Origin of the sequence: Vibrio sp. Vb1337, assembly GCF_033338715.1 — a bacterium.
GTDB lineage: Bacteria > Pseudomonadota > Gammaproteobacteria > Enterobacterales > Vibrionaceae > Vibrio > Vibrio alginolyticus.
Genome location: NZ_JAWOTD010000012.1, coordinates 1 through 115,343, shown reverse-complemented (window position 1 = coordinate 115,343; position 115,343 = coordinate 1). Strand labels below are relative to the sequence as shown.

Genomic DNA, 115,343 nt, shown 5'->3' with positions numbered 1-115,343 from the left:
AGAACGCTCCGCGTGCAATGGCTGTACTGGATCCTGTTAAAGTTGTTATCGAAAACTTTGAAGCAGGCGCAGTAGAAAACTTGACAGTTGCCAACCACCCAAATAAACCAGAAATGGGCGTGCGTGAAGTGCCATTCACGCGTGAATTGTGGATTGAGCGTGAAGACTTCCGTGAAGAAGCGAACAAAAAGTACAAGCGTTTAGTGCTAGGTAAAGAAGTTCGTTTACGTGGTGCTTACGTGATCAAAGCGGAGCGCGTTGAAAAAGATGCCGAAGGCAATATCACAACGATCTTCTGTTCTTATGATACAGATACGCTAGGTAAAAACCCAGCAGATGGTCGTAAAGTGAAAGGCGTTATTCATTGGGTGTCAGCAGATAAAGCTCTTCCTGCGGAAATTCGTCTGTACGATCGTTTATTTACGGTGCCAAACCCAGGCGCAGCGGAAGATTTTGCTTCTACTATCAACCCTGAATCATTAGTTGTGATCAATGGCTTTGTCGAGCCTAGCCTAGCTTCTGCAGAAGCAGAAAAAGGTTACCAGTTTGAACGTATGGGTTACTTCTGTGCAGACTCGAAAGACTCTTCAGCAGATAATCTAGTATTCAACCGCACGGTTGGTCTACGTGATACCTGGGCAAAAATTGAGAATCAATAATCTCGATTAATGCTGAGAGCGATGAAAAAATGCCAGCAAATGCTGGCATTTTTTATACCTAATCCCACAGAGTGCTATATAGATGTGCAAAACTGTGGATAAAAAAGATGGGTGTTTAGTAGCTTTTGTTCTGTAACCAAAGTACTGACGTCTAAGGTACTGACTTCTAGAAACAAAAAACGCCAGCATGTGCTGACGTTTACTTTTTAAATTAACAAACCCTTATTTTTTCGGTTTGTGTGCATCTGGATTGTCTTTACAACCACCATCGCTACACTTGCCGTACAAGTATAAGCTGTGGTTTGTTAGTGTGACATTGTACTTAGCTGCAATCTCTTTTTGACGTTCTTCGATAAGATCGTCAGAAAATTCAATTACCTCACCACAATCTAGGCACACTAGGTGGTCGTGGTGATGTTGAGTCGATAATTCGAAGACTGACTTTCCACCTTCAAAGTGGTGACGAGTTACAATACCAGCATCGTCGAACTGGTTTAGAACTCGGTAAACAGTTGCTAGGCCAATTTCTTCACCTAGATCAATCAACTTTTTGTACAAATCTTCAGCACTGATGTGCTGGCAGTCTGGCTGCTGAAGTACTTCTAGAATTTTTAGCCTCGGAAGGGTTACTTTTAAACCCGCATCCTTCAGCGCCTGATTATTATCTGACATATACTTTCCCGTTGGATCATCTGCAGCGATTTAACAGAATTCAATCTTCCTACCATTATAGGATAAGCGTTCGGAACATTAAACCACGAACTTCAAAGGGTTAATAGAATCTTTTTGTAAATTAGAAACAGGTCCATTATATTACAGCTCTGACCAGTTACAATTGTGTAACATTAAGCTTGGAGAGGGCAGGGATAGCGATGAATAGGCGACTAGCGAAGATATACAAACCAGGAATTGTAAAGTTCGCACTCAATATTTGGCCTCCTTTTTGGGGGGCGGGTATTAAAATCTTACATATTTCTCAAGACTTCCGTACTGTAAAGGTACGTTTAAAGCTTCGCTGGTGGAATAAAAATGCCAATCGCACCCAATATGGCGGCAGTATTTTCTCTTTAACTGATCCTATTTACTCGTTGATGCTGATGGGGATTCTACGAGAGGAATATTATGTGTGGGATAAAGAGGCAAGCATTAACTTTATTAAGCCGGGGCAAAGTGATTTGTTTGCAGAATTTGAGGTCACTGAAGGGATGCTGGAAAACATTTATCAAATGACACGGAATGGAGAAAAGTGTTTTCCTGAGTTTATTACTCATGTAAAAGATAAACAGGGGAATGTGGTTTCAGAGGTTCAACGCAAGCTTTATGTAAGAAAGAAACCTCAGTATCGCGAAGAGGAAGTACTTACCGATGCTGTGTGACAATACATACAAAAAGACCTCCAAGTGGAGGTCTTTGTATCATTCAATTTGATTAGCCTTCTAGCTCAGCTAAACACATCTCTTCATAGATCTGTTTAACCCAGCTTTCAACACGCTCGTCAGTCAATTCTGGTTGGCGGTCTTCATCAATACATAGACCTACGAATTGGCTTTCGTCACCTTCAACAAGTGCTTTAGACGCTTCAAATTCGTAGCCTTCTGTCGAGGTATGGCCAAGAATTGTGCCGCCTTTAGATTCAACGATATCACGGACTGTGCCCATCGCGTCACAGAAGTATTCTGCGTAGTCTTCTTGGTCGCCACAGCCAAAGATAGCCACTAGCTTAGTAGAGAAGTCGATTTGCTCAAGCTCAGGGAAGAAGTCATCCCAATCACATTGTGCTTCGCCGTAGTACCAAGTTGGGATACCTAGAAGAAGAAGATCGAAGTTATCAATGTCTTCTTTGCTGCTTTTCGCGATGTCTTGAACGTGAACTAGATGTTTACCTAGTTGCTTTTGAATCATCTTTGCAACGGCTTCAGTATTACCTGTGTCGCTACCGAAGAAGATACCTACACTTGCCATAGAGTCTATACCTTTACATTGTTTGTTATTGGCGATGCTACTAAGGGTTTAACCTAACCCTGAGCCTTCCCAAGTTAGCTGAATTACACCTTTTGCAATAAAGCCAGCACAGCCTAGGAAAAGGACTAACCACACAATACGACGACCAAAAACAGGTACATTGCCTTGCTTTAGCACATCTTTTATCGCCATCCCGATGAAAAAAAAGATAGCAGCAAAAAGAAGATCGAGTCCAATAGACTCGAGCATATCCATATAGTCGTAAAGCATTTTAGCCCTTCATGCCGAAAAATCTTGGGCGCACTATACCACTGTTAAACGGTAAAGTTAATGCACTACAAGAAGGGTTATTTCAATAATCTAGTGTTGCTTTTCGAATTTGTTAACTCGAAATGTATTTTCGAATGACTCTCATTACTTCTGTCGGTTTCTCGGCGTGTAACCAGTGACCAGTACCAGCGATAATGTGTGCTTTAGCATGGTTAAATTGTCGCTTCACTGCCGGCTGATGTTCTGGCATTAAGTAGTCAGAGTCGCCGCCTTTGATAAATAAAGTTGGGATATCTGTTGGTGTGATTTCTTGCCAGCCAATAATTTGGTCATAATTCTCAAAAAGGCTCGGTACGTTAAACCGCCAATCCATCTTATCGCCATTTTTGTACAGTGATTTAGAGAGAAATTGTCTTACACCATCGAGTTCAATATGTTGAGCTAGGATATCCATGGCTTGCTGTCGATTTGCTGGTTTTTCATTAATAACAGCATGTAAGCCGTTAAAAACATTATCGTGACGGTTCGTAGTGTAGGCTACAGGCGCCATGTCGAGAACGACTAACTGCTTGACTACATTTGGAGCAATGTCCACAAGAGCCATCGCGACTTTTCCGCCCATGGAGTGACCAATAACAATAGATGGCTCAACGTTTAAGTGCTGAAGGAGCTGAGCCACATCTTTTGCCATATCGGTATAGTTATGGACTTCGGAGTGGAAAGAGAGGCCGTGATTTCTCAGATCAATACTGATCACCGTGTGATCTTTAATAAGATCGCGGGCGAGTAGACCCAGATTACTTAAACTACCAAACAATCCGTGAATCAAAACAACTGTTTGGCCTTGGCCTTCCTGCTTATAGTTGAGTAATGCTGACATTTTATCTTATTCGTGATGGGTTTAACGTGGAGTATCCGCGTGGATCTCGTTATAATCCCCCAGAGTTTAAACATTGAGAATGTGAAAAGCGAATGAAAACAATTGAGGTTGATGAGGATCTATACCGTTATATAGCTAGTCAAACTAAGCATATCGGTGAAAGCGCCTCGGATATTTTGCGACGCCTTTTAAACCTTGATGGTCAGTTGCAGGAAGCTAAAGCCGCGCCTGTAGTAGAGAAGCCACAAGGGATTGTAGTAAGTAAAGATGCGGGTAAAACGGAATCTGTTGATGTAGTGAAAGAAATGCGTTCGCTGCTTATTTCTGATGAGTTTGCCGGTCTAAAAAAAGCGATTGATCGCTTTATGTTGGTATTATCGACCTTACATAAATTGAATCCAGAAGGTTTCGCCCAGGCTACGAATGTAAAAGGACGCAAACGCGTGTACTTTGCAGATAATGAAGAAACCTTGCTAGCAAACGGTAATACGACCAAGCCAAAAGCCATTCCTGGCACACCGTTTTGGGTTATCACGAATAACAATACAAGTCGTAAAAGACAGATGGTTGAACAAGTGATGGCACACATGGGGTTCCAACCTGACTTAATAGAAAAAGTAACAGGTTCAATCTAAGAAACCTGATAGAAGCCTCATAATGCGTCGCAGTGAGCGGATATTATGAGGCTTTTTTAATTTTATTTGTATTGAAAGAAAGGATGTCAAACATGGCTATGCACCCTCGTGCTGGGCAAAAAGCGCAGCAGGAAGATCTTCACAATATCCCAGCACTCGTTGCTAACTACTTCTTACTTCAACCAGACGCGGCAAACGCAGAACACAAAGTTCAATTTGGTACTTCTGGCCACCGCGGTACTGCAGACAAGCACACTTTTAACGAAAACCACATTTTAGCGATCGCTCAAGCGGTAGCAGAAGTTCGTTCTGAGCAAGGCACAATTGGCCCGTTGTTTGTGGGTAAAGACACGCATGCGCTATCTGAGCCTGCTTTCTCAAGTGTGATTGAAGTACTGATTGCAAATGGTGTGAAAGTGATTGTCCAACAAGACAACGGTTACACGCCAACACCGGGTATTTCACACGCGATTCTGACTTACAACATCAAACACGATGAAAAAGCAGACGGTATCGTTATTACTCCATCACATAACCCACCACAAGACGGCGGTATCAAATACAATCCGACACATGGTGGTCCTGCAGAAGCTGAGTTGACTCAAGCTATCGAAGATCGTGCGAACGAACTGATTGCTGAAGGTTTACAAGGTGTGAAACGCCTACCACTAGCAGAAGCAAAAGCATCGGATCTGTTTGTAGAGATGGACTTGGTGAAGCCATACATCGATGACCTGGTGAACGTTATCGATATGGAAGCAATCCAAAAGGCGAACCTGAAGATTGGTGTAGATCCATTGGGTGGCAGCGGTATCGATTACTGGCGTCAAATTGGTCAGGCATACAACCTAGACCTAACGCTAGTAAGTGAATCGATCGATCCTTCTTTCCAATTCATGTCGCTAGATAAAGACGGCGTTGTGCGTATGGACTGTTCTTCTCCTTACGCAATGGCGGGTCTATTGGCACTGAAAGACGAATACGATTTAGCATTTGGTAATGATCCTGACTACGACCGTCACGGTATCGTTACGCCAAAAGGTTTGATGAACCCGAACCACTTCTTAGCCGTTTGTATTGACTACTTGTACCGTCATCGTGACGAGTGGGGTAAAGATGTCGCTGTTGGTAAAACACTAGTTTCAAGTGCGCTGATTGACCGTGTTGTTGCGGATCTAGGTCGTGATCTATGTGAAGTGCCTGTTGGTTTCAAATGGTTTGTAGACGGTCTGTACACTGGTAAGTTTGGTTTCGGCGGCGAAGAAAGTGCTGGTGCGTCATTCCTTCGTAAAGATGGCACGCCTTGGTCAACAGACAAAGATGGCATCTTGCTATGCCTTCTAGCAGCAGAGATCACTGCGGTAACGGGTAAGAACCCTCAAGATTACTATGAAGAGCTAGCGGCGAAGCACGGTGAGTCGAAGTACAACCGTATTCAAGCTGTAGCAAATGGCCCACAAAAAGACGTATTGAAGAAGTTGTCACCAGAAAAGGTTGCGGCTGAAACTCTAGCAGGTGATGCGATCACTGCTCGTCTAACGCATGCACCAGGCAATGGTGCTGCGATTGGTGGCCTTAAAGTAACGACAGCTAACGGTTGGTTCGCTGCTCGTCCATCAGGCACAGAGGACATCTACAAGATTTACTGTGAAAGCTTCAAAGGTGAAGAACATCTGAAACAAATCGAAGCTGAAGCACAAGAGATCGTTAATCAAGTGTTTGCAGCCGCTGGTTTGTAAAACATCCAATGGTCAATGTATCTAGCAAAGGGTTGATGTGAAAACATCAACCCTTTCATGTTTAAGTGCCCCGAACCGCTTTATCTCCGGGCCATGAATCTGGTACCACAAACCAGAATTGACCGTCTTCCGTTTGTGCGTGTATGAATCGATCTAAAGGCTTTTCAATAGGTTGAGAGAAATCATCTGTACCGGTCGCCCAGCATGGTTTATGTAAATGATAAAGGGGTTTACCAATTAAATCCCATTGACGTTGATAGCACCAGTAACCACTTATCTGACTTGGATTTAATTCATAACCCAAGCACTCCTTAGGAGTTGGCTCTGGAGTAAACGGATTAATATAGAGTCGTCCTTGCATCATTAGGCGCTCTTCTGGAGAGTCGTTTAAAGGAATTATTTTTTGAAATTCCGGGCGATCGCTCATTTTCAGCTGATGCGTGAGCATTCTATCCAATTTTGCATGTAACTGGTCGTGAGCATTCGGGCCATACCAAATGCCGTTGTAAAGAAGATAAAACTTAATCGCCACTTCCCAATGTTCTATCTGATTTGATTCTGTATTCCTCAACACTAAATCGACAGCACCAATGGTCTTACCTTCCGCGTCGTTTAACTGAATTTCTTCGGCAATAATCTGATATCGTTCTGAATTAGAAAGAGCCGCAGTGCATAGGTGCTGATATAAAAAACCCAGTCTCGGATTACCATTGTATTGTTCTGAGCTATTCAAAGGTTTGACCGAGACATCTTCTAAGGTTGCAAACGGAGGGCGTAACTTGAAAAGCGGAGGTGAAGTGGCGATCCATTGGTAAAAGCGTTGCAGTTGGTTCATCCGTATCCCTAAATTTATGGTGAGGCGACAAGCTTTGTTATTGTAACTAAATTTGCTTTTGAGGGTAGGGTGGCTAGCATCGATATTAGGGTTCGAGATACACTTTAAAGACCTAAATGATATCAAGGTGCCAGATGTCAAAACGTTGTTGTATCAACTAGGTTGCATACTCTCGGTCTGATTTCATCGAGAGGTTATTTAGGTTTACATGCGCTAGAAATTGGAAGTAATAATGAATAACTTAAAGCTAGAACAGATTCTTAATGACAAACTGTCACCGCAGTTAATTAAAGATTACGCACCAAACGGGCTACAGGTAGAAGGGACGCCAGCCGTAAAGCGTATTATCACTGGCGTAACTGCCTCTCAAGCCTTAATCGATAAAGCGATTGAGCTTAATGCAGACGCATTGCTTGTTCATCATGGCTATTTTTGGAAAGGTGAGCCTGAGCCAATTCGTGGTATGAAAGGTAAACGAATTCGTAGTCTGATCAAAAACGATATCAACTTATATGGTTATCACCTTCCTCTGGATATTCACCCAGAGCTAGGCAACAACGCAGAATTAGCTCGCTTACTTGAAATCGAAGTAGAAGGTGGACTTGAAGGGCACCCTCAGTCAGTTGCTATGTTTGGGCGCTTGAAAAAACCGATGTCTGGTGCTGAGTTTGCGAGCAAGATCAATCAAGTTCTTGATAGAGAGCCTCTGCATATCGCTCCAGAGAATACCGATAAGATGATTGAGACAGTCGGCTGGTGCACTGGTGGAGGGCAGGATTTCATTGAACTTGCTGTACAGCACGGGCTGGATGCATTTATCTCTGGAGAAATTTCAGAGCGCACCACTTATACCGCTCGTGAAATGGACATTCATTACTATGCTGCAGGTCATCATGCTACTGAGCGTTATGGTGTTCAGGCTTTAGGAAAATGGCTAGCGGATGAATATGGCCTACATGTGGAGTTTATCGATATTGATAATCCGGTTTAGTGTTCGCTATTCATAACGTGAAACGCTGAAAAGAAAAAAGGGTTGAGACAAAATCTCAACCCTTTTGTTTATCTTCTAACTAAAAAGATCATTCACGTTCGTGAAGTGGAGAAAACTCACGTTGTGTTTCGCCAGTGTATAGCTGACGAGGACGACCAATGCGGTTCAGTGGATCGCTGTGCATTTCGTTCCAGTGAGCAATCCAGCCGATGGTACGAGAAATCGCGAAGATAACCGTAAACATAGAAACTGGAATACCAATCGCTTTAAGAATGATACCTGAGTAGAAGTCTACGTTCGGGTACAGCTTCTTAGACACGAAGTACTCATCAGAAAGCGCAATGCGCTCAAGTTCCATTGCAACGTCTAGCAGAGGGTCTTGAATGTTTAGCTCTTTGAGAACTTCATGACACGTTTCGCGCATTACTGTCGCACGTGGGTCATAGTTCTTGTAAACGCGGTGACCAAAGCCCATTAAGCGGAATGGGTCATCTTTGTCTTTCGCGCGGTCTACATATTCAGGGATGTTATCGACGCTGCCAATCTCTTCTAGCATTCTCAAGCAGGCTTCGTTTGCACCACCGTGAGCAGGTCCCCAAAGGGATGCAATACCAGCGGCAATACATGCAAATGGGTTCGCACCAGAAGAGCCAGCTAGACGAACAGTTGATGTCGACGCATTCTGTTCGTGATCCGCGTGTAGAGTGAAAATCTTATCCATCGCACGGGCAACCACAGGATTTACTTCATACTCTTCGCAAGGGTTTGCGAACATCATATGCAAGAAGTTCTCTGCGTAGCTAAGGTCGTTACGAGGGTAAATAAATGGCTGACCGATAGAGTATTTGTAACACATCGCCGCCAGTGTTGGCATTTTTGACAGCAGACGGTACGCTGCAATTTCGCGGTGTTCGTCGTTGTTAATGTCAAGAGAGTCGTGATAGAAGGCTGCAAGTGCTCCAACTACACCACACATTACCGCCATTGGGTGAGCATCGCGTCGGAAGCCATGGAAAAAGCTTGCGATTTGCTCGTGTACCATTGTGTGACGAGTAACGGTCGTTTTGAATTGCTCGTATTGTTCTCGGGTAGGGGCTTCACCATAAAGAAGGATGTAACATACTTCTAAGTAATCTGCGTTATTGGCTAATTGATCAATCGGGAAACCGCGGTGCAAAAGAATACCTTTGCCGCCATCGATGTACGTGATTGATGATTCACAAGATGCAGTGGCAAGAAAACCTGGGTCAAAAGTAAAGTAACCATTGGCTCCCAGCTTACGAACGTCAATTACAGGTGTACCTAGCGTACCGTCCATAATTGGCAGTTCGATTGGCGCTTGACCTTCAACATGAAGGGTCGCTTTCTTATCCGCCATAACAATCTCCTTTGTTTATTATTTAATCCGTCCAGGATGTTTATGTGCCATTTTTGTACTGTTGTTAAAGCTTAAAGTCAATTTTTCTCCATCTTTGTGTGCACTTGTTATGATTTTTCTCATGAAAATCGTTAAAAATCTGTTCTATGTAGCATAATTTGTTACACCAATTGTATTAGAATGTTGCTCGCCGTATATTGGCAAAGAAAATTTTAGTTAAATCCTTATAAATTCGGGGCTAGAAACAAAGTGTGAGGTTTGTTGCTGGATTCCGTTTGTTAACAAATTGTTTACAATTATCTGGGTGGTTACTCGCGATATTTGTTAAATAGATGTTAACTTTTGTACGTTTGGAAGCTGAAATTGGTTATAACAATAAATGCTCAATGGAGCTGAGTGAGCAAGCCCGTGAAAGAAAGAAAGTCAAGACCTGTTAATTTAGATTTACAGACCATCCACTTTCCTATCACAGCAATCGCATCCATCCTACACCGTGTGTCTGGGGTAATTACGTTTGTTGCGGTGGGTATATTACTGTGGTTACTATCCATTTCTCTGTCATCCCCAATGGGTTTTATGGAAGCCGCTGACATCGTCGATAGCTTCTTCGTAAAATTCATCCTGTGGGGAATTCTTACTGCACTTGCCTACCACATCGCAGGTGGTATCCGTCACTTATTGATGGATCTAGGTCACTTTGAAGAACTAGATTCAGGCACGATGAGCGCTAAAGTCGCGTTTGGTGCAACAGCAGTATTATCATTATTGGCGGGGATCTTGGTATGGTAAAACACGTATCTTCATTTGGTCGTAATGGTGTACACGATTTCCTACTAATTCGTGCAACTGCAATCATTATGACGCTATACACGATTTATCTGATTAGCTTCTGTGCATTTTCAGATATCTCTTACGCATCTTGGACCCAATTCTTTGGTGGTACCTTCACTAAAGTATTCACCATGTTGGCACTTGTCTCGATCCTGATTCACGCTTGGGTTGGTTTGTGGCAGGTATTAACTGATTACATTAAGTGCGCGAAACTACGTGGCGCACTACAACTTGGTGTTATTGCCGTGCTATTCGGCTATGTCTTCTCTGGTCTATTTATTCTGTGGGGTGCGTAAGTGTCTATTCCAGTTCGTGAGTTTGATGCCGTAGTAATCGGCGCTGGTGGTGCAGGTATGCGCGCTGCACTACAAATTTCAGAACAAGGCCTATCATGTGCTTTGTTGTCAAAAGTATTTCCAACACGTTCTCATACTGTGTCTGCACAGGGTGGCATTACTGTTGCTCTGGGTAACTCGCACAAAGACGATTGGCAATGGCACATGTACGATACCGTTAAAGGTTCCGACTACATCGGTGACCAGAACGCGATTGAATACATGTGTAAAAATGGTCCTGAGTCAGTTATCGAGCTTGAAAAAATGGGTCTTCCATTCTCTCGTTTTGATAACGGTACCATCTACCAACGTCCATTCGGTGGTCAATCTAAAGAGTTTGGTGGTGAGCAGGCTGCTCGTACAGCCGCTGCTGCAGACCGTACTGGTCACGCACTTCTTCACACGCTTTACCAGCAAAACGTAAAACACAAAACAACCATCTTCTCGGAGTGGTACGCTTTGGATCTTGTGAAAAACCAAGACGGCGCAATCATGGGTTGTACTGCGATTTGTATGGAAACGGGTGAAATCTGTTACTTCAAATCAAAAGCAACCATTCTAGCTACAGGTGGTGCAGGTCGTATTTACGCATCGACCACTAACGCGCACATCAACACGGGTGATGGCGTTGGTATGGCACTTCGCGCAGGCGTTCCAATGCAAGACATGGAAATGTGGCAGTTCCACCCAACAGGTATTGCTGGCGCGGGTGTTCTAGTGACGGAAGGTTGTCGTGGTGAAGGTGGTTACCTTCTAAATAAAGATGGTGAACGCTTCATGGAGCGCTACGCACCAAACGCGAAAGACCTTGCTGGTCGTGACGTGGTTGCTCGTTCAATGATGATTGAAATTCGTGAAGGCCGCGGCTGTGATGGTCCTTGGGGTCCACATATCAAGTTGAAACTTGATCACCTTGGTAAAGAAGTACTTGAATCACGTCTACCAGGTATCTGTGAACTGTCTCGTACATTTGCACACGTTGACCCTGTGAAAGAGCCAATTCCAGTAATTCCAACTTGTCACTACATGATGGGTGGTGTACCTACTCAAGTCTCTGGCCAAGCAATTAAGCAGAAGGCCGACGGTAGCGAGATGGAAGTACAAGGCCTTTACGCATGTGGTGAGATTGCTTCTGTATCGGTACACGGTGCTAACCGTCTGGGCGGCAACTCATTACTAGACTTGGTCGTCTTTGGTCGTGCTACTGGCTTGCACCTTGGCGAAACGCTAGCAGCGCAAGCGGAAGCTCGTCCTGCAACAGAATCTGATATTGAAGCGTCTCTAGCGCGTACTATGCGTTGGGAAAACAGCACTGGTGGTGAAGATCCAGTTCAGATTCGTAAAGACCTACAAGCATGCATGCAAAACAGCTTCTCGGTATTCCGTGAAGGCGATGCGATGGCAACCGGTCTAGAAGAGTTGAAAGTGATTCGCGAACGTTTGAAAGACGCGCATCTAGCGGACAAGTCTTCAGAGTTCAACACGCAGCGTATCGAGTGTCTAGAACTTGATAACCTGATGGAAACCGCGTTTTCAACTGCCGTTGCAGCGAACTACCGTACAGAGAGTCGTGGCGCACATGCTCGTTTCGATTTCCCTGAGCGTGATGATGAGAACTGGCTATGCCACTCTATCTACAATCCGGAAACAGAAGCGATGACTAAGCGTGATGTGAACATGACGCCAACGCATCGTGAAGCTTTCCCGCCGAAAGTACGTACATACTAAAGGGAGGATACGACTATGAAATTAAACTTCTCTTTATACCGTTACAATCCGGATGTGGATACTAAGCCTTACATGAAAGAGTATACCCTTGAGGTAGACGAAGGCTCAGACATGATGGTGCTTGATGCATTGATTCTGCTAAAAGAGCAAGATCCAAGCATCGCGTTCCGTCGCTCATGCCGTGAAGGGGTATGTGGTTCTGATGGTTTGAATATGAATGGTAAAAACGGCCTAGCGTGTATCACACCGTTATCTGCTCTACAAGGCGATAAGATAGTTATTCGTCCACTACCAGGGTTACCTGTCGTGCGCGATCTTATCGTTGACATGACGCAGTTCTATGATAACTATGCGAAAGTTAAACCATTCTTGATTGATGATGGTGCATTACCACCATCACGTGAGAATCTACAATCGCCTGATGACCGTGCGCATTTAGATGGATTGTACGAATGTATCATGTGTGCATGTTGTACAACGTCTTGCCCATCATTCTGGTGGAACCCTGATAAATTCATCGGCCCAGCTGGTCTTCTCGCAGCGTACCGTTGGCTAATTGATAGCCGCGATACGGCAACAGATGAACGTTTGTCTGATCTTGATGATGCATTTAGCGTTTTTCGTTGCCATGGCATCATGAATTGTGTAAGTGTTTGTCCTAAGGGATTAAATCCGACGAAAGCCATCGGTCACATTAAGTCGATGTTGGTTAATCGTTCGGTTTAATTTACTCGCTCTTAGGAATGTCGCAGTGTTGCGGATCACCCGATATGACCGCTTCACTGCTTCAGTAATATTCGAGTAAAGAATACAAAAATTGCCGACCGTATTTTTAGTCGGCTCTTATAGCTCGGCAAAGACCGAAGCAAACGTGAAAACTACTGGTTAAGGGAAAATATGCACAACGGCGTGATGAAGGCATGGCTCGAGTCTTCACACTTGGCTGGCGCCAATGCAACGTATGTAGAGGACCTCTACGAACTGTATCTAAGTGATCCCGATCTGGTAAGTGAGGAGTGGAAACGTGTTTTTGAAGGCTTGCCTAAGCCATCAGAAGAAGTGGCAGAACAACCACATTCACGTGTCCGTGACTACTTCCGACGACTCGCTAGAGAAACAAAGCATTACAATGTCCAAGTTAGTGACCCAGATGTCGATGCAAAACAAGTAAAAGTTCTACAGCTAATCAACGCATACCGTTTCCGCGGGCATGAAGCTGCAGAATTAGACCCACTAGGTCTATGGCAACGCCCAACCGTGGCGGAGTTAGACCCTGCTTTTCATAATCTTACCGAAGATGACTTCGAAGAAACTTTCAACGTAGGTTCTTTTGCTGTTGGGCAAGAAACCATGAAGTTGAAAGATATCTATGAAGCCCTCAACAAAACTTATTGCGGTTCCATCGGTGCTGAATACATGCACATGACTGACACAGAGCAAAAGCGTTGGATTCAGCAACGCCTTGAGTCTGTCGTAGGCCAGCCATCATTCAACAAAGATGAGAAGCGCACATTCCTAGAAGAGCTAACAGCCGCTGAAGGTTTGGAGCGTTACCTCGGGGCGAAATTCCCAGGTGCAAAACGTTTCTCTTTAGAAGGTGGTGATGCGTTGATTCCGATGACGAAAGAGTTGATTCGTCATGCGGGTACAAGTGGAATGCGTGAAGTGGTTATCGGTATGGCTCACCGCGGTCGTTTGAACATGCTGGTGAACGTACTTGGTAAGAAACCTCAAGACCTGTTTGATGAGTTCGCCGGTAAACACGACGAAACTTGGGGTACGGGTGATGTGAAATATCACCAAGGTTTCTCTGCTGATTTTGCGACTCCAGGCGGTGATGTTCACTTAGCGCTTGCATTTAACCCATCGCACCTAGAAATCGTAAACCCGGTAGTCATGGGCTCAGTTCGAGCACGTCAAGACCGCTTGGGTGATAATCAAGGTAGCAAAGTGCTTCCTATCACCATCCACGGTGATTCTGCAATCGCTGGTCAGGGTGTGGTTGCCGAAACGTTCAACATGTCTCTTGCTCGTGGGTTCCAAGTTGGTGGTACGGTACGTATCGTCATCAACAACCAAGTAGGCTTTACGACGTCTAATCCTCGTGACACGCGTTCTACGATGTACTGTACCGATATCGCGAAGATGGTGCAGGCGCCAATTTTCCATGTAAATGCAGATGACCCAGAAGCAGTTGCTTTTGTTACTCGCATTGCATTGGATTACCGTAACGAGTTCAAGCGCGATGTCGTGATCGATCTTGTATGTTACCGTCGCCACGGCCACAATGAGGCGGATGAGCCAAATGCGACTCAGCCTTTGATGTACCAGAAAATCAAAAAGCATCCTACACCACGCAAATTGTATGCAGATGTTCTGATCGACAAAAATGAGTCAGATATCGAGACAGCGACTCAGTTAGTCAATGAGTATCGCGATGCATTGGATCGCGGTGAAGTGGTTGTTAAAGAATGGCGTCCAATGGCGTTGCACTCTGTAGACTGGTCCCCTTACTTAGGGCACGAATGGGATATGGAGTGGGATTCAAAATACGACAAGACACGCCTTATTGAGCTAGGCAATCGTCTGTGTCAGTACCCAGAAAGCCATAAACTGCAAAGCCGTGTTAATAAGCTATACAACGATCGTCTAGCAATGATGACCGGTGAAAAAGCTATTGACTGGGGTATGGCTGAAACATTGGCGTATGCTACATTGGTTGACGATGGCAAGCGTATTCGTCTTTCTGGTCAGGACTCGGGTCGTGGTACTTTCTTCCACCGTCACTCGGTTCTTCATAACCAAACCGATGCAAGCACTTACATTCCATTAGCGAATATTCATGACAACCAAGGACCATTCCAAGTCTTTGACTCAGTATTGTCAGAAGAAGCTGTGTTGGCGTTTGAATACGGTTACGCAACAGCCGAACCAGGTGGTTTAACTATCTGGGAAGCACAGTTTGGTGATTTTGCCAACGGTGCACAAGTTGTTATCGACCAGTTTATCTCGTCAGGCGAGCAAAAGTGGGCGCGTTTGTGCGGTCTTACTATGCTTCTACCTCATGGTTATGAAGGTCAAGGTCCTGAGCACTCATCTGCACGTTTAGAGCGTTACCTTCAGCTTTGTGCTGAGCAAAATATGCAGGTTGTGGTTCCTTCAACACCGGCTCAGGTGTACCACATGATTCGTCGTCAGGTTGTACGCCCAATGCGTCGACCTCTCATTGTTATGTCGCCGAAATCTTTGCTGCGCCACCCTCTATGTACTTCAACGATTGAAGACTTGGCGGATGGTACATTCCAATCTGCAATTCCAGAAGTAGATGATTTAGAACCAAGCAAAGTGAAACGTGTCGTGTTCTGTGCTGGTAAGGTTTACTTTGACCTACTAGAGCAGCGCCGTAACAACGAGCAAGACGATGTTGCTATCGTGCGTATTGAACAGCTTTACCCATTCCCAATGGAAGAAGTACAAGCAGCAATTGCTCAATACACTAACGTTGAAGACTTCGTGTGGTGTCAGGAAGAACCTCAGAACCAAGGTGCTTGGTACTGTAGCCAACATAACTTCCGTGCCGCTATTCCTGCAGGTGCAAATCTTAAATACGCAGGTCGCCCAGCTTCTGCTTCGCCAGCAGTTGGCTACATGTCGGTGCACTTGAAACAACAAAAAGCGTTGGTTGAAGACGCTCTGAACGTGAACTCAAAAACTTCGAATTAAGAACTAGAAGTTAAAGGAAGAAACAGATATGACAATTGAAATTCTGGTTCCAGATTTACCTGAATCAGTTGCTGATGCAACCGTAGCGACATGGCACAAACAACCAGGCGACGCAGTAGAGCGTGACGAGGTTTTGGTTGACATCGAAACAGACAAAGTTGTGCTAGAAGTTCCAGCTCCGGAAGCTGGCGTTTTAGAAGCTATTGTTGAAGCAGAAGGTGCGACAGTACTTTCTAAACAAATTATTGCTAAATTGAAGCCAGGCGCAGTTGCAGGTGAACCAACTGCAGACAAAACAGAAGGTACTGAAGCATCTCCTGATAAGCGCCACAAAGCTGCGCTTAACGAAGAAAGTAATGACGCATTAAGCCCAGCAGTGCGCCGTTTATTGGCTGAACATGGCTTAGAAGCAAGCCAAGTGAAAGGCACTGGTGTTGGTGGTCGTATTACGCGCGAAGATATTGAAGCGCATCTTGCGAACGCTAAATCTGCGTCAAAAGAAGACTCGCCAGCAGTGGTAGACGTGCCGGCAGCGGCTCGCAGTCAGAAGCGTGTTCCAATGACTCGCCTTCGTAAGACAGTTGCTAACCGTTTGCTAGAAGCGAAGAACAACACGGCAATGCTAACGACGTTTAACGAAGTGAACATGAAACCAATCATGGACCTTCGTAAGCAGTACAAAGATCAGTTCGAAGAGCGTCACGGTATTCGTTTGGGCTTCATGTCTTTCTACGTGAAAGCAGTAACAGAAGCGCTTAAGCGTTACCCAGAAGTAAATGCTTCGATTGATGGCGATGACATTGTTTACCACAACTATTTCGACATTAGCATGGCGGTATCAACGCCACGTGGTCTAGTTACACCTGTCCTAAAAGACTGTGACAAGCTTGGTTTCGCTGATGTTGAAAAAGGCATCAAAGAACTGGCTATCAAAGGTCGTGATGGCAAGCTAACGGTAGACGAGCTAATGGGCGGTAACTTCACTATCACAAACGGTGGTGTGTTCGGTTCACTAATGTCTACACCAATCATCAACCCACCTCAATCAGCGATTCTTGGTATGCATAAGATCCAAGAGCGTCCGATGGCAGTGGATGGCAAAGTTGAAATCTTGCCGATGATGTACCTAGCGTTATCTTACGATCACCGCCTAATTGACGGTCGTGAATCAGTTGGTTTCCTAGTAACGATTAAAGAGTTACTAGAGGACCCAGCACGTCTCCTATTAGACGTTTAATATCGCTAAAACGTCTAGTTATCGTAGGTAGCTAGACGTTAAAAATTTCAATGGCTAGACTAGCTCAACGTTTGGCCTTCATTTGAATCCTTCAGTATGAGAACTCATGATGAAGGATTGATTTGAGAAGACCCTACAGACGTACAAGCAGCCAAGACTGCAGCGTTATGGAAATAATAAATCCCTTAAGGGAAAAACAAACGGAATATCGAAATGAATTTGCATGAATACCAAGCCAAACAGCTGTTTGCAGAATTCGGTTTGCCTGTGCCAGAAGGCTACGCGTGTGATACACCACAAGAAGCTTTTGAAGCCGCAGGCCGTATCAGTACAGCCAAGAAAGTAGTTAAATGTCAGGTTCACGCTGGTGGCCGTGGTAAAGCGGGTGGCGTAGAGCTACACGATACAAAAGAAGGCGTTAAAGAGTTTGCACAGAAGTGGTTAGGTAAAAACCTAGTAACTTACCAAACAGACGCAAATGGTCAGCCAGTAACAAAAATCCTTGTTGAAGAAGCTTCAAATATTGCGAACGAACTATACCTAGGTGCGGTAGTTGACCGTGCTAGCCGTAAGATCGTTTTCATGGCTTCTACCGAAGGTGGTGTGGAAATTGAAAAAGTTGCGGAAGAAACGCCGGAACTCATCCACAAAGCAGCAATTGACCCACTAGTAGGTCCACAAGCTTACCAAGGTCGTGAGCTAGCGTTCAAACTTGGTCTTGAAGGCGACCAAATCAAACAATTCGTTAAGATCTTTATGGGTCTTGGCACTATGTTTTCTCAGTACGATCTTGCTCTGCTAGAGATCAACCCACTTGTGATTACTGGTGAAGGCAACTTGCTATGTCTTGACGGTAAGATCAACATCGACTCAAACGCACTGTACCGTCAGCCTAAGCTTCGTGAAATGCACGATCCTTCACAAGAAGATGAGCGTGAAGCACACGCAGCTCAGTGGGAGCTGAACTACGTAGCACTAGACGGTAACGTTGGCTGTATGGTTAACGGTGCAGGCCTAGCAATGGGTACGATGGATATCGTAAACCTACACGGCGGCAAACCAGCTAACTTCTTAGATGTAGGTGGCGGCGCGACGAAAGAGCGTGTTGCTGAAGCATTCAAGATCATCCTATCTGATGACAATGTGAAAGCGGTACTTGTTAACATCTTCGGTGGTATTGTACGTTGTGACATGATCGCAGAAGGTATTATCGGCGCGGTTAAAGAGGTAGGCGTAAGCGTACCTGTTGTTGTTCGTCTTGAAGGCACTAACGCTGACCTAGGTCGCGAAGTTCTTGCTAATTCTGATGTTGATATCATTGCTGCTGAGTCGCTAACTGATGCTGCTCAGAAAGTTGTTGCTGCTGCGGAGGCTAAATAATGTCTGTATTAATTAACAAAGACACTAAAGTAATCTGTCAGGGGTTCACTGGTGGTCAAGGTACTTTCCACTCAGAGCAAGCTATCGCATACGGTACGCAAATGGTTGGCGGTGTGTCTCCAGGTAAAGGTGGCCAAACTCACCTAGGTCTTCCTGTATTCAACACAGTTCGTGAAGCAGTAGAAGCGACTGGTGCAACAGCGACAGTCATCTACGTACCAGCACCTTTCTGTAAAGATGCAATCCTAGAAGCGATTGACGCGGGTATCGAGCTAATCGTGACTATCACGGAAGGTATCCCTACAACAGATATGATCGACGTGAAAGTGAAGCTAGAAGAAACTGGCGTTCGCATGATCGGTCCTAACTGTCCGGGTGTTATCACTCCTGATGAGTGTAAGATCGGTATCATGCCTGGTCACATCCACAAGAAAGGTAAAGTAGGTATTGTATCTCGCAGCGGTACCCTAACCTACGAAGCAGTTAAGCAAACAACTGACGAAGGTTTCGGCCAGTCAACTTGTGTTGGTATCGGTGGTGACCCAATCCCAGGTTCAAACTTCATTGATATCCTAAAACTGTTCCAAGAAGACCCTGAAACTGAAGCGATCGTAATGATCGGTGAAATCGGTGGCACAGCGGAAGAAGAAGCGGCAGCATACATTAAAGAAAATGTAACGAAGCCAGTGGTTTCTTACATTGCTGGTGTAACTGCACCTCCTGGTAAGCGTATGGGCCATGCTGGTGCGATTATCTCTGGTGGTAAAGGTACTGCTGAAGACAAATTTGCTGCACTAGAAGCGGCTGGCGTTAAAACTGTGAAATCTCTAGCAGAGATTGGCCAAGGTCTACGTGAAGTGACGGGTTGGTAATCGACCACACTGCTTAATAAGTATTAAAAAGCCTGCGATTTCGCAGGCTTTTCTTTTTCCGTTTCAGTGGATTTATGTTTGTTGTTAGCAAGGCCTTTCGCGTTTAATGCTCAATGCGATTATGCTTTGCTTTTAATCAGCTGGCTCAGCATAAATAAGGATGTTGCGCTGATCACTACAGAAGGGCCGGCCGGTGTATCGAAGTGCCATGATAGGCTAAGCCCCATCAGTACTGCCACTGAGCCAATAATGGATGCGAACAATGCCATTTGCTCTGGTGATGAAGAGACTTTACGTGCTGTTGCGGCTGGGATAATTAGGAGTGAAGTCATGATCAACGCGCCAACGAACTTCATACCTACTGCGATTACTACACCCACCATTAGCATTAACACCAATCTAACTAAGTCTGTATTCACGCCCTCAACAGCGGCAAGTTCTTCACTGACAGTGCTAGAAAGCAGTGGGCGCCAGAAGACGTACAAACACGCACTTACCGCAACAACACCTGCGTAAATAAACATCAGATCTTGTGGAGAGACGGCAAGTAAGTCCCCAAATAGGTAGCTCATTAAATCGACGCGCACGTTTTCCAAAAAGCTAACCGATACTAAACCGATAGAGAGTGCACTGTGTGCCAAGATACCTAACAACGTGTCTGTAGCCACAAGTTGTTGCTTTTGCAGAGTGACAAGCAAAACGGCCAGAGCTAAACAGCAGACGAGTAGCGCAAGGTAGAGATTTACGTTGAGCAAGAAGCCCAGCGCTAGGCCCATTAACGATGCATGAGCTAGGGTATCTCCGAAGTAAGCCATTTTACGCCAAACGACAAATGACCCAAGTGGACCGGCAATGATCGCGATACCAATACCAGCAAGAATAGAAGGTAGGAGAAACTCAATCATGATGGTGATGTCCGTGTTTATGGTGGGAGCATGATGTCGCATCACCGCTTACTGGCGTTCCGGATAAATCGTGATGATGGTGCTCATGGTCGTGATGATAAAACGCGAGAGACTCTCTCGCTGCATTGCCAAATAGTGCGATGTAAGAAGGGTGCTGAGTAATAGTGGCAGGTGAACCTGAGCAGCAAACATGGTGATGCAGACAAATAACATCGTCCGTTTTCGCCATCACTAAATGTAAGTCATGCGATACCATAAATACGCCACAATCAAAGCGGTGACGAATGCTCTCAATTAAGTCATAGAGATCGATTTGACCTTGGATATCCACTCCCTGAGCTGGTTCGTCTAATACCAACAGCTGAGGACGCTGAAGCAGAGCGCGCGCCAGTAACACTCGTTGGTTTTCACCACCGGATAAGCGATGCATATTACTATTAAGTAAATGTTCAGCGCCAACAAGCCTTAATGCATCAATGCACTCCTGCTTACTGTATTTTCCTGCTAAATTTAGAAAGCGGGTTACATTCAATGGAAGGGAGTCATTGAGCTTCAACTTTTGAGGAACGTAACCAATTTTCAGTTTTCTTTGTCGGTTCAACTTGCCGCTAGTCGGCTTTTGAAGACCTAAGATAACTTTGACTAACGTTGATTTTCCCGCTCCATTGGGACCAATTAGGGTAGTTATTTTGCCCTTTTCTAATTCCATACTAATGTTATCGAGAACTCTGCGGCCATCGAACTCGACGCATAACTGCTCAAGATGGACTAAGGAAGACATGAATGAAACTCATTTGCAAATCAATAATGTTATAATGTAACATTATCTCACTTTCCACGCCATATCCCAAGTAAAACTATGAAAAGAGCATTAATTCTTGCTGCCTCAGCCATGTTAACACTGCCAGCACAGGCAGTAACGGTACTGACGAGTATCAAACCTATTCAGTTGTTAGTAACAGAGCTTACTCAAGGAGTAACTTCACCAGACGTGCTATTGCAGTCTAACACATCACCCCATGACTATGCTTTGCGTCCATCGGATGTAAAAAAGGTCGCTTCGGCTGATTTGGTTATCTGGTACGGACATGATCTTGAACCGTTTCTAGAGAAAGTTGTTTCGGATAGATCGAATACTTTGACTATTAGTCAAATTCCAAATCTAGAATTGCGTGAATTTGATAGTGAGCACAACCATGACCATGATGGGCACGATCATGGCTCACATGATCCGCACTTTTGGCTAGGTGTAAGCCAAGCACAACAAGTGGCCAAGGCTGTTGTGAATCAACTTGTATCACTTGATCCGGAAAATGCAGCTCAATATCAAGCGAACCTCAAAAAGTTTGAACTCGAGCTAAAAGACACTGACCAACAGATAAAGCAGAAGCTGGCACCAGTAAAAAACAAAGGTTACTTTGTATTCCATGATGCTTACGGTTATTTCGAAGATCGTTATGAACTAAATCAAATGGGGCATTTTACTGTGAGCCCAGAACGCAAGCCAGGAGCGAAGACCTTAATTCAAATTCGTCAAAAGCTAAGTGGTGGAGATGTGGCTTGTGTATTTTCTGAACCTCAGTTTACCCCGGCTGTCGTTCAGAGCGTAATGAGAGGCAGTGATGTCGCTAAAGGCGAGCTTGACCCGTTAGGGAGTACAATTGAAGCAAAACCTGGCAGTTACTTTACTTTTCTCAACAATATGGCGAATAGTTTTGAGCAATGCTTGAACAAAAAGTCAGATTAAGTGCTGTCGTAATGTAGGAGTAGTCTTTTTAACGTGATCCAGTAGTAAGAATTACAACCTTTGGTAAGGCGAGCCTTTTCTCAGAAAGTAATTGAGATATCATTACCAATAATTATCAGCTCAAAATAACCGTATCAATCCATGTTTTACAAACGATGAACGGTCACTTTCCGAGCACAAATTGATACAAAAGGTTTTCGTCTTGCTACGCCAATTAGCCCTTGCTCTGTTGGGCTTTGTCTTATCCTACCAAGCATTTGCGCTTCATAATGCAAATGCAATCTTTTACCCTTTGCCAACTCAGGCAAAGGGTACTTTTATCGCGGCTAAAAAGTTGTTCTTGGGTGAAAAGGGCGGTTTGTGGATTCATGACGTACACGGGAGAGTCCTGTTTTACGATGGTCAAACTATATTGCCTAAATCAGGTAGCTTCCTACAAACGTCGGCCAAGCAGTTGGCCTATCATAAAGGTGCTTTTTGGACCTTTATTGAAAATGAGGTCTATCGAACTTATCCAAATCAGGAGCGACGTTTAGTCTTTAGTTTAAATCCAGGCTCACAAATAAGAAAAATAGGGTCTTCAAAGAACTATATTTGGGTGAGTGATGGCGCGCATTTCTATACCTACAATATCGACACTAGCGAGTTAAACTCTTTCTCTCTATTGCAGCTCTATCAACATAGTAATAATAGCTACGTTTACATTAATGATGCGGTGCTAGTTGAAACGAAGTGGGCACTAGCAACGACTTCCGGCTTCTATCTTTCTGAAGGTGATAAGTTTGACCATGTCGCTGCCTCAGGTCAAAACTACATTGAGAAAGTCTATTATTCACACACGCGAAGAGAAATTTTGATAGGTACATTGCGTGGCGCTTTAATTTTCAACATTTACCAGCCTGATAAAGAAGTGATTAGAATTGGCGGCTCACATGTTTTGACATTCGCAGAGACAAATCAAGAGTATTGGGTGGGGACAGAGCATGGCCTTTATTTGTACTCATTTTTTTCAGGTGAGGTCACCGAAGTCGCGCCTGCAAGTTTTCTTGAGTTAGAGTTAGATAACACGAAGATTTATTCGTTGTTGAGTGACAATATGGGAGGGATGTGGATTGCGACTAACCAAGGTATTCGTTATTACTCGCTATTTAGTAAAAAATTTGAACGAGTGACCTTTAGTAGTTATGACTCACACACCCTATCAGGACGAATTCGGCAAACTATTGAAGGTCCTGATGGTGCGCTTTGGTTTGCTGATGACCGAAAGATTTATCGTTCAGGAAAGAGTGGGATTAACCAAGTCTTAGAGTTGGAGTCGCAGATCAATGAATTTGCGTTTCAAAACGGCATGCTTTGGCTTGCAACCTCAAAAGGGCTGGAAATATTTGAGCTAAATGGTCTCAACAAGATTACATTTCCTTATTTACAGGTTATGGCCGGACATGCCGTAGAGCATGTGACCGTTGATGGTGATGACCGTCTTTGGGTATCAAGCGGATACCATCTTTACAATGTTGATACTGCTGCACAAAGCGTACGAAACTTTGGAAGTGAGTGGCTAGTAAGTCAGTATTTGCCTGCTAAGGTTACGCGCCTATATGATACTGAAGATGCCCTATTAATAGGCACCGATCATGGCGTATACCAATACAGTAATGACAACATCCAGTTTATCCGTTTTTCAGAAAAGTTTGGTGAATCATTAGACATGACCACGGCGGTTGATGGCAGCCAGTGGTTTGCTTCATCTTATGGTGTGTTTAAAACTGATACACGAAGCGATGAAAAACGTGTTGTTGAAATGAGTGAGCCCAACGCCAGACCTGCTTGCTTGATCAGAGACAGGCAAGGTGTATGGTTAGCTTCCTCTGTCGGTTTAAGCTATTACCACCTTTCGGGTGAGTTAGTGAAACATTACTCATCGTCATCAGGCTTAATGAACAATGAGTTCCTCCCTGGTATTTGTAGCGTTATACAGCAGACAGAAATTGGTGAGCGAGAGCTTGTTCTGGGGTCGAAGTACGGACTCGTAAAAGCAGAAGCATCCAAGCTGCTTGTATCTAATCCCCCAGAGTCTAAGTTTATTGTTAGCCAAGTTGTGCTTGAAAATGAAGTTCTGCAAGTTGGTAGTGCCGATCTGAATGGGCTCACACTGCCATATGGATCTTCGCTGAGTTTTTTATTCGGTGTGATGCCAAAACCAGACAGTCAAAACTTGTACTATCGATTGAACAACGATGACCCATGGCAAACGTTAGAGGGGGGCCAACTGACACTCGAGCACCTTAGTTCCGGTGAATATCACTTGCAGGTCAGTAATGAGTCTCAAGTTGCCGCTGGAGTCGTTGGTTTAGAATCTCACTTTATCGTCCTTTATCCTTGGTATCTATCGCGATTTGCTGTTTTAGGCTTTGTCGTAGCTAGTATTGCGGTCGTTGCAGTACTCGTATTCTGGCGCTCGCGCTACGTTGTACAGGCTAACCGTGATCTAGCAGCTCAAGTGACCCTCAAAACGAATCAGTTAAGACATCAAAGTAGAGTGTTGCTTACGAGCAACCAGCAATTACGTAAACAGATTCAAGTTAGAAACCTACTCGTAGACCATGTAGCTCTATCCATAAAATCAAGCGTCGACTTTATTGTGGCGAAACTACCTATGCCTCTGGACACTGCGACAGAGGATCATTTGGCTAAAACGAATTGGCAGTTAAATGAACTCAAAAGCGTTCCAAGTGATGTAAGTGGTGGGAGTCAGAACTACAACTTGAGTCAGATAACTCAGTCAGTGGTTGATGTATGGCAAGATGACTTTGCAAAAGCGGGTATTTTGGTAGAGCTAGAAGATGAGAGTAAGCAGAGCCGGGTTGCTCTGGAAAGCTTTAATCTTGATGTTATTTTCAATAGCATTTTTGCCAATATCATCAAGCGCTCTTTCCGGGGTCAAACGGTTAGAATTATGCTAGAAAAGGGGCATGATATTGTGTCATTGAGCTTTCTTGATTACGGGACGCAATTACCTAATAAAGTCGCGACTGGGCTTCCATCTAACTTAAATCACTCTGAGTTGAGTATTGACCACCTTGCCCAACTAGTGACAACGAGTGGTGGTTATTTGGCTGTCTTCTCTTCTGATGCTCAAAACAAAGTCGAGATTACATGGCCATCTGCGAAGGAAAGTAGTTATCTGGATGAACCGCAGCAAGAACTCAATCCTGTAACTATTGCAGAAGATCAAGTCACACCAGAGAAAGAGTGGTTGCAAAAAGTCTATCAATTAGTGGCAGAGCATTACCATGATCCTGAATTTGGCACTGCGTCAGCCGCTAAAATGCTGTATATGTCTGAACGCTCTTTGCAGAGACGTTTTAAATCTGCCTCGTCAAGAACGTTAAAAGACTATGTCACAGAGGTTCGTTTAGAAACGGCGTGTGAACAGTTATTGGCGGGTGAGAAAATCAGTGAAGTCGCCTTTAACTGTGGCTTTAATGATCCATCTTACTTTAGCCAAAAGTTTAAGCTACATTTTGGTTTGCCCCCTTCCAAGTTTGCTTTGACTCAAGAAAGCCAAGAAATTAACTAGAAAACCTTCATTATAAGCTCCCTAGTTAATAGTTAAGATGCTGGGGAGCTGCATACAGTGCTCTATTATTGCTGCAGTTGCTAACGCAGTGAGTTTCATTGTTTCTTCATCACATCTAGCCTACAAATCCATTCTCAACACGTAAGCACGATCACGTTCTATCTGTTAGTCGCGATGTTCATAGCAATAAGCATAAATGGCTTCAAGAGAATGATTTACTAATAGTTGCAACAAATAAATGACAGTTGTATTGCTGTATCAAAAGAGCGTTGTTCATTTGGGTGAATGATGGTGTGCGACATTCGTGAAAACGAAAACTGTGTTGAAAAGATGAATAAGGTAAAGAAGTTTTGAAAGAGGTGAAAAAAAATATCGTGGTATAGCCGGGGGGACTATACCACGGGTGTCAAGGACACCTTCGCTTGCTGCCGGAGTGACATGTTGCCATGCCACCTCTGGAATTTATTAGAGAGGTTGCCCTCTCGATGGAGTAACTATACGAGAGGTTACTTATTTTTCTTATAAAAATAACGCCATGTTTATATGAGAAAAGCGACAACGTTTTGTTTTTTAATTAACCCACTGTTTTAATTTGCATTTTTTGTTTTCTATCTTGGTTTGTGACATTTTTGTTTCGTTAGGTGTCATTTTAAATTGTTAATTTTGACGTAAATAACGAGAGGAAATTTACGAAGTTAACGTTTGAAAGCGTGAAAACATTTACGGAATCTTTGATTTCACACAAGGATTGAAGGGGTATAGGGGAGTAATATTGGCAACCTAAACTTATTAAATAATAATATTTCTCATTAGCAATACTCTTAAGGGCCACTATGAAGTTATCAGAGATTAATCCTGGCGATACGGTGACGATTCGGTTGTTAGATGGTCTTTCATCAGATATCAGAAAGAAACTCATGGTAATGGGGCTGCTTCCCAATACAGAAGTCAAAGTGATTCGACGTGCGCCAATGGGCGATCCTTTACAAGTCGAAGTCCGTGGTGTGTCTGTCGCATTGCGAGAAACAATTGCTCAGAAAATTGAAGTGGAGCGAGTGTAATGCAATATCAAGTGCTAACCGTAGGTAACCCTAATAGTGGTAAAACGACGCTATTTAATGGTTTAACTGGCGCAAAACAGCAAGTTGGTAACTGGGCAGGCGTCACGGTTGAAAAGAAAACAGGACAATTCAAGCATGCTGGGGATGAGTTTTTGCTCACTGACCTTCCGGGTATTTACTCATTAGACAGTGGTAATGATAGTAATAGTATTGATGAATCCATCGCATCGCGTGCGGTTCTAACTCATCCTGCTGATCTCATTATTAACGTGGTGGATGCTACAAGTTTAGAGCGCAGCTTATATATGACGCTGCAACTTCGCGAACTTGGTCGCCCTATGATTGTTGTCCTCAACAAGATGGATGCGCTAAAGCGTGAACGTCAGATGATTAACGTTGCAGAGCTTGAGAAAACGTTAGGTTGTCCGGTTGTCAGTTTATCTGCAACCAATAAAACTCAAGTGGCAGAGTTTAAAGAAAAGCTTCATAAATCCATCGTTCAAGGAGTGCCACTTAAGGAATTGTCTTTGCATTACGGTGAGAAGATGGAGTCGGCAATTCAAACGGTTTCCGCACTTTTTAACGACCAAACCGTCGCTCATCGTGCACTAGCGATTCGTGCGCTTGAAAAAGACACAATGGTGCTCAATAGTCTTTCTGATATTGATAGAAGCAAAGTATTGGAAGTCATTACGACGTTAGATTTGGATATCGATTTGCATGTCGCGGATACTAAATACACACATCTTCATGAAGAGTGTAAGAAAGTACGTCGTAGCGAAGGCAAGCTAAGCCGCAGCGTGACTGAAAAACTAGACCAATTCATTTTGAACAAGTGGGTGGGCATCCCATTCTTCTTCGTTGTGATGTACCTAATGTTCATGTTCTCTATCAACATTGGTAGTGCATTCATCGACTTCTTTGATATCGGTGTCGGTGCTCTGTTGGTTGATGGTGGTCACTACTTGTTAGACGGTCATTTGCCTGTGTGGTTAGTGACGGTGCTTGCTGATGGTATTGGTGGTGGTATCCAAACGGTTGCAACCTTTATTCCAGTTATCGCGTGTTTGTACCTGTTCTTAGCGGTACTTGAAAGCTCAGGCTACATGGCTCGTGCCGCATTCGTACTAGATAAAGTGATGCAGAAGATTGGTTTACCAGGCAAAGCATTCGTACCGCTTGTTCTTGGTTTTGGCTGTAACGTACCGTCAATCATGGCAACCCGTACTCTAGATCAAGAGCGTGAGCGTAAACTAGCTGCATCTATGGCGCCATTTATGTCATGTGGTGCTCGTCTACCAGTATACGCACTATTCGCTGCGGCATTCTTCCCAGGTTCTGGTCAGAACATTGTATTCGCACTTTACCTACTTGGTATTGTGGCAGCGATCTTCACGGGCCTTTTCCTTAAGCACACGCTTTACCCAGGTAGCAGTGACAGCCTAGTAATGGAAATGCCTGACTATGAGCTTCCAACGTTACAAAACGTGGTGATCAAAACTTGGCAAAAGCTAAAGCGCTTCGTTCTTGGTGCAGGTAAAACCATCGTTATCGTTGTTGCTATTCTGAGTTTCTTCAACTCATTGGGGACTGATGGCAGTTTTGGTAACGAAGACAGCGAAAACTCTGTGCTTTCTAAAGCAGCGCAAGTTGTGACTCCAGTATTCTCACCAATCGGTGTTCAAGAAGACAACTGGCCAGCGACCGTAGGTATCATTACTGGTATCTTCGCAAAAGAGGCGGTAGTTGGTACGCTGAACAGTCTATACACTACGCCAAGCGACGGTGAAGACGCAGAATTTGATCTAATGGGCAGCCTAGAAGAGGCAGTAATGAGTATCCCTGAAAACCTAGCCGGTTTGAGCTACTCAGATCCACTAGGTATTGAAGTGGGTGACTTAACTGACTCAAATGCCGTTGCAGAAGAGCAAGAAGTCGATGCTTCTATCTTCGGTAACATCAAATCGCAGTTTGCTTCTGGTAATGCCGCATTTGCTTACCTAATCTTTATCCTACTGTACACACCTTGTGTGGCGGCGATGGGGGCTTACGTACGTGAGTTTGGTCATAAGTTCGCACGCTTTATCGCGGTTTGGACAATGGGCTTGGCTTACCTATGTGCGACGTTCTACAACCAATTGACGCATTTCGCAGATAGCCCAGTGACAAGTGGCATTTGGATGGCAGTGATCGTAGCTATCTTCTTTGGCACATACCGTGTGTTCAAACGAGTTGGTAAGAAACAAAACGGTGCATTAGAGGCGCAAGTAGCATGATTTTAAAAGAGCTTTATCAATACATTGCAGACAAAGGAACCGTTTCCCAGTCAGATCTGGCTAAGCAGTTTGGGATGAGTGAAGATGGTGCTGACGCGATGTTAAGTGTGTGGATTAAGAAGGGCAAAATTAGCCGCCTAGTTGACACCAATAAAGCTCATGACGTGACTCGAGTTCGCTACTCAGTGACTAAACAAGATGGTTTGTCTCTGACAGTCACCATGTAGCGACTATCAAAATTAGTCACCTAAAAATTATCACGTAAAAACGACAAAGCCGCATCAGCAATGATGCGGCTTTTATTTTGCTGGTTATTGTTTGTGAATACAGCGAAATTAATGTTCTTCAGAGTGTTTAGTCGCGCCTAACCCTAGGAACTTTAAACCAAGACTTAAAACTAAAATCGAAATAGGTAATGTTAAGATCGTCCAATCTAAGCTGTCGAAGTTAATCAGCACGAGCTCTAAGAACTTCACAAACAAGATCACGATGATGACTTCAGCCAAAATGTTTTTTAGATGGCCGATGTTTGGGGTTCTGATCCAATGCAAAACCGACTGCTCTTGTGTTTTCGCTTTAGCTTTGTTGGAAATAAATAGTGTGTAGATGCCGTGAGCAAAGATGAACAAAACTAGTGCGACAAGAAACGTATCCAGTGACTTGATCAAATAAGCGATCGCGATGTCTGCTTTATCTAAATGTGCGAGTGCTTCTGGAGGTGTTTGATTGAGAATGAAGACCGCAAATGCCGAATAGGTTTTTGCTGCACCCATAAGAAAAAGCAAGAATGAAGCAGCCATAGAACAGATAATGGCGATCCAGCTGACGTATCGGAATGTGTTGAAGACTTGTTTCATGATGACCCTCTCTAACTGAGCTGGTAGTCTAAACAAGTTTTATTTTAGTGATAATCCCAGAAAAATGAGAAAGATTGTTACAAATACGTATTAATCTTTCTCTGTCTATTTCAGCCGTATTCAAAGGCGAATTATTTTCGCTAGCAGTGCTTATGCTTTTTGGAAAATAGAACTCAGTGACAGCACATTTTTAATGCGACCAAGCAATTCGTTTTGCTCTTCTTCTGTACGGAATTCACCTTTGGTGTTACCCCAAACCGGTCCCGGCCATGCTACGTCATCTTTGAAGCGAGCAATATGGTGAATGTGCAGCTGTGGCACCATATTACCTAGCGCACCAAGGTTTAGCTTGTCTGGACGGAATGTTGCTTCCAGTGCTTGGCTTACCGCTTGAGACTCTAGCAAAAACTGTTGCTGTTCTTGCATTGGCAAGTGGTGAAGCTCTTTTAGGTTTGCACGTTTAGGGACCAAGATAACCCATGGCACGGCGTTATCTTTATGCAGAAGCGCCACACACAGTGGGAAGTGGCCGATAACGGTGGTGTCTTTTGCCAGTTGAGGGTGCAGTTCAAAACTCATTATGTTGTCCGATTTGAATTGAATGACATCAGTATACGCCAGATAAAACAAAAGGTTGACGCTTTCACGTCAACCTTTGTCATCATTTAGCTTGTGCTACTTAAGCTACCTACGTAAAAGCGGATTACATACGCTCTAGAGTATCAATACCTAGTAGAGACAGACCTTGCTTGATGGTCTTCGCTGTTAGCGCAGCTAGTTTCAGACGGCTTTGTTTCACAGCTTCGTCTTCAGCAACTAGGATAGGGCACGCTTCGTAGAAACTAGAGAACTGACCTGCTAGTTCGAATAGGTAGCTACACATGATGTGCGGTTGGCCTTCGCGAGCGACAGATTGAACCGCTTCTTCGAACTGCATAAGTTTAGCAATAAGTGCTTTCTCTTTCTCATCAGTGATTTTGATGTCGCCTTGGAGAGCGTCCATAGCAACACCAGCTTTAGCGAAAATAGAAGCTACGCGAGTGTATGCATATTGCATGTATGGTGCTGTGTTACCTTCAAACGCTAACATGTTGTCCCAATCGAACACGTAGTCAGTCGTACGGTGTTTAGATAAGTCAGAGTATTTAACCGCTGCCATTGCAACTGTTTTAGAGATCTTCTCTTTTTCTTCCGCATCTAGCTCAGGGTTTTTAGATTCGATCAGTTGTGCTGCACGAACTTCTGCTTCATCTAGAAGGTCGGCAAGGCGAACGGTACCACCCGCACGAGTCTTGAATGGCTTACCATCTTTACCAAGCATCATGCCGAACGCGTGGTGCTCAAGAGATACTGACTCAGGTACGTAGCCTGCCTTACGAACAATTGTCCAAGCTTGCATTAGGTGCTGGTGTTGACGTGAGTCGATGAAGTAAAGCACACGGTCTGCACTTAGCTCTTCATAACGATATTTTGCACATGCGATGTCTGTTGTTGTGTATAGGAAACCGCCATCGCGTTTTTGAACGATAACGCCCATTGGTTCGCCATCTTTGTTCTTGTATTCATCTAGGAATACAACTTGCGCGCCATCATCTTCAACGGCAAGACCTTGTTCTTTTAGGTCTGCAACGATCTTAGGAAGCATGTCGTTGTACATGCTCTCGCCCATCACGTCGTCACGAGTCAGTGACACGTTTAGACGGTCGTAGTTGCGCTGGTTTTGGATCATGGTTACATCAACGAGTTTTTTCCACATTTCTGCACAGTACTCGTCACCGCTTTGCAGTTTCACAACGTAGTTTCGCGCCTTTACTGCGAAGTCTTCATCTTCATCGTACAGCTTTTTCGATTCGCGGTAGAAGCCTTCAAGGTCCGCAAGCTCCATAGAAACTTCGCCAGACTCTTGTTGTACACGTTCAAGGTTTGCGATAAGCATACCGAACTGAGTACCCCAGTCGCCGATGTGGTTCGCACGGATCACTTTGTGACCTAGGAACTCAAGAGTACGTACCACCGCATCACCGATGATGGTTGAACGTAGGTGACCAACGTGCATTTCTTTAGCTACGTTTGGTGCAGAGTAGTCAGCAACGATAGTTTGAGCTTCGTCTGCTGCAACGCCAAGACGTGAGTCAGCCAGTGCTGCTTCCGCTTGTTTTGCTAGGAACTCTTCGCTTAGGAAAATGTTGATGAAACCAGGACCAGCGATTTCTGTCTTGCTTGCAATACCATCTAGGTCTAGAACATCCAGTACTTTCTGTGCAAATTCTCGTGGGTTAGTACCCAGTTTTTTAGCAACGCCCATTACGCCGTTTGCTTGGTAGTCACCAAATTGTGGCTTTGCTGATTGGCGTACTGCCGCAGGACTGCCTGCAGGTGCGCCAGCGGCTTCTAGAGCCTGAGATACTTTGTCATTAATAAGTGCTTGGATATTCACACGCGTTTCCTTCAATTCAAGGACGAAGAACTCGGCGAAGTAAGTGCCGAGTTCTGTTGGAGTTCACAAAAATGGGGCTAATGATAACAACTTTATTGCTTTTCATACAGAGAGGAATTGGGGAAATTTATACTTTTTCGATTGAATGGAAATGTGGTTTGGTTTGCGTTTACTATTGCGCTCAGAGTAATGAGATAAATCGCCCCAAAAGAGAACCACAATGACGACTCAACTAGTTGAAAAACGCCTAGCGCCTGAATTGATGATCCAAGATTTGGATGCATTTATGGCGAAGATTGAAGAGTTTGCATCCCTGTTAAAACTGGATCTGAGCTTTGCTCAAGCTGACCATATTGCGTTGCGTATTAACGATACTGATACCGCAAAAGCTGCGCATGAGGCTTGGAGTCAATACGGAAAGGTGATTTCACAAGCGAAAATCAACGGTCGCCCAATTATTGTTATTGAGTTCGATAAAGCGTTGGAAAGTCGTGGCTGGAAGATTGAGTGTCTGGAGCTGCCATACCCTGCGGAAGGCAAAATCTACCCAACTGAAAGCTGGGAACATGTGGAGTTTGTGATTCCGTCTCATGCCGAAACCGCAGATGAGTTTCTTGCTGATTTGAGACACACTTATCCAGCGTTTGGCGCACGCTTTAATGAGTTAGAAGAGCTGGGTGTGAAGATCAAACTGTCGAGCCCGAAAGGGGATGGCGAACGCTTGAATAACCCAACAGTGGCGTTTAAGTACCAAGGCATTTGTATCAAACTGCACCCGCATTCACTTAAGCGTATTGTGGAGTCTGAGCAGGCGTAAAACGCTAGGGTGAGAATTGCTGAGTTGCGATAGGCAAAAAGGGAGCCGAGGCTCCCTTTCGTAAGCGAATCACTATTTAGCCAGTGACTTGCTTTTTGGGTTGGTAATGGAAAGTTTTTTGCCTTTCAACTCTTCATCTAAAGGCAGTGTAAAAGTTTTGGCAAACGGCATTCGTTTACAATGATCCGCCTTGTCTCTAACGATAGTAATAAGAGCTTCTGTCTGTGAGCTTTGCTCTATTTTTAGGCTAAAATCATCGTTCTTACTGCAGCCGTTAGACTCTGTGATAAATGAAATTTGACTCTCACTTGTCCTATAAGTCTCTACCATCATTGCTTGGTGCTCAGACGTCTGGTTTGTTTGCAGTCCTGCGTTTGCTGAACATGCAGTTAAACTGATAGTGCCCAAACCAAGTAGGAATATCTTGAGTCTATGTTTCATCTCGTTACCTTTTTTTGCGTCGTACGAATGAACCTGCAGCCATTAACACCAGTAGGCCAATAGATAAACTGCCGCCTGAACTAGACTTTTTATTAACGTCGTTACCAGCATCGCCCGTATTATCTGTGCTGACTGACATATTTATGTTGCGAACAAATGCTTGCGCGCTGTAAATGCCACTTGAAAACGGGTGTTGGACGTATTCAAACGTTATCGTATTAGATGCTTTGTAAAGATCGATCTGGATCTCTTTATAATCGAGGAGTTGGTTGGTGCTATCGTAAATTTCACCATTAACTAAGATGAACAAGTAATCAAAACCATCGGACATTACTTTGAGATCCATGGTAAGTTTGCCCTTCGGAAGATCGGTCAAAACCAGCTCAGATACACCAGGATAAGCTCCCATATCCGCTGATTGCAGTTCACCATTTTCAGCCGTCCAAGCGTTTTGACCGGTATAAACATTTGCGTCTGCTAGCGGAATGGCATTACGCACTGATCTGCTTGCTTTATCTACACCTGAATACTCGAAAGTTGTTGTGAGTCTGGACAGTTTCGGATGATCGGTAAAGAGCTCTATCGTTGTTTCTGATCCCGAATAGCTAGGTTGGTAGCCGACGGTAATTTGACAGCTTTGCGAAGGCTTTAAGGTACCAGTACAAGTGCTTTTCTCGATGGTACTTCCGTATGATATTGTGCTTTGGTAGATGTTGAATGGGATAGTATCGTCATTACGAATAGTAAAGGTCTCTTGCTGCGCTTTTCGCTCAACGAAACGAAGATCTCGGTACTTAGTGAAGCTGATAGTATTGCGATGGCTATCTATCCATCCATTGTGTTGAAAATGAGCGACGTTGGCGTAAACACCATAAGCGTTTGGTTGAGCACATCCATCCCCCCAGCTGACCACGCCTAGCAATTTGTTGATACCGTTATCATCAACGATGAGTGGACCGCCGCTATCTCCTTGGCAGCTATCTTTACCTCCCCAATAGTATCCGGCGCAAATACCGTCATCTGATACATTAGAGTAGTTTCCTGGTAGGTTTTGGCAGGTAGCTCGATCTACGTATTCCAAATCTACTTGTTGTAAAACGGTTGGGTATATTCGGTCTGTCGTGGACGTATTTCCCCATCCAGCCACGTGCAACTTGTCTCCTACGCGTACGCTATCTAAAAGTTCTGGCGTTGCCAGGTCAATAGTTGCGCTATCGATATTGCGTTCTAATTCAATAAGAGCGATGTCATTGTTCGTTGTTATGTTGTTATATTCATCATGTGAATAGATGTTTTTAATGGCGATGCGCTGTGCTTGAGACTCTCTGTTTTTGTCATAAAGACCAAGAACGATATCCAGATCGTCCGCATTAAGACCTTCCACACAGTGCGCAGCAGTTAATACGTATTTTCCACCTAGGAAACTGCCACCACAAAAGTGACCAATAGATGTAGGTTGTCCTTTACGTACCAGTGAAGCAATAAATTTCCAGTCGGAAGTGTTGGCAGGTTCGCCGCCGATAATGCGAGTGGATACATCATTCTGAACAGGTTCAAGAGTATCTGCGATTGTGGTTGCTGGTAAAGTCAGCCCAATCAGAAAAGCCACTAACGTTTTTTTCATTTTAATTCCGTAATATTAACGTGGTTTATTATAAGGAGGGCAAATGATAAACGGAATCATTCTCTCAGTAAATAGTTGTGGAGAAATGAAAAATTATAACGTATCGGTTTAACTTTGATGGTTAGAATTGGAGGGGGGATCTTCTGAAAAGATGAAACCCGCCAAGTTGGACGGGTTTCACTATCGTTGTAACTAGTACGGAGGGATTACAGGATCACTGTCTTATTCCCATAAACAAAGACGTGGTCATTGATCACTTTATTCAAAGCCTTACTCAATACGTTCTTCTCTACATCGCGTCCCGCTTGCGCCATATCTTGGGCATTGAATGTATGGTCGACAGGAATTACGTCTTGCTTGATGATCGGCCCTTCATCTAAATCATTAGTCACGAAGTGTGCTGTTGCACCGATGATTTTCACACCGCGATCGTAAGCTTGTTGATATGGCTTCGCGCCAATAAAAGCAGGTAAGAAGCTGTGATGAATATTAATGATTTTGTGGTGATATTTCTCAACAAACGTCGGCGTTAATACGCGCATGTATTTAGCTAGCACCAAAAAGTCAGCATCGTATTGATCGATCACTTCTAGCATCTTCTGCTCGTGTTCTTCACGGCTAAGGTTTTCATGGGTCACATGGTGGTAAGGAATGTCGAAGCGTTCAGTGAGAGTTTGCAGTTTGTCGTAATTCCCCACCACAGCGGCGATCTCAACATCTAGGCTTCCATCGTAGGTTTTCATCAGAATATCGCCTAAACAATGCGCTTCTTTTGTGACGAGAATGACGATGCGCTTACGGCGAGAGCCAACCAATTTACGCTTAGCACCTTGCGGGAGAGCTTGGTCCAAGTCGGCAAGAAACGTTTGATCGTTGAAGTACCCCTCCAACTCCGTTCTCATGAAAAAGTGGCCACTGGTATTATCAACAAATTCGTTATTGTGAACGATGTTGAGTTGGTGCTTGTAACAGATATTAGTAATTTTCGAGATGAGACCCGGGGCGTCAGAACAGTGGGTCAACAGTGTTTTCTTTTCCATAAATCAGGTACTTCCATGCATTAATATTTTAGCGTACGAATTTGTTATTATTCCCTGGCGGGTGTAACTGTACTGCCATGTTTCACCATAAATAATCTATTCTTACGTTGGTTTCAACAAAATATCCGCGTGTCGCCGCAAGCTGGTCAGATTGTGGGCTGATGTCACTCCTATTCCTCTGATATACTCTCGATAATTTTTCAAACTCAATACCAAGCATGATCGCAAAAACTTTTTCCTCTGATGGCGCGTTAGGTAAGGCCATTCCTGGCTTTCAAGCTCGTCAGCCACAAATCGATATGGCGGAAGCCGTCAGCAGTGCGATCAAAGATCAAACCCAGTTGGTGGTGGAGGCAGGAACCGGAACCGGTAAGACCTTCGCCTACTTAGTCCCTGCGCTGTTAAGCGGTAAAAAAGTGATCATCAGTACAGGCTCGAAAAACTTGCAAGAGCAGTTGTACCATCGTGACTTACCGCTCATGGTCAATGCGCTTGGTTTTTATGGCCAAGTGGCGTTATTAAAAGGGCGTTCTAATTATCTGTGTTTGGATCGTTTGAGCCGCCAAATGGTCGAAAGCCACACTAATGAATCTGACCCGACGTTATTAACTCAACTGGTTAAAGTGCGTGCTTGGTCATCAGAAACCAAAACAGGTGACCTTGGTGATTGTGATGATCTGCCAGAAGACAGCATGATCATTCCGACTATCACCTCAACCAATGATAACTGTTTAGGTAAAGAATGTCCGAGCTACACTGATTGCTTTGTATTGAAAGCGCGTAAGCGAGCCATGGATTCCGACATTGTTGTAGTGAACCATCACTTGTTTCTTGCTGATTTAGCGATCAAAGAAACAGGATTCGGTGAACTGATTCCAGAAGCCGATGTGTTTATTTTTGATGAAGCTCATCAGTTGCCAGATATTGCGAGCGAATATTTCGGCCAGTCAGTTTCAAGCCGCCAAATTCACGATCTTGCCAAAGACATTGAAATAGCCTATCGCACCGAAGCCAAAGATATGCGTCAATTGCAAAAAGTGGGCGACAAACTCATGCAAAGCGCAATGGACATGCGGATTGTATTGGGTGAGCCAGGCTTTCGTGGCAACTGGCGTGAGGCGTTGCAATCAGGTTCTATTAAGCGAGAATTATTGCGCTTAACTGACAGCCTCGAATTGGCGATTGATGTACTCAAAATAGCCTTAGGGCGCAGTCAATTACTGGATACCGCCTTTGAACGAGCAAATTTGATCAAAGGCCGTATCGACCGGGTATGTGATGTCGATATTACCGGTTACTCATACTGGTACGATACCTCGCCTCGTCATTTCGCTCTGCACATTACGCCTCTTTCTGTCGCGGACAAGTTCCATGAGCAAATAGAGATTAAACAAGGCGCTTGGATTTTCACGTCAGCAACCCTAGCCGTATCGGGCGATTTCAAGCACTTTACTGAGCGCCTTGGCCTCAAGCCTACAAAGCAATTTTCTCTGCCGTCCCCCTTTGATTATCAAAAGCAAGCGCGCCTTTGTGTGCCAAGGTATTTGCCAGAGCCAAACAGTAACGGCTTAGCGGATAAGTTAGTCCGAATGCTTGCTCCGGTGATTGAAGAAAATGATGGTCGCTGCTTCTTTTTATGTACCTCGCACAGCATGATGCGTGAACTAGGTGAGAAGTTCCGAGAAGTACTTGAGCTGCCTGTGTTAATGCAAGGGGAGATGAGTAAGCAGAAAACCTTGGCGGAGTTTATGGAACTGGGTAACGCTTTACTCGTGGCGACGGGCGCTTTCTGGGAAGGGATTGATGTTAGAGGTGATGCGCTGAGCTGTGTTATTATCGACAAATTACCGTTTACCGCCCCTGACGATCCGTTACTCAAAGCCCGTATCGAGGATTGTCGATTACGTGGCGGTGAACCATTTGCTGAAGTACAAATCCCGGATGCAGTGATTACGTTAAAGCAGGGAGTCGGGCGATTAATTCGAGATCAGAAGGATCACGGTGCGTTGATCATTTGTGATAATCGCCTCGTCACGCGAGACTATGGTGGTATTTTCCTCGGAAGTCTACCACCTATCCCAAGGACGCGAGACTTAGATGGAATCAAAGCATTCCTGAAAGCAGAACAATCTGTCACAGACGCAAGTGCTGAGGCATAACCCAATAAATGAGAGTTGTAGAGAGTTAAATGAGCGCAAAAATTCTTGCTATCGATACAGCGACTGAAAACTGTTCAGTTGCGTTGTTGGCTAATGATCAAGTGATTTCACGTAGCGCGGTTGCACCACGCGATCACACCAAAAAAGTACTGCCAATGGTTGATGAAGTACTCAAAGAAGCTGGCCTGACTCTACAAGAGCTGGATGCGTTAGCGTTTGGACGTGGTCCAGGTAGCTTTACTGGCGTTCGTATCGGTATTGGTATCGCACAAGGTTTGGCGTTCGGTGCTGACTTACCTATGATCGGCGTTTCAACGCTGGCTGCAATGGCTCAAGGTAGCTATCGCTTACATGGTGTGACCGATGTCGCTGTGGCCATTGATGCACGTATGGGTGAAGTTTACTGGGCACGTTACACTCGCCAAGCAAACGGTGAGTGGGCAGAGATGGATGCAGAGTGCGTAATTCCACCAGCACGTCTCGTTGAAGAAGCACAAGCAGACGACAAAACGTGGACGACAGCAGGTACTGGTTGGGATGCTTACCAAGAAGTATTAGCAGACCTACCGTTTAATTTGACGCATAGTGACGTTCTGTACCCTGATTCACAAGACATCGTGATTCTTGCTGAACAAGAATTTAAAAAGGGTAATACCGTGCCGGTCGAAGATTCGAGCCCTGTTTATTTACGTGATAATGTGACATGGAAAAAACTTCCTGGTCGCGAATAGTCCGTTTTTCATTAACCTGACAAAAAGCAGGGCGTTTGCCCTGTATTTTTATGGAGTGCTATGGCGTCGATTAATGGCTTGCCTCCTTCTTTGATTCCCGGTGCAAATCGCACTCATAAAGCCAGTCAAAAGAAGCAGGTAAATAAATCACAAACAAAGCAGCCTGTAGGTCAGCCTTCAAAGGTTGCTAACGCCGTGGCGCACTCCATAAAACACGTGGATGAGTCCCAAATTCACCGAGCTCAAGTGCAATATGACCTTCCTGAAGGGGGCGCACGTAAAGCAATGGAGCAGTACATGGATGTCATGAATCGAGCTAAAAAAGAGGAACTGGCTCAATTACTTGGTGTCGATATTTACGTGTGAGATCTCCCCAGCTTGGGGTTACTAATATTGAAAGGTGGTTTATGAAGGTTTTTGGACGGTTTTTTCTCGCATTATTTGCTACGGTTGGTTTGTCTGCGTGTAGCTCTTTGCCAGAGGAGCTAAATGCAAGCACAGAATTGGTCGTTACAGACTATAAAGCGTTTGCTGAGTCTCAGGGGCAAGTGAGTGAAGATGTTCGCCTTGGTGGAATCATCGCTAAAGTGGATAACTTTAAAGATAAAACGCGTCTAGAGATTGTAAACCTTCCTATCAGTGAGTCTGGTAAACCTGATATTGATGAAGAGCCTACGGGGCGTTTTGTCGCCTATTTTGATGGCTATTTAGAGCCTGTCGCCTTTAGTGAAGGCCGTTTGGTGACGGTTGTAGGCAAAGGAGCAGGGGAAGAAGAAGGAAAGATCGGTGAGCACGGTTACATCTTCCCGGTAATTAAGGGGGAAGGGTACCGTTTATGGAAAATTGAAGAACGTGTACGCATGTATGACTCGCCAACCTACTTTTACCCATGTTACTCGATTAACTGCCGCATGTGGCGTAATGATTTCCCGCAAGACGGTAAAGTGATAAAACAGGTCAAATAATCTGCGATGCATGAGCGTCAATTCGAGCTTCCTGCCGGCAAAATGGCAGCCCTTGAGATAGGGAACGAGAAAACGGCTGACTTGTCAGTCGTTTTTCTTCATGGGTGGTTAGATAATGCGGGCAGCTTTAAAGCGCTCATGGAGCAGTTGAATCAACTTAATCCTCACTTACACCTCCTCGCCATCGATCATTTTGGTCACGGTTTATCGAGTCATAAATCTCACGATAATTATTACCCCTTTCACGACTATATTGCCGATTTGTATCAGTTTTTGGACGAATTATCACCAAACAGACTGATATTAGTAGGGCATTCACTTGGTGCTTTAATCGCAAGTTGCTATAGTGCAGCGTTTCCAGAGCAGGTTGAAGCTCTTGTGCAAATTGAGGGAGCAGGACCTCTTCATGAGGATCCTATTAACAGTTTGCCTCGTCTTCGCGATGGCGTTTTAAGTCGAATAAGACAGCAAAACAAGCCAGAGCGAGCCATTGCCTCCTTCGATCTGGCGTTAAAATTACGCATGCAAGCCAACCAATTAACCGCTGAGCAGCTTCTACCGATAGTCGAGCGTGGAACAGAGCAGCGAGGAGATAAATGGTATTGGCGGCATGACGCCAAGTTAAAATGTGCGTCGCTTTACCGAATGGCGCAAGCGCATGCTAACTCGATTACCAGCCAAATACGTTGTCCTCATTTGATTGTATTAGGCGATCAAGGATTTCAGAATTTACCATCTAACCAAGCTGATTGGGGAGAGAACCCACCGCAAGTGGTTTCTGTCAAGGGTGGTCATCACTGTCATTTAGAGCAAATACTCGAGGTCGCAACGCGAATTCTTGGTGTAGTTAACAAAATTTAAACAAGTGTTTGAGAGTTGCGTGCTCAAGCACGTTCGCTGTGCTGTAATAGCTTTCAAAATAAAAAGGACGCTATTTTTTAGCCAGTTATAAACGAGGAGTAACATCGTGGATAAACCATGGCTTTCACGTTATCCAAGTGACGTACCTGAAACCATTAATCCAGAGCAATATGAGTCTTTGGTAGAAATGTTTGAACAGTCTGTACAAAAATATGCAGACCAACCAGCATTCATGAACATGGGCTCGGTTATGACCTTCCGTAAATTGGAAGAGCGTAGTCGCGCATTCGCAGCGTATCTGCAAAACGAGTTAAAACTGCAAAAGGGTGACCGCGTTGCTCTGATGATGCCAAACTTACTGCAATACCCAGTAGCATTATTTGGTATTTTGCGTGCAGGTTGTATCGCCGTAAACGTTAACCCACTTTACACTCCTCGTGAACTTGAACACCAATTGAATGACTCAGGTGCGACGACGATTGTGATTGTGTCTAACTTTGCGAATACGCTAGAACAAATCGTCGATAAAACACCAGTCAAACACGTAGTGTTAACCAGTCTTGGTCAAATGCTGCCACGAGCGAAAGGTACGATTGTCGATTTTGTCGTGAAGTACGTTAAGGGCATGGTGCCTAAGTACGATTTACCTGGTGCAATCTCAATGCGTCAGGCTCTACGTAAAGGTCGTCGTCTACAATACGTTAAACCGTTTATGTCTGGGGATGACATTGCATTCCTGCAATATACGGGGGGGACGACAGGTGTCGCGAAAGGCGCGATTCTGACTCACCGCAACATGATTGCGAACGTTCTACAGGCAAAAGGCGCGTACGGACCGGTTTTATCTCCGGGGCGTGAATTAGTCGTGACAGCATTACCGCTGTATCACGTATTTGCTCTTACCGTAAACTGTCTGCTGTTTGTCGAAATGGGTGGTCGTAACTTACTTATTACCAACCCTAGAGATATTCCAGGGTTCGTGAAAGAGCTACAAAAGCATCCGTTTACTGCGATTACGGGCGTGAATACCTTATTTAATGCATTGGTCAATAATGAAGATTTCCACGAGTTGGATTTCAGTAATCTACGTTTAGCCGTTGGCGGCGGCATGGCAGTGCAGCGCTCAGTGGCAGAAAGATGGCAAAAGACCACGGGTTGCTATTTGCTCGAAGGTTACGGTCTAACAGAATGTTCTCCGTTGGTGGCGGCATATCCGCATGATCTTGTTGAATACAATGGCTCTATTGGTCTGCCGGTACCATCAACAGAAGTTCGTATCGTGGACGAAGAAGGCAACGCTCTTGCGAATACTGAAACTGGTGAACTTCAAGTTCGTGGTCCTCAGGTTATGCAAGGTTACTGGCAACGACCTGAAGCAACGAAAGATACGATTAACGAAGACGGCTGGCTATCAACTGGCGACATCGTTAAGTTCGATGACGAAGGCTTTCTGCATATCGTTGACCGTAAGAAAGACATGATCTTAGTATCAGGCTTTAATGTTTACCCGAACGAAATTGAAGACGTTGTAGCACTACACGGCAAAGTACTTGAAGTTGCTGCTATTGGTCAGCCGCATGAAGTGTCTGGTGAATTAGTGAAGATTTATGTCGTGAAACGCGATCCGAGCTTGACCAAAGACGAAGTGATCGCGCATTGTCGAGAACACTTAACTGGCTACAAAGTTCCGAAGTTGGTTGAGTTCCGCGAAGACTTACCTAAAACCAATGTCGGTAAGATCTTGCGTCGTGTTTTACGCGAAGAGAATGACGCTGAACTTGCGAAGAAAAGCGCATAAGCCGATTTCGTCGAGTCGAGAGATTTAAAAAATGATAGAATGCCAGCGTTTTGCTGGCATTTTTTATAGCGAGAAGTATGTGAACTATCAAATTATTACTAAAAACAAAGACCTAGAAGAGGTTTGCACTCATGCCCGAGAGGCAGACGTAGTGATGCTGGATACCGAATTCGTTCGTATTCGCACTTTCTACCCGCAGTTAGGTCTGATTCAGCTTTTCGATGGTAATCGCCTCTCGCTGATTGATCCGACTGAATTAACGGATATGACGCCGTTTGTAGCGCTATTAAAAGATACTTCTGTGCTAAAAGTGCTGCACGCATGTGGTGAAGATTTAGAAGTTTTCCAAAACGCTTTTGGTTGTACACCATTCCCTATGGTGGATACGCAGCTGATGGCCGCTTTTCTCGGTCACGGCCTATCGACAGGCTTCGCATCGCTGGTGGAAGAATATTTAGGCGTAGAGCTCGACAAAAGTGAATCACGTACCGACTGGATGGCTCGTCCACTGACACAAAAGCAATTAGATTATGCTGCCGCAGATGTTCATTACTTGTTACCGTTATACGAAAAGCTGTTCGATAAGGTGACGCAAGCAGGTTGGTGGGAAGCTGTACAGCAAGAAAGTGATTTACTCGTTTCGAAACGTATTCGCGTAACCAATGAAGAGAATGCCTACCTTGATATTAAGGGCGCTTGGCAATTAAAACCTTCTGAGCTGGCGATTTTAAAGCCATTGGCGACGTGGCGTTATCGTGAAGCAATCAAACGAGATTTAGCGCTGAACTTTATCTTCAAAGAAGGTGATCTATTAACGGTCGCTCGTCTTGGTTTAACGAACTTTAAGAAGATGGAAGCAGAAGATATTGATATCCGAGCGATTAACCGCCATGGCGCGAAGATTGCCGCGATTGTTAAACAAGCGAAGCAAACACCTTCTGAAGAGTATCCTGCGAAAATTGAGCGTTTAATGGACTATCCGGGTTACAAGCAGGTCTTCAAAAATATGAAAGACTTGGTGAAATCGGCTTCGCAGAAGTCAGGTTTAGCCACGGAGTTCCTTGCCTCTAAAAAGCAGATCAACCAGTTGATCAGTTGGGTTTGGAAAAAAGATCGTGACCCAGAAGTATTGCCTGATTTGATGCAAGGGTGGCGTTTGGATTTACTCGGCGACAAGATGAACAAAGCATTAAAGTAATGAAAGATGAAAAAGGTTGGCCTCGATGCCAACCTTTTTCGTTCTAATTAGAGCATTCGTCTTGCGAGAGAAACTGATTACTTTTCTTCGTCTGGTAGCTTCACATTCAGCTCAAGAACTGAGATATCGTCGTCTTTGTGCTCAAATGTTAAGTCAACCATATTTGGATCAATTGCCACGTACTTGCTGATCACCTTCAAGATGTCTTCTTTTAATTGAGGCAAGTAAGACGGCGCAGGATCATTTTGGCTGCGGCGCTCTGCGACAATGATTTGCAAACGCTCTTTAGCTAGATTCGCAGAAGTTTTCTTCTGTGGACGGAAAAATTCTAATAATGACATGTCTAGCCTCCAAAGAGTCGTTTAAAGAGTCCTTTCTTCTCCTCAGTAAGGAAACGAAATTCAACCTGATTGCCTAATAAGCGATCAACGGTGTCAGAATAAGCCATACCCGCATCGGTGTTATCGTCAAAAGTGACTGGCACACCTTTGTTTGACGCGTTAAGCACGGCTTGGCTTTCTGGAATCACGCCCAGAAGTGGAATATGTAAGATCTCCTCAACGTCTTCAACGCTTAGCATTTCGCCTTGAGTGACGCGAGATGGGTTGTAGCGAGTCAGTAGAAGGTGCTGTTTTACTGGCTCTAGCCCTTGTTCTGCACGCAGTGACTTGGAATCTAAAATACCGAGAATGCGGTCAGAGTCACGCACAGAAGAGACTTCTGGGTTCGTTGTGACAATGGCTTCATCGGCATAGTACAAGGCCATTAACGCGCCTTGCTCGATACCTGCTGGTGAATCACAAATAATGAAATCAAAGCCCATTTCATCAAGTTCGCCGAATACGCGCTGAACACCATCTTTTGTCAGTGCGTCTTTATCACGAGTTTGAGAAGCAGGAAGAATAAATAGGTTGTCCGTGCGCTTATCTTTGATCAGCGCTTGGTTTAATGTCGCTTCACCGTTAATGACGTTCACAAAGTCATACACGACGCGGCGCTCACAGCCCATGATTAGATCGAGGTTACGCAAACCGATGTCAAAATCGATCACCGCGGTCTTTTTTCCCTTAAGAGCTAGACCAGAGGCGATGGCTGCGCTTGAAGTGGTTTTACCAACGCCACCTTTACCAGACGTTACTACAATAATGCGTGCCATTTTTTTTCCTTTTTAGATTAAATCGCGAGAACTTCTAAATGTAATGATTCATCGGCTTTACTGATCATTACTTTCTTTTGCCAGTACTCGCTTTCAATTTGATCGCTTAACCAGTAGTCACCCGCAATGGATACCAGTTCTGCTTGTAAATCGTGGCAAATAATACGCGCTTCCTGCTGACCACTTGCTCCTGCAATCGCACGACCTCGAAGTGTGCCATGGATATGAATAGAGCCGTCAGCAATGACTTCAGCACCTGCACTTACGTGCGCTAGCACCACCAAATCACCATCTTTTGCGTAGATCTGTTGTCCTGAGCGGACAGGCGTACGAACTACTTTCGTTGGTGCCATTTTGGCAGGTGCTTGGCTTGGCGATTTGCTCGCCGACATAATGGCGAAGCCAGCTTCGGAAGCAAGGTTTTGTACACGCTTGTCTTTACAGCCCGTTACACCGACCGGAATAAAACCAGCATCTGAGATGCCTTGTTTAAGCTTAGGGAAATCAATGTCGCCTTGTACTTTTGCTATATTGATTACCAAAGGCGCGGATGCAAAAAAAGAAGGTGCTTGAGAAACTTTTTCTTGCAAAAATTCGACAGTCTTTGCGATCTCATTGTCAGAAAGGTGTAAAACTGACAATGTAAAACTGCTACCTTTAAGGTCTGGTGAATGGGTCATCGTGGACTTCTTGCCTTTATTGAAAGAGCGTTGCCTTAAACTAGGTATGTCATGTTATATTTCATCCTTTGACGCAGCAAGTTCTCTCGTGGGCAAATAGGTGAATTAATCTCAAATTTGCTATTAAGTTTGCGAGAATTTGACGTTTACAACCTAATCCGCACTCAACGCGGCTAAATCAGCATAAAAGGCGTGTCATGCTTTGTTCTATTTATAAAAGCTCGAAAAAAGAAGGTACTTATCTCTATATTCCGAAAAAGGATGATTTTTCACAGGTTCCTGACACCTTAATGCAGATGTTCGGTAAGCCTATCGCTGTCATGACGATTAAACTTGATGGCCGTAAATTGGCACAAGTTGATATCGAAAAAGTGAAGGCTTCATTACAAAATGATGGCTTCTTTCTTCAGGTTCCACCGCCGCCGGAGAACCTATTAGAAAAGTACAAAGAACAAAAAGCCCAGCAGAAAGGCGAATAACGTCATCGTTTTTCATCTGGGATTTCTGCCTTGCTCAAGGAGGGCAATATGAAAAAGATACTGGCTACCATGCTTAGCGTTGGTATGTGTACCTCGGCTTTTGCAAGTAGCGAGGGTTTTGATGAATACTTGAATAAGCTGCGTGCTGAAGCTCGTGATAAAGGTATCTCAGAGCAGGTCATTAGTGCTGCTTTTGCTAATGTTGAGTACAAGCCCCGAGCAGTAAAAGCGGACCGAAACCAACCAGAAAAGAAACTGACATTGGATGAGTACATTCCTCGCGCGGTGCCTGAGTGGAAGGTGAAGCAAGCCAGACAACTCTACAAAGAGCATTACACTGAGCTAAAGCGTATAGGCGATGAGTACGGTGTCCACCCGCGCTTTATTGTGGCACTTTGGGGAGTTGAAAGTAACTTTGGTAAGTTTACCGGCAACTTTAAAGTGATTGATGCACTATCCACAATGGCATTTGAAGGCCGTCGTGAAGAGTTTTTCCGGAAAGAGACCATGTCGGCACTTCAGATCCTCGATCAAGGCCATATTGAGCTAGAGAACTTTAAAGGCTCATGGGCTGGTGCGATGGGTCAATGCCAGTTTATGCCAAGCTCTTTCCTTCGTTTTGCTGCTGACGGCAACGGTGATGGTAAAAAAGACATATGGCAATCTGAAGCGGACGTGTTTGCATCAACCGCTAACTATTTGAGCAAGTCTGGTTGGGATGATAAATATACTTGGGGTCGCCAAGTTAAGGTTCCTAAAAATATTGATCGCAGCCTAGAAGGGCGCACGGCTGAAAAAGGCAAATACCTTCAAGAGTGGAGCCAATTAGGTATCACAAAATATGACGGTAGCCCGTTGCCAAAACTGGATGAAGACATCAAAGCATGGTTGATCATGCCGGACGACGAGAATGGTCGTACGTATCTGGTTTACAATAACTACAACGTATTGATGAAGTGGAACCGCTCTTACTACTTCGCACTTGCTGTGAGTCACTTGGCTGACCGCATTAAATACTGATCTGCCATCAAACAATTTGGCATTCAGTCTTCAATACAAGGGCTCTTCGGAGCCCTTTGTTTTTTCTATAACCAAATCGAGGTAAAGCGTGTTATCTGAACGTGCCGCACAAATGGTGATTTTCTCCGCTCTTCTTAAACACAAAAGCTTCACAGCTGCTGCAAAGAGCTTAGGCGTGTCGGTGTCTCATGTGAGTAAACAGTTGAGTCAGTTAGAAGCGTCTCTTGGTATCAAGCTTGTTCAACGCACTACGCGAAGCTTTACGCCGACTGAGGCAGGGAAAACCTTTTTTCATCACTGTGAGCAAGTGGTACAAGCGGTGAGCAGCGCCACATTAGAGATGGAAACCCAGCGGGATGAAGTAGCAGGTTTGGTACGTCTTGGGTTGTCGCAATCATTTGGTACCTTACACATTATTCCAGCGATTCAAGAGTTACGCGAACTGTATCCTCAACTTCAAGTGGAAGTACATCTGTTTGACTATAAGGTCGATATGTTAGCCGAAGGGCTCGATTTATGGGTAACCAACAACGAGCATTTGCCTGAAGGTTACATTGCGCAGCGTTTGACGGATTGCCAGTTTGTTGTTGCGGCATCGCCAGATTACTTATTGAAACATGACACGCCAGCAGAACCGGATGACCTATCTGCTCACAACTGCCTCATATACAGAAGCTGGGAGCGTGACTATACGGGGTGGGCGTTTACCAAAGATCAGCAAGAATTGAACGTAAAAGTCTCGGGTAACTATTCAGTGGATCTGGCAGAAGCCGTTCGGGATGCGGCTATTGCAGGTTGGGGTATTGCCTACCTTGCCACTTACTTGCTGGGGGATGAGTTTAGAACGGGTAAGTTAATACAGCTGTTACCTGACTGGAAAGCCAGCCAGTCGATGCCGTTTTATGCGGTATACCCAAGCCGCCAGCATATGCCAAAAAAAATATCCGCAGTGATTAACTTTATCAAACAGAAGATCGGCAACCCTTGTCATTGGGACCAACGTTTGGCGCCTTACATCTCTATTCCTAAATAACAGGATCAATGACGTTGTAGAACGACACATAAGGTGATTCACTTCACAAAAATTTTTCCTGAACCAGAAACATATTTTCCATATGGAAATAATTAAAATAAGCAAACGTTTATCTTCAATAAATTCAATTGGTTATTTTGTTGGTCAGTTATTGGTCGCTTAAACTTTTCACACTGTTAACATCCTCAACTTGCAGCATTTTGAGTCCGCTATACAATCCGGTGCCTTCCATATCCCCCTTCTGTCGGATTCATTTTATGAACTCAATTATTGGTATCGTAGCCATACTATTCCTAGCATGGCTACTTTCTACAAATAGAAAAAATATAAAGCTGAGAACGGTGTCGTTTGCGTTTGCTTTGCAGGTACTGTTTGCGTTGTTGGTTTTATATGTACCAGCAGGACGAGATGCGCTGAATTCAGTGAGCAGTGTTGTGTCGAATTTGATCAACTATGGTCAAGAGGGCATTGCGTTTTTATTCGGTAATTTGGCGACAGGGGGCTTCACCTTTGCGATCAATGTTCTGGGTATCATCGTTTTCTTCTCCTCTCTTATCTCAGGTCTTTATCACATTGGTGTGATGCCAAAAATCATTAACTTTATCGGTGGTGGTATTCAAAAGCTGCTAGGTATCGGTCGTGCTGAGTCTTTGTCTGCTACGGCGAATATCTTTGTTGGCACCATTGAAGCACCATTAATGGTAAAGCCTTACCTAAAACACATGACTGACTCGCAGTTCTTTGCAGTTATGACAGGTGGTTTAGCGTCAGTTGCTGGCGGAACGTTGGTTGGTTACGCATCACTGGGTGTCGACCTCAATTATCTTATTGCTGCTGCATTTATGTCGGCACCTGCCGGCTTGTTGATGGCAAAAATTTTAATGCCAGAAGATACGGATAAAGCAGCAGATATCGACATTAGCCAAGTTGAAATTCCACGTGCAACTAACGTGGTTGAAGCGTTAGCCGATGGCGCAATGGCGGGTGTTCGTATCGCTGTATCGGTCGGTGGTACGTTGTTAGCGTTCATCAGCGTAATCGCGTTGTTGAACGGGATGCTAGGTTGGGTTGGAGACCTTATTGGTACGCCACTAAGCTTTGAGCTTATCTTAGGCTACGTATTTGCACCTGTCGCATGGTTGTTAGGTGTGCCATGGGAAGAGGCGATTACGGCGGGCTCGCTTATTGGTAACAAGATCGTGGTGAACGAGTTCGTCGCTTTCATCCAGCTTGCAGAAGTGAAGTCTCAACTTAGTGAACACTCACAAGCAATCGTGACGTTTGCTTTGTGTGGCTTTGCAAACATCTCAAGCATGGCGATGCTGATTGGTGGGTTAGGCTCTTTGGTACCAGAAAAGCGTGCATTTGTTTCTAAGCATGGTTTCCGTGCGATTATCGCTGGTGTCATGGCGAACTTAATGAGCGCTTCTATTGCGGGCGTGATTTTAAGTCTGTAATTGAAATAGATATCAACAATTAGCAAAAAGGCTCCTCGCGGAGCCTTTTTCGTATCTGAAATTTACGTTATTTGTCTGTGTGGAACTGTTCGCAAGCGAGCATCGTGTTCTCAATTAAACTTGCGACGGTCATTGGGCCAACGCCACCAGGAACAGGAGTAATAAAGCTCGCACTTTCACGTGCTTTGTCGTACTCCACGTCGCCAACTAGTTTGCCTGAGTCAAGACGGTTAATACCGACATCGACCACCACTGCGCCTTTTTTAATCCACTCACCAGGGATAAAGTTAGGCTTACCAACCGCAACCACGACAACGTCAGCTTGACGCACATGACTCTCTAGGTCTTTGGTAAAACGGTGACATGTTGTTGTTGTGCAGCCCGCAAGCAGCAGCTCAAGTGTCATTGGACGACCAACAATGTTTGATGCGCCAACCACAACCGCATGTTTACCACGCAGCTCAATGTTGTAACGGTCGAGTAGGGTAATGATGCCCTTTGGCGTGCAAGAGCGAAGCTTTGGAATACGTTGCGCAAGACGGCCAACGTTATAAGGGTGGAAGCCATCCACGTCCTTCTCTGGGTGAATGCGCTCTAAAACATGTGTTGTGTCTATGCCCGCAGGAAGGGGTAATTGCACTAGAATGCCGTCAATTTCATCATCGTTGTTTAATTCATCAATCAGCGCTAGTAACTCTTCTTCTGAGCTAGACGCAGGAAGGTCAAAAGACTTAGAAACAAACCCAACTTCTTCACATGCGCGGCGTTTGCTACCGACATAAACCTGAGAAGCAGGATCTTCACCAACTAGAACCACTGCTAAACCAGGAGCACGTAGCCCAGCTTCAACACGTGCTTTAACACGTGCAGCCACTTCGGATCGAACAGTTTGGGAAATGAGAGTTCCGTCTATATTTTGAGCAGTCATGACTTTCCTTATAAATTAAGAAGGCAGATTATCTGCGGCGCATTGTCGCAGAATTTCTTATCAACATCCATACGCAAACGTTTGCTTTGTGGTGTTTTTGAACATTAAGCGTTTTAATGGACTTTTTTTAGGCATTCAGATCAGAATGTTATGAAAACCCGTTGATTTACCCGTTTGAACTCGTATAATCCTGTCCCTGTAGCGCGCCCTTAGCTCAGCTGGATAGAGCACGTCCCTTCTAAGGATGTGGTCATTGGTTCGAATCCAATAGGGCGTGCCATTTATTCAAAAGCCCTGATAACTCTTTGAGTTGTCGGGGCTTTGTCGTTTTTAGGTTTTTGGCTGTAATTGCCACTCTATCTACAACTTTTGAATGGCATTCTAGCCATTGCAATTTCTAGCAATTAATATGGACGCATATTAATTACCTTTCGTTAACCTTTATGCCTGCCACTTCTAACTTTTATGACCGACACGCCGACTCTTTCGCGAAGCAATACACATCGATCCAGTTTGAGGATGTCCACGCGAGTTGGAGAGTCTTCTGGCCCCAGGCTGGAGATCGTGTGTTAGATGTTGGCGCGGGCTCTGGTCGAGACGCGAAATGGATGGCTGAGCATGGGTGTGAAGTTGTTGCGATCGAGCCTGCTCAAGCACTTCTAAGGCTTGGTAAGTCTTACTGTGGCGATTCCGTTACTTGGCTTGAAGATGCATTACCTAAGCTTGAGAAAACCATTAATCTTGGCTTTCGCTTCGATTTAATTCTTGTCAGTGCGGTATGGATGCATCTTGCGCCTACGCACCGTGAACGTGCATTTCGCAAACTTGCAAATTTGTTAGCGCCTAATGGTCGATTGGTGATTAGCCTTCGTCACGGTGACTTTTCTGACGGTCGTAAAGCTTATCCCGTATCGGTTGAAGAGCTCGAAAAGTTTGCAAAGAATAGCGCTTTAATGGTGAGAAACGTATCTCTCGATGACGATCAGTTAAAGCGAACGGGTGTATCTTGGCAAACTGTAGTGATGTCTTTGCCTGATGATGGTTCCGGTGATCTGAATAAGGTTCGCCACATTATCGTCAATGATTCCAAATCGGCTACCTATAAGCTCGCACTACTACGTACTTTACTACGTATTGCAGACGCTCATTCTGGTGCAGTGGTTGATCGCAGCGAAGGTAAAGTTGCAATCCCATTAGGATTAGTTGGCTTATATTGGATTCGTCAATTTAAGCGTTTAATCGATAAAGAGAACATCCAGCAAAGCTCGAACTCGTCTAAAGGGCTAGGTTTTATAAAGCCCGATGGCTGGGGCAGACTTTCCCATTTAAGTCCTGATGATCTTGCTATAGGCACGACATTTTTTGGTGAAGATGCAGTGGCGCTTGATAAAGCGATAAAAGACAGCTTAAAAACCATAAAAGATGGTCCCGTCACTTTTACCTATCAAGGTGATAAATCAAACCCTTACTTTGAAATGATTCGTTCAGCTAAGAAGCCAAAACGTTCAATTGTTGTGGATAGCGAGTTCCTCGAAGGTTATGGGCTGTTTGTGTTGGATGAAAGCCTTTGGGATTGTTTTCGATTGTATAACTCTTGGATTGAGCCGCTGGTGGTCAACCAATGGATTATGGAAATGCAACGATTTCGGTCTAATCAAGAGCGGGGTATTCCACTGCAAACGTATCATGATTGTTTGGTCTGGATTGATAAAGACCATGATACGCGAGTCGTGCGAAAGAGAATTGAACAGTTGAAGCTCAGCCATTGCGACATTGTCAGTGTATGGAGTGGAAGCAAATTACGAAATGAGTATCACGTTGATCACTGTTTGCCATTTGCTTATTGGCCCAACAATGATAAGTGGAACTTACTACCAACATCTAAGGTTGAAAACCTAAACAAGCGTGATCGTATTCCTGCTAGCTATCGATTAAACGCATCCAAGCCGCGAATTTTGGATTGGTGGCAGTTAGCTTGGGGAGAGACGGATAATTTGAGTCGGACGTTTTTTACCGAGGCTTCATTGTCGCTACCTAATGTGCCTGCATCTTGTCAAGATTTTGAGCATGTCTTTGAAGCGATGGGATTACAAATTCGTGGTGTTAAAAGTCGCCTTTGTATCGCGGAATGGTAATGTCTTGTTTGCCGTTACAGCGTGATATATGAACCTGATAGGCAACCAACAAAAAAGCGCTGGTTAACCAGCGCTTTTGCATTTACTAAGGGCATTACACCTTTTTAAAGATGATGGAGGTGTTGATGCCGCCAAAGGCGAAGTTGTTACTCATCAAATATTTCACGTCCAGTTCTCGGCCTTGTCCGGCGATGTAGTCTAAATCGCCACATTGCTCGTCGAGGTTTTCTAGGTTGAGCGTTGGGTTGAACCAGCCTGTGTGCATCATTTCTAAACCTAGCCACGCTTCAATTGCGCCACACGCGCCTAGTGTGTGGCCAAAGTAGCTCTTGAGTGAACTGATTGGCACTTTGCCCAGAGCATTCGCTGTTGCGTTGCTTTCTGCAATATCACCGCGGTCGGTGGCAGTGCCGTGAGCAGATACATAGTCGATCTTCTCCGCAGGAATGCCCGCGTTTTGCAAAGCCATTTCCATACAGATTTGCATGGTTTCCATCTGTGGTTGAGTGACGTGTGCGGCATCACAGTTGCTGGCAAAACCGATGATTTCTGCATAGATTTTCGCGCCACGAGCGACGGCGTGTTCGTACTCTTCCAGAACCAGCGTTCCCGCACCTTCACCAATCACCAAACCATCGCGATCGGAGTCATAAGGTCTTGGTGTGCTTTTCGGGTCTTCATTCTTCAGACTGGTGGCAAAAAGGGTATCGAAGACAGCGGATTCCGTTGGACACAATTCTTCAGCGCCACCAGCAACCATGACCGTTTGGTAGCCGTGTTTGATCGCTTCGTAGGCGTAGCCGATTGCTTGGCTGCCGGAGGTACATGCACTACTGGTTGGGATCACTCGGCCTTTCAAACCGAAAAATAGACCAACGTTCACCGCCGTGGTATGTGGCATCATCTGCACGTAAGTCGTTGCGGTGATCGCTTTAGTGGTTTTCTCATTCAGCATGACACCAAATGCGCCGATTGCGTCAGTACTGCCTGTTGATGAGCCGTATGCGATACCCGTTTGACCATTGGTGAGTACGTCGTTACCAATCAAACCTGCTTGGCTTAGTGCGTTTTCTGTTGCGACGGTCGCTAATTTGGAAACACGGCCCATGCCGCGTACTTGCTTGCGCTTGTAGTGCTTTGGCAGATCAAAATCTAAAATGGGTGCCGCGAGCTTGGTGTTCAAACCTTCATACTGTTCGTAAGAAGGCATGTATTGCGTCGCGTTCTGGCAGTCACGCAGTTTTGGTTCGACAGATTGCCAATCGTTACCAAACGCAGTCACGCCCGACATTCCGGTTACAACAACTCGACGGCTCATACTAGGCCTCCGTTTACCGAAATGACTTGGCGAGTTACATAGCCTGCGATGTCAGACATAAGGTAACTGACTAAACCAGCAACTTCTTCTGGCTCTCCCATGCGGCGCAGAGGAATTTGCGGCATCGCGTGTTCTTTCACGTGTTCGTCTACCATGCCTGTGTCGATAAGCCCTGGAGCAACGCAGTTGACGGTGATTTTGCGTTTTGCCAGTTCAAGCGCGAGTGATTTTGTTGCACCAATTACGCCCGCTTTCGCTGCGCTGTAGTTAGTTTGACCACGATTCCCCATTAGGCCAGAGACTGATGCAAGCGTAACAATTCGGCCGCCTTTGCGCTTTTGCACCATTGGCATAACACAAGGGTGAAGAACGTTGTAGAAGCTATCTAAGTTGGTATGAATCACACCATCCCATTCTTCTTCGGTCATCGCAGGGAAAGCGGTATCTTTTGTGATGCCAGCGTTGTTTACGACGCCATAGTAAGCGCCGTGTTCGGCGATATCGGCTTCTAGCTTCTCACGACAATCTGCACGGTCACTGATGTCGAATTGGATAAGACGACCGCTACCACCATGCTGTTCGATGGTGTTTAGGGTGTCTTGCGCGCCTTGTTGATCGCCCATGTAATGGACAATGACTTGGAAACCATCTTTGGCTAATTGAACGGCAATGGCTTTGCCGATGCCTTTGCTGGCACCTGTAACGAGGACTTGTCGGGTCATTGTTGACTCCTGATTTTCATTTCTTGTAATTTTTCTTCTGATGGAACGTAAACGTTCAATTGGCAAGTCGCTACAACAGTTCCTTGTAGCTCAATACGGGCTGAAAAAACCGCCATACCGTTATCTTCCATAACTTTTTCAGCATACACATCGAGCACCTGTCCGCGAGAAAACGTATCGCATTCAGACGTGTATCGACGGCTACCAAGCAAAAAGCCAATCGGTGGCGCTTGTTCTTTCATTAATGCGTGGTAACCAGACCACGCCGCGACAGATTGCGCCATAAACTCAATGCCAACGTAAGCTGGCACAGTTTGAGAGGCCGAGTCGAAGAACGGATTGTGTTCTGCGATATCAACCTGACAGTGAATCGTATCTTGTTGAACATCCAAAGCACGATCAACCAAGATCATTGGTTTGTCGTGTGGCAAAAGTTGTTCGATGGGAGGAAGTTTAGTCATGAGCGTAACCAAAAATAAGACTAATATTATTGCCACCAAAAGCAAAAGAGTTGCTGAGAATCGCTTTGTTACCCAGTTTGGTTGGCGTCTCAACTAACGATATATGGATATCGTCTGCTTTGGTTTCGCAGTGTTGTATTGGCAAATCAAGGTTGTACTTGAGAATATGCCAAGCGATCGCGGCTTCCGTTGCACTTGCTGCGCCTAATGTGTGTCCGGTAAGTGGCTTTGTCGAGCTTACGGGAACGGAGTCACCAAAGCAGCGATGAATGGCTTTGCTTTCCATCGCATCGTTTAACGGCGTTGCTGTGCCATGCGCGTTGATGTAACCAATGTCTTGCGCTGTAAGTCCTGCATTGGCCAACGCTTTTTTCATCGCTTGTTCTGCGCCTAACCCTTCTGGATGTGGTGCGGAAATATGATGTGCGTCTGAGCTGTCGCCAGCTCCGAGAAGAGCAACGGGCGCAGGTGTTTTGCTTAGCAACATTAATGCTGCGGCTTCGCCGATATTGATGCCGTTACGATGTTGGTCAAACGGTTTGCAAAGAGTATCGGATAGAGCTTCTAAACCGTTAAAGCCGTTTAGTGTGAGGCGACAAATGGTATCTACACCACCCACAATAACCGCATCAACAATGCCAGAGCGAATCAGGCGCTGCGCGGTTAAAAAGACACGCCCACTAGAAGAACAGGCGGTTGAAACTGAGTAATGTGGGCCGCTCAAATCAAAGTAGGCGGCAATAAAATCGCTGCAGTTGCCAAGCTCTTGTTTGGTGTAATGGTAGTCGGCAGGAAAATTACCCTTTGCCAGCTTTTCACCAAATGCGATTTCGCCATCTGAAATGCCAGATGTGCTGGTGCCGATCACGACTGCGATACGGTCACGACCATATTTAGCAATGGCGTCACGCACGTCGCCTTCGATTTGCAGCAAAGCCGAAAGTGCGAGGCGGTTGTTTCTCGTATCAAACTGGCTGAGTGCGGTCGGTAATTGCGGTAACGTCTGTGCAATTCGACCGATTACTGTTTGGCGGCCTGAATTTAAAATATCTTGGTCAACCACCATGTTGGATGGCTTCGCTCCCGATAAACACTGGTGGATGAGCGCATCATCTTGTCCCATGGCAGAGTGAAAGCCACAGGCCTGAATATACAAAGGTTGAGAAGAGCGAATAGGCATATTGTTATTCTAAATTGTTCTTAATTAATCTGATGTTGCAGTGTTTGAATAGAAATTGAAAACTGATGTTTGAGGTGATGAAAATCAATCTTACCCTCTAACTTGTTAGAAGAGCTGTATTGAATCTTAATGATCTTTTCACCGTCGCTATCAAAGATGGCGCGAGAATTATTTTTATCAATAATTCGCCACCTTACCTCATTTAACGACCCTTCCCAAGCGGAACTCGGCCAGAGCGTGATCATCAGGTTAAATAATACCTGTTCTGGCTGCGGTAGCGAACCTTGTAAACCGTTGAGCACTTCGGTTTGAATTTGTTCTCCATCGTAAGACAGTGAGAGTACTCTCGTCCCCCAGGATGAGAAGCCTGCCAGCACCACTTCGTTGTTGATCACTTGCAGTTGTACCGGAAGTTGCTCAGATTTGGTTTTACCATCTATTGCCCAAGAAGCCGTAATTAACTGACTGGCAGACAACTGATAGCCCAAGCTTGCGGGAGTGGGCAAGCTAACTTGGGTGTGCTCGGCAATGTCGACCTGAGGCGTCGATTGGTGAGGGACCAAGCTGCATGCACTTAAAAACAGGCTCAGTGCGAATAACGTCGCGCAGCGAAAGGCGTGATTGAAAATCATGACGTCGTTTCCTCTGTTTTAATTGCAATCGGAGAGAGCAGCCAAGCGACAAAAATACCACTTAACACCGTAATGCCAAAACTGTGAATCGCGTGAGTTTGGCTGAGTGACAGCAATCCAAATGACAACACAGTGGTCATTGCCGAAAGGGTGATCGCCAATAGTGTGCTCACACTGCGGGCTTTCTCGGCAAAGAACAGAGTGTAATCGATCCCTATACCAAGAATGAGCACCAAGCCAAGCAAGTTGAACAGGTTTAATGTTGTTCCCATCGCGACAGCAGTTGCAAGACCGCAGGCGCAAGCAATCAATGATGGCAGTAAAACTCGGCAACTGTGTTGCAGACCGTACCGCTTGATTAATACCAGAAAGATCACAGCACTGGCGGCTGCCAATAGCTCCATGATTTTGATTCGGTATTCACCAAATATGGCGGATATTTCCTCAGCTTTGTTTAGGTAGACAACATCAGACTGTGATTTGGCAAATGCCTTAACAACAGCGGAGTCTTGCAATTGGTTTAACACCACTACCGTTGCCGATTTTTCTTTAATTTTACCCAAATGAAGAAAACGTACAGGCGCTGATACCGGGTTTTGCAAGTACTGTTCAACCGTAACAGGGATAAAGTCGGCGTCCATTTTGGGCTTTTTACTTAAGCCCAGCCCGGAAGTAAGTGGGCTGGATTGTGTCGCGTAAAGATCGCGAATCAATTGATAGTCTTGTTGCTGACGTTCCACTGAGCTCAAGTAGCGGCTCAGGCTCTGGTAGCTTTCGATGGTGCTGTCCGCTTTCCACGCTTCTAAAGTTGGCGTCAAAGACTCCAGCTTTTTCATCAGGTTTTCGTCATCGTCGGCGGTAACGACCAACATTTGCTGCGAAGATTGCATGCCACTGAGCGTCGTAATCAAGGTTTCTTGCTGCTTGAGTTCGCTCGGCATCGTTTGCAGTAGACGAATGTCGTCATCGTAGTTCAATTGCAGCAAGAAAAAGCCACTCGCAACCACACATAACATCGGTAATCCGACTTTTATTCGAGGTTGATTCCAAAGCGTTAACCATTTCGCCAACAGTGATTGTCCCGGTAAAGTCGAAATGGTGCGCGATGGGTTACGAGCCAGTATCGGATACCAAGCCACCACGGTGATGTAAGCGGCAATCAGACCAATGGATGAAAACAGCGCAAGCTGCTGCAAACCAGGAAACGGTGCCACTAACATGCCCAAATAGCCGATCAAACTGGTGATTAAGCCAAGTGTGATCGCTATGAAAATATGCTTTAACCCTTGTTCGCTATCCCATTCATTTCCCGCCGCAAGGCGTTCGGTTAGGTAGTGGAATGCGTAGTCGATAGACACGCCGATTAAACTTGCGCCAAACACTAAGCTGAACAGATGGACTTTTCCAAAAATCCACGTTGTCACTGACAACGCAACGAGCAAACCAATGGTGATGGAAAGCAGTGCGAGAGACAGTGGCACCACACTACGAAAGACCAATACGAACAATGCAATGATACCGAGCAGAGAGAACACACCGATGGTACTGATCTCCGATTTGGCACTTTGCGTACCAAAGTCGGCGTAAAATAGAACGCCAGTATGTGCGACTTCAGCGCCATATTTCTGCGCGACGCTTTGTTCTAGCGCTTGAATATCAGGGACTACAAGCTGCCCAGTTAGGCTATAAGGCGAGTCTTTTAGTTCGGCAGTAATAAGCAAGTATTGAGCACCGTCTTTTTCGACGGATAGATAGCCGTTATCCAATCGGAAAGAGGACGATTGCTGGGTAACTTGGCTTAAATAATCACGAAATAGCAAGAAAGGGTCATTTTGTAACTCTTGCCCGGTCACTCCAGAAAACGGGTTGTACAGAGATTGAATCACATGCTGCACTTGCTGTTCTGGATTTTGGCTTAAACGCTCTCGTTGTTCAGGCGTCAGTAATTGGAAGCGGTGCTTAAAGTAATAACTCGCCCAAGCTTGCTGCTCTTGAGGTGAGATTTTTCCCACCACATCGCGAAAATGATTACTTTGGCGTAACCCCTTATCAAATTCAGCAGCTGCTGCAAAAAGGGCATTTTTGTCCGGCGCTGTGATCACGAAAATGACTTTGTCGCTCATACTTGCCGAGACCGACTCAAAGGCTTGCTCAGCCACCGGGTTTTGTTGGTTCTTAGGCAGCAGTTTTAAAATGTTGGTCTCAATCGGAGATTCTGCACTCCAAACCCATTGTTTGAGTAGCAACGCGCCCGCTAAAACAACGAGATTGAGCCAAACGAGAGCAAAGGTATGAGTGCCGAGACTGAGTTTAGAAACGGAATTGAGCGTCTTCGGCATCCGTGAGTTCCTGAGGTAGAGAGGTCTGGTTCGTAAACGTGATTTCAGTCTTATCGCCGCGCAGCTCTTGCAGGGTTAGGCGATCAATATGCGTTTTACCGGAAAGGTTGATGGCTTTAAACACCGCATTTAATGGTGACTGTTTTGGCACTAAAACGAGCTGCCACTGAGTGTTCTCAACTGAAAAATCGAGTGTGAATTGTTCTTGCAGTGCAGAAGTATCCCCGTGGAACACGGATAAAAACACATGGCTAAAGTAGAACGCCATTGGGTTTTCTTCAGCAGAGATCGTTTTCGGATCTTGGTTGGCAAAAGTCTGACGAAGTTTGTTTTCCGTCAATACCAAATTGACTGCGAAAGGTTCTGTTTGTTGCCACAACAAGCCATGTGTTTTGCTCAGTGTGAACTGACCTTTAGAGGTTAAAGGTTGACTAAACATTTCCAGATGACGCTGCTGCGTAAAATCTCCGCGTACGATTTCATGCTGAGACAACTGCTGTTGAAGCGATGCCAAATCCGTTACGTTTGCTGTCGGTGTGGCCAGTGCTGGAACAGAAAATATCAACAAAAAAGAGAGTAACCACTTTTGCATTAGTTCAGGCTCCCATGGTTGTGCCATTGCTCTACTTTATCTAAAAAGACTGCTGGAGAAACAAAGCACATCTCTTGCTTTTCAATGGATACGGCGACTTGCGTTGTATGCGCTTTGCACATACGTTGATTCGTTTCGGCGTCGTAAATCACGTAATCCACACGCAAGCGGTTTTCCCACTCCGTGAGTTGCGCGGTAATGCGAATGGTGTGATTAAACGGAATCGCCTTGACGTATTTAACGCGCGTGTCGATGATCGGCCACATATACCCAGAGTCTTGCATATCGCGATAGCTGTATTGGAGCTTCTCCATCAGCACACGACGTGCTTCTTCAAAATATCGAAAGAAGTTGCCGTGATAAATCACGCCCATCGGGTCAGCATCTTGGAATGAGGTGACCATAGTCACCTCCGCTTCTAATGGGTAGAGAACCTGCTCTTGCATTATACCTCCGCGTAGAGTGGCCAATGACGTTGCTGAATGCGTTCAATAAAATGACGCAAATCTTGTTCTAACGGGCGATCTTCAATCACAAATTCAAACTCGCTCAGTACGGCGTCACGAATTACTCGCAAACTCTGACTCATGTGGTGTTCGTCCAATTCGTTATGACGACGACGAATCTCAATCGCTTGAACGCTTGCTAGGAGTGAAGCCGCAGCAACTTGCTCTGTTAACTCAAGTACGCGTAGGCAATCACGAGCTGCAATGGTGCCCATGCTCACTTTGTCTTGGTTGTGACATTCGGTTGAGCGAGAAAAAACGCTCGCTGGCATGGTGTTTTTTAACGCTTCTGCCGTCCACGCTGAGATACCAATCTGAACCGCTTTAAAGCCGTGGTTGATCGGTTTTCGCTCGCCTTCTGCACCAGTTAAGTTAAACGGTAGGCCGTTATTGAACTTGTAATCCATCAGTTGCGCCATCTGACGGTCCAGCAAATCAGCTAAGTTGGCAATGTTCACTTTCAACGTATCCATCGCCATTGCGATATGACCACCGTAGAAGTGACCGCCGTGCAGAACGCGCTCGTTGTCGCCATCGATAATTGGATTGTCGTTGGCACTATTTAGTTCATTCTCGATCAATTGACGTAGCCAAGGCAGTGAGTCTTGCACCATGCCAATTACGTGTGGCGCGCAACGCAGCGAGTAACGATCTTGCAGTCGGTCGCTATTGCGTGGCGGACGTTCAGCATTGAGATCATCACGCAGCCAAGCCGCAACTTGCTGTTGACCAGGGTGAGGTTTTACCGCAAACAACGCTTCATCAAAGTGGAAGTCATTACCTTGCATACCCACAGAGACCATCGCGGTAATCTTGGTGCTCAGCTGCGCTAGATATTCTGCGCGTTTGTAGGCAAGACAGGCGAGGGCAGTCATCACGGATGTACCGTTCATTAACGCCAAACCTTCTTTTGGTTTTAGGCGAATTGGCTCAATGCCCAGCTCTGCAAACACTTCTTGTGTTGGTCGCACATCACCTTTGTAAAGCACTTCACGCTCACCAATTAAGGTCGCCGCTAGGTAAGACAAAGGAGTTAAATCGCCACTTGCGCCCACCGAGCCCTCTTGTGGAATACGCGGCGCAATATCGTGATTGATAAGCGTAACGATTTGGTTCAACAGACCGTGAGACACGCCAGATACGCCTTGCGACAATGAACATAAACGTGTCGCCAACACCGCACGAGCTTGCTCATGAGAAAGGATTTGACCTAAGCCACAGCCATGGAAGCGCGTAAGGTGCAACGGAAGTTCATCCACAAGAGCAGGTGGAATCGCCACAGTGCATGAATCGCCGTAACCCGTGGTCACGCCGTAAATAACGCCTTCTTCTTTCAGTAATCGTTCCAGAAACGCCACGCCACGATCAATTTTCGCGGTAAATTCTGGCGAGGTGTTCATGTTTGCCTTTGCACCTTGAGCAATGGCAACGACATCTTCGATGGTTAAAGATTGGGCACCAAAAGTGATGTTGTGATTATTGTTGTTTGTCATGTGGCTGATTACTTAAAGTCCAGAAGTTAAAAAAGTTGTACCACTGTAACGGCGCTTGCAGTGTGTGGTGTTCTAATCTGTGTGCGTACTGTTGAACAACGTGTTCTAGTGCCTGCTGACGTTCCTTGCGTGGTAGCGTGATTTGGTCACTAAAGTGTTCAAAGTACACATTAAAATGCGGAGTGTTCGCTTCATCGTCGCGTAGGCCGAAGAGTAGATAAACCGGCGCTTTTAATACCGAGGCCAGCATGAATGGGCCTTGCGGAAATGGCGCTGGTTTACCAAGAAAATCTGCCCAAACGACCCGATTTTCTTTGCTGGTAGAAGTGCGATCGCCAACGATCACCACCCATTCACCTTGCTCGATTTTTTGTTGAAGCAGAATCGCGGTGTCTGGTCCCATTGAGCTGACTTGAATCAAATTCAGTTCCGAGTTTGGGTTTACCGCCTTCATTACCGCATTAAATTGTTCAGCGTGTTGGGTAAATACCAAGGCGTTGATTTTGACATGAGAGTGTCGACGACCAAGCGCGCGGCAGAGTTCGATATTGCCAAGGTGCGAGCCTAAAATGAGCACGCCTTGTTTTTTCTGCGCCATCTCTTCGAAATGATGCTGGCCGTGAATGGTTAGGTTATCGACGTTAAAGTCACCTTGCCAGGCAGCCAGTTTGTCGAGCATAGTTCGCCCAAAAGAAAGCAGATGATGATAGCTGTCCAACTGTTTTGGTAGTGCGATGCTCTGCTGCGTTGCGTAGTACTGCAAGTTTTGCAGGTAAATCTCAGACGCTTCACGGGCAGATTTACCCGTGAAGTGGTAGTAGCGCATGACTAATTTTAAAATCAGGTCAAACGCTTTTCTGCCGAACAAGCGGTAAACCGCGAGTAAGGTTTTGATGCCTAAAATCGTGCCTTGTTCTTTTCGTTTCGACCAGTGGGCATTGCTGTCGTCTGTGTGACTGTGCTTTCTGGCGAGTAGCGAAGGAATGCGCGGCAACATGCCAAAAAATAGGCGAGTGTGCATCCAGCTTATCTTGACGTTGTCCCACAATGCGTCGAAGTGGGAAATGCCACCTTCAGGGTAGATCACGCGCGTTGGAACAAAATCAATGTCGACGCCTTCCCAATACATTCGCACTAGAATTTCGATATCAAAATCCATGCGTTTGCCGATGCTGTACTTGTTCAACACGGCGACCGTTTTCGCCACTGGGTAGGCGCGAAAACCGCACATGCTGTCTTTGATAGATAGTGACAAGGTTTCTATCCACACCCACACGTGCGTAGCGTAGCGACCATACAAACGGGATTTAGGTACGCTCTCGTCGTATATCGGTTGGCCCGAAATCAGGTTATCTGGTTTTGTTTCGCTGGCGCTGAGCAATTTCGGCAATGCTTCTAGGTCGTGTTGACCGTCTGCGTCGATTTGAATGGCGTGCGTAAAACCAAGTTGGTGAGCTTGATGTAGGCCTGCCATCACAGCGCCACCTTTGCCTTGGTTTTCACTCAAACTAATCAGTTTTATCAGCCCTTGCTCACTCAATGCTGAAAGCGCTTGTTTGGTGTCTTCATTGCTGCCGTCGTCCACGACCAGCACTGGCAAATCGAAAGAGGATAACGACGCAACCACGTCTGCAATTGTGCTGCCGTGGTTGTAGCAAGGAATTAAAAAGCAGGGACGGTAATCACTCACGTGACTCACCCAGTTTCATTTTGCCTGAAGAGTGAGTCACCAAGGTTTCACCGTTTTTCGATGTGTACTTAAAGGTCAATTTCTCGCGCTCATTGTCCCAAGAGAGTGAGAGGCAAACGTCGGCGTTTGGCAGAATCGGCTCTTGAAATTTGATGACTTCCATTCCTTTAAATACCTTGGGAGTGTTCAAATATTGAACGGCGTAGAACAACGCCCAGTCAATTTGAGTGACGCCGGGTAAAAGAGGAAAGTGACTGAAATGACCTTGGAAATCTAAGATGTCAGCATCCACACGCAGCGAAAGCTCCGCGGTGTGGTCACTCACTTCAATATTCTGAATAGTTGGTTTTCTTTTTTCCATGTTACTAGCTTTATTGGAATAGTTTTTCAATTTCAGCAACTTGGCGTTTGCCTTGGCTGTTCAATGGAATTTCGTCGACCACTCGGAATTTTCTCGGGATAGCGATCGGTTCTAGCCAATTACGCAGTGCCTTGCGAAGCTCAAGCCAAAATTTGCCTTTACCAAGTTCATTAAGCACATCGCTGCCTTGATCGTTAAGTACGATGATCGAGACTAACGTGAGGCGACCAGATTCTTCCATTGGGATCACCACGCTTTCTTGAACCCACGGCAATTGCTCTAAACGTTTTTCCACCTCGACAAGGGAAATACGCTTTTCTTCGACTTTGACGATTCGGTCAGTGCGTCCACGCAATTCAAAAGAAATACTATCATGGAAATAGCATTCATCCGCAGTTTGGTACCAAGTGTTTTCATCAATGTGTGGCGAGCGGAGCTTTAAACAATTTTCATGGTTAAGCTCGGCTTCAACACCAGGGAATAACGTCCAGGGAGTGCTAGCTACGTGCTGCTGACGGTAAGCGATGCCGCCGGTTTCTGTGCTGCCAAAAACTTCAATAGGAAGTGACCCAAACAACTGCTGGCTGTGCTGCGCCGCTTGGTTTGGCAAGGGGCCACCAGAAGAAAATACACACCGAATCGCAACCGGATCGTGCTCTTCACTGAGTCGTTTAAGTAACGCAGGGCTACTTACTAGCGTGGTGTCAGCATCGGCGTGATGGACAATTTGCTCTGGGAACTCTAGGTTGTGTGCTGAAAATGGACGTGCAGAGCACAAAGGCCACAATACGCGGAACAGCAAGCCGTAAATGTGTTGATGAGAAACGGTGCTTTCAACGCGTGTGTTGGCAACTGTGTCGCCCCATAGGTTATCTAGAATAGAAACTTCGATATCGAGCTGTTTAAGCGTTTTTGCAATGGCTTTTGGTGTGCCGCTTGAACCCGAAGTGAATAGCGTTATCGGTATTTCCGCTAGGTTTAATTCTCGCCAAAAATAAGGTTGTTTGGCCTCTGGCTCGTTAATCACGGTGGTTTCTAGCAATGATTGAGCTTCGATCAAAAGCGAGCTCACCAGTTCTGGAACCGAGACATCGGCATCATGCAGCAACAAATCGTAGTGCTCACTGAGCTCTTTGAGTGCTTCTGGTTGGTAATTACCAGGTAATACAATGGATTTTCCTGCATAACAACAAGCAAAAAAGCCAACGGCAAACAGGTAGCTGTTGCCAAAACACAACGCAATGTTTTGCGTTGGTTGGGTTTCTAACTGCTGAGCAAGTGTTGCGACGTGCTGCTGGAAATCACCCCACGTGATAACCGTGTCGCGCTCGTAAGAGACTGGGGATTGCTCAGAACTCTCTGCGATGAACAAGGTCGCTAGGGAGGTAAAGCTCGAATACGTTGTATTCATACGATTAGTGTTCCTTTCGAACAAATTGACGCACGATCCATTCTCCAGCGAACAAGCCACCAGCAAGTAAGTAGCTGATGAGGCCGTTATAAAGCGTCCATATTTTTACTGGTAGGAAACAGGTATAGAGTGCAACAGCAGCGTTGAGCGTAAAAAAGGCGCACCAAACCATCGTCACTTTGCGAGTGTAAGTCACGCCACTAGCCGGAAGGTCGGGTTCTTGCAAGCGAGCAAGCCTCTCTATGATCGATTGCGGCTGTTTTAAGCTCAGTCCAAATACACACAGCATACATACATTGACAACGACAGGGTAAAACTGAAGCCACCCATGTTGTTTAAACACCATGCCAAGCGTAATTAGGACAATGCCAACAGCGCCCGTAACGAGCGCCAAGAACTTAAACTCTTTTAGTGGGGTCTTATTTGCGACGAAAACACGCAAAAGTAACGCAGCAATTAACAAGCCCCCAACTAAGTTCAAGCCAAATTTATCTATACCGAAATAGACGGCGAAGGGGTAGGCAAACAGTACAATTGCAGACAGACCAGTCAGCAATTGGCGCATTAACTTTCCTTCAATAACTCAGTAACAGCGTTAACCACATCGTCGACGGTTCTTACTGTACTAAACTCTGCCGGCTTGATTTTTTTGCCAGTGACATTCTGTAGGTGTACGACCAAATCAACGGCGTCAATGCTATCAAGATCGAGATCTTGGTATAAGTGCGCATCTGATTGAATGTCGGCTGCATCAATTTCGAACAGCTCAACAAGCGCATCTTTAACTTGTTCAAATACTTGATCTTTATTTACATCAGTCATGAATATACCTACAACTTATTCATTAGTTTGAGAAGAAACGTATTTCGCTAGATTTGCTACAGACGCAAAGTGTTCGCGCGTATTTGAGTCGTCGGCATCAATAACGATGTTGTATTGTTTTTTTATTGCGAGTCCAAGCTCAAGCGCGTCGATAGAATCTAAGCCAAGTCCATCACCAAAAAGTGGTGCATCCGTTTCAATATCATCTACGGTTAAATCTTCAAGGTTTAAAGCATCAATAATAAGTTGCTTAATGTCGTTGTGTAACTGTTCCACTGGGACCTGCTTATTAATAAAAGTTTTCTGGAAAAATGTTTTCAGCTAGGTGCTGTTGTAAGCGTCGCGCCGCTATTGTCGGAGACGTAGTTTGCTTTATAAAGGGGGTAATCTCAACTTTATCCTTAACTTCAACCCTGAAAAAGGGCTTTGTTGCCGGTACTTGATACCATTTTTTCTCTTTTGTGAGGAAACTTGGCGTTACCGTAATATGGACAACTCTTAAATCTCGTTCTGTTCTTACCGCAATTTGTGCTGCACCGCGTTGTAATTTCGGCTCTACACCTGGTGTTGTTCTTGTTCCTTCAGGAAATATAAGCAACACGTTGCCTTTGTTAAATCGCTCATCACAAAGTGCTAATAAATCATCCGGTGCTTCATTGGGAATATATCCGGCTGCTTTTACGATGTGCTTCATAAAAGGATTCGACCATATTGCCGATTTTACTAAACAGTCGCAGCGATTTAATTGTGAAGCAATGAGAACGTAATCGATTAAACTAGGGTGGTTGGCAACAATTAAACAATTACGATCTTGTTGAAGAATATCGGCACCAATAATTTGATAATCGATTGCGCCACTTAGCTTCATCAATTTACAAAATGTGTTGAATGAATATCGAATCGCACCCTGAACTTTATATTCGCGTTCCGTTTGGTCTGAAACAAAAATACGAATGGTCGGAATAACAATGAAACTCAGTACTAAACCACCTAACCCAAATACTGAAAAACAAAAGCCTGTTGCTAGCACACGCCAATACTGATTTAAGCGAGTCATTTTTTGTGCCATTCCCAAGCTTGTTGCGGAGCGAAAATAGTCCACTGGCTTTTATCTAACAAGTATTGTTGCAAAAATACTAAACCTTGAGGAAGAGGATGACCGGAACGTTCTGCGTTTATGGAGCTTTGTATCGCGAACTTGTCTCCATGAGAAAGTATTAAGCCAAGTCCAAACCCTTGGTATTGTTGGTTTTCATATTCTAAATAAGAGTCAGGCATAGGCTCATCAAAATCAACAAGCAGTACTTTTTTGTCAGGATTGTCGGACAAAAACAGCCATGCTTCTAATATTGCGCTTTGGAATGTGTTTTCTGCCGCAGCGATAGAAGTTAGGGGAATGGGTTGTTTAGTTGCGATAGTGGCAAGCCCTGCGGCGGTATTGTGCACCGATTGAGAAAAAGCCATCGGAGACGCCTCTTCTCCATTAATTATATCTTCAACTAGTGCGACGCTGCGATGCAGTTCACCATGACGGCTTGAAAATACAAGGTAATCAACTTGATGTTGATTAAGCATTTCGATTGCAGTTTGTACCGCCAGTTTACTGAGTGGGCTCATTCTTCTGCGCATCATCGCAGGAATATTTGCAACATTGATTTTGCCATCTTCTGGCCATTTTATCTCTGTTGCCCATTGTTTCCATTCATTGGATTCGGATAAACCGAATGAATTCGCTGTCCACGCATCAATATTGAACGAAATGTTGATCTTCGAGTTTGGCATATTGGGTTAAATTGTTTATTTTACAGCTCGATACAAATTGGGGTTGACCCAAATTCACAATAAAAAGGAAATTATCATGTCGCGTTTTAAGCTGTATGTCTCGTTATTATTAACTTTGCTTCTTGTTGGTTGTGGACGAGTACAACCTGTAATGAATGTGGAGGATACTCCAGTTGCTTATGATCTTCAAAATAAACAAGTAAAAATGGCCATAGTGCAATCAGCAACTAACCGAGGCTGGACGATCGAAGAAGTAAGCCCTGGTGTTCTTATTGCAAAAATCCACGTTCGTAAACACTCTGCAGAAGTAAAAATCCCATACAATAATAAATATTACTCAATTATTTATCTCAACTCAGTAAATCTCAAAGCAAGTGATGGCAAAATCCACCGCAATTACAATCGTTGGGTAAACAACTTGAATGTTGATATTCAGCGAGCTATTGCATTGTTGGGCAATCAATCTCAACAATAAAACTATTAATTGCAGTTAGGTTTTTCCGTGTTAAATCAAAATAATGACCCTTTTAATGCTTTTGAAGCGAAGACAGAAGCTCAGAAGTTATCTTTTGCACCAATCGTGTTCCAGACCGCCAAAACGCTTCGAGATTTAGGTATTTTAGCCGCTTTAGACAGCGCTGGCGCTCAAGGCATGAGTGCCACAGATATTGCCGAGAAAACGGGAGTATCAGAATATGGTGTTAAAGTACTGTTGGATATGGCGATTAGTGCGCATATTGTTTTATGGGAACGACCTAACTATTCGCTTGCAAACCTTGGTTTTTACCTTCTTCATGATGGTATGACGAATGCAAACATGGATTTTACGGCAGATGTTTGTTACGCCGCGATGATGCATTTGACGGAAGCAATTCAAGAAGGTAAACCGTCAGGTTTGAAAGAGTTGGGCAATTGGGAGACCATTTATCAAGGTCTATCGACGTTACCAGAACAAGCCAAACAGAGCTGGTTTAAGTTCGATCATTTCTATTCGGATCGCTCGTTCCCACTTCTGCTTAAAGAGGTATTTGCAAGCAAGCCAAAGCATCTTGTGGATATTGGCGGAAATACGGGAAAATGGGCGATTCAGTGTTGTAAACATGACCCTGACGTTCAAGTGACGATTGTTGATTTACCGCAGCAATTAGAAGTAGCGATGAAGAATGTTTCAGAAAACCAGTTCGTCGAGCGTGTACGTCCATACCCTGCAAACATGCTTGATAAAGCACAAACATTGCCTGAGCATGCTGACGTATGGTGGATGAGCCAGTTCTTGGATTGCTTTTCCCCAATTGAGATCCTCAATATCCTTAAAAAAGTTAAAGCCCAGTTAACGAAGGGAGATACTATTTACGTATTGGAGCTGTTTTGGGATGCTCAAAAATACGCGGGAGCTTCCTATAGCCTTAATGCCACTTCTCTTTATTTTACCTGTTTAGCTAACGGTAATAGTCGCTTTTATCGCAGTGATGATTTCTTAGAAATTGTCGAAGCGGCAGGTTTATCTGTCGTTGAAAGAACCGACAATATTGGCCTTGGTCATACCTTATTAAAACTACAAGCAAACTAAATTCAGAATGAAAACAGAGCTCAAGCAAGTTGTTGTCGTAGGAGCGGGGCCATCAGGTTCAACCGCTTCTGCGTTATTAAAATCGCGTGGCATAGATGTTGTTGTCTTAGAAAAAGCGACTTTTCCACGTTTTTCCATAGGAGAAAGCCTACTCCCTGCATGTATGGAAGTTGTTGAACAAGCAGGAATGACTCATGCAGTAAAGCAGTTTGGTTTCCAGTATAAAGATGGTGCTGCATTTCGTCGTAATGGCGTATACACCCAGTTCGACTTTACAAACAAATACACACCAGGACCGGGCACGACGTTTCAGGTTCAACGTGCCAACTTTGATAAAGTATTGGCAGATAGCGCTGAAGAGCAAGGCGTAGAGATTCGTTATCAGCATGAGCTGCTCAACCTAGTGTTTGAAGGGAAAAAGTCTCGATTAGAAGTGCTCGACTCAAATAAGAAGGCTTATCAAATCGAAGCAGATTTTGTGCTGGATGCAAGTGGCTTTGGGCGTGTTTTGCCACGCTTGTTGGAGCTAGAAGAACCTTCTTGTCTTCCGCCTAGAAAAGCGATCTTTACCCATATCGAAGATCATATCTCTCCCCAAGAGCCGGAATACGATCGCAACAAAATTTTAATTTCAGTTCATCCTGAAAATCACGACGTATGGTACTGGCTAATCCCATTCTCTAATGGTACTTGTTCGTTTGGTGTGGTGGGTGAGCCAGAATTTTTCGAACAATACCCAGAAGATAAGATTGCAGCGTTGCAGCAGTTAGCCAATGAAGAGCCGGGTTTGGCTTCTTTGTTGCGAAATGCGAATTATCCGAATCCAGCAGGCGAGTTGGGTGGCTATTCTGCTAACGTCAAACGTTTAGCGACAGAGCACTACGCGTTGCTTGGTAATGCAGGTGAGTTTCTTGATCCTGTATTTTCATCGGGTGTCACTATCGCCATGAAATCGGCAGAGTTTGCAGCGGACTGCGTGGTTCGTCAGCTGAATGGTGAAAAGGTTGATTGGCAAGAAGAGTACTCGCAACGCTTAATGGTGGGAGTGAACACATTCCGCACTTATGTGGAAGGCTGGTACAACGGCACGTTGCAAGATGTGATTTTCTATCAAAACCCGAACCCACGTATTAAACAGATGATTAGTGCGATTTTGGCTGGATATGCTTGGGATACGAATAATCCTTACGTAAAACAAAGTGAGCAGCGTTTGTCGACGCTTGCAGAACTGGTTCGGGAAGCTGAACTGTAAGAATATACATTCGCTTATCCGAGAATCAGTAAGCCTAGGTCTTACCAAAAAATTGGTAAGACCTTTTTAATGCCTCTTTACTTTTACTTCTAGCGTGTTGGAGACACATTGACCACTTACATCGGTGTGTATCGAATTTGAGAATTTTTATGGTGACATTGATCACATCTAGAATTCCTGTTGCTGATATTTATATTAAATTTGTAGGAAATGGATTACATTCTGGGAGTGTTCCCTACATCCGGCTTCGTTGTGAAAACGGTTTATAAGCAACTGTATAAGTTAGTAAAGTTCCAAAAACTACATCAAAAAAAAGACAAGTTTCTTACCAAATCAATTCGCTTGGTGAGTTCGAGCCATCGACTACGCCAAACGCTTCCTCTACTTTCTAAAATTGTCGAAGAACATGACGCATCAACGGTCTCTTCGATTGCAGATCCCGAGAACGCGGTCGCGTGGGGAGGCAAAGTTTCTCCAGAGTTCAAATCTAAAGTCATCCGTATTAGTAAAGAGCTAAAGATCAATCCTAATCATCTTATGGCGTGCATGGCATTTGAAACTGCTGAAACTTTCAGTCCAAGCATCAAAAATGGTTCCGGAAGCGGGGCTACAGGGTTAATTCAATTTATGCCCTCTACCGCAGAGTCATTAGGAGTGAACACAAAGACTCTTGCGAGAATGAGCGCGCTTGAACAACTTGACTATGTGAAAGCGTACTATTGGCCCTATCGAAATAAAATTAATAGCTTAGAAGATGCTTACATGGCCATTCTCTACCCTGCTGCGATTGGTAAACCGCCGTCTTTCGTTTTGTTCAGACAAGGCTCAATTGCCTATCGACAGAATGCAGGTATCGACCGCCACAAAACGGGGAAAATCACGCTTAATGATGTTTCCTACAAAGTGAGGAAAAAATTAGAAAAAGGTTTGCAGCCCAATTTCATGGGCTAAGATTGTGTCATGTTCCTAGTTTTTCGCGCATGAATCCTTCTGTTACTTCACGGGGATTCTGATACACTACGCGCCCATTTCCTCTGTTGAGACCTTTCTATGCCATTTTCTAAGCTTGGTTTAAGCGCATCGATTGCTGATGCAGTAAAAGCGCTAGGTTATGAAAAACCCACTTCTATCCAACAAAAAGCCATTCCAATCGTATTGCGTGGCCGCAATTTAATTGCAGCAGCGCAAACGGGCACAGGTAAAACGGCCAGTTTTGTTCTGCCAATCTTAGAAAAGCTTAGTCGAGGCGAAACGCAACGTAAAAAACGCGCTCGGGCGATTATCCTAACTCCAACACGCGAACTTGCGCTTCAGGTTCATCAAAGTATTGAAGCTTATGGTAAAAACTTACCATTACGCTCAATGGCGATGTTTGGTGGTGTGGATTATGCACCACAAAAACAAGCCTTGATCGAGGGTGTCGATATTGTGGTAAGCACGCCTGGGCGCTTGATTGATCTGTACGGTCAACGCGCGATTCACTTTGATGAAGTGGAAATGCTAGTGCTTGATGAAGCCGACAAAATGTTGGATATGGGATTCATCGATGCGATCGACAAAATCGTCGACTGTATGCCAGAACATGTGCAAAGTTTGCTGTTCTCAGCGACGTTATCTAACCCTGTTCGTGACTTGGCGAAAAATGCGATTATTGATCCTGAAGAGATCACGATTGCAAAGCACAGTGCCTCAAAATCAAATATTAAACAGTGGATCACGACCGTCGATAAAGATATGAAGTCGTCGCTGTTAAGTCACTTGCTTAAAGAAAATGACTGGTCGCAAGTACTGGTATTTATTGAAACTAAACACGGTGCAGCCAAACTGGTAAGCCAACTTGAGAAACGTGGCATTGTGGCAGAAGCATTCCACAGTGGCCGTAATCAGCGTGTTCGCCAGGAATTAATAGAAAAGTTTAAAGCGGGTGAAATCCAGTACTTAGTCGCAACCGGCGTTGCTGCGCGCGGTATTGATATTGATAATCTGCCAGTTGTCATCAACTACGATTTACCTTACCCAGCGGATGAGTATGTACATCGTATTGGTCGTACAGGTCGTGCTGGCGCGAAAGGTGAGGCGATATCACTGGTTTCAAAAGACGACTTTAAGAACCTCTGCATGATTGAAAGCCGTTTAGGGCACTTGCTAGAGCGAGTGGAAATTGAAGGTTTTGCGCCAAGAAAGCCAGTACCAATTTCAATTTTAAATTACGTGCCTAAGAATAAACGTAAACCGCACGATAAGCGCGAATCAAAATAGCCAGTTTATCCCATGATCTAAAAGCCGCATTCTTGCGGCTTTTTGCGTTTTTAGGCATCCAATAATGTAGCCATCGCGACGGTTTCTATTCGGTAATGAGGAAAAAAGTTAATCAGTGTCATACGCTTAACACGTAAAGTGAATCAAGGTGCGTTAAGCTTTTGTCAATTATCTGTCCGCAGGTTTGCACAAGGTAAGGAATGGGCGCAAACTTTTTTGCTTGCTAATGAATGCATAAGATGGGGCACAAATGAAAACAGGTGATAAGCAATTCGCCGTTATTGGTCTTGGCCGATTTGGTTTGGCAGTGTGTAAAGAGTTACAAGATTCAGGCGCTCAAGTTTTAGCCGTTGACATCAACGAAGACAGAGTTAAAGAAGCCGCCAGTTTTGTTAGTCAGGCGGTTGTGGCTAACTGTACTCACGAAGAGACGGTTGCTGAGCTCAAACTTGATGATTACGACATGGTGATGATTGCCATCGGAGCGGATGTCAATGCCAGTATTCTTGCGACATTGATTGCTAAAGAGGCGGGAGTAAAGTCAGTATGGGTTAAAGCCAACGACCGCTTCCAAGCTCGTGTTCTGCAAAAAATTGGCGCAGACCACATTATCATGCCTGAGCGTGACATGGGGATACGTGTCGCGCGTAAAATGCTCGATAAACGGGTTCTTGAGTTCCACCCATTAGGCAGTGGCTTAGCTATGACGGAGTTTGTGATTGGCTCTCGTTGGATGGGTAAGACACTAAGTGATTTGGCTCTGTGCAAAGTCGATGGCGTGCAAGTGCTAGGGTTTAAACGGGGCCCAGAAATTACCAAGGCACCTGACCTTAATACCACACTAGAAATTGGTGACCTAATTATTGTGGTCGGCCCTCAAGATGCGCTCGCAAATAAATTAAAATCGCTATGACGTATTTTCATCAGAAAGGTGTTTTTTACGCACCAGATGGTAAACAAGAGAAAGCGAAAGGCAACGAACCGCGAATTATATTGCTCAGTTTTCTCGGTGTTTTACTGCCTTCTGCGGTATTGCTAACCTTGCCAGTTTTTTCTGTTACGGGCCTGTCGATAACGGATGCTTTGTTTACCGCAACGTCCGCTATTAGTGTGACAGGGCTTGGTGTTGTCGATACTGGGCAACACTTTACGCTTGCGGGTAAAATCTTGCTGATGTTTTTAATGCAAATCGGCGGGTTGGGGCAGATGACGTTGTCGGCAGTCTTACTCTATATGTTCGGCGTGCGTTTGAGTTTGCGTCAACAAGCGCTGGCGAAAGAAGCATTAGGGCAAGATCGGCAAGTCAATCTAAACCGACTAGTAAAGCGGATTGTTGTTTTCGCGCTTGTTGCAGAAACGGTCGGGTTTATTTTTCTCTCTATCCGCTGGGTCCCTGAAATGGGCTGGAAGACTGGTATGTTTTACGCCTTGTTTCATGCAATTTCTGCATTTAACAACGCTGGGTTCGCGCTGTTTTCTGACAGTATGATGAGCTTTGTGAATGATCCGTTGGTTATCTTTACACTGGCGGGGCTATTCATTTTTGGCGGGCTTGGTTTTACTGTTGTGGGTGACATCTGGCTAAACTGGCGCAAAGGTTTCCACTTTTTGCATCTTCACACCAAAATCATGCTGATTGCGACACCGATATTGCTCTTAGTCGGAACGATGATGTTTTGGTTACTTGAGCGAAGCAACCCAAACACAATGGCGTCTTTACCTGCAACAGGGCAATGGTTGGCGGCATTCTTTCAATCTGCGAGTGCTCGAACGGCAGGGTTTAATAGTGTTGACTTGGCGTTGTTTACCCAGCCAGCCTTACTGGTCATGATTGTTCTGATGTTAATTGGAGCGGGTTCCACCTCAACGGGGGGCGGTATTAAAGTTTCCACATTTGCTGTTGCGTTTATGGCTACGTGGACCTTTTTACGCCAAAAGAAACATGTGGTTATGTTTAAGCGAACCATAAATTGGCAAACTGTGACTAAGTCATTGGCAATTATCGTTGTGAGCGGAGCCATCCTGACAAGCGCAATGTTTTTATTGATGCTTACCGAGAAGGCCAGCTTTGATAAGGTTATGTTTGAAACCATTTCCGCATTTGCCACAGTGGGGCTCACCGCCGGTTTGACTGCGGAACTTTCTGAACCTGGTAAATACATTATGATCGTGGTGATGATCATTGGTCGTATTGGGCCGCTCACGCTTGCCTACATGTTGGCACGTCCTGAACCTACCTTGGTCAAATACCCAGAAGACGCCGTTCTTACAGGTTAATATAGCGTTAAACAATGGCCGCGCGACCATTACGAGCATTGATTAATAGCAGTGCTCGTACATTTATAGAATATGTGGAATGTTGCCCAGTTTTACCTACAAATTCGTAGAAGTTCATTTCTTCTTCCTTTCGTTTCGATACTATTCATTCACTCAATTTATATTCTCAGAAGCTACGCTCATAACAGCGTTTTGGAATCCGACGCTTTTGTAGTGTGACACCAAACTACGTCGTGTTATCTGAGCGAATTGATACCAGCCTTCGTCAATAGTCACTCAGTCTTACTCTATGCCCATAGGGTTACTTTGTGTTTGTTGTGCTTGGTATTAATTAACGAATCGAAAAGATGGAGTCGTACTTTGAAATTCAACACACTCGCCATGGCTATGCTAACTGCGCTTCTTGCGGGGAAGAGCATGGCAACTACTCCGCCATCACCGGTTTGGCATACTATTGCGTTGAGCGATGGTAGTTCCAGTGAGGCAATTCTACGTGGAACGGCAGATTTCCACTGGTTTGAAGATAAGCAGGGCAATGCCTTACTTCAGGAAGACGGCGTTTGGTTTTTCGCGCGGATTCAGCGCGAGTCAGACACGCCAATATTGATCTCGACAGGTGTGGTGAAAACGCAGTCGAGTGAGCCACCTGAGTCGGCGAGGTTTCGCCCGGATTTACAAGTTAAACCGCAATTATCTTCTCTAAAAACCATTGAACCGATGGCACGAAAAAACCTACTGCGTTCGGCGCAAGGTTACCAGGCGATGAGCAGTTCAACGGTGAAGCAGCAGCCCCTATTGGTTGTGCAAGTTTCGTTTGATGACCAAGCAATGGTGCACGATTTTGAGCAACGCGTATTTAATACCAATGGTCAAAGCGTTGTGGATTACTTTGATAAAAACTCTCAAAGTAAATTCAAAGTTGTTCCTGCACTTGAGAGTTACGGCACCGCCAATGACGGTGTGATAGATGTGACTGTGGCACAAAGCCACCCTAACTGTCACTCTAGTTCTACTGATAAGACATGCACCGCCAAGTTGAATGCGGTTTTCACCGAGGCTTATCAAAAACTGGATCCATACTTTAATCTTTCGGCCTACGACAGCAATCAAAATGGTACCGTAGAACCGTCAGAACTCTCTGTCATGTTTATTTTTGCGGGGGGCGATCGTTCAACAGGGGTTCTCAACCGTCCTGCTATTTGGCCGCACAAATTCTCTCACGATGATGTCACACTAGATGGTAAAAAGATCACAGACTATTGTGTGTTCGCTGACTATCAAGTTGATCATCAAGCGACCTTGGGCGTGATCGTACACGAGCTTGGCCACTTAATGCTTGGCTTACCGGATTTGTACGCAAGGAACAGTGATGCCTCGATCGGCTCTTGGGGCGTGATGGGTGGCGGTTCATGGGCGCAGAAACCGGGAGATTCATACGCTGGTGACACTCCGGTGAACATGAGTGCATGGAGCAAACACGCTGCTGGTTTTGTTGTACCAACGGTAACTCATGAAAGTCCAGCGCCTATTTCTGTGAACAACGACGATGTCAAGCTGGTGTATCTCGACCCGTACTTGAAAGAGTTTGGTCCACGTATTTACTTGGAAAATCGCACCTTTAGCGGTTACGACCGAGCATTGGCGGCTGAAGGTATCCTAGCGACGTCGGTCAATGTCCAGAACCGCTTTAATGATGTTGGCGCGATGCAGGTTCAAATCATGCAGGCTGATGGTCTGAATGAGTTAGAAAATGATGGTAGGAGTGACGCTGACGATTTATACCCTAATGGTGGCGATGTCATTTCAGATACATCGACCCCGGGTCTGAGAGCGATCACAGGGTTTGATACTGGGGGTCGTATTTCCAACATTGCCAGCAACACCAACGGCGGTAGCTTTTCTCTTGAGCATACAAACGAACCAAATAAATCAGCATGGCTGAACTCTCTTCATCAAGGTTATGTGTACGCGAGTGGGAGTAACACTCTGGCGGTGTCACTGGACTTGAATAGTGATACAGAGCTTGATGGTCTTCAACTTTACGCGCAAAGAGATAGCGCTCAAAGTGACATGACTTATCGAGTTTGGCGATTCCCATTTTCTGGAAACATTGGCTATCGATTAATATTGAATCAAAACAACGCTGAGCTTTTACAGCAAGGTAACTTCCAAAAGTCATCTCGAATTTTATTCCCCCAACCAAGCCAATTGAGTGCGGGTCAGCATTTATTGGTCGTTGAATTGGAAGGCGGTCAATTTGATGCAAACTTTGATTTCGGTCGCTTGCTAAAAACTGAAAAAGCCTCCCTACCTGTAATGTGGACTGGTGATTACAGTGAGATTGGCACGTTTGGTCTAGAAAAAGCCGGGTTCTCTTATATTCCGTTTGCAGCATTATTAAATGTGGATGCGAGCAACTTGGTTGAAGCGAAATCTGATTCGTTACAAACCAATAAAAATACGCCAATCAAACTGAACCTGATGGACAATGATTTCATGGCGGTAGGGTATCAGTTCAATGTGGACATTGTGCAGAAGCCTGAGCACGGCACCATCTCTGGCAACCAGTACCAACCTGAAGCTAACTTCGTTGGTCTGGACACTTTCCAATATCGTTTGTTGTCGGTTGATGGTGCGTACTCATCTTCAATCGTGAATGTGCAGGTGGAAGTGCTTGGCAGCAACGAAGCGCCAGTGGCTGTGATTGATGTTGATAATAAAGACATGACGGTTGGGCAGCGAGTCACGTTGTCTGCGTTAAATAGTACGGATGCTGATGGTGATGTGTTGAGTTATAAATGGGAGCAGTTGGCTGGCACTTCAGTTTCTCTTGGCAATGCAACCAGTGTTAGCACAAGCTTTACGGTGCCTCAAGGTGCAAAAGCTGGTGAGGTTCTGACATTCCGTTTAACCGTGACTGATCCTAGTAATGAAACGTCCAGTGCTACCGTCGATTTAACCATGAAAAACGCAGCGCCACTTACGCTTGCAGATACGGCGACCGTTGCCGTTGGTGAAAGTATTCTGATTGATGTAGCGAGCAATGATTCGGATGTGAACGGCGATAAACTGGTTGTAGAAAGTGTACAGAACGTAACGGGTGTGGGAAGTGCGAGTGTAGAGAATGGCAAAATCCGTTTTCAAGCACCGGATAGCCCTACTGACGGCATCAAGCTGCAATATACGGTTTCAGACGGTCATGGTGCCACTGCTACGGGTGAAGTTATCGTGACGGTTGTTGCTTATTTGAAGACAACGACATTCAAGAACTCTGAAGGTAGCGGCAGTGTTTCTTATTGGGCTTTGATGTTACTTGCAACATTAGGCTGGCGACGTCGCGTCTAAAACGGTATTGAATTGCGGTATAAGCCACTCACATTGAGTGGCTTATTTTTTATCTGATTTATTTTGGTTTCGTTCTCATTATCTTATGAGATGTGTTTCTCATTATTTTTAAAGCGATTTTTCTACTCTGCGGTTACCCTAGGGGCCGATTTTTATGAACTAAGGATGTTATATGTCTACCGAGGGCTTTTCTGTTTCGGAAATATGCCGAGAAGCGGCAGTGATGGTCAGAAGGAATCTACTCGCAATTGTTATTGCTTGTATTCCGTTGATTATCGTGCACTCAATTTTTGCTTTTATGTATCCTGAAATGACGGGGCAAGATCAAGCGAACGTTCAAGAAGGCAATGTCTCAGGATTTTATTTCGTCACAATTATTTTGTACCCACTTGTTGCCGCTATGGCGGCTGTGCGTGTGCATCGAATTTATTTAGCCGGCGATTACATGCACTCTGCGTTGGATGTATTTCGTTTGTCAGCTCGAGAATTCCGTTTCATAGGCTGGTGGATACTGTTTGGACTGATGATGATGCTCGTTATTGGTATCCCGATCTTTGTGTTGTCGTTTATCTACATTGCAGAAAGTGGTGAAGCCGACTTTGTTGCTATGGCTATTATCACAACGATTGCAAGCATTCCTGGCTATTGGGTAATGGCGCGATGGTCATTTGTGTTGCCAGCGACTGCAATGGATCATCAACCGCGCAGTTTGCGTCGTTCGTGGAACCAGAGCAGAGCATACAACAAACAAGTATTCATTTTGATGGGACTAATTCCATTGGGTGCGGGCTTGCTCAGTCAGCTGATCTTTAGCCACTTTACGAATCTCTTTATGTTGAGCCTCGTCGGTGTGGCCTATGGTATTTTTGGCGCGTACCAGCTGGCATTGTTATCGTTGAGCTATAAAACGGTAGTGGATATCGAACGCGCTCGTTTTGATACGCCATCACAGCCACCAAAAACGGGTGAAGAATTTTCCGCTTAACCCTTTGATCGTTTTTACATGCTACCTCCGTTTAGGAGACGGTCTGCGGCAGGTTGATACCTTCCTGCCGCTTTCGCGTTATTCACGCAAAATACCCATGCCCATTTCATGGCTGAATGAAAGGGACATTCACACGTATACTCACAACAGTACTTCTTTTTATTAAGGAACCCTACATGTCCATTTGGCAACGGGTCAATTTCACCCATCGCTTTAGTCAATTACCGTCAGCGTTCTATACGTTGGTCGAGCCACAACCCTTGGACAACACTCGCTGGGTCGCTTGGAATGGTGAGTTTGCACAGCAGTTTGGTTTACCAGAAGAGCAAAACGATGAGTTATTGGCGGTTTTTTCTGGGCTAAGTGAATTCGAACAATTTCGTCCTCTTGCGATGAAATATGCAGGCCATCAGTTTGGCGTTTACAACCCAGATTTGGGCGATGGACGTGGATTACTGTTGGCAGAAATTGAGCATCAGGATGGTACTTGGTTTGATCTTCACCTCAAAGGTGCAGGGCTAACGCCTTACTCGCGAATGGGGGATGGGCGAGCGGTATTACGCTCAACTATCCGTGAGTACTTGTGCAGTGAAGCCATGGCGGGCCTTGGGGTTCCCACGACACGTGCTCTTGGTATGATGGTCAGTGATACACCTGTTTATCGAGAAAAAACGGAATCGGGCGCTTTGTTACTTCGAATGGCTGAAACCCATGTTCGATTCGGTCACTTTGAGCATTTCTTTTACACCAACCAGTTAGCAGAGCAGAAGCTGTTGGCGGATAAGGTGATTGAGTGGCACTTTGCTGATTGTGCATCGGCGGAGAAACCATATGCCGCGATGTTTGACGCCATCGTGACTAAAACAGCCGAGATGATCGCATATTGGCAAGCTTTTGGTTTTGCGCATGGTGTGATGAATACCGATAACATGTCAATTCTTGGGCAAACTTTTGATTATGGTCCGTTTGGCTTTCTTGATGATTATGAGCCGGGATACATTTGTAATCATTCAGACTACCAGGGTCGTTACGCATTTGATCAACAGCCTAGAATTGCGCTTTGGAACCTGTCAGCACTGGCGCATGCGCTATCGCCACTCGTTGAACGAGAAGATTTAGAATCGTCGTTGAGTCAATTTGAAGTTCATTTAAGCCAGCAGTTCAGCCGCCTCATGCGTGAAAAGTTGGGCTTAAAAACCAAGATAGCGGAAGATGGGCGTTTGTTTGAAGCTATGTTTGAGCTTCTTCACCAGAACAAAACGGACTACACTCGCTTCTTCAGAACGCTTTCAAACCTTGATAATGCGCCTTCCCAAGCCGTAATCGATTTATTTCTCGACCGAGAAGCTGCGCGAGCTTGGCTTGATCTGTACTTAGCTCGGTGTGAGCTAGAGGTTGATGAACTAGGGGGCCTGATTTCAACCGAACAGCGTTGCAAACAGATGCGTCAAGCCAATCCCAAATACATCTTGCGTAACTACTTGGCTCAGTTGGCGATTGATAAAGCGGAAGAAGGGGACTTTAGCGAATTACACCGATTGGCCGAACTGTTAAAACGCCCATTTGATGAGCAACCCGAGTTTGATGATTATGCGAAATTGCCGCCGGAATGGGGGAAGAAAATGGAGATAAGCTGTTCTTCATAAATGGGTCATTTCCCACCCATTTATATCTTTTTCTTGGGTGGAATTCACTCGTTACACTTCGGATTCATGTTAACGGGCTTTGTTAATTTATTGAAATATATATAAATTTTAACATGGTCCATTAATTGCTCTTTGTTGAACATCCGTACCCATCGCCTAACACCTAGTTACTCATGGACGGGATGGGATGTGATTCAACAAGGAGAATAATAATGTTTAAGCCTCTAACTCTACTATCTGTCTCTGCACTTGCTGTTACCAGTTTTAATGCTGCCGCAAATTGTGACCCGGGTGAAACGGTCATCAAGTTTAGCCATGTAACGAATGCGGACAAACACCCTAAAGGCATCGCGGCTTCGTTACTTGAAAAGCGCGTCAACGAAGAGATGAACGGTAAAGTCTGTATGCAGGTGTTTCCTAACTCAACACTTTATGATGATGACAAAGTGTTGGAAGCGCTACTGAATGGTGATGTTCAACTCGCTGCTCCTTCTCTTTCTAAGTTTGAGAAATTCACCAAGAAGTACCGCCTTTTCGATCTCCCTTTCTTGTTCGATGATGTCGACGCGGTTGACCGTTTCCAAAACTCGGAAGCGGGTGAAAAGCTGAAAAATTCAATGAAACGTCGTGGCCTACAAGGCATTGCGTTTTGGCATAACGGCATGAAGCAAATGTCAGCCAACAAGCCGCTCATTTCTCCAACTGATGCTGAAGGACTTAAGTTCCGTGTTCAAGCGTCTGATGTACTCGTTGCTCAGTTTGAGCAGCTAGGTGCTAACCCACAAAAAATGTCGTTCAAAGAAGTTTACGGCGGCTTGCAAACTAAGGTTATTGATGGTCAAGAAAATACTTGGTCAAACATTTACGGCAAAAAATTCTTCGAAGTTCAAGATGGCATTACGGAAACGAACCACGGAATTCTGGATTACTTAGTTGTGACGTCAAACGACTTCTGGAAAAACCTACCAGATGATCAGCGCGAGCAGTTAAACACCATTATTCAAGAGGTAACTGCTCAGCGTAATGCTGAGTCAACCAAAGTAAACCTTGCGAATAAGAACAATATCATCGAAGCCGGTGGTGTGGTTCGTACTCTAACGCCAGAACAGCGCCAAGAGTGGGTCACTGCACTTCAACCAGTATGGAAGAAGTTCGAAAAAGACATTGGTTCTGACCTAATCGAAGCCGCTTTGGCGTCTAACCAAAAATAATAACACCTAGCACATTTAGCCCTCTCAAACTGAGGGGGCTCTTTCCCCCTACAGACGACGTGATGTAATTATGGAACAGACTTTTTTTGCCAAGGCTGGACGAATCACTGATGCCATTGAAGAGACTTTGATTGCTTTCTTCTTGGGTGCCATGACCTTGCTGACCTTTGCCAATGTCATCTTTCGTTATGTCTTTAACGACAATATTCTTTGGGCGCTTGAGCTCACCGTTTTCATGTTCGCATGGATGGTGTTGGTTGGCGCATCTTATGGTGTGAAAAAACACTTTCATATTGGTGTCGATGTCATTATTAACATCGTTCCGGAAGGTAAACGAAAAGCCCTGGCGCTTTTTGCAGCAATGTGTTGCTTAGCCTTCTCTATTTTGCTGTTAATTGGCGCTTGGAACTACTGGTATCCGTTCGCTACTGACCGAGCGTGGTATGAAACGGACGATATTCCGATGCCTGAAATACTCCAGTTCATGGCCGACTGGCTAAATGAGGGAGAGCGTTATGAAAAGCTGCCACGTTTTATTCCTTACTTCGCTTTGCCACTTGGAATGGCGCTACTAACGTTTAGATTTGTTCAAGTCACGTGGCAAATCGCTACTGGTAAGCTCGATCGCTTGATTGCAGGACATGAAGCGGAGGAAGAGCTCGAATCTCTTAAAGCTGAGATGAGTGACGCTGAAGACGTAATGGCTCCAAAGGCCTCGCAAGACGCTAAAAACAAGGAGCAATAAGCCATGGATATCTTATTTCTATTTTTGATGGTAATTGGCTTTATGCTGGTTGGCGTGCCAATTGCTATTTCGCTGGGCCTTTCCAGTGTTCTTTTCCTTTTAATGCATTCGGATGCCTCTTTAGCGTCAGTCGCTCAAACGCTGTTTAATGCATTCGCGGGCCACTACACGCTATTGGCTATTCCATTCTTTATATTGGCTTCAAGCTTTATGTCGACGGGTGGCGTAGCAAAGCGGATCATTCGTTTCGCCATTGCCATTGTAGGCTGGTTCCGCGGCGGTTTGGCGATGGCTTCGGTTGTAGCGTGTATGATGTTTGCCGCGTTGTCAGGTTCCTCACCTGCAACGGTTGTTGCCATAGGTAGTATTGTTATCGCAGGCATGATCAAAAACGGTTACTCAAAAGAGTTTGCCTCTGGGGTAATTTGTAACGCAGGTACGCTAGGGATTTTGATCCCACCTTCGATTGTGATGGTGGTGTATGCAGCCGCAACGGATGTGTCAGTTGGACGTATGTTCCTTGGTGGTGTGATTCCCGGTTTGCTGGCGGGTGTCATGTTGATGATCGCGATTTACATTGCCGCGAGAATCAAGAACCTTCCAAAGCAACCTTTTGTCGGTTGGAAAGAAACTTTTGATGCCGCCAAGGATGCAAGCTGGGGCTTGTTGTTGGTCGTCATCATTCTTGGTGGTATCTATGGCGGTATCTTTACGCCGACAGAAGCCGCTGCGGTTGCTGCTGTGTACTCATTCTTTATTGCTAACTTTGTATACAAAGACATGGGGCCATTTGCAGACAAGAAAAACACTAAACCTGCGCTCGTTAAAATCTTCCAAACCTTTGTTCATAAAGACACCAAACACACCCTGTATGAAGCGGGCAAACTCACCATCATGCTGCTGTTCATCATTGCTAATGCCTTAATTTTGAAGCATGTTTTAACGGAAGAACGCATCCCGCAAATGATCACCGAGTCGATGCTCTCGGCTGGTCTCGGACCAATCACTTTCTTGATTGTGGTGAACGTCTTGTTGTTGATTGGTGGTCAGTTTATGGAGCCATCAGGCTTGTTGATCATTGTTGCGCCGCTCGTGTTCCCAATTGCCATTGCATTAGGCATAGACCCAATTCATTTGGGCATAATGATGGTGGTGAATATGGAGATAGGAATGATAACGCCGCCCGTGGGTCTTAACTTATTTGTGACCGCTGGTGTTGCCAAAATGTCGATGATGAATGTAGTGAAGGCAGCATTACCCTGGGTTGGAGTGATGTTCTTATTCCTAATTATCGTCACATATGTACCATGGGTTTCGACTTGGTTGCCTACTACCTTGATGGGGCCGGAGATCATTACCAAGTAATGGAAGCCAGAAAGTAGAAAGAGGTGTGAGAATTCACACCTCTTCGTCTATTGACTTGTAACAAGTTTTGCGCGGGTCTGAATTAATTCGACGTTCATAGTGTCGCCACCTCTTTTTATTTTTGCGACGCTCTTCACCGAATCTTCTCTCTTCTTGATAGCAACCGTCTACGAGCACGGTATCTGTAACAATCGGTATTCTCACTTTTTCGTTCATATCTATAACAACCATGATAAATCCGTTGTTAAAAATTATGATTCAAGTTGAATATAATGCCAGCTATTTGAACGTGTTTTATTTGTAAAGGTCTTTATTTATTTGGTAGCGCTGCATCTTGTCGTAAAGGGTTTTTCTTGGCACATTCAATTGGCACATTGTCTGTTTAATACTACCGTTGTTTTCTAATAAAGCGCCTTCAATGGCTGCTCTCTCAAACTCCGCCACTTGCTCTGCAAGGCTTGAGGAAGACTTAGCAACTGGGTTCGATTCTCCCAACTGAATTAACTTACCCAATAGCACAAAACGCTCTGCAGCATTTCTGAGTTCTCGAACATTGCCAGGCCAGTCATGGCTCATCAGTTGCGCTAGATCTTGGGGTGACAAGCTAGGTGAGCTTTTGCCATAACGTGAAGCTGCTACCAACAGAAAGTGGTGAAAGAGGGCGGGAATGTCTTCTTTTCGTTCGCGTAGTGGCGGGAGATCCAAGGTCACGACATTGAGCCGATAATAGAGGTCCTGACGGAAAGTACCTTCTTCAGCTGCGTGTTTTAAATCGACCTTTGTTGCGGCAATCACTCGAATATCTAAAGGCAATAATTCATTGGAACCGACACGCTCAATCACGCGCTCTTGTAATACCCTCAATAAACGAATTTGGGCTTGGATAGGCATCGACTCGATCTCATCCAAGAAAAGTGTGCCGCCTTGTGCAAACTCAAATTTACCGATACGACGGCTTTCGGCGCCAGTGAATGCGCCTTTTTCATGGCCGTAGAGTTCACTCTCAATTAAGTTCTCTGGAACCGCTCCACAATTTACGGCGACAAAGTTTTGGTTCCGGCGAGAGCTTTGCTCATGTAAAGAACGAGCGATTAACTCTTTCCCTGTACCGGTCTCACCAAACAATAAAATATCGGCGTCGGTATCGGCGATTTGGGTGATGGTCTCTCGTAATATTTGGATGCTAGAGGTTTCACCAATAACTCGTGGACCAAGGGTTTTACTGGCTTTAAGTGACAGGCGCAGTTTTTCATTTTCATTGGTTAGTTTGCGCTTCTCAATCGCCCGCTTAACCGTTTCAACCAAATGTTCTGGCGCAAAAGGTTTCTCAATGAAGTCGTAAGCGCCTTGATGAAGGGCTTGCACAGCCATGGAAATATCACCGTGTCCCGTGATCATGATGACGGGTAAGTTTGCATCGCGTTGAGTCAAAGTTGTCAGCATATCCATACCAGAAATGCCCGGCAAACAGATATCAGTGACCACGACGCCAGCTTCTTCTCCTTGCTGCATCGCTATTAAAGCCGATTCTGCATCCACAAAAAACTTGGCGTCGATATCCGCCAGTTCAAAGGTCTGTTCTATAGCGAGTCTGAGATCGGCCTCATCATCAATAAAAAACACCTGACACATGATCTTATCCTTTTGATGGTTCAGTGTTGTAAGAAGTGATAGGTAAACACAATGAGAATCGAGCGCCGCCTTGTTCTCGATTATGGGCACATAATTTTCCATTCATACTGGCTAAGATTTGTTGCGAGATAGAGAGACCCAAACCTAAACCGTTCAGTTTAGTAGTTAGAAACGGTTCACATAAATCAGAAAGTGAGAAAGAGCCAAGCCCTGGGCCATTATCATCAACATGAATCCAAACCAAATCAGTGTGCTCATCGTGTTCTACAGATAATTCTACCTGTTTGTCTTGTTGTTCTTTGAGTGCTTCTATCGCATTAGTCAGTAAATTGACCAACACTTGCTCCAGTTGAATAATATTGATCTGCACTTCAACATCATGCTTTGGCAAATTTGTTTCTAACGTGACGCGCCCTGATTTAAATGCGGGCTTCATCAGTTCTTTTACAGAGGCAATCACAGGGAACAATCGAGATTGAGCCAACTCGTCACCACTGGTTTTTTTGGCGAAAGAGCGAAGTTGCTGACTGATATTTGCCATACGGTCAGTGAGAGCAGAAATGCGAGTGAGATTATCTTCCACTCGCTCATATTTTTCTTTTTTTAGAAACAGCTTGCCGTTCTCCGCAAAGCTACGAATTGCCGCAAGTGGATTATTCAGTTCATGGCTGATACTGGCTGACATTTGTCCTAACACCGCGAGTTTCGCTGCTTGCACCAATTCATCTTGAGTAACGCGTAAAGTTTGCTCGGTATCGATACGCTGTGCGATCTCAGCTTGCAACTCGGCAGTCCGTGCCATGACTTGATATTCCAACTTTTGATTGGCTTCTTGTTGAATTCGTTCAATTTGCAAGTGACGCTGTTGACGGTGATAGATAAGCTGACCAATTAAAAACAAAACCATGAATGCTAGAGTGAGTACAAAGATGTAACCCATGGTGAACCAAACGATCGACTGTTTAGGAGACAGCACACGAATTGTCAGTTTGAGTTCGGGAAGGGGCAGCGAAGAGACCACCAAGGTTCCTTTATTGTATGGGTAACCCTGTTTAAGCTCAGAATGCACCTCGTCCAAACTACCTACTAATCCAAGCGTTTCAATTGGCGCATCAAGATATTGTTGGCTTGCCCAAACTTGCTTTTTCTCTTTTTTTGTCAGTGGTTGTAAGCTTTTGAGTAGCCATTCACTTCGGCTACTCATGAAAACAATTCCGTATGGGTCGCTGGCGACAAAAACACTGTTAGGTTGCTGCCAGTTGTCCTCTATCTTACTTAGGTCCATCTTCACCACGACGACACCAAGTACACCGCCAGCGTATACGATGGGATAAGAATAGTAGTAGCCACGTTTACCAGATGTTGAGCCCAGTGCGTAGTATTGGCTTCGTTTACCTACAATGGCTTGTTTGAAATAAGGGCGAAATGCAAAATTGCGTCCAATAAAAGAGCGCTTTTTACGCCAGTTACTTGCTGCAATGGTCGTGCCCCATTGATCAATCAAATAAGTATCTGCTGCTTCAATAACGTTGTTCACCGATTCTAGATAGCGATTGGTGATTTCGAGTTGAGCGCTATTTGAAGGATTCAGTAGAGCTTCAAAAAGAGGATCATCTTTGGCTAAAAGATTGGGGATATGGGCGTATTTATCGAGTTTATTTTTTATATGGCCAGAAAACTGCTCCAGCTGTGATTGGTGTTTATCAAGTAGAGATTGATAACTGGTCTGCCAAACCCAATGGCCAACGATAATTGCGGACAGGAAATAGAAAGCAAAAAATGTCAGCAGAATCCGTTTTTTTTGCGACATCCTTACACTCCTTACAACTTCCTTTGGTCACGTAAGAAAATGTTAATAGTTTGTAGGAAGGATTAGGGATTTAGTTTTCAACTCTGTGGAGTAAAACAAGAGCAAGATCTCTTTTTAGGCTTTTCGATAAAAAAACCGGTCGATTCTCTTGAAAAAGTCGCTATTGTCCCCATTCTAGATATGCTGGCGATGCTTATACGGTGTCTGAATCGCATTTTTGAAGAAAAAATGGGTCAGCATTCGAGAATTTAGCGCAGACAATGTCCACATAGTGGCTATTGGCTCGACAGGGTTGCGACAGATCGCTAGAATGTCGCGTCTAAAAATTCTGTCCTGAGGCTAATAGGAGATACCTTTGGTTATTTTATCGAAGATATCACTGATTAGTCCGGTACTGACAACCAGTATCGATACTCGATTTTAAATTAGGTGTTCGGACAGAACACTACACAAGGATGAAGCGTAAGCTCCTCTGAGTTTCGCTCATACGCTCGGAAAACCGAGCCACTTTAGAGGTTTATATATAATGCAAGTTACTGTTGAAACGCTAGAGGGCCTAGAGCGCCGTCTAAACATTACTGTTCCAGCTGCAAACATCGAAGACGCTGTAACAGCTGAACTACGCAACATCGCTAAAAACCGTCGTTTCGATGGTTTCCGTAAGGGTAAAGTGCCTCTAAAAATGGTTGCTAAGATGTACGGCAAAGCAGTACGTCAAGACGTTCTTGGTGAAGTAATGCAACGCCACTTCATCGAAGCTATCGTTAAAGAGAAAATCAACCCAGCTGGCGCTCCAACTTTTGCTCCTGTAGAGAACAAAGAAGGTTCAGACCTAGTTTTCACTGCAACTTTTGAAGTTTACCCAGAAGTTGAGCTTAAAGGCCTAGAGAGCATCACTGTTGAAAAACCACTAACAGAAGTTAAAGATGCAGACGTAGAAGAGATGATCGATACTCTACGTAAGCAACAAGCAACTTGGGTTGAAGTTGAAGAAGCAGCAGAAGATGGCAAACGCGTAAGCATCGACTTCGTTGGTTCTATCGACGGTGAAGAGTTCGAAGGTGGTAAAGCTGAGAACTTCCCTCTAGAAATGGGTGCTGGTCGCATGATCCCTGGTTTCGAAGACGGTATCGCAGGTAAAACTGCTGGTATGGAATTCGACATCGACGTGACTTTCCCAGAAGATTACCACGCTGAAAACCTAAAAGGTAAAGCAGCTAAGTTCGCAATCAAAGTGAACAAAGTTGAAGCTCGTGAACTTCCAGAACTAAACGACGAGTTCGTTGCTAAGTTCGGTGTTGTTGAAGGTGGTGTTGAAGCACTTAAAGCTGAAGTTCGTAAGAACATGGTACGCGAACTTAAGCAAGCTGTTAAGAACCGCATCAAAGAGCAAGCGATTGACGGTCTAGTTGAGCAAAACGACATCAACGTACCATCAGCGCTTATCGAGCAAGAAATCCAAGTTCTACGTCAACAAGCTGCACAACGCTTCGGTGGTAACCCAGAAGCTGCTGCTCAGCTTCCACGTGAACTGTTCGAAGAACAAGCTAAACGTCGCGTAGTTGTTGGTCTTCTACTAGGTGAAGTAATCAAATCTGAAGAGCTAAAAGCGGACGACGAGAAAGTTAAAGCTCTAATCGAAGAAATGGCTACTGCATACGAAGATCCATCAGAAGTTATTGCTTACTACGAGCAAAACGAAGAAATGATGAACAACATGCGCAACGTAGCTCTAGAAGAGCAAGCAATCGACGCGATCATCGCTAAAGCACAGGTTTCTGAGAAAGAAGTAGGCTTCAACGAGCTACTTAACCAACAACAACCTGCTGCTTAATAAGCAATATCTTGCGTAGAAGGTTGACTTAACGTTAACTATTCTGCTAACAATGGTCCGTATGATAGTCATCATCCGGGCCATTTATTTTAGGGACATAAGAATATGAGCTACCAAGAAAAAAATGCAATGTCGCCAATTATGGACGCGCTAGTACCAATGGTGGTTGAACAAACTTCCCGAGGCGAACGCTCTTACGACATCTACTCACGTCTGCTGAAAGAGCGCGTGATTTTTTTAACGGGTCAAGTGGAAGACCACATGGCAAACCTTGTCGTGGCTCAGCTACTTTTCCTAGAATCTGAAAATCCAGATAAAGATATTTTCCTATACATCAACTCGCCAGGCGGCAGCGTAACAGCTGGTATGTCTATTTACGATACCATGCAGTTCATTAAGCCAAATGTCAGCACTGTGTGTATGGGTCAAGCATGTTCAATGGGTGCCTTCCTGCTTGCAGGTGGTGCGCCAGGTAAGCGTTACGTACTGCCTAACTCTCGTGTAATGATCCACCAACCATTGGGTGGTTTCCAGGGTCAAGCTTCTGATATCCAAATCCATGCTCAGGAAATCCTGACGATTAAACAGAAGCTAAACAAGTTGTTAGCAGAACATACAGGCCAACCTCTTGAAGTCATTGAGCGCGATACTGATCGTGATAACTTCATGTCATCAGAGCAGGCTGTGGAATACGGTATCGTGGATGCAGTGTTAAGCCACCGTGGCGAGTAATTAGCCAGCGCATTTTGGCAAAAATTGATATACACTCATTCATGAAGAGTAAAGGCTAAGAGGTTAGCGAATGACAGATAAAAGCAAAGAAAGTGGCAGCGGTAAATTGCTGTACTGTTCTTTCTGCGGCAAAAGTCAGCACGAAGTTCGCAAGCTAATCGCAGGTCCGTCAGTGTACATTTGCGACGAGTGTGTCGACTTATGTAACGATATTATTCGCGAAGAAATCAAGGATGTTCTCCCTAAGAAAGAATCTGAAGCGTTACCAACGCCAAAACAGATCCGTGAACACCTTGATGACTATGTGATCGGGCAAGATTACGCGAAAAAAGTGCTCGCAGTTGCGGTATATAACCACTACAAGCGTTTACGCAATGGTGATACAACGAGCGAAGGTGTGGAGCTTGGTAAGAGTAACATCCTTCTAATTGGTCCTACAGGTAGCGGTAAAACACTACTTGCGGAGACATTAGCTCGATTCTTGGATGTGCCATTTACAATGGCAGACGCGACGACACTAACCGAAGCCGGTTACGTAGGTGAAGACGTTGAAAACATCATCCAAAAGCTTCTGCAAAAATGTGATTACGATGTAGCTAAAGCGGAACGCGGCATCGTTTACATTGATGAAATTGATAAGATTTCACGCAAAGCTGAAAACCCATCTATTACGCGTGACGTATCTGGTGAAGGTGTTCAGCAGGCGCTACTAAAACTTATCGAAGGTACGGTTGCATCGGTTCCACCTCAAGGTGGTCGTAAGCATCCTCAGCAAGAATTCCTACAAGTGGACACATCTAAGATCCTGTTCATCTGTGGTGGTGCTTTTGCTGGCTTAGACAAAGTGATTGAGCAGCGTGTTGCAACAGGTACAGGTATTGGCTTTGGGGCTGAAGTTCGTTCGAAGAATGAATCGAAGACAGTAGGTGAGCTATTTACTCAAGTTGAACCTGAAGACTTAGTGAAGTACGGCCTCATTCCAGAATTCATTGGTCGTCTACCTGTAACAACAACACTGACTGAGCTTGATGAAGAAGCGTTGATTCAGATCCTATGTGAACCGAAGAACGCACTGACCAAGCAATATGCAGCATTGTTTGAGCTAGAAAACGCCGAACTTGAATTCCGTGAAGATGCGCTGCGCGCTATCGCGAAAAAAGCAATGGAGCGTAAAACAGGTGCTCGTGGCTTACGCTCGATTCTTGAAGGCGTGCTACTTGAAACCATGTACGAATTACCATCTGCAACAGACGTTAGTAAAGTCGTGATTGATGAGTCCGTCATTAATGGCGAGTCAGAGCCACTGCTTATTTACAGTAACACAGACAATCAGGCAGCTGGAGCAGAGTAAATTCAGCCATAATGAAAAAGGAGGTAAGTAATTACCTCCTTTTTTTATTTCTCTTATTGAATCCAAACAATTAGCCCCCATATACTGCCTTAAGTAATACGTTAAACGTGAAAGCGGAAGAGAGAATTATATGAACTTGGAACGTTCCGAGCGTATCGAGATCCCGGTACTACCTCTACGTGACGTAGTGGTCTACCCACACATGGTTATTCCATTGTTTGTTGGTCGTGAGAAATCGATTAGCTGTCTAGAAACGGCGATGGAAACCAACAAACAAGTTCTTCTTGTGGCACAAAAGCAAGCGGATACTGACGAGCCTACGGTTGACGACCTATTTGACGTAGGTACGGTAGCCACCATTCTCCAGCTCTTGAAGCTTCCGGATGGCACAGTAAAAGTATTGGTCGAAGGGCAGCAGCGAGCAAAAATCAATCACTTTAAAGAGAGTGACTTCTTCCTAGCAGAAGCTGAATTTGTTGTTACGCCAGAATTGGATGAGCGTGAGCAAGAAGTGATTGTTCGCAGCGCGATTAATCAGTTTGAAGGGTTCATTAAGCTAAACAAGAAGATTCCACCAGAAGTGCTAACGTCACTTAATGGTATCGACGAAGCCGCACGCTTAGCGGATACCATTGCGGCTCATATGCCGTTAAAGTTGGTGGATAAGCAGCAAGTGCTTGAAATTGTTGACGTCACTGAGCGTCTGGAATTCCTGATGGGCCAGATGGAATCAGAGATCGACTTGCTGCAAGTTGAAAAACGAATTCGTGGTCGCGTTAAAAAGCAAATGGAAAAATCTCAGCGTGAGTACTATCTGAATGAGCAAATGAAAGCGATTCAGAAAGAACTTGGTGAGATGGAAGACGCACCAGACGAGTTCGAAACGCTACAGAAGAAGATTGACGAATCAAAAATGCCTCAAGAAGCACGTGAAAAGACAGAGCAAGAGCTGCAAAAGCTTAAGATGATGTCTCCAATGTCTGCTGAAGCAACAGTGGTTCGTAGCTACATCGATTGGATGGTTAGCGTTCCTTGGGCTAAGCGCTCAAAAGTTAAGAAAAACTTAGCGAAAGCAGAAGAGGTTCTTAATGAAGATCACTACGGTCTAGAACGCGTCAAAGAACGTATCCTTGAATACCTGGCGGTTCAAAACCGTATCAACAAGCTAAAAGGTCCTATCCTTTGTCTTGTTGGTCCTCCTGGTGTAGGTAAAACGTCTCTTGGTCGTTCAATTGCTTCAGCTACAGGCCGTAAGTATGTTCGTATGGCGTTGGGTGGTGTGCGTGATGAAGCGGAAATTCGTGGTCATCGTCGTACTTATATCGGCTCATTACCAGGCAAATTGATCCAGAAGATGTCGAAGGTTGGTGTGAAGAACCCGCTGTTCTTATTGGACGAAATCGACAAAATGTCTTCCGATATGCGTGGTGATCCGGCATCGGCTCTACTAGAAGTACTTGACCCTGAACAGAATAACTCGTTCAACGATCACTACCTAGAAGTGGATTACGATCTCTCTGACGTTATGTTTGTTGCGACATCGAACTCGATGAACATCCCGGGTCCATTGTTAGACCGTATGGAAGTTATTCGTTTATCTGGTTACACCGAAGACGAGAAGCTGAACATTGCAAAACGTCACCTTGTTGATAAACAAGTGAAGCGTAATGGCTTGAAAGCGGATGAGATCGTCATTGAAGATTCTGCAATTATTGGCATCATTCGTTACTATACGCGTGAAGCGGGTGTCCGTAACTTAGAGCGTGAGATTTCTAAGATCTGCCGTAAAGCAGTGAAGAACATCTTGTTGGATAAGGACATCAAGTCAGTAACGGTAACGATGGACAACCTAAAAGAGTACTTAGGTGTTCAACGTTTCGATTACGGTAAAGCGGATGAAAGTAACCGAATTGGTCAAGTAACTGGCCTAGCTTGGACAGAAGTGGGTGGCGATCTATTAACGATTGAAACTCAATCAATGCCAGGTAAAGGTAAGCTGACACAAACGGGTTCTCTTGGTGATGTGATGCAAGAGTCTATCCAAGCAGCAATGACAGTGGTTCGCTCTCGTGCAGAAAAGCTAGGTATCAATACTGACTTCTACGAGAAGAAAGATATTCACGTACACGTACCGGAAGGCGCGACACCAAAAGATGGCCCAAGTGCGGGTACAGCAATGTGTACGGCATTGGTTTCTTCTCTGACAGGCAACCCTGTGAAAGCAGAAGTAGCGATGACGGGTGAAATCACACTGCGTGGTGAGGTTCTACCTATCGGCGGCCTAAAAGAGAAGTTACTTGCGGCACACCGTGGTGGCATTAAGACAGTGCTAATTCCAAAAGATAACGAGCGTGATTTGGAAGAGATTCCTGATAATGTTATCGCTGATCTGGAAGTTATCCCTGTACAGTGGATTGATGAAGTACTGAAAGTCGCACTAGAGCGAGACCCGACGGGCGTTGAGTTTGAGTCTCAAAAATAGTGATGTGTAGCAAAAATAAGTAAAAGTTTACGCTGATAAGCCCAAAAAGGCTTGTCAGCGTTTTTTTTGGGCGCTAAGTTAGTTTCGATAGCTGTCAGCCCTTGATGAATAAGGGGTGGAGCATATTTTCTTAACAATGGAACGAAAGTCATCACAAAAATAATCACAGATGACACAAAGGGGAAATTACAGTGAATAAAACTCAGTTAGTAGAACAAATCGCAGAAAATGCAGATATTTCTAAAGCGTCAGCGGGTCGTGCTCTAGATGCATTCATCGAAGCAGTAAGCGGAACTCTTCAATCTGGTGATCAAGTCGCTCTAGTTGGCTTTGGTACATTCAGCGTTCGCACTCGTGCTGCACGTACTGGTCGTAACCCAAAAACTGGTGAAGAAATCCAAATCGCAGAAGCAAAAGTACCAGCTTTCAAAGCTGGTAAAGCACTGAAAGACGCTTGTAACTAATCACGGCGTTATTTCTGTAACCGGCCATTTGCTTAACTTTTGCTCAAACAATAAGTTTCGAACAAAAATTTACAAACTTCGAGCCGAACTTTCTTAAATTATGCGCATCATACTGATGCGCATTTCTTTTTCTGATATTATTGCGCCATTATTTCTATTAGATAGAAGCAGTAGGCTTCAATTGTGGAGAGCAGTTAAATTATGATGGATCGACTACGCGAAGGCGTGAATAGCATCGCGGTCAAAATTATCCTTGGACTTATCATCCTGTCTTTCGTATTTGCAGGTGTAGGTAGCTACATCGTTGGTGGTAGCAACAACTCTGCAGCGAAAGTCGGTAACACTGAGATTCCTCGTGGTGAGTTCGAGATGGCATACCAAAATGAGCGTAACCGTATGCAAGCTCAGTTGGGTGACTACTTCTCTCAAATGCTGGCTGACCCTGCATATGTTGAATCTTTCCGCAAATCCGTTTTAGATCGAATGATCAATGACGTGTTGCTTGACCAACAAGCTGAAGCTTTGGGTCTGCGAATCAGCGACACTCAAGTGCGTAGCATGATTCTAGACATGCCTCAGTTCCAATCTAATGGTCAGTTTGATCAAGAGATCTATCAAGCTTCTTTGCGTCGTGCAGGCTTTTCGCCAGACTCTTTTGCTGAGTACATGCGTCGTGAATTGGTTCGTGAGCAACTGCTGAATGCGCTACAAAACAGTGAATTTATTCTGCCGGGCGAAGTACAAGCAGAAGGCAAGCTGTTCACTCAAACTCGTGATATTCGCACGATTCAGATCGACTTAGCGGAGTTCGCGAAAAATATTGAATTGACCGACGAAGAAATTCAAGAGTACTATAAAGCAAACCCAGACAACTTTACACGCCCAGAGCAGGTTAAAGTCTCTTACATCGAACTGTCAGCTGAAGCGCTAAAGGAACAAGTTAATGTTTCTGATGCTGAGGTGAAAAAGTACTACGACGAGCACTTAAACAAATACTCTTCAGAAGAGCAACGACGTGTCGCTCACATTCTTGTAGAAGGGGACGATGAAGCAAAAGCGCAAGCTATCCTAGATGAGCTAAACGCTGGTGCAGATTTTGCGACGCTTGCTCAAGAGAAATCTGACGATTTTGGCAGCGCTGAAAACGGTGGTGACCTAGGTTGGATTGAGCGTGATGTGATGGACCCTGCTTTTGAAGAAGCGGCCTTCGCACTGAAGAATCCTGGCGATACGTCGGGTCTAGTAAAGTCGGACTTTGGTTACCATATTATCAAGCTTGAAGAGCTAAAAGACTCTGTGGCGAAGCCATTTGAAGAAGTAGCCGCTGAAATCAAACAAGAAATGGTTGACCAACAAGCAGTTGATCAATTCTACGAGCTACAAAGCGAACTTGAGCGCGTAGCGTTTGAATACCCAGACTCATTGTATGATGCTTCTCAAGCGGTTAACCAAGAAGTGAAGACAACGGACTTTATTTCTCAGGTTGATGCACCTGAAGTGCTTCGTAGCCCTGCGGTAATGCAAGCTATCCTAAGTCCTGAAGTTAAAGAAGATGGCCTAAACTCTGAAGCTATCGAAGTTGCGCCTGAGCATATTATCGTTGTTCGTGTTGAAGATGCGCGTGACGAGACAGTTCTTCCACTAGAAGAAGTGAAAGATCAGGTTGTTGCAGAGCTATCTCGTGTTAAAGGTGAGCAAGAAGCGATGGAGCTTGGAACACAAGTCGTTGCGGCATTGAAAGAAGGTAAGACGAACGTGCTTGCTGAAAACAATCTTGCCTTTGGTGAACAAGAGACAGTAGATCGTCGTTCTCCGTTGGCAACAACGGTATTCGCGATGGCAAAACCAGTCGATGGTAAACCAGTATACGGTCAGTCTAAAGATCTTGAAGGTAACATCATTATCATCGAGCTTGATGCTGTAAACGCAGAGCTAGATAGTGAGTTAGAAGATCAAGTTGCGATGCAAATGCAGCGTGCATCTTCTCAGCAAGATTTATCATCTGTACTAGCCGTACTGCGTGCAAATACTGACATTGAGTACTTTGTTGTGAGCAACTAAGCACAATTAGTGTAATTTGTATGTTGAATAAAACGGACCGCATAAGCGGTCCGTTTTATTTTTGTCTTTATGAACTTCAATCATCAATAGGCATTACTTAAATTAGTGCGCGTTTAAGTGATAGCGGCCGTTGTGAATTCCGGGTCATCTCAGTTTGTTAAATGCATAACCATATTGCTTTCCATTGCAAACTTGATAGTGACTCGCTCTCGACGACTGTTTTTAGCCTACTATTTTGGAGATTGTATGTTCAATATGAAATGGATTTTGACATTGTGCTTATTTGTTTTTGCACCTTTTAGCATGGCTGCGGATTCAGCCACTGACAAATATGAAGGAATTGAAATTACTGTAAATATCAACACGGCCACTGCTGAAGAAATTGCGACCATGTTGAAAGGTATAGGTGAGAAGAAAGCGCAGAGTATAGTGGACTACCGCGAGGAACATGGCCCTTTTAAAACGGCAGCAGATTTGAAGAGCGTAAAAGGCATAGGTGAAGCGACAGTTAAGAAAAACGAAGACCGCATTTTACTGTAGCTTGATGTATTGCAGATATTGAGTCTGAATTCAGAACAATATCTGTTTCCCTATTACTGCTTTCCCGAACCAGCCCCTCTTTCGTGGTTCGGGATTTTTTATCCGAATAAACGACGGCGAAGGCCTTTTTCCAGTAAAGCCATTACTAACCCACCGAGTGCGCCAAACATATGAGCATCAATAGCAACGTTTGCACCGATAAGCTCAGCAGTACTGCTGGATGGGCCATAGACCTGCTCCCATGCTACTTTGGCGATTAGTCCTCCAACTAACAACACACTGCTTCTTCTGCTTTCAAAGACTTCTCTGAGCGCCCAAAATCCAAACAATCCGTGTAATACGCCGGATAAACCCACGTATACCGACATGTTGGTAAACAAATTCAGCGCACCAACACATGCACATAAGATTGAAAAAACGATAAGGAAGTTACGAGTGCTTGGGCGAAAAATAAAAGTAATGATCCACAATCCGGCGAGGTTCATTCCTAAGTGCGCAAAGTTGGTATGTGTGAGATTTCCTGTTACGATTCGCCACCATTCACCATGGCGTATATTGTAGCTGTGCCACTCGGTTAGGCTTGCCATTGGTTCAAATTGAAGTATCAAACAGATCACGCTGATAATACTCAGCAAGGTATAAAGGTTCACTCTATGTCTCGTTATTGTTCTCGTTGTGGAAAATCGCAAAAAGCGTGTATTTGCCAATGGATTGTACCGCTGGCAAGCGAGGTAGAACTTATCATTCTTCAGCACACGAGTGAAGAACATCGTCCGCTTGGTACGGCACGGATTCTCAATTTGAGTTTAGATAACTGTATTTGTTTGATAGGAGAGGACTTTTCTTGTGATGATGCCTTAAATCACTTATTAGCGGATGAGTCATATCAACATTTTGTTCTTTACCCATCAGAAGAGTCACGATGCATTTCTGAAATCACTCAAGCGAGTCATAGTGTATCTAAGAAAATACGTTTGATTTTGCTCGATGGTACGTGGAAAAAAGCGTACAAAATGTGGCAACTCTCAAGCAACTTACATCCACTCCCAACCGTGCAGTTGCCTAAGCAACTACAAGGGCACTACACCATTCGTAAGGCGCCCTCTGAGAATAGCTTATCGACTGTCGAGGCTGGTTATCATTCGCTTCGCTTGCTTGAACCCGAGCGCGACTTTACACCGCTTATGCATGCCTTTGAAAATATGATCGAATTCCAAATCGCCCAGATGCCTCCGGGCGTTTTTGAAAAGAATTACTTGAAAGGTTGAGTGTTACTAAAGAACGATGGAAGAGAAAAGTTGGCGGTGTAGCTTTTGCGCGTGACCATCGGTCATTGCAGAAATATAATCGGCGATGACCCTCATCTTATTGCTCTCGCTCTTCGCCTGACACCACAGATCTTTTGTATGAACGGGTAGTAATCGCTCTGGGTCTGCTGTTAACGCTTCAAAAATATCCATAATAATTTGCTGACCCTTATACTCAACGATCTGAACCTGCGGGACTTGGATAACGAAGGTGCTGACAAAGTGCTTGAGTACGTCAAGTGCACGTGCCATCTGTGGTTCTAAACACGCATTCCAAGACAGTAACGGGTTATTAAACGGCTCATCCACCGCTTTGATTGAAATGCTGGTCAGTAGCGCGTTAACCATACCACCGATGGCATCTTTCCGCTCATGGTGCTTACCGCTAAATAGCATCTGTCCGATGGAATCGATATGAGCTTCAAACCACGGGTCGCCACAGTCCGCTAATTGACTTGCTGCGCCTTCTTGCCATTGCTGACGTGTCACCATACCAAGTACGATTGCATCTTCTAAATCATGAACACCGTAGGCGATATCATCTGCTAGCTCCATGATTGAGCAATCGAGTGATTTAAAACGCGTTTTACTGTGCTCAAACTCCGATTCTGGCGTTGAACGCATCAGACTAAGCAATGCCTTGTCGTTGTCAGAAAGCGGTGCAATTACCCAATCAAATAAGTCTTTATCACAATCATAAATGCCTTTAGCTGGGCTCCAATCTTTTGCTTTTAGTTTACGTTGATGCTCGGCTGGTTGAGGCAACTTGACGGAGCGTGTTTGACTAATGAGGGCAGGGTACTTAATCAAACCAAGCAGTGTGCGGCGTGATAAATTCATTCCGAAATGCTCGGTATAAGGCTCTAACTTAGTGACGATACGAAAGGTTTGGGCGTTCCCCTCGAAGCCGCCATGTTCGCGCATTACGTAGTTTAGAGCGACTTCTCCCCCATGACCGTATGGAGGATGCCCGATGTCGTGAGCCAAACATAATGAATCAATTAAGCTGTCTGATGGTAATAGTTCACGGAACTCTGGTTGTTTTTTCTTTAACTGGGCGACGATACCGGTCCCGAGTTGCGACGCTTCTAAGGAGTGCGTTAACCGACTGCGGTGAAAGTCTTCCAAGCTATTGCCGTGTACTTGGGTTTTTGCTTGTAGGCGTCGAAATGCAGCCGAGTGAAGAATGCGCGCTCGGTCTCGTTGGTACGGGCTCCGATGGTCGTCTCGACGGATTTTATGCTCATCATCATGGCGCTCTTGCCATTGCGGGTGTAATTCAAACGACACGATTATCTCCGTAAGCTAACTGATTTCATCTAACGATAATTCGAAACTTGGGGCAAAGGTATTGAGAAAGTAATCCATTTCAGGCGTTCTGCGTTCTTGCAAAGTGACGTCTAAGCGTTTTTTTGCCAGAGCGAACTCATGGTTGCCGGCGCTTAGTTCTTCAAGACATTTTAAATAGGCACAGATGGAATCGGCTTGCTTAACGATTTTTGCGTCCTCTTCATGTGCAGAGTGAGAAAGAAGATAGGGGGCAAAATCATCGTGGAACTCTTCCGGTAACATTGAGAGTAATTTTTGTTCCGCTGCCGATTCTATCTTCTTATATTCTTTGGCAATTTCAGGGTTGTAATACTTCACTGGAGTTGGAAGATCACCCGTTAATACTTCACTGGAATCATGGTACATGGCAAGAATAGCGATGCGTTCTGGATTAAGGTTGCCGCCGAACTTTTTGTTTTTAATGAGGGCAAGGGCATGAGCGACAAAAGCAACTTGTAAGCTATGCTCTGAAACGTTTTCTGGTGAGACGGACCGCATTAAAGGCCAGCGTTGGATCAGCTTCATTCGAGCCAGGTGGGCGAAAAAATGGCTTTCTTTCATGGCTTTCTCCGTTTCTGGTGTAAAAAAGGAACTCACTAGGAGTTCCTCTAAGCATATGAGAGATCAGCACTAATTACTACCAGTGATTCATTACTGCCTGTAGGTTGATAGGAATCTTTCAAAACGTCCAATGGCGATTTCTAGATCTTCAACGTGCGGTAGTGTCACGATGCGGAAGTGGTCTGGTTTTGGCCAGTTAAAGCCGGAACCTTGCACCAGTAAGACTTTCTCTTGTTTTAAGAAATCTAAAACCATCTGTTGATCGTTCTTGATGTTGTACATTTTAGTGTCGATTTTCGGGAAGAGGTACATCGCACCCTTAGGTTTGACACAAGAAACACCAGGAATCTGATTGATCAGTTCATACGCTCGGTTGCGCTGCTCTAACAAGCGTCCGCCAGGTAAAATCAGTTCATTGATACTCTGGTATCCACCTAACGCGGTTTGAATGGCATGTTGCATTGGTACGTTTGCACATAAACGCATCGATGAAAGCAGCTCCAAGCCATTCACGTACCCTTGAGCCAGATGTTTAGGCCCCGTTAGGAACATCCAGCCACCACGGAAACCACAAACACGGTAGGCTTTTGAAAGGCCATTGAATGTCATGACTAGCACGTCTTCAGTGAGTGTGGCGACTGAGGTATGTGTTGCACCGTCGTACAACACTTTGTCGTAGATCTCATCTGCGAAAATGATCAGTTTGTGCTGGCGTGCTATCTCAATCACTTCAAGTAGGAAGTCACGGCTGTATACCGCACCTGTCGGGTTGTTCGGGTTGATCAGAACAATGCCACGTGTCTTTGGTGTGATTTTCTTTTTGATATCTTCAAGGTCTGGGTACCAGTCAGCCTCTTCATCACATAGGTAGTGAACCGGCTTACCACCAGATAGTGCAACTGAAGCTGTCCATAGCGGATAGTCTGGTGCTGGGATCAGCATTTCGTCGCCATTGTTTAATAGCGCTTGCATGGCCATTACGATCAACTCAGACACGCCGTTACCTACATACACATCTTCGACATCTAGCGAGCGTATACCTTTACGCTGATAGTGTTGGACCACAGCTTTACGAGCAGAGTAAATACCTTTGGAATCACAATAGCCTTGAGAAGTCGGCAGATTACGAATCACGTCGACTAAAATCTCATCAGGGGCGTCAAAACCAAATGGGGCAGGGTTACCAATGTTTAGCTTTAGGATTTTATGCCCTTCTTCCTCCATGCGCTTAGCATGTTTGAGTACAGGACCCCTAATGTCGTAGCAGACATTGTCGAGTTTTGACGACATCCCGATATTTTGCATTGTTTAATTCCTAAAAATTCGTTAATTTCTTTATTAAAATACAATAATTTGTTTTTTATTAGAATATATATCTGTAAATAATCTGTCTGCTGGTTAAGTTTTGCTCGCTTGCTATCACAGGATTTTGCAAAAGATCGCATACGACCTTGATTTGCTTTGGGTCTAAACTTAGAGTAGCCGTCAGTTACCATTTATCCTCACATACAACGAGGTTGATTTGTCACAGTTCCATCAAGCCGTAAAGAGAATTATCGAGCGAGTTCAGCAATCGGAAGGCAATCAAACACGTCTGGTCGAGCCCCTTAGCGAGAAACCTAATTTCTCATTTATTGATTGGCTTGATGCACAACCACTTTTCCCTAAGTTTTATTGGCAGTCCCGCGATACACGTGAAGAGGTCGTTGCACTAGGGCAATTGCACGCTTTTGTTGAGCCAGGTCCTGCTTATACCATTCTAGGTGAAGGGCAAAGAGTCTGGGGCGGGCGCTCTTTTGATGGACAGCATGAGAAGAATCGTCGCTGTATGCCTTCTTTTTTCTTTTTGCCTCAAATTGAGTTAATTCGTTTTGACCATCAGTGGTCTCTCGCAGTTAATATTTCAGAAGACAAATCGCGAACTCTAGCTGGGTTGAATAAACTGGTTTGTGAGGTCGCGACCTTAGCTCCAATTTCGTCTCACATCCGCTCTATTGTTCATACGCCAAGTCAGCCTCAATGGAATGAGTTAGTTCATAAGGTTCTGACTGGTATAGAGAATGATGATTTTAAGAAAGTGGTTTTAGCGCGTCGTTCTACCGTGCAGCTTGATAACACATTAAGTGCTGCACGGCTACTTAAAGCAAGTTACTTAAATAACCATCATAGCTTCCATTTTATGCTGAGCTTAGACAGTAAGCACAGTTTTATGGGGTCTACGCCAGAACGTTTGTATTCTCGCGTAGGGCATGAGCTACATACCGAAGCGTTAGCAGGTACGATTGGTCGGGGAGACAATGCCACTCAAGATATGGAGTTGGCGAATTGGTTATCCCAAGACCAAAAGAACCTGAACGAAAACCAGTATGTGGTGGACGACATCATTGACCGTCTATCACCACATTCTGAAGTGGTTGAAGTGGAAGCTGAACCGAGTTTGGTCAGATTACGAAAAGTGCAGCACCTTAAGCGAAATATTCACGCTAGTCTAAGAGCGGGGATAAATGGTGTTCAGTTGTTATCGGCGCTTCAGCCAACAGCGGCGGTTGCTGGCTTACCCCGACAAGAGTCTATGCAGTTTATTCTTGATAATGAGCCTTTTGCACGCGGCTGGTACGCGGGGTCAATGGGTTACATCAGCCATGAACGAGCAGAGTTTTGTGTCGCAATCAGAAGTGCGCTTGTGCTCGGTGAGCAAGTACAACTGTTTGCGGGCGCAGGGATTGTTCCAGGCTCCATTGCAGAACATGAGTGGGCAGAACTTGATAAGAAAATGTCGACGTTACTTACGCTGATTTCTGATCATCCGCCATTGGGAGTCGCATCATGAGTCATGACCAAGCGGTGCTCAATCGAGTTTGGTCAGAAACCATATTGATTGAGCTTCAGCGATTTGGCGTTAAGCATGTTTGTATCGCTCCCGGATCTCGTTCTACGCCTTTAACTTTAGAAGCGGCAGAACAGTCCGACTTTTCCATTCATACTCATTTTGATGAGCGTGGATTGGGCTTTATGGCTCTTGGTTTAGCGAAAGCTACTCAGGAACCCGTGGCAATTATCGTTACCTCTGGTACGGCAGTGGCGAACTTATTACCGTCGGTTGCCGAAGCCAAACTTACTGGTGAAAAACTGGTGCTGCTGACAGCAGATCGTCCAGTAGAACTTGTCGGCTGTGGTGCAAACCAAGCGATAAATCAATTGGGTATTTTTTCACATCATGTTTCGGCCAGTTTGAATTTACCAAGCCCAAATTTAGCAACGTCGCTTAACTGGTTGCTGACCTCTGTTGACGAAGTGATGTTTACTCAGCAATTGCAGGGTAGTGCCGTTCATATTAATTGTGCATTTCCAGAGCCTTTGTATTCCAACGGCGCAAAAGCGGATTATCAAACCTACTTAGATTCGGTCGCCGGATGGCGAAAAGGAAGCGGCACTTATACTCAGCGTTTTAGCCATTTGTCACAGGCGAACATCCCGCCTTTTTCAGACAAAAAAGGCTTGGTTGTGATTGGCAGCTTACCGCTTGAACAAGCGAAGTCGGCGCAGGCATTTGCACAAAAGATGGGATGGCCAGTACTTGCAGACTCGCAAAGTGGTCTCAGTTCGGATTGGGCGTATTACGATGTATGGCTTCAACTTCCCGAGTTCGCAAACGAGCTTGAATCTTGTGAACTTATTATCCAATTTGGTAGCCGAATCATCTCCAAACGTTTGAACCAATGGATTGATAAACAAGTATCGAAAAATCAACAAAGTAAAGACGTTCAGTATTGGTATGTCTCACCTTGTATGGACCGGAATAACCAAAATCATCTGGCGCAAATGCACTGGGTTGAGCCTCCTAAAACGTGGGTTTCTCGCATTAGTTTTGAGAAGTCAATATTTGCTGGGTGGGCTGATAGGTTAGCGAATGACGTTAAGCGAGTTCATCAACGTATCGAAGAAGCCTTCCTATCTGATTCAGCGTCTGCCATTGACGAAATTGCGTTGGCAGCAGACATCAACGAGCGCACAAAGAACGTAGATGTTTTCTTGGGTAATAGCTTGTTTGTTCGGCTTGTTGATATGTACGGAAAATTGGATGGTGTAGAGGTTTTCACTAATCGAGGCGCGTCAGGGATTGACGGTTTGTTTGCTGCGGCATCAGGCGTGCAACGGGCAAGAGGTAATCCGTTACTTATGTATATCGGTGACACAGCAGCACTTTATGATCTCAATTCTCTGGCGCTATTTTCTCACAATAAACTGCCGGCGATACTTGTTGTTACTAATAATGACGGCGGTGCGATTTTTGATATGTTGCCAGTACCACCAGAGCGCAGAACGACATATTATCAAATGCCTCATGGTTATCAGTTTGAACACGCGGCAAAGCAGTTTGGTTTGGCGTATTTGCATGTTTCTACACTGGAGCAATTCCAATCATCTGTAAAAGAGCATTTATGTCACGGCCAAGGAACGTTGCTGGTCGAGGTTCAAGCCCCATCTAACCAAGCTGCTGAGACACTCAAGGCATTTAATAAGAGTCTGAATGCTTTACTTTGAACGTTTCCCTGTATTAGAAAAACACCAAAGTAGAACGTTGCCTACTCTGGTGTTTTTGCATGGTTTGCTTGGTAGCGGTGAAGACTGGCAATCGTGTATCAACGCGTTACCCGAGTATGAACGTGTTACGGTTGACCTCCCTGGTCATGGGCATAGCCAATCTATTTCTTGCAGCGATCTGAATGATTGCTGCAAACTTCTTGGTTCCACACTATCTTTATTATTTCCCTCACAACAACCACTTATTTTGATTGGTTACTCTATGGGCGGCCGCATTGCGATGCATGGTATTGCCCATCAATGCTTTCCAGATCTCAATATTGCGGGCGCGATTGTTGAAGGGGGAAACTTCGGGCTTCAAACTGAGTCAGAGAAACAGGTGAGATTAGAGAATGATGCTCGCTGGGCAATGCGTTTCAAAACTGAACCACTTGAACGTGTTTTGAACGATTGGTACCAACAAGCGGTGTTTTCTTCACTAAACCATGAGCAAAGACAAACATTCATTGCGAAGCGAAGTGATAATCTTGGCTCAGCGGTGGCGAATACGTTGATGGCGACATCGTTAGCCAAACAGGCATATTTGTTGCCCTCACTGCAAAAGCAGAACATACCAGTGTATTACTTGTGTGGTGAGAAAGACCAAAAATTTAGCCAACTGGCACAACGTAGCGGGTTGGCGTATCAACAAGTTGAAGGCGCTGGTCATAACGTCCATCAAGAGCAGCCCAAACAGTTTGCGATACATATCAAGCAAATAATTCAGTCTCACTTTGGTGAGAGTAACGAGAACAATGGGAATCACCATGGCTAAAACAGTAGGCATTTCTGAAGAAGAACTTTACGCTCCGGTTCAATGGAAAGATTGCAGCGAGAAATACGAGGACATTCATTATCACAAGTCTGTAGATGGTATCGCGAAAATCACTATTGCACGTCCTCAAGTGCGTAACGCGTTTCGTCCTCAAACGGTAAAAGAGATGATTGATGCGTTGGCAGATGCACGCTACGACTCTGGTGTTGGCGTGATCATTCTGACAGGTCTAGGTGAAGACGCATTCTGTTCTGGCGGCGACCAGAAGATCCGTGGCGACTACGGCGGCTATAAAGACGACCAAGGTACGCACCACCTAAACGTATTGGACTTCCAACGCGATATTCGTACTTGTCCAAAACCAGTTATTGCATCGGTAGCTGGTTGGGCTGTTGGCGGTGGTCATGTACTGCATATGATGTGTGATCTAACAATTGCAGCTGACAACGCTCAATTTGGTCAAACAGGCCCTAAAGTGGGTTCATTTGACGGAGGTTGGGGCGCATCTTACATGGCTCGCATCGTAGGCCAAAAGAAAGCTCGCGAAATTTGGTTCCTATGTCGTTTCTACAATGCTCAAGAAGCAGTAGACATGGGCCTAGTAAACACAGTTGTACCACTAGCGGATCTAGAGAAAGAAACCGTTCGTTGGTGTCGTGAAGTACTACAGCACAGCCCAATGGCACTGCGTTGCTTAAAAGCTGCATTAAACGCGGACTGTGATGGCCAAGCGGGTCTGCAAGAGCTAGCGGGTAACGCAACGATGATGTTCTACATGACTGATGAAGGCCAAGAAGGTCGTAACGCCTTTAACGAGAAGCGTCGCCCAGACTTCGATAAATTCCCTCGCAACCCATAATCCGTCTAAATGAGGAGCGTGTTAGCTCCTCTGTTCCTTTTTTCCTGAGCGCCTCGCCCTCTGGGAGGCTGGTGGGATTGCTCGTCAGAACGCTCAAATATACGGCATTACATAGGACTTGAATTATGCGTGAAGCGAAAATTTATCGTTATAGCTTGCCCATGGATAGTGGTGTCATCCTACGTGACAACAAGCTAACCGAACGTGTTGGTTATGTGGTTGCGCTTTCCGAAGATGGTAAAACAGGGCTTGGAGAAGTTGCTCCTCTTCCTAGTTTTAGCTTAGAGAGCACCGAAGATGCGGGTGTTCAGCTACAAGAACAGGCGGAGCGTTGGGTAGCAGAGTTGGATGTGGATTATGCCAATATGTACCCGTCGGTTGCGTTTGGTTTATCGATGGCACAGCTTGAATTAGCTGGTGGCTTACCACAACAAGGTAAATACCAAACAGCGCCACTATGCACTGGCGACCCAGATGAGCTCATTCCAAAGCTGAACGAGATGGAAGGTGAGAAAGTCGCTAAGGTGAAAGTTGGACTTTATGAGCCAATTCGCGATGGCATGCTTGTGAACCTTTTTCTTGAATCAATCCCTCAATTAACGCTTCGACTCGATGCCAATCGCGCTTGGACACCAGAAAAAGCGCAGCAGTTCGCTAAGTACATTGCTCCGTCTCTGCGTCAACGAATCACGTTTCTAGAAGAGCCGTGCCGCTCTCCTGGCGATAGTCTCTCTTTTGCGATTAATACTGGTATTGCTATCGCTTGGGATGAAACATTGCAAGATGCGGTTCGTCGTGAAGATTTCCGTCTTGAAGATCTAACTGGTGTGAAAACGATCATCATCAAACCCACACTCATTGGTTCAGTGGATTTTTGTATTACACTGATAGAGAAAGCGAAGTCACTGGGGATGAAAGCAGTGATTAGCTCGAGCATTGAATCCAGTCTCGGTTTAACTCAATTAGCGCGCTTTGCCCAATGGCAGCTGCCTGATGAAGTTCCAGGTTTGGATACGATTGGCTTATTCAAAGCTCAGCTAGAGCAGGGCTGGCCTAAGTGTGAACTTCCCGTACTTCCTCTAAAAGACCAGGAGATTGTGTGGCATTCTGCGTAGACAATATTGCGAAGGCACCATGGAAATATTGGGCTCAAACGAGCCCTTTTTCTATTGCACTCAAGACATCAACAGAAGTATTAAACTGGCAACAACTCTCGAAGCGTATTGACCAATACACTCACTATTTGAATGACTTGGGTGTAACTCGGGGGGATGTGCTGACTTTGGTTGGCAAGAACCAAGTAGAAACACTGTTGTTTTATCTTGCCTCCAAACAGTTAGGCGCGCTCGCTGCGCTGACCATGGAACAACCACTAGATAAGTTGCAGGGTAAGCTTGCTACACTTTACAGGCCTGATCAAACTCGGTTTATCTGGTTTTCTCAGGAGTGCGCTTCGACCTTTTCTGAACATGATATACAAAAACTCAAGGCAACATTGCTTTCACCGCCTGTAGTATCACAGCAAGAGAGTGATTCGTTGACTGAAGATAGCTATCATCATGACCGGCTCGCTTCAGTAGTATTTACTTCTGGCTCTACAGGGGAGCCTAAAGCTGTGGTTCATACACATCGACAGCATCTTGCGTCTGCAGAGGGCTTGTTGCAGGAGTTCATTTTCACTCAGCAAGATGCTTGGCTATTATCGCTTCCGCTGTATCACGTCTCTGGATTGGCGATTGTCTATCGTTGGCTATATGTCGGAGCAACACTAAAAGTCGGTTCAGGGAAACTTGTTGATGATGTTCAGGGCGTATCACACGCTTCTTTGGTTGCGACTCAGCTCAAACGGTTATTGGATGATGATGCACATTTGTCATTGACACATGTGCTACTTGGCGGCAGCCACGTTGATCACGAGTTGGCACTACGAGCAACAGGGCAAGGCATTGAGACATGGTTAGGTTATGGGATGACGGAGGCGGCCTCTACCGTTACCGCAAAGAGAATTGACAGCACCAGTAATGCTGGACATGTATTGAAGCACCGTAAGATAAAATTAGTTGACCAACGCATTTTTATTGGCGGTAAGACATTAGCGGCAGGGTATTTCCATCAAGGACATGTTACCCCATTTCTGGATGAGAAAGGCTGGTTTGACAGCAAAGATCTTGGCGAGTGGCAAGGTAATGAATTAAAGATAATCGGCCGTGCCGACAATCAGTTTATCTCTGGTGGTGAGAATATCCATTGTGAAGAGATTGAAGCCGCTTTGAACCAAATTGATGGTGTAGTGCAGAGTATAGTGGTTCCAGTCGAAGACGCGGAGTTTGGTCATAGACCAGTAGCTGTGATTCAGACCAATGGATTGCGCAGCAAGTCGGAGTATGACCAGCACTTGCAATCAAAGTTAGAGAAGTTTAAATGGCCAGTGGAATACCATGTAATGCCACTAACTCTACTAGAAGGTGGGATCAAAATTTCACGTAAGGCCGTGAAAGAGTGGCTACTGTCATCACTTCAGCATTAGTCAATTTTGCTATGTATTAGTCATAAAGAGAATTTCGTATCCTTATAACTCTGAATCATAATTATGCTTCTTCGTGGAGAGAAAATGCATAAGGTTCAGGATGGCAAAGCTAGTTTTAATTGCGGCAGTAGCACTACAAATTGGTATCGCGATAAGTAGTGAAGGGCTAGCCCGCTCTCTTGCAGAGCTAACGGCATTTTTGATCGCTATTGCGTTGGTCGTTATATACAAAAATAGCAAACGGGAAATGCCGTCCCCTCAACGCGATAAGCAGACCACCAATATCTAAAACAGTAACCAACTTAGAGAAGTGGTCGAAATTAACACCCACAGAGTCACACCAAACAACAGTGGCTTAGCTCCAGCAGACTTTAGTTTTGAAATTGAAATGCTACAACCTATCAAGAACAGACATACAACCAACGCTTGCTTTGCTCCAATGAAAATGCCGTGATAGACCATTTCAAATTGAGGAAAGAAGTCGCTAAACGCGATAGCTGCACAGTACCAAAAAATGAAATAAGGGATAGCTAGTTTTTTCTTTCCATTCTCTTTTTGGCCTCTTGAAAAGATGACGGCACTGATCAAAGCAACAGGAATGATCCATAAAGCGCGCGCGAGTTTCAATGTTGTTGCCGTAGTTAGCGCTTCTTCCCCATAGGCCGAGGCAGCCCCGACAACAGAAGATGTGTCATGAATGGCAATCGCAGCCCATGTGCCAAACGTGTGTTGATCTAGCCCTAAAGCATGTCCAATCACAGGAAACACAAAGAGTGCAATGGAGTTCAGGACAAATACCGTTGCCAGTGCTAATCCAATCTGCTCGTCTTTCGCTTTAATCGCCGGTGCCACAGCAGCAATTGCGCTACCACCACAAATTGCAGTACCTGATGAGATTAAGTAAGCGGTTACTCGCTCCAATTTAATTACCCTGGCAATGAGAGTGCCCATGATCAGTGTGCCTGTAATAGTGGCGATGATCAGGCCGATACCATCCGATGTGACTGCAAGTGCTTGCTCAAAGTTGATGCCAAAGCCTAAGCCAATAATCGAGTAAGACAGCAGCTTTTTAGTAAAAGAAGCGATGGGCAGCTCGGAAGGCACAAAACCAAAACTTGCGAGTAGAAAACCGATAACTAGAGCAATAGGAGAGGAGGCAAGGGGGGTTAAACAAAAAAGTAACGCCAATCCAAACAGGAGGTAGTTTCTATTCAAGGTTTTTATTCGCTGTTGTGAATGAAAGGGAGAGTATATCGCACTGGGTGTGGTCAGTTTGTCTTAATGATTTGAACACATGTTCAGTTATCCTAAACATGTGTTCAAGTGTATTTATCGCCAGTCGCCTCTGAGTTGATGCACTTTATCGAACATTGTTTTTGCCGTTGCCTCATTTGGTGGCACCGGTTGTCCTGCTTCAATTTCTAGCTTTGACCAAAATCGAGTCGGTAAGCCACAGCATGCGCGACCTTTTGCGCGGCTGAAATAGCTTCCCCATAAGCCTTTAAGTGCAACAGGTATGACGGGTACTGGGCTACGACGTAGAATGATATCAATACCGCGCATGAATTCATTCATTTCACCATCTGAAGTTAATCTTCCTTCAGGGAAAATACAGACGATATGACCTTCGCTTAGCGCGGCTTCCACATCGTTAAATGCACGTCTAATAGAGCTTCTGTTACTCGCTGAAATTGGAATTACCCCAGTTCGACGTAAAAAGCGCCTTAATGGAGGTAGGTTGGCGTAATCTTCCTCCATCACAAAACGAATCAACCTTGGGCATACTGCACTAAGTAGCAATGCATCCATGTAGCTTACATGATTACATACAATCAATGCCCCACCATGCTCGGGTAGGTTGTGTAGATTCTTATGCTTAACTCGATAGATGGTGTGCGTAAGCATCCACATGACAAAGCGAACTACAAAAATAGGAATTTGCAAAAAGATGTAAGCGGCAACTAAGAAATTTAAAATGGCTAACAATGCAAACAGCTGAGGAATTGTCATCTTGATTACACTTAGGCACACAATACCTAAGACAGCGCTGCCGACCATAAACAGAGAGTTAAAAATGTTGAGCCCTGCGATGACTTGAGCACGTTCGGTTTCCTTTGCTCGATGCTGCATTAATGCGTAAAGAGGCACAATAAACAAACCGCCCGAAGCGCCAATCATTAATAGGTAGAAAAATAATGGCCAAAAAGGCTCATATCTAAAGAAGTCTACAAAGTTATGGAAAACAGGTAGATCATTGGGAATGGAAGTGGCCATTAGGTACCCAAATACCGTAATGCCAAAGGCACCAATTGGCACAATACCGACTTCGATACGATGGTTTGAGATCCAATTGCAAAGTAGCGACCCTAGCGCGATACCAATGGAAAATAGAGCGAGCAAGAAAGACACCGCACTCTCGGTGCCATTTAGGTAAATCTTAGTGAAATTCGGGAATTGTGTTAGATATGCGGCGCCTAAAAACCAAAACCAACTTATTGCCATTATGCATTGAAAAACAACTCGATCGGATTTGGCGATAGAGAGCGTGTGTTTGGTTTGCTTGTATGGTTGCCAACGAAAAGAGAGATTGGGCGCGCTGGCTGCAGCAAAGGGGATTGAGCGGCTCGACAAGTAGCCTAACAATGCGAAGATCACGACACAAAATGCGGCGAGGTATTTTGCGTTGTCTGCAGAGGCTATAATCCCAGCGCCTAAGGTGCCAATAAGGATGGCGATAAAGGTACCAGCTTCAACAAGAGCGTTGCCGGGCACTAACTCTTTAGCATTTAACTTTTGAGGCAAAAGGGCATATTTAACTGGGCCAAAAAATGCTGACTGTGTGCCCATTAAAAACAGTAGCAATAAAAGCACACCATAACTTTCGGTTATGAATCCGATGGCACCTAACAGCATGATGGCTATTTCAAATAGTTTGACCTTACGAATAAACCATGACTTTTCATATTTGTCGGCTAATACGCCAGCGGAAGCAGAGAACAGAAAGAACGGTAGAATGAACAAGCCTGCCGCAAGGTTGATGAACAAATTGCTCGAAATAGGCAGTGCACTGGAGCCAGCGAATGCGACAAACAACAGCAAAACGTTTTTAAAAATATTGTCGTTGAAAGCGCCAAAAAATTGAGTAATGAAATAGGGCAGGAATTTTCTCTGCGTAAGTAAGGACGGCTGTCTGTCGGATGACATGTATAATCCTTTGTTACCAGTTCGTGAGGTAGTTGGAAAGAAGATTACTGATCAACTCTTTGCCATCAATCGGTTCACTAGAGAAAAACTTATCATCAACACTGAGTAAAGTAATGCCATGTACGCCAGACCAAAGGACTCGACTCGCTTGAATCACTTCGGATTCAGTACGATGTGGTGCGATTTGAGCCAATAGTGACTCTAGCATTCCCGTCATACCATCGATACGTTTGGCATGCCATTCCGGAAGTTCTGCTCCATTCATGTTGTGTTCGAACACTAACTGCCAACGGTATGGGTGTTTTTGAGCAAAATCGTGGTAGCAATAAGCGAGTTCAAAAAGCGCTTGATGGGAGTCTTTGCTGTCATTAGTCGCTTTGCGTGCTTCTTGAGATAACTCATCTAAAGTTTGAGCGACAACATGAAGCAACAACAAACTATAATTACCAAAAACATTTACCAATGTGCTTGGCACGTAACCAATCATGTTAGCGATTTTACGAAGACTGAGTTCGTGGTAAGAATTCTCATCTAAAAAGTTTTTGACCGTTGTTAACGTCAAATTCACTAACTCTTCTCGGGTGTGATCGTTTCTGCGCGCCATACTCTCAAACTACTTTATTGAACATCGTTCAATATGATAGTCAGCTACCTATTAACCGTCAACAAGGCAATGTGTCCAAGTGCCCTCAAGGTGTAGGATTCTGAGCTGTGTCACTGATTCTAATTCAAGTAAAACAATCTGGAGTATTAGTGAACTTATTCCATACTTTTTTTACATTGATCAAGCGCCTTCAGCTGAATTGTAAGCAGTGTGAGCAGTCTGCATTTTTGGCAATATTCTGATACATGTCAGCTTCTATAAGCTATTTTCATCAATCGGTATACAGAGTATGATGACTTAAAAATCATCTTTGGCGTGCTACTGTTTGAAACAACGATTGTTTCGTCTTGAAAATGGGGCACTATCTTAGATAGCTAACTTTAAGGATAACGATGAAACGTTTATTTTCTATTGTTGCTTTATTGATGTTTACTGTTGCTGTAACGCCTATCGCGGAAGCGAAGAAGTTTGGTGGCAGTAAGTCTTTCGGTAAGAGCTACAAAACTGCACCAGCACCGAAACAACAGCAACAAAACACCAATACGGTCGGCAAAGATCAGACGACAAAGTCTTCAAGTAAGAAAGGCCTTATGGGTGGTCTGCTAGGCGGACTTCTTGCTGGTGGTCTACTTGCTGCATTCTTTGGCGGTGCTTTTGAAGGTATCCAGTTTATGGATATCCTAATTATTGGTTTGATTGCCTTTGTCATCTTTAAACTAATGCGCGGTATGCTAGGTGCGAAGCAGGGCAGTATGAACCAGCATCGTCAACAGCCTGCATTTGGTGGCAACGCATCTAAGTTTGAGCAACCAAACATGCAAAACTTTGAGCAACAACCAAACACAAATAATGGTGGCTTTGGTGGTTTTGGCGCTCAAACAGACGTACCACATAACTACCCACCGGGTTTTGACCAAGCAGCGTTCATTAATGGTTCTCGTGAACACTATCGAATCCTGCAAGGTGCGTGGAATCACAACCAGCTAGAAACTATTGAAGAATATGTTTCTCCAAGCTTGTTTGAAGACCTAAAAGCAGAGCGCGCGAAGCTCGACGGTGAGCAGCATACTGACGTAATGTACGTTGATGCGGAGATCGTCCGCGCTGATTACGATGCAAATAAAGCACAGCTTAGTCTGCAGTTTAGCGGTCGTTACCGTGACACAGTAGAAGGTGTTGAAGAAGAAATCGAAGATATCTGGCACCTAGAGCGTGACTTGACTGCGCCTAATGCGCCATGGTTAATCGTTGGTATTCAAGGCTAGTCACCTTTAAACCAATTTAGTCACTAGTAAAAATCCCGCATCCCCTGCGGGATTTTTTGTATCTATCATTTATATTTCTTGTACGTGTTTTTATACAAACATCACTAATTGAGTCCGTTTGGTAATTTTGCGAGCCCACTTTTTCTAGTAAGTCCTCAAGTGTTTTCCTATTTATATTGAACATTCATATTAAGGCCATACGAACTAACAAAATCAAAATAGCTAGTACATTGTTTGTAGGGTAAAGATCTGCTCCTCAGCCTTTTGTTTGTGGAGTTTCACATGGGGTTGGTTGCTTTAGTGAGATTGAGTATAGGTTATACCAATCGTAGTAAATAACTGGTCATTCTAGCTTGTTAAAATACTCGATAACTGCGCCTTGTTCTCAAGCATTTTCCCTACGCTATTTCTGATCACTTATTTACTGTGATAGGTATTCAATCGAGCAGAGTTTCGGTTAGGAGTGAAAGGTTCGTTGTAGTAGGACTATGCTATCAAGATCCTGAAACGAAAAAAGCCAGCTCAATGAGCTGGCTTCTTCAATATGGTGGAGGGGGACGGATTCGAACCATCGAAGGCAGTGCCGGCAGATTTACAGTCTGCTCCCTTTGGCCACTC

At 44.8% G+C, this 115,343-nt stretch carries 105 protein-coding genes, 1 tRNA gene and 1 pseudogene (1 of these 107 running past the window's edge); 62 read left to right on the top strand and 45 right to left on the bottom strand.

The genetic code is table 11. The annotated features are described in order from the left end of the window. A protein-coding gene (gene glnS / locus R7E42_RS15145; protein ID WP_171343128.1) for a glutamine--tRNA ligase crosses the window boundary here: on the top strand, nt 1-659 show its final stretch. 1,012 nt of this gene lie to the left of the window's left edge; 659 of the gene's 1,671 nt are visible here — the last part of the coding sequence; the start codon falls outside the window, past its left edge; it ends in the stop codon at nt 657-659. A gap of 222 nt (nt 660-881) precedes the next feature. Here the strand turns inward: glnS and fcrX are convergent, their stop codons facing one another. Beyond that, nucleotides 882-1,331 carry a ferric iron uptake transcriptional regulator FcrX gene (fcrX, locus tag R7E42_RS15140; protein ID WP_005382141.1) on the bottom strand — a complete coding sequence of 150 codons (450 nt, stop codon included), beginning with the start codon at nt 1,329-1,331 and terminating at the stop codon, nt 882-884. 200 nt (nt 1,332-1,531) lie between these two features. Here fcrX and R7E42_RS15135 point away from each other — a divergent pair, with 200 nt between their 5' ends. After that, complete coding sequence (locus tag R7E42_RS15135; RefSeq protein WP_005382144.1) at nt 1,532-2,035, top strand: DUF4442 domain-containing protein; 504 nt, start codon at nt 1,532-1,534, stop codon at nt 2,033-2,035. Between the two features lie 52 nt (nt 2,036-2,087). Here the strand turns inward: R7E42_RS15135 and fldA are convergent, their stop codons facing one another. From fldA to R7E42_RS15120, 3 genes are all read right to left on the bottom strand, one after another. Next, the gene (gene fldA, locus R7E42_RS15130; RefSeq protein ID WP_005382146.1) at nt 2,088-2,621 is read right to left on the bottom strand and encodes a flavodoxin FldA; all 534 of its coding nucleotides are present in this window, start codon (nt 2,619-2,621) and stop codon (nt 2,088-2,090) included. A gap of 48 nt (nt 2,622-2,669) precedes the next feature. Continuing rightward, nucleotides 2,670-2,891: a DUF2788 domain-containing protein gene (locus R7E42_RS15125; protein ID WP_005393038.1), complete on the bottom strand. Its 222-nt coding sequence runs from the start codon at nt 2,889-2,891 to the stop codon at nt 2,670-2,672. A gap of 112 nt (nt 2,892-3,003) precedes the next feature. Then, nucleotides 3,004-3,771: an alpha/beta fold hydrolase gene (locus R7E42_RS15120; protein WP_017819953.1), complete on the bottom strand. Its 768-nt coding sequence runs from the start codon at nt 3,769-3,771 to the stop codon at nt 3,004-3,006. Nucleotides 3,772-3,863: 92 nt separating this feature from the next. On the opposite strand from R7E42_RS15120, the gene seqA reads away from it, so the two are divergent. After that, a complete protein-coding gene (gene seqA / locus R7E42_RS15115) occupies nt 3,864-4,406 on the top strand; it encodes a replication initiation negative regulator SeqA (RefSeq protein ID WP_005382149.1) in 543 nt (180 codons plus the stop codon). 92 nt (nt 4,407-4,498) lie between these two features. Next, nucleotides 4,499-6,145, top strand: coding sequence for a phosphoglucomutase (alpha-D-glucose-1,6-bisphosphate-dependent) (pgm, locus tag R7E42_RS15110; protein ID WP_318072790.1), 1,647 nt, complete (start codon nt 4,499-4,501; stop codon nt 6,143-6,145). Between the two features lie 61 nt (nt 6,146-6,206). On the opposite strand, the gene R7E42_RS15105 is transcribed toward pgm, so the two are convergent. Beyond that, nucleotides 6,207-6,980, bottom strand: coding sequence for a DUF1853 family protein (locus R7E42_RS15105; RefSeq protein ID WP_054578020.1), 774 nt, complete (start codon nt 6,978-6,980; stop codon nt 6,207-6,209). Nucleotides 6,981-7,212: 232 nt separating this feature from the next. Between R7E42_RS15105 and R7E42_RS15100 the strand changes: the two genes are divergently transcribed. Next, nucleotides 7,213-7,971 carry a Nif3-like dinuclear metal center hexameric protein gene (locus R7E42_RS15100; RefSeq protein ID WP_182016631.1) on the top strand — a complete coding sequence of 253 codons (759 nt, stop codon included), beginning with the start codon at nt 7,213-7,215 and terminating at the stop codon, nt 7,969-7,971. Nucleotides 7,972-8,059: 88 nt separating this feature from the next. On the opposite strand, the gene R7E42_RS15095 is transcribed toward R7E42_RS15100, so the two are convergent. Next, nucleotides 8,060-9,349 carry a citrate synthase gene (locus R7E42_RS15095; protein ID WP_005382163.1) on the bottom strand — a complete coding sequence of 430 codons (1,290 nt, stop codon included), beginning with the start codon at nt 9,347-9,349 and terminating at the stop codon, nt 8,060-8,062. A gap of 396 nt (nt 9,350-9,745) precedes the next feature. On the opposite strand from R7E42_RS15095, the gene sdhC reads away from it, so the two are divergent. The 8 genes from sdhC (at nt 9,746) to sucD (ending at nt 19,455) form a co-directional block, all read left to right on the top strand. Further along, the gene (sdhC, locus tag R7E42_RS15090) at nt 9,746-10,138 is read left to right on the top strand and encodes a succinate dehydrogenase cytochrome b556 subunit (RefSeq protein WP_017634811.1); all 393 of its coding nucleotides are present in this window, start codon (nt 9,746-9,748) and stop codon (nt 10,136-10,138) included. Beyond that, nucleotides 10,132-10,476, top strand: coding sequence for a succinate dehydrogenase, hydrophobic membrane anchor protein (gene sdhD, locus R7E42_RS15085; RefSeq protein ID WP_005382169.1), 345 nt, complete (start codon nt 10,132-10,134; stop codon nt 10,474-10,476). The genes sdhC and sdhD overlap by 7 nt, the downstream gene beginning before the upstream one ends. Continuing rightward, complete coding sequence (sdhA, locus tag R7E42_RS15080) at nt 10,477-12,243, top strand: succinate dehydrogenase flavoprotein subunit (RefSeq protein WP_005382172.1); 1,767 nt, start codon at nt 10,477-10,479, stop codon at nt 12,241-12,243. It begins immediately after the preceding gene. Between the two features lie 15 nt (nt 12,244-12,258). After that, entirely contained in the window at nt 12,259-12,969 is a 711-nt protein-coding gene (locus tag R7E42_RS15075; protein WP_005382174.1) for a succinate dehydrogenase iron-sulfur subunit, read from the top strand. 171 nt (nt 12,970-13,140) lie between these two features. Further along, the gene (gene sucA, locus R7E42_RS15070; RefSeq protein ID WP_005382176.1) at nt 13,141-15,966 is read left to right on the top strand and encodes a 2-oxoglutarate dehydrogenase E1 component; all 2,826 of its coding nucleotides are present in this window, start codon (nt 13,141-13,143) and stop codon (nt 15,964-15,966) included. Between the two features lie 28 nt (nt 15,967-15,994). Further along, nucleotides 15,995-17,203 carry a 2-oxoglutarate dehydrogenase complex dihydrolipoyllysine-residue succinyltransferase gene (odhB, locus tag R7E42_RS15065; protein ID WP_017819950.1) on the top strand — a complete coding sequence of 403 codons (1,209 nt, stop codon included), beginning with the start codon at nt 15,995-15,997 and terminating at the stop codon, nt 17,201-17,203. A gap of 213 nt (nt 17,204-17,416) precedes the next feature. Beyond that, the gene (sucC, locus tag R7E42_RS15060; RefSeq protein WP_005382179.1) at nt 17,417-18,583 is read left to right on the top strand and encodes an ADP-forming succinate--CoA ligase subunit beta; all 1,167 of its coding nucleotides are present in this window, start codon (nt 17,417-17,419) and stop codon (nt 18,581-18,583) included. Next, nucleotides 18,583-19,455, top strand: a complete 873-nt coding sequence (gene sucD, locus R7E42_RS15055) for a succinate--CoA ligase subunit alpha (RefSeq protein WP_005382181.1) — start codon at nt 18,583-18,585, stop codon at nt 19,453-19,455. The genes sucC and sucD overlap by 1 nt, the downstream gene beginning before the upstream one ends. Nucleotides 19,456-19,574: 119 nt before the next feature. Here sucD and znuB read toward each other — a convergent pair whose 3' ends face one another. Together znuB and znuC are read right to left on the bottom strand one after the other, a co-directional pair. Beyond that, nucleotides 19,575-20,360: a zinc ABC transporter permease subunit ZnuB gene (gene znuB, locus R7E42_RS15050; RefSeq protein ID WP_005382183.1), complete on the bottom strand. Its 786-nt coding sequence runs from the start codon at nt 20,358-20,360 to the stop codon at nt 19,575-19,577. Then, nucleotides 20,353-21,141 (bottom strand): zinc ABC transporter ATP-binding protein ZnuC, encoded by a 789-nt coding sequence (gene znuC / locus R7E42_RS15045; RefSeq protein WP_005382185.1) that lies wholly within the window; start codon nt 21,139-21,141, stop codon nt 20,353-20,355. Before znuC ends, znuB begins: the two co-directional genes overlap by 8 nt. 78 nt (nt 21,142-21,219) lie before the next feature. Here znuC and znuA point away from each other — a divergent pair, with 78 nt between their 5' ends. The 5 genes from znuA (at nt 21,220) to R7E42_RS15020 (ending at nt 29,251) form a co-directional block, all read left to right on the top strand. Continuing rightward, entirely contained in the window at nt 21,220-22,107 is an 888-nt protein-coding gene (znuA, locus tag R7E42_RS15040) for a zinc ABC transporter substrate-binding protein ZnuA (protein WP_033906913.1), read from the top strand. Nucleotides 22,108-22,309: 202 nt separating this feature from the next. Beyond that, a complete protein-coding gene (locus R7E42_RS15035; protein WP_213868291.1) occupies nt 22,310-25,687 on the top strand; it encodes an AraC family transcriptional regulator in 3,378 nt (1,125 codons plus the stop codon). Nucleotides 25,688-26,520: 833 nt separating this feature from the next. Further along, complete coding sequence (locus tag R7E42_RS15030; protein WP_005382190.1) at nt 26,521-26,748, top strand: FeoA family protein; 228 nt, start codon at nt 26,521-26,523, stop codon at nt 26,746-26,748. Further along, complete coding sequence (gene feoB, locus R7E42_RS15025; RefSeq protein ID WP_318072789.1) at nt 26,748-29,024, top strand: Fe(2+) transporter permease subunit FeoB; 2,277 nt, start codon at nt 26,748-26,750, stop codon at nt 29,022-29,024. The genes R7E42_RS15030 and feoB overlap by 1 nt, the downstream gene beginning before the upstream one ends. Beyond that, nucleotides 29,021-29,251 (top strand): FeoC-like transcriptional regulator, encoded by a 231-nt coding sequence (locus tag R7E42_RS15020; RefSeq protein WP_005426709.1) that lies wholly within the window; start codon nt 29,021-29,023, stop codon nt 29,249-29,251. The genes feoB and R7E42_RS15020 overlap by 4 nt, the downstream gene beginning before the upstream one ends. A gap of 108 nt (nt 29,252-29,359) precedes the next feature. Here R7E42_RS15020 and R7E42_RS15015 read toward each other — a convergent pair whose 3' ends face one another. From R7E42_RS15015 to argS, 3 genes are all read right to left on the bottom strand, one after another. Further along, entirely contained in the window at nt 29,360-29,881 is a 522-nt protein-coding gene (locus R7E42_RS15015) for a YqhA family protein (protein WP_042523163.1), read from the bottom strand. Between the two features lie 150 nt (nt 29,882-30,031). Continuing rightward, nucleotides 30,032-30,460: an HIT family protein gene (locus R7E42_RS15010; protein WP_005382194.1), complete on the bottom strand. Its 429-nt coding sequence runs from the start codon at nt 30,458-30,460 to the stop codon at nt 30,032-30,034. Between the two features lie 124 nt (nt 30,461-30,584). After that, the gene (gene argS, locus R7E42_RS15005) at nt 30,585-32,318 is read right to left on the bottom strand and encodes an arginine--tRNA ligase (RefSeq protein WP_005388349.1); all 1,734 of its coding nucleotides are present in this window, start codon (nt 32,316-32,318) and stop codon (nt 30,585-30,587) included. Between the two features lie 220 nt (nt 32,319-32,538). Between argS and R7E42_RS15000 the strand changes: the two genes are divergently transcribed. After that, nucleotides 32,539-33,135 carry a VOC family protein gene (locus R7E42_RS15000; protein ID WP_025766980.1) on the top strand — a complete coding sequence of 199 codons (597 nt, stop codon included), beginning with the start codon at nt 32,539-32,541 and terminating at the stop codon, nt 33,133-33,135. A 72-nt stretch (nt 33,136-33,207) separates the two neighbouring features. Here R7E42_RS15000 and R7E42_RS14995 read toward each other — a convergent pair whose 3' ends face one another. The 3 genes from R7E42_RS14995 to purU all read right to left on the bottom strand — a co-directional run bounded on the left by R7E42_RS14995 (nt 33,208) and on the right by purU (nt 36,240). Next, nucleotides 33,208-33,576: a hypothetical protein gene (locus R7E42_RS14995; RefSeq protein ID WP_005382200.1), complete on the bottom strand. Its 369-nt coding sequence runs from the start codon at nt 33,574-33,576 to the stop codon at nt 33,208-33,210. 4 nt (nt 33,577-33,580) lie between these two features. Then, nucleotides 33,581-35,200 (bottom strand): S1 family peptidase, encoded by a 1,620-nt coding sequence (locus tag R7E42_RS14990; protein WP_005382202.1) that lies wholly within the window; start codon nt 35,198-35,200, stop codon nt 33,581-33,583. A gap of 206 nt (nt 35,201-35,406) precedes the next feature. Then, nucleotides 35,407-36,240 (bottom strand): formyltetrahydrofolate deformylase, encoded by an 834-nt coding sequence (purU, locus tag R7E42_RS14985; protein ID WP_005382206.1) that lies wholly within the window; start codon nt 36,238-36,240, stop codon nt 35,407-35,409. 218 nt (nt 36,241-36,458) lie between these two features. Between purU and R7E42_RS14980 the strand changes: the two genes are divergently transcribed. The 7 genes from R7E42_RS14980 to rnd all read left to right on the top strand — a co-directional run bounded on the left by R7E42_RS14980 (nt 36,459) and on the right by rnd (nt 43,952). Beyond that, entirely contained in the window at nt 36,459-38,399 is a 1,941-nt protein-coding gene (locus R7E42_RS14980; RefSeq protein WP_005382210.1) for an ATP-dependent DNA helicase, read from the top strand. 29 nt (nt 38,400-38,428) lie between these two features. Further along, nucleotides 38,429-39,130 carry a tRNA (adenosine(37)-N6)-threonylcarbamoyltransferase complex dimerization subunit type 1 TsaB gene (gene tsaB, locus R7E42_RS14975; protein ID WP_017819943.1) on the top strand — a complete coding sequence of 234 codons (702 nt, stop codon included), beginning with the start codon at nt 38,429-38,431 and terminating at the stop codon, nt 39,128-39,130. Nucleotides 39,131-39,190: 60 nt separating this feature from the next. Beyond that, nucleotides 39,191-39,496, top strand: coding sequence for a hypothetical protein (locus tag R7E42_RS14970; protein ID WP_017819942.1), 306 nt, complete (start codon nt 39,191-39,193; stop codon nt 39,494-39,496). Nucleotides 39,497-39,537: 41 nt separating this feature from the next. Beyond that, on the top strand, nt 39,538-40,095 hold the full coding sequence (locus R7E42_RS14965; protein WP_017819941.1) for a Slp family lipoprotein: 558 nt from the start codon (nt 39,538-39,540) through the stop codon (nt 40,093-40,095). Between the two features lie 6 nt (nt 40,096-40,101). Further along, a complete protein-coding gene (locus tag R7E42_RS14960) occupies nt 40,102-40,956 on the top strand; it encodes an alpha/beta fold hydrolase (RefSeq protein WP_213967013.1) in 855 nt (284 codons plus the stop codon). 106 nt (nt 40,957-41,062) lie between these two features. Next, on the top strand, nt 41,063-42,754 hold the full coding sequence (fadD, locus tag R7E42_RS14955; RefSeq protein ID WP_005382216.1) for a long-chain-fatty-acid--CoA ligase FadD: 1,692 nt from the start codon (nt 41,063-41,065) through the stop codon (nt 42,752-42,754). Nucleotides 42,755-42,833: 79 nt separating this feature from the next. Beyond that, complete coding sequence (gene rnd, locus R7E42_RS14950; RefSeq protein WP_031777213.1) at nt 42,834-43,952, top strand: ribonuclease D; 1,119 nt, start codon at nt 42,834-42,836, stop codon at nt 43,950-43,952. Nucleotides 43,953-44,029: 77 nt separating this feature from the next. Here rnd and minE read toward each other — a convergent pair whose 3' ends face one another. Genes minE through minC form a run of 3 tightly spaced genes read right to left on the bottom strand, consistent with a single transcriptional unit; the run spans nt 44,030 to nt 45,788 of the window. After that, nucleotides 44,030-44,293 (bottom strand): cell division topological specificity factor MinE, encoded by a 264-nt coding sequence (gene minE / locus R7E42_RS14945; RefSeq protein WP_005388332.1) that lies wholly within the window; start codon nt 44,291-44,293, stop codon nt 44,030-44,032. 2 nt (nt 44,294-44,295) lie between these two features. Beyond that, a complete protein-coding gene (gene minD / locus R7E42_RS14940; RefSeq protein ID WP_005388331.1) occupies nt 44,296-45,108 on the bottom strand; it encodes a septum site-determining protein MinD in 813 nt (270 codons plus the stop codon). A gap of 17 nt (nt 45,109-45,125) precedes the next feature. Further along, on the bottom strand, nt 45,126-45,788 hold the full coding sequence (minC, locus tag R7E42_RS14935) for a septum site-determining protein MinC (RefSeq protein ID WP_005382304.1): 663 nt from the start codon (nt 45,786-45,788) through the stop codon (nt 45,126-45,128). A 197-nt stretch (nt 45,789-45,985) separates the two neighbouring features. Between minC and R7E42_RS14930 the strand changes: the two genes are divergently transcribed. The 4 genes from R7E42_RS14930 to R7E42_RS14915 all read left to right on the top strand — a co-directional run bounded on the left by R7E42_RS14930 (nt 45,986) and on the right by R7E42_RS14915 (nt 49,777). Next, nucleotides 45,986-46,267: a YcgL domain-containing protein gene (locus tag R7E42_RS14930; protein ID WP_005382303.1), complete on the top strand. Its 282-nt coding sequence runs from the start codon at nt 45,986-45,988 to the stop codon at nt 46,265-46,267. A 48-nt stretch (nt 46,268-46,315) separates the two neighbouring features. Further along, nucleotides 46,316-47,287, top strand: a complete 972-nt coding sequence (locus R7E42_RS14925; RefSeq protein WP_005388330.1) for a lytic transglycosylase domain-containing protein — start codon at nt 46,316-46,318, stop codon at nt 47,285-47,287. Between the two features lie 88 nt (nt 47,288-47,375). Further along, nucleotides 47,376-48,320: a LysR family transcriptional regulator gene (locus R7E42_RS14920; RefSeq protein ID WP_005382299.1), complete on the top strand. Its 945-nt coding sequence runs from the start codon at nt 47,376-47,378 to the stop codon at nt 48,318-48,320. A gap of 257 nt (nt 48,321-48,577) precedes the next feature. Then, nucleotides 48,578-49,777, top strand: coding sequence for a NupC/NupG family nucleoside CNT transporter (locus R7E42_RS14915; RefSeq protein ID WP_206953976.1), 1,200 nt, complete (start codon nt 48,578-48,580; stop codon nt 49,775-49,777). Between the two features lie 67 nt (nt 49,778-49,844). On the opposite strand, the gene folD is transcribed toward R7E42_RS14915, so the two are convergent. Continuing rightward, the gene (gene folD, locus R7E42_RS14910; protein WP_005382297.1) at nt 49,845-50,705 is read right to left on the bottom strand and encodes a bifunctional methylenetetrahydrofolate dehydrogenase/methenyltetrahydrofolate cyclohydrolase FolD; all 861 of its coding nucleotides are present in this window, start codon (nt 50,703-50,705) and stop codon (nt 49,845-49,847) included. Nucleotides 50,706-50,908: 203 nt separating this feature from the next. Here folD and R7E42_RS14905 point away from each other — a divergent pair. Both R7E42_RS14905 and R7E42_RS14900 read left to right on the top strand, forming a co-directional pair. Continuing rightward, nucleotides 50,909-50,985: transfer RNA gene (locus tag R7E42_RS14905), tRNA-Arg, on the top strand. A gap of 163 nt (nt 50,986-51,148) precedes the next feature. After that, nucleotides 51,149-52,840 carry a class I SAM-dependent methyltransferase gene (locus R7E42_RS14900; RefSeq protein WP_005382296.1) on the top strand — a complete coding sequence of 564 codons (1,692 nt, stop codon included), beginning with the start codon at nt 51,149-51,151 and terminating at the stop codon, nt 52,838-52,840. Between the two features lie 94 nt (nt 52,841-52,934). On the opposite strand, the gene R7E42_RS14895 is transcribed toward R7E42_RS14900, so the two are convergent. The 17 genes from R7E42_RS14895 to R7E42_RS14815 are packed head-to-tail and all read right to left on the bottom strand — an operon-like array spanning nt 52,935 to nt 68,149. After that, nucleotides 52,935-54,158, bottom strand: a complete 1,224-nt coding sequence (locus tag R7E42_RS14895; protein WP_054865730.1) for a beta-ketoacyl-ACP synthase — start codon at nt 54,156-54,158, stop codon at nt 52,935-52,937. Further along, nucleotides 54,155-54,880, bottom strand: coding sequence for a 3-oxoacyl-ACP reductase FabG (fabG, locus tag R7E42_RS14890; protein WP_005388326.1), 726 nt, complete (start codon nt 54,878-54,880; stop codon nt 54,155-54,157). Before fabG ends, R7E42_RS14895 begins: the two co-directional genes overlap by 4 nt. Continuing rightward, nucleotides 54,877-55,341, bottom strand: coding sequence for a hotdog family protein (locus R7E42_RS14885; RefSeq protein ID WP_017634799.1), 465 nt, complete (start codon nt 55,339-55,341; stop codon nt 54,877-54,879). Before R7E42_RS14885 ends, fabG begins: the two co-directional genes overlap by 4 nt. Next, nucleotides 55,334-56,521, bottom strand: coding sequence for a beta-ketoacyl-[acyl-carrier-protein] synthase family protein (locus R7E42_RS14880; RefSeq protein ID WP_171344869.1), 1,188 nt, complete (start codon nt 56,519-56,521; stop codon nt 55,334-55,336). Before R7E42_RS14880 ends, R7E42_RS14885 begins: the two co-directional genes overlap by 8 nt. Before the next feature lie 20 nt (nt 56,522-56,541). Further along, the gene (locus R7E42_RS14875; protein ID WP_017634797.1) at nt 56,542-57,153 is read right to left on the bottom strand and encodes a DUF3261 domain-containing protein; all 612 of its coding nucleotides are present in this window, start codon (nt 57,151-57,153) and stop codon (nt 56,542-56,544) included. Then, nucleotides 57,150-59,492 (bottom strand): MMPL family transporter, encoded by a 2,343-nt coding sequence (locus tag R7E42_RS14870; protein WP_318072788.1) that lies wholly within the window; start codon nt 59,490-59,492, stop codon nt 57,150-57,152. Before R7E42_RS14870 ends, R7E42_RS14875 begins: the two co-directional genes overlap by 4 nt. After that, nucleotides 59,464-60,084: an outer membrane lipoprotein carrier protein LolA gene (locus R7E42_RS14865; protein ID WP_318072798.1), complete on the bottom strand. Its 621-nt coding sequence runs from the start codon at nt 60,082-60,084 to the stop codon at nt 59,464-59,466. The genes R7E42_RS14870 and R7E42_RS14865 overlap by 29 nt, the downstream gene beginning before the upstream one ends. Beyond that, entirely contained in the window at nt 60,084-60,530 is a 447-nt protein-coding gene (locus tag R7E42_RS14860; protein WP_025526424.1) for an acyl-CoA thioesterase, read from the bottom strand. The genes R7E42_RS14865 and R7E42_RS14860 overlap by 1 nt, the downstream gene beginning before the upstream one ends. Continuing rightward, nucleotides 60,530-62,083 (bottom strand): aromatic amino acid ammonia-lyase, encoded by a 1,554-nt coding sequence (locus tag R7E42_RS14855; protein ID WP_318072787.1) that lies wholly within the window; start codon nt 62,081-62,083, stop codon nt 60,530-60,532. Before R7E42_RS14855 ends, R7E42_RS14860 begins: the two co-directional genes overlap by 1 nt. Further along, nucleotides 62,067-63,773 carry a glycosyltransferase family 2 protein gene (locus R7E42_RS14850; RefSeq protein ID WP_318072786.1) on the bottom strand — a complete coding sequence of 569 codons (1,707 nt, stop codon included), beginning with the start codon at nt 63,771-63,773 and terminating at the stop codon, nt 62,067-62,069. The genes R7E42_RS14855 and R7E42_RS14850 overlap by 17 nt, the downstream gene beginning before the upstream one ends. Continuing rightward, on the bottom strand, nt 63,766-64,134 hold the full coding sequence (locus tag R7E42_RS14845) for a 3-hydroxyacyl-ACP dehydratase (RefSeq protein WP_005460551.1): 369 nt from the start codon (nt 64,132-64,134) through the stop codon (nt 63,766-63,768). The genes R7E42_RS14850 and R7E42_RS14845 overlap by 8 nt, the downstream gene beginning before the upstream one ends. 10 nt (nt 64,135-64,144) lie before the next feature. Next, nucleotides 64,145-65,545, bottom strand: coding sequence for an AMP-binding protein (locus R7E42_RS14840; RefSeq protein WP_318072785.1), 1,401 nt, complete (start codon nt 65,543-65,545; stop codon nt 64,145-64,147). A gap of 4 nt (nt 65,546-65,549) precedes the next feature. Further along, entirely contained in the window at nt 65,550-66,110 is a 561-nt protein-coding gene (locus R7E42_RS14835; protein ID WP_132936505.1) for a hypothetical protein, read from the bottom strand. After that, nucleotides 66,110-66,367: an acyl carrier protein gene (locus R7E42_RS14830; RefSeq protein ID WP_025766966.1), complete on the bottom strand. Its 258-nt coding sequence runs from the start codon at nt 66,365-66,367 to the stop codon at nt 66,110-66,112. Before R7E42_RS14830 ends, R7E42_RS14835 begins: the two co-directional genes overlap by 1 nt. A gap of 15 nt (nt 66,368-66,382) precedes the next feature. Then, complete coding sequence (locus R7E42_RS14825; RefSeq protein WP_005382278.1) at nt 66,383-66,643, bottom strand: phosphopantetheine-binding protein; 261 nt, start codon at nt 66,641-66,643, stop codon at nt 66,383-66,385. A 13-nt stretch (nt 66,644-66,656) separates the two neighbouring features. Continuing rightward, complete coding sequence (locus tag R7E42_RS14820; RefSeq protein WP_005388305.1) at nt 66,657-67,424, bottom strand: lysophospholipid acyltransferase family protein; 768 nt, start codon at nt 67,422-67,424, stop codon at nt 66,657-66,659. Continuing rightward, nucleotides 67,421-68,149 (bottom strand): beta-ketoacyl synthase chain length factor, encoded by a 729-nt coding sequence (locus R7E42_RS14815; protein WP_017819930.1) that lies wholly within the window; start codon nt 68,147-68,149, stop codon nt 67,421-67,423. The genes R7E42_RS14820 and R7E42_RS14815 overlap by 4 nt, the downstream gene beginning before the upstream one ends. Before the next feature lie 76 nt (nt 68,150-68,225). On the opposite strand from R7E42_RS14815, the gene R7E42_RS14810 reads away from it, so the two are divergent. From R7E42_RS14810 to R7E42_RS14750, 13 genes are all read left to right on the top strand, one after another. Continuing rightward, nucleotides 68,226-68,624 (top strand): hypothetical protein, encoded by a 399-nt coding sequence (locus tag R7E42_RS14810; protein ID WP_005382272.1) that lies wholly within the window; start codon nt 68,226-68,228, stop codon nt 68,622-68,624. Between the two features lie 27 nt (nt 68,625-68,651). After that, complete coding sequence (locus R7E42_RS14805) at nt 68,652-69,719, top strand: class I SAM-dependent methyltransferase (protein ID WP_053307501.1); 1,068 nt, start codon at nt 68,652-68,654, stop codon at nt 69,717-69,719. A 7-nt stretch (nt 69,720-69,726) separates the two neighbouring features. Further along, nucleotides 69,727-70,971: an NAD(P)/FAD-dependent oxidoreductase gene (locus tag R7E42_RS14800; RefSeq protein ID WP_262634438.1), complete on the top strand. Its 1,245-nt coding sequence runs from the start codon at nt 69,727-69,729 to the stop codon at nt 70,969-70,971. A gap of 210 nt (nt 70,972-71,181) precedes the next feature. Continuing rightward, nucleotides 71,182-71,922, top strand: a complete 741-nt coding sequence (locus tag R7E42_RS14795; protein WP_080960101.1) for a transglycosylase SLT domain-containing protein — start codon at nt 71,182-71,184, stop codon at nt 71,920-71,922. A gap of 99 nt (nt 71,923-72,021) precedes the next feature. Continuing rightward, nucleotides 72,022-73,230: a DEAD/DEAH box helicase gene (locus R7E42_RS14790; protein WP_005382264.1), complete on the top strand. Its 1,209-nt coding sequence runs from the start codon at nt 72,022-72,024 to the stop codon at nt 73,228-73,230. A 250-nt stretch (nt 73,231-73,480) separates the two neighbouring features. Beyond that, complete coding sequence (locus tag R7E42_RS14785; protein WP_005388291.1) at nt 73,481-74,143, top strand: potassium channel family protein; 663 nt, start codon at nt 73,481-73,483, stop codon at nt 74,141-74,143. Beyond that, nucleotides 74,140-75,507: a TrkH family potassium uptake protein gene (locus tag R7E42_RS14780; protein ID WP_262652546.1), complete on the top strand. Its 1,368-nt coding sequence runs from the start codon at nt 74,140-74,142 to the stop codon at nt 75,505-75,507. The genes R7E42_RS14785 and R7E42_RS14780 overlap by 4 nt, the downstream gene beginning before the upstream one ends. Nucleotides 75,508-75,867: 360 nt before the next feature. Then, on the top strand, nt 75,868-78,852 hold the full coding sequence (locus tag R7E42_RS14775; protein WP_318072784.1) for a M6 family metalloprotease domain-containing protein: 2,985 nt from the start codon (nt 75,868-75,870) through the stop codon (nt 78,850-78,852). A 172-nt stretch (nt 78,853-79,024) separates the two neighbouring features. Beyond that, nucleotides 79,025-79,837, top strand: coding sequence for a sugar transporter (locus R7E42_RS14770; RefSeq protein ID WP_151514620.1), 813 nt, complete (start codon nt 79,025-79,027; stop codon nt 79,835-79,837). Nucleotides 79,838-80,013: 176 nt separating this feature from the next. Next, a complete protein-coding gene (locus R7E42_RS14765) occupies nt 80,014-81,483 on the top strand; it encodes a protein adenylyltransferase SelO (RefSeq protein WP_053303268.1) in 1,470 nt (489 codons plus the stop codon). Between the two features lie 212 nt (nt 81,484-81,695). Next, nucleotides 81,696-82,694, top strand: coding sequence for a TRAP transporter substrate-binding protein (locus R7E42_RS14760; protein ID WP_017634784.1), 999 nt, complete (start codon nt 81,696-81,698; stop codon nt 82,692-82,694). 70 nt (nt 82,695-82,764) lie between these two features. Beyond that, on the top strand, nt 82,765-83,439 hold the full coding sequence (locus R7E42_RS14755) for a TRAP transporter small permease (RefSeq protein WP_005384308.1): 675 nt from the start codon (nt 82,765-82,767) through the stop codon (nt 83,437-83,439). Nucleotides 83,440-83,442: 3 nt separating this feature from the next. Next, nucleotides 83,443-84,804 carry a TRAP transporter large permease gene (locus R7E42_RS14750; protein WP_005382255.1) on the top strand — a complete coding sequence of 454 codons (1,362 nt, stop codon included), beginning with the start codon at nt 83,443-83,445 and terminating at the stop codon, nt 84,802-84,804. A 33-nt stretch (nt 84,805-84,837) separates the two neighbouring features. Here R7E42_RS14750 and R7E42_RS14745 read toward each other — a convergent pair whose 3' ends face one another. From R7E42_RS14745 to R7E42_RS14735, 3 genes are all read right to left on the bottom strand, one after another. Then, a complete protein-coding gene (locus R7E42_RS14745) occupies nt 84,838-85,020 on the bottom strand; it encodes a hypothetical protein (RefSeq protein ID WP_021034161.1) in 183 nt (60 codons plus the stop codon). A gap of 78 nt (nt 85,021-85,098) precedes the next feature. Further along, nucleotides 85,099-86,436, bottom strand: a complete 1,338-nt coding sequence (locus R7E42_RS14740) for a sigma-54-dependent transcriptional regulator (RefSeq protein ID WP_017819922.1) — start codon at nt 86,434-86,436, stop codon at nt 85,099-85,101. A gap of 4 nt (nt 86,437-86,440) precedes the next feature. Next, nucleotides 86,441-88,246 carry an ATP-binding protein gene (locus R7E42_RS14735; protein ID WP_318072783.1) on the bottom strand — a complete coding sequence of 602 codons (1,806 nt, stop codon included), beginning with the start codon at nt 88,244-88,246 and terminating at the stop codon, nt 86,441-86,443. Between the two features lie 39 nt (nt 88,247-88,285). Between R7E42_RS14735 and R7E42_RS14730 the strand changes: the two are divergent. The 8 genes and pseudogenes from R7E42_RS14730 (at nt 88,286) to R7E42_RS14695 (ending at nt 97,710) form a co-directional block, all read left to right on the top strand. Next, nucleotides 88,286-88,498 (top strand): annotated as a pseudogene (locus tag R7E42_RS14730) (hypothetical protein). Between the two features lie 274 nt (nt 88,499-88,772). Then, entirely contained in the window at nt 88,773-90,080 is a 1,308-nt protein-coding gene (gene tig, locus R7E42_RS14725; RefSeq protein WP_318072782.1) for a trigger factor, read from the top strand. A gap of 105 nt (nt 90,081-90,185) precedes the next feature. Beyond that, nucleotides 90,186-90,812, top strand: a complete 627-nt coding sequence (clpP, locus tag R7E42_RS14720) for an ATP-dependent Clp endopeptidase proteolytic subunit ClpP (RefSeq protein WP_005382347.1) — start codon at nt 90,186-90,188, stop codon at nt 90,810-90,812. Between the two features lie 70 nt (nt 90,813-90,882). Beyond that, complete coding sequence (gene clpX, locus R7E42_RS14715; protein WP_318072781.1) at nt 90,883-92,163, top strand: ATP-dependent protease ATP-binding subunit ClpX; 1,281 nt, start codon at nt 90,883-90,885, stop codon at nt 92,161-92,163. A 130-nt stretch (nt 92,164-92,293) separates the two neighbouring features. Next, complete coding sequence (gene lon / locus R7E42_RS14710) at nt 92,294-94,645, top strand: endopeptidase La (RefSeq protein WP_005382343.1); 2,352 nt, start codon at nt 92,294-92,296, stop codon at nt 94,643-94,645. A gap of 191 nt (nt 94,646-94,836) precedes the next feature. After that, complete coding sequence (locus R7E42_RS14705) at nt 94,837-95,109, top strand: HU family DNA-binding protein (RefSeq protein ID WP_005382341.1); 273 nt, start codon at nt 94,837-94,839, stop codon at nt 95,107-95,109. 201 nt (nt 95,110-95,310) lie between these two features. Further along, complete coding sequence (gene ppiD, locus R7E42_RS14700) at nt 95,311-97,170, top strand: peptidylprolyl isomerase (protein WP_318072780.1); 1,860 nt, start codon at nt 95,311-95,313, stop codon at nt 97,168-97,170. Between the two features lie 255 nt (nt 97,171-97,425). After that, on the top strand, nt 97,426-97,710 hold the full coding sequence (locus R7E42_RS14695; RefSeq protein ID WP_031777211.1) for a ComEA family DNA-binding protein: 285 nt from the start codon (nt 97,426-97,428) through the stop codon (nt 97,708-97,710). 98 nt (nt 97,711-97,808) lie between these two features. Here R7E42_RS14695 and rrtA read toward each other — a convergent pair whose 3' ends face one another. Continuing rightward, nucleotides 97,809-98,360 carry a rhombosortase gene (gene rrtA, locus R7E42_RS14690; RefSeq protein ID WP_005382331.1) on the bottom strand — a complete coding sequence of 184 codons (552 nt, stop codon included), beginning with the start codon at nt 98,358-98,360 and terminating at the stop codon, nt 97,809-97,811. 3 nt (nt 98,361-98,363) lie between these two features. On the opposite strand from rrtA, the gene R7E42_RS14685 reads away from it, so the two are divergent. Next, the gene (locus R7E42_RS14685) at nt 98,364-98,978 is read left to right on the top strand and encodes a tRNA-uridine aminocarboxypropyltransferase (RefSeq protein WP_171344886.1); all 615 of its coding nucleotides are present in this window, start codon (nt 98,364-98,366) and stop codon (nt 98,976-98,978) included. A 6-nt stretch (nt 98,979-98,984) separates the two neighbouring features. On the opposite strand, the gene R7E42_RS14680 is transcribed toward R7E42_RS14685, so the two are convergent. The 3 genes from R7E42_RS14680 to R7E42_RS14670 all read right to left on the bottom strand — a co-directional run bounded on the left by R7E42_RS14680 (nt 98,985) and on the right by R7E42_RS14670 (nt 102,212). Further along, nucleotides 98,985-100,307, bottom strand: coding sequence for an anti-phage deoxyguanosine triphosphatase (locus tag R7E42_RS14680; RefSeq protein ID WP_170893740.1), 1,323 nt, complete (start codon nt 100,305-100,307; stop codon nt 98,985-98,987). A 15-nt stretch (nt 100,308-100,322) separates the two neighbouring features. Beyond that, entirely contained in the window at nt 100,323-100,907 is a 585-nt protein-coding gene (gene yfbR / locus R7E42_RS14675; RefSeq protein WP_017634778.1) for a 5'-deoxynucleotidase, read from the bottom strand. Between the two features lie 90 nt (nt 100,908-100,997). Then, the gene (locus R7E42_RS14670) at nt 100,998-102,212 is read right to left on the bottom strand and encodes a pyridoxal phosphate-dependent aminotransferase (RefSeq protein WP_318072779.1); all 1,215 of its coding nucleotides are present in this window, start codon (nt 102,210-102,212) and stop codon (nt 100,998-101,000) included. 217 nt (nt 102,213-102,429) lie between these two features. On the opposite strand from R7E42_RS14670, the gene R7E42_RS14665 reads away from it, so the two are divergent. From R7E42_RS14665 to R7E42_RS14635, 7 genes are all read left to right on the top strand, one after another. Further along, a complete protein-coding gene (locus R7E42_RS14665; RefSeq protein ID WP_318072778.1) occupies nt 102,430-103,737 on the top strand; it encodes an isochorismate synthase in 1,308 nt (435 codons plus the stop codon). Beyond that, complete coding sequence (gene menD, locus R7E42_RS14660; RefSeq protein ID WP_318072777.1) at nt 103,734-105,452, top strand: 2-succinyl-5-enolpyruvyl-6-hydroxy-3-cyclohexene-1-carboxylic-acid synthase; 1,719 nt, start codon at nt 103,734-103,736, stop codon at nt 105,450-105,452. Before R7E42_RS14665 ends, menD begins: the two co-directional genes overlap by 4 nt. Further along, entirely contained in the window at nt 105,439-106,266 is an 828-nt protein-coding gene (gene menH / locus R7E42_RS14655) for a 2-succinyl-6-hydroxy-2,4-cyclohexadiene-1-carboxylate synthase (RefSeq protein ID WP_262634442.1), read from the top strand. Before menD ends, menH begins: the two co-directional genes overlap by 14 nt. After that, nucleotides 106,259-107,125 carry a 1,4-dihydroxy-2-naphthoyl-CoA synthase gene (gene menB / locus R7E42_RS14650; protein ID WP_009707163.1) on the top strand — a complete coding sequence of 289 codons (867 nt, stop codon included), beginning with the start codon at nt 106,259-106,261 and terminating at the stop codon, nt 107,123-107,125. Before menH ends, menB begins: the two co-directional genes overlap by 8 nt. Nucleotides 107,126-107,250: 125 nt before the next feature. After that, nucleotides 107,251-108,240, top strand: coding sequence for an o-succinylbenzoate synthase (gene menC, locus R7E42_RS14645; RefSeq protein WP_222712390.1), 990 nt, complete (start codon nt 107,251-107,253; stop codon nt 108,238-108,240). Then, nucleotides 108,225-109,652, top strand: coding sequence for an o-succinylbenzoate--CoA ligase (gene menE, locus R7E42_RS14640; protein ID WP_318072776.1), 1,428 nt, complete (start codon nt 108,225-108,227; stop codon nt 109,650-109,652). Before menC ends, menE begins: the two co-directional genes overlap by 16 nt. A gap of 100 nt (nt 109,653-109,752) precedes the next feature. Then, complete coding sequence (locus R7E42_RS14635; RefSeq protein ID WP_005382314.1) at nt 109,753-109,941, top strand: hypothetical protein; 189 nt, start codon at nt 109,753-109,755, stop codon at nt 109,939-109,941. Here R7E42_RS14635 and R7E42_RS14630 read toward each other — a convergent pair. The 3 genes from R7E42_RS14630 to R7E42_RS14620 form a co-directional block, all read right to left on the bottom strand. Next, on the bottom strand, nt 109,938-110,867 hold the full coding sequence (locus R7E42_RS14630; protein ID WP_005384270.1) for a YeiH family protein: 930 nt from the start codon (nt 110,865-110,867) through the stop codon (nt 109,938-109,940). The two genes, R7E42_RS14635 and R7E42_RS14630, sit on opposite strands and share 4 nt — an antisense overlap. 114 nt (nt 110,868-110,981) lie before the next feature. Continuing rightward, nucleotides 110,982-112,856 (bottom strand): MFS transporter, encoded by a 1,875-nt coding sequence (locus R7E42_RS14625; RefSeq protein ID WP_025766947.1) that lies wholly within the window; start codon nt 112,854-112,856, stop codon nt 110,982-110,984. Between the two features lie 13 nt (nt 112,857-112,869). Next, nucleotides 112,870-113,460, bottom strand: coding sequence for a TetR-like C-terminal domain-containing protein (locus R7E42_RS14620; protein ID WP_318072775.1), 591 nt, complete (start codon nt 113,458-113,460; stop codon nt 112,870-112,872). Between the two features lie 392 nt (nt 113,461-113,852). Here R7E42_RS14620 and R7E42_RS14615 point away from each other — a divergent pair, with 392 nt between their 5' ends. Next, complete coding sequence (locus R7E42_RS14615) at nt 113,853-114,725, top strand: Tim44 domain-containing protein (RefSeq protein ID WP_005384268.1); 873 nt, start codon at nt 113,853-113,855, stop codon at nt 114,723-114,725. Nucleotides 114,726-115,343 lie beyond the last annotated feature (618 nt).

What these genes read in the sequence shown, in the direction of transcription:
- R7E42_RS14735 (WP_318072783.1), bottom strand. Translation starts at nt 88,246, where the DNA reads ATGTCGCAAAAAAAACGGATTCTGCTGACATTTTTTGCTTTCTATTTC.
- R7E42_RS15015 (WP_042523163.1), bottom strand. Translation starts at nt 29,881, where the DNA reads ATGAAACAAGTCTTCAACACATTCCGATACGTCAGCTGGATCGCCATT.
- R7E42_RS15030 (WP_005382190.1), top strand. Translation starts at nt 26,521, where the DNA reads ATGAAGTTATCAGAGATTAATCCTGGCGATACGGTGACGATTCGGTTG.
- folD (WP_005382297.1), bottom strand. Translation starts at nt 50,705, where the DNA reads ATGACTGCTCAAAATATAGACGGAACTCTCATTTCCCAAACTGTTCGA.
- tsaB (WP_017819943.1), top strand. Translation starts at nt 38,429, where the DNA reads ATGAGCGCAAAAATTCTTGCTATCGATACAGCGACTGAAAACTGTTCA.
- sdhD (WP_005382169.1), top strand. Translation starts at nt 10,132, where the DNA reads ATGGTAAAACACGTATCTTCATTTGGTCGTAATGGTGTACACGATTTC.
- menC (WP_222712390.1), top strand. Translation starts at nt 107,251, where the DNA reads ATGCGTGAAGCGAAAATTTATCGTTATAGCTTGCCCATGGATAGTGGT.
- R7E42_RS14995 (WP_005382200.1), bottom strand. Translation starts at nt 33,576, where the DNA reads ATGAAACATAGACTCAAGATATTCCTACTTGGTTTGGGCACTATCAGT.
- R7E42_RS14965 (WP_017819941.1), top strand. Translation starts at nt 39,538, where the DNA reads ATGAAGGTTTTTGGACGGTTTTTTCTCGCATTATTTGCTACGGTTGGT.
- menB (WP_009707163.1), top strand. Translation starts at nt 106,259, where the DNA reads ATGGCTAAAACAGTAGGCATTTCTGAAGAAGAACTTTACGCTCCGGTT.
- R7E42_RS14685 (WP_171344886.1), top strand. Translation starts at nt 98,364, where the DNA reads ATGTCTCGTTATTGTTCTCGTTGTGGAAAATCGCAAAAAGCGTGTATT.
- R7E42_RS14760 (WP_017634784.1), top strand. Translation starts at nt 81,696, where the DNA reads ATGTTTAAGCCTCTAACTCTACTATCTGTCTCTGCACTTGCTGTTACC.
- R7E42_RS15135 (WP_005382144.1), top strand. Translation starts at nt 1,532, where the DNA reads ATGAATAGGCGACTAGCGAAGATATACAAACCAGGAATTGTAAAGTTC.
- R7E42_RS14855 (WP_318072787.1), bottom strand. Translation starts at nt 62,083, where the DNA reads ATGACAAACAACAATAATCACAACATCACTTTTGGTGCCCAATCTTTA.
- R7E42_RS14750 (WP_005382255.1), top strand. Translation starts at nt 83,443, where the DNA reads ATGGATATCTTATTTCTATTTTTGATGGTAATTGGCTTTATGCTGGTT.
- fcrX (WP_005382141.1), bottom strand. Translation starts at nt 1,331, where the DNA reads ATGTCAGATAATAATCAGGCGCTGAAGGATGCGGGTTTAAAAGTAACC.
- R7E42_RS14795 (WP_080960101.1), top strand. Translation starts at nt 71,182, where the DNA reads ATGGATTACATTCTGGGAGTGTTCCCTACATCCGGCTTCGTTGTGAAA.
- menH (WP_262634442.1), top strand. Translation starts at nt 105,439, where the DNA reads ATGCTTTACTTTGAACGTTTCCCTGTATTAGAAAAACACCAAAGTAGA.
- R7E42_RS14780 (WP_262652546.1), top strand. Translation starts at nt 74,140, where the DNA reads ATGACGTATTTTCATCAGAAAGGTGTTTTTTACGCACCAGATGGTAAA.
- R7E42_RS14875 (WP_017634797.1), bottom strand. Translation starts at nt 57,153, where the DNA reads ATGATTTTCAATCACGCCTTTCGCTGCGCGACGTTATTCGCACTGAGC.
- znuA (WP_033906913.1), top strand. Translation starts at nt 21,220, where the DNA reads ATGAAAAGAGCATTAATTCTTGCTGCCTCAGCCATGTTAACACTGCCA.
- R7E42_RS14860 (WP_025526424.1), bottom strand. Translation starts at nt 60,530, where the DNA reads ATGCAAGAGCAGGTTCTCTACCCATTAGAAGCGGAGGTGACTATGGTC.
- znuC (WP_005382185.1), bottom strand. Translation starts at nt 21,141, where the DNA reads ATGTCTTCCTTAGTCCATCTTGAGCAGTTATGCGTCGAGTTCGATGGC.
- R7E42_RS15000 (WP_025766980.1), top strand. Translation starts at nt 32,539, where the DNA reads ATGACGACTCAACTAGTTGAAAAACGCCTAGCGCCTGAATTGATGATC.
- R7E42_RS14895 (WP_054865730.1), bottom strand. Translation starts at nt 54,158, where the DNA reads ATGAGCCGTCGAGTTGTTGTAACCGGAATGTCGGGCGTGACTGCGTTT.
- R7E42_RS14765 (WP_053303268.1), top strand. Translation starts at nt 80,014, where the DNA reads ATGTCCATTTGGCAACGGGTCAATTTCACCCATCGCTTTAGTCAATTA.
- R7E42_RS14865 (WP_318072798.1), bottom strand. Translation starts at nt 60,084, where the DNA reads ATGCAAAAGTGGTTACTCTCTTTTTTGTTGATATTTTCTGTTCCAGCA.
- lon (WP_005382343.1), top strand. Translation starts at nt 92,294, where the DNA reads ATGAACTTGGAACGTTCCGAGCGTATCGAGATCCCGGTACTACCTCTA.
- fabG (WP_005388326.1), bottom strand. Translation starts at nt 54,880, where the DNA reads ATGACCCGACAAGTCCTCGTTACAGGTGCCAGCAAAGGCATCGGCAAA.
- R7E42_RS15125 (WP_005393038.1), bottom strand. Translation starts at nt 2,891, where the DNA reads ATGCTTTACGACTATATGGATATGCTCGAGTCTATTGGACTCGATCTT.
- R7E42_RS14670 (WP_318072779.1), bottom strand. Translation starts at nt 102,212, where the DNA reads ATGCAAAATATCGGGATGTCGTCAAAACTCGACAATGTCTGCTACGAC.
- R7E42_RS14810 (WP_005382272.1), top strand. Translation starts at nt 68,226, where the DNA reads ATGTCGCGTTTTAAGCTGTATGTCTCGTTATTATTAACTTTGCTTCTT.
- R7E42_RS14800 (WP_262634438.1), top strand. Translation starts at nt 69,727, where the DNA reads ATGAAAACAGAGCTCAAGCAAGTTGTTGTCGTAGGAGCGGGGCCATCA.
- R7E42_RS14770 (WP_151514620.1), top strand. Translation starts at nt 79,025, where the DNA reads ATGTCTACCGAGGGCTTTTCTGTTTCGGAAATATGCCGAGAAGCGGCA.
- minC (WP_005382304.1), bottom strand. Translation starts at nt 45,788, where the DNA reads ATGACCCATTCACCAGACCTTAAAGGTAGCAGTTTTACATTGTCAGTT.
- R7E42_RS14930 (WP_005382303.1), top strand. Translation starts at nt 45,986, where the DNA reads ATGCTTTGTTCTATTTATAAAAGCTCGAAAAAAGAAGGTACTTATCTC.
- R7E42_RS15020 (WP_005426709.1), top strand. Translation starts at nt 29,021, where the DNA reads ATGATTTTAAAAGAGCTTTATCAATACATTGCAGACAAAGGAACCGTT.
- menD (WP_318072777.1), top strand. Translation starts at nt 103,734, where the DNA reads ATGAGTCATGACCAAGCGGTGCTCAATCGAGTTTGGTCAGAAACCATA.
- R7E42_RS14970 (WP_017819942.1), top strand. Translation starts at nt 39,191, where the DNA reads ATGGCGTCGATTAATGGCTTGCCTCCTTCTTTGATTCCCGGTGCAAAT.
- znuB (WP_005382183.1), bottom strand. Translation starts at nt 20,360, where the DNA reads ATGATTGAGTTTCTCCTACCTTCTATTCTTGCTGGTATTGGTATCGCG.
- feoB (WP_318072789.1), top strand. Translation starts at nt 26,748, where the DNA reads ATGCAATATCAAGTGCTAACCGTAGGTAACCCTAATAGTGGTAAAACG.
- fldA (WP_005382146.1), bottom strand. Translation starts at nt 2,621, where the DNA reads ATGGCAAGTGTAGGTATCTTCTTCGGTAGCGACACAGGTAATACTGAA.
- R7E42_RS14745 (WP_021034161.1), bottom strand. Translation starts at nt 85,020, where the DNA reads ATGAACGAAAAAGTGAGAATACCGATTGTTACAGATACCGTGCTCGTA.
- minD (WP_005388331.1), bottom strand. Translation starts at nt 45,108, where the DNA reads ATGGCACGCATTATTGTAGTAACGTCTGGTAAAGGTGGCGTTGGTAAA.
- R7E42_RS15075 (WP_005382174.1), top strand. Translation starts at nt 12,259, where the DNA reads ATGAAATTAAACTTCTCTTTATACCGTTACAATCCGGATGTGGATACT.
- R7E42_RS14755 (WP_005384308.1), top strand. Translation starts at nt 82,765, where the DNA reads ATGGAACAGACTTTTTTTGCCAAGGCTGGACGAATCACTGATGCCATT.
- R7E42_RS14990 (WP_005382202.1), bottom strand. Translation starts at nt 35,200, where the DNA reads ATGAAAAAAACGTTAGTGGCTTTTCTGATTGGGCTGACTTTACCAGCA.
- R7E42_RS14830 (WP_025766966.1), bottom strand. Translation starts at nt 66,367, where the DNA reads ATGACTGATGTAAATAAAGATCAAGTATTTGAACAAGTTAAAGATGCG.
- R7E42_RS15105 (WP_054578020.1), bottom strand. Translation starts at nt 6,980, where the DNA reads ATGAACCAACTGCAACGCTTTTACCAATGGATCGCCACTTCACCTCCG.
- sucA (WP_005382176.1), top strand. Translation starts at nt 13,141, where the DNA reads ATGCACAACGGCGTGATGAAGGCATGGCTCGAGTCTTCACACTTGGCT.
- R7E42_RS14845 (WP_005460551.1), bottom strand. Translation starts at nt 64,134, where the DNA reads ATGGAAAAAAGAAAACCAACTATTCAGAATATTGAAGTGAGTGACCAC.
- R7E42_RS14900 (WP_005382296.1), top strand. Translation starts at nt 51,149, where the DNA reads ATGCCTGCCACTTCTAACTTTTATGACCGACACGCCGACTCTTTCGCG.
- purU (WP_005382206.1), bottom strand. Translation starts at nt 36,240, where the DNA reads ATGGAAAAGAAAACACTGTTGACCCACTGTTCTGACGCCCCGGGTCTC.
- R7E42_RS14980 (WP_005382210.1), top strand. Translation starts at nt 36,459, where the DNA reads ATGATCGCAAAAACTTTTTCCTCTGATGGCGCGTTAGGTAAGGCCATT.
- R7E42_RS15095 (WP_005382163.1), bottom strand. Translation starts at nt 9,349, where the DNA reads ATGGCGGATAAGAAAGCGACCCTTCATGTTGAAGGTCAAGCGCCAATC.
- yfbR (WP_017634778.1), bottom strand. Translation starts at nt 100,907, where the DNA reads ATGAAAGAAAGCCATTTTTTCGCCCACCTGGCTCGAATGAAGCTGATC.
- ppiD (WP_318072780.1), top strand. Translation starts at nt 95,311, where the DNA reads ATGATGGATCGACTACGCGAAGGCGTGAATAGCATCGCGGTCAAAATT.
- R7E42_RS14790 (WP_005382264.1), top strand. Translation starts at nt 72,022, where the DNA reads ATGCCATTTTCTAAGCTTGGTTTAAGCGCATCGATTGCTGATGCAGTA.
- R7E42_RS14625 (WP_025766947.1), bottom strand. Translation starts at nt 112,856, where the DNA reads ATGTCATCCGACAGACAGCCGTCCTTACTTACGCAGAGAAAATTCCTG.
- R7E42_RS14815 (WP_017819930.1), bottom strand. Translation starts at nt 68,149, where the DNA reads ATGCCAAACTCGAAGATCAACATTTCGTTCAATATTGATGCGTGGACA.
- seqA (WP_005382149.1), top strand. Translation starts at nt 3,864, where the DNA reads ATGAAAACAATTGAGGTTGATGAGGATCTATACCGTTATATAGCTAGT.
- sucC (WP_005382179.1), top strand. Translation starts at nt 17,417, where the DNA reads ATGAATTTGCATGAATACCAAGCCAAACAGCTGTTTGCAGAATTCGGT.
- R7E42_RS14880 (WP_171344869.1), bottom strand. Translation starts at nt 56,521, where the DNA reads ATGCCTATTCGCTCTTCTCAACCTTTGTATATTCAGGCCTGTGGCTTT.
- minE (WP_005388332.1), bottom strand. Translation starts at nt 44,293, where the DNA reads ATGTCATTATTAGAATTTTTCCGTCCACAGAAGAAAACTTCTGCGAAT.
- R7E42_RS15120 (WP_017819953.1), bottom strand. Translation starts at nt 3,771, where the DNA reads ATGTCAGCATTACTCAACTATAAGCAGGAAGGCCAAGGCCAAACAGTT.
- clpX (WP_318072781.1), top strand. Translation starts at nt 90,883, where the DNA reads ATGACAGATAAAAGCAAAGAAAGTGGCAGCGGTAAATTGCTGTACTGT.
- R7E42_RS15100 (WP_182016631.1), top strand. Translation starts at nt 7,213, where the DNA reads ATGAATAACTTAAAGCTAGAACAGATTCTTAATGACAAACTGTCACCG.
- R7E42_RS14620 (WP_318072775.1), bottom strand. Translation starts at nt 113,460, where the DNA reads ATGGCGCGCAGAAACGATCACACCCGAGAAGAGTTAGTGAATTTGACG.
- R7E42_RS14835 (WP_132936505.1), bottom strand. Translation starts at nt 66,110, where the DNA reads ATGCGCCAATTGCTGACTGGTCTGTCTGCAATTGTACTGTTTGCCTAC.
- R7E42_RS14960 (WP_213967013.1), top strand. Translation starts at nt 40,102, where the DNA reads ATGCATGAGCGTCAATTCGAGCTTCCTGCCGGCAAAATGGCAGCCCTT.
- pgm (WP_318072790.1), top strand. Translation starts at nt 4,499, where the DNA reads ATGGCTATGCACCCTCGTGCTGGGCAAAAAGCGCAGCAGGAAGATCTT.
- R7E42_RS14635 (WP_005382314.1), top strand. Translation starts at nt 109,753, where the DNA reads ATGGCAAAGCTAGTTTTAATTGCGGCAGTAGCACTACAAATTGGTATC.
- R7E42_RS14885 (WP_017634799.1), bottom strand. Translation starts at nt 55,341, where the DNA reads ATGACTAAACTTCCTCCCATCGAACAACTTTTGCCACACGACAAACCA.
- R7E42_RS15010 (WP_005382194.1), bottom strand. Translation starts at nt 30,460, where the DNA reads ATGAGTTTTGAACTGCACCCTCAACTGGCAAAAGACACCACCGTTATC.
- R7E42_RS14740 (WP_017819922.1), bottom strand. Translation starts at nt 86,436, where the DNA reads ATGTGTCAGGTGTTTTTTATTGATGATGAGGCCGATCTCAGACTCGCT.
- R7E42_RS14615 (WP_005384268.1), top strand. Translation starts at nt 113,853, where the DNA reads ATGAAACGTTTATTTTCTATTGTTGCTTTATTGATGTTTACTGTTGCT.
- R7E42_RS14785 (WP_005388291.1), top strand. Translation starts at nt 73,481, where the DNA reads ATGAAAACAGGTGATAAGCAATTCGCCGTTATTGGTCTTGGCCGATTT.
- odhB (WP_017819950.1), top strand. Translation starts at nt 15,995, where the DNA reads ATGACAATTGAAATTCTGGTTCCAGATTTACCTGAATCAGTTGCTGAT.
- R7E42_RS14925 (WP_005388330.1), top strand. Translation starts at nt 46,316, where the DNA reads ATGAAAAAGATACTGGCTACCATGCTTAGCGTTGGTATGTGTACCTCG.
- R7E42_RS14695 (WP_031777211.1), top strand. Translation starts at nt 97,426, where the DNA reads ATGAAATGGATTTTGACATTGTGCTTATTTGTTTTTGCACCTTTTAGC.
- R7E42_RS14915 (WP_206953976.1), top strand. Translation starts at nt 48,578, where the DNA reads ATGAACTCAATTATTGGTATCGTAGCCATACTATTCCTAGCATGGCTA.
- R7E42_RS14820 (WP_005388305.1), bottom strand. Translation starts at nt 67,424, where the DNA reads ATGACTCGCTTAAATCAGTATTGGCGTGTGCTAGCAACAGGCTTTTGT.
- clpP (WP_005382347.1), top strand. Translation starts at nt 90,186, where the DNA reads ATGAGCTACCAAGAAAAAAATGCAATGTCGCCAATTATGGACGCGCTA.
- tig (WP_318072782.1), top strand. Translation starts at nt 88,773, where the DNA reads ATGCAAGTTACTGTTGAAACGCTAGAGGGCCTAGAGCGCCGTCTAAAC.
- R7E42_RS14840 (WP_318072785.1), bottom strand. Translation starts at nt 65,545, where the DNA reads ATGAATACAACGTATTCGAGCTTTACCTCCCTAGCGACCTTGTTCATC.
- R7E42_RS14870 (WP_318072788.1), bottom strand. Translation starts at nt 59,492, where the DNA reads ATGCCGAAGACGCTCAATTCCGTTTCTAAACTCAGTCTCGGCACTCAT.
- sucD (WP_005382181.1), top strand. Translation starts at nt 18,583, where the DNA reads ATGTCTGTATTAATTAACAAAGACACTAAAGTAATCTGTCAGGGGTTC.